Raw genomic sequence first — 113,138 nt, forward strand, 5'->3', positions numbered from 1 at the left:
TGCCCAGGGCCAATGGTTTGCGGCCTGGCCCGATGCGCCGGGCGCATCGGCGGCTGCGCCCGGCGTGTCTGCTGACGGCACTGCCGCGCCTGTGCAACCCGTTCCCGTGGCCATTGACGATGCCGAAGCCTGGCGCCTGCTGGCGCTCAGCGGCGGCGCGCCCATGCAGCTGTTTGGCGAATGGGAGCCCGGCCCGGCCGTGGGCCGCTGGCGCCTGCTGAGCGCCTGGCAGGCCCGCGAGGGCGAAAGCGCCCGGCAATGTATCTGGCAGAACCAGGGTGAACCGGTATGAGCAACACACAACTTTGGACTGCGCTGCAGCAATCGGCCATGGTCGGCTCGGACCGGCTGGCCGTGCCGCCTGCGCTGGCTTCGGGCGTTGATCCGTCTGCCCCGTGGTCGCAGCAGGCCGTGCAGGCCGCGCTGCTGCCCCGGGCGGACCTGCCCGGCGACTCGCCCGCCCAGCAACTGCTGCGCGCCAGCGCCGTGGCGGCCGTGTTCGAGCGCGCAGGCTGGCAGCCCGGCGCGCAGGTGCGCCTGCCGGCACCGCTGGCCGTGCCGGCCGCGGCGCCTGCAGAATCGCGCCCCGCGCCTGCCGATGCTCGCCTGCAGACCCTGATGGGCGACGTGCTCAAGGACGGGCCGTTCGAGCTGCAGGCCTCCATGCTGCGCACCCTGGACCAGGCGGGCCAGCGCCTGCCCCATGACCTGCTGGTGCCTGCGCTGGAGCAGGGCCGCCAGTCCGTGGAGCTGCGCCAGTGGCTGGCCCCGGTGCTGGGCGAGCGCGGGCGCTGGCTGGGCGCGCTCAATCCGCAATGGAGCTATGCCAGCGGCGTGGAGGAAACCGCCGACCCCGAACTGGTCTGGCAGGAGGGCTCGGTCGAGCAGCGCGTGGCCCTGCTGCGCAGCGAGCGCGCGGCCGATGCCGCCCAGGCCCGTGCGCGGCTGGAAGGCAGCCTGAAGGAGCTGGGCGCCAAGGAGCGCCTGCCCATGGTCCAGGCACTGACCGTGGGGCTGGGCATGGACGACGAGCCGCTGCTCGAAAAACTGCTGTCCGACCGCAGCAAGGAAATCCGCGAGAACGCCGCGCAAATGCTCTCGTGCCTGCCGGACAGCGCGCACAGCCAGCGCGTCATGGGCTGGATGCAGTCCATGCTGCAGCAGGACGACAAGGGCCAGTGGATCGTGGAGCCTCCCGAGGAAGGCCTCAAGGAATGGGAGCGCGACGGCATCGCGCTCAAGCCCGATGCCTACTTCCGTGGCGGCAAGAAGGCCTGGCTGCTGGAGCAGATGGTGCAGCTCACCCCGGTGTCCTTCTGGACCCGGGCCCTGGGCCTGACGCCCCTGGAAGTGATGGAGTGGAGCCGGCGCAGCGACTGGAAATCCTCGCTGCGCCAGGGCTGGGTGCGGGCCTTGCAGTACCAGCTGGACGTGGAATGGATCGATGCCGCCCAGGCCCTGGGCCGCGACATGCGCCACGATGCGCTGCTGCCCGCCCTCATGGCCCGGCTGTCCCCCGAAGAACGCGAGTCCCGCTGGATTGCCCAGTTCGAGCGCGACAGGCACAAGCTCATCGACGCCATCGAGGGCATGTCCCAGTCGCTGGGCGGTGCCGAACTGCTCTCGCCGGCGCTGTCGGCGCGGCTGACCGAGGCACTGCATGTGGCCGTGGGCGGCAAGCAGATCACGGGCAACTGGCACAGCTACCGCGCCGACCAGGCCCTGCTGTCCTGCGCGCGCATGCTGGACGTGACCGCGCTGGAGCGCTTTGCCGAGCTGTGGCGCAAGCCCTCGGTGCTGGATGCACAGGTCGAGCCCGCGCCGGAGCCCCCGGCCGAGCCTGTTGCCGAGACCGCAGCCGCTTCGGCATCTGCAGCAACAGCCGCCCCGGCCATTCCCCTCACGCCCCAGCAGCAGGCGCGCCTCGAACGCAGCCGCGCGCGGCCCTGGGACGAGGAGCGCATGCGCGGCCACCTGGAGCGCATCGTCGAGCTGCGCCTGGGCCTGCACCAGGCCTTCATCGCACTGCGCGGCCAGGCCTGAGGCCGGGCCCGCTTTGCCACCCACCCCCTACCGAATCCCATTCCCATCCCTTTCCGGAAGCACACCATGAGCCAAGTCCTGCGCCAGCATGCCGAACAGCAATTCGCCGAAGAACTCGAAGCCCTGCGCAAGGTGGACGACCGTCCGCGTCCGCCCAACTGGAAGCTGTCGCCCTGGGCCGTGCTCCAGTACCTGATGGGCGGCAAGCTCGGCAACGGCTTCGAGGTCAGCCCCAAGTACATCGGCAATCCGCGCCTGATGGAAATCGCCGTCTCCACCCTGGCCACCGACCGCGCCCTGCTGCTGTACGGCGTGCCGGGCACGGCCAAGTCCTGGGTGTCCGAGCACCTGTCGGCCGCCGTCAGCGGCGACTCCACCATGCTGGTGCAGGGCACGGCCGGCACCAGCGAGGAGCAGCTGCGCTACGGCTGGAACTACGCGCAGCTGCTGGCCCATGGCCCGTCCGAGAAGGCGCTGATTCCCAGCCCCCTGGTCAACGCCATGAAGCTGGGCAAGATCGCCCGCATCGAAGAGCTGACCCGCATCCCGGCCGACGTGCAGGACACGCTGATCACCGTGCTGTCCGAAAAGACCCTGCCCGTGCCCGAGCTGGGCACCGAGGTGCAGGCCGTGCAGGGCTTCTCGGTCATCGCCACGGCCAACAACCGCGACAAGGGCGTGAACGAGCTGTCCAGCGCGCTCAAGCGCCGCTTCAACACCGTGGTCCTGCCCGTGCCGGCATCGCAGGACGAGGAAGTGCAGATCGTCACCAAGCGCGTGGCCGAGCAGGGCCGCGCCCTGGCACTGCCCGCCGAGCCGCCGGCCCTGCAGGAAGTGCGCCGCGTGGTGCAGATCTTCCGCGAGCTGCGCAACGGCCAGACCGAGGACGGCAAGACCGTGCGCGTGAAGTCGCCCAGCAGCACGCTGTCCACGGCCGAGGCCATCTCGGTCATCAACAGCGGCATGGCGCTGGCCGGGCATTTCGGCGACGGCGTGCTGCGCGCGGGCGATGTGGCCTCGGGCCTGCTGGGCGCCGTGATCAAGGACCCGGTGCAGGACAGCGTGGTCTGGAAGGAATACCTGGAGACCGTGGTCAAGGAGCGCAGCGACTGGAAGGACCTGTACCGCGCCTGCCGCGAGCAGCTCTGAAGCCCGCACTCCCGCACCGCTGACCGACCGCATCTTCTGCGCATCTCCTGCGCACTTCCCGTATGGCCACCTCTGCCAATCCGCTTCATTTCTTCGGCATCCGCCACCATGGCCCGGGCTGCGCGCGCAGCCTGCTGCAGGCCCTGGAGCAGCTACAGCCCGACTGCCTGCTGGTCGAAGGCCCGCCCGAGGGCGAGTCCCTGCTGCCCATGCTGCAGCATGCCGACCTGCAGCCGCCCGTGGCCATGCTGGTCTATGTGCAGGACAGCCCGGCCCATGCCGCCTTCTATCCCTACGCCGAGTTCTCGCCCGAATGGCAGGCCCTGCAATGGGCGGCGCGCCAGGGCGTGGCCACGCGCTTCATCGACCTGCCCCAGACCCACCGCATGGCGCTGGACATGGCCGAGCAGGAGCGGCGCCGGGCCGAGGCGGCGGCAGCAGATGCAGGTGATGCGGGCGAGGATGCGGGCGATGAAGGCCAGGATGCCGACACCGGCTCCGATTCCGGCGCCGCTGCGGCAGACGGCGGCCAGCTCCAGAGCAATGCCGCCGAGGCCCTGGACCGCGACGACACCACGCAGTCCGTGCCGGCTGCCGACCTCGCCGTCGATCCCTCGGACCCCGGCAGGCGGGACTGGCGCGATCCGCTGGACCTGCTGGCCGAGGCCGCAGGCTACCCCGACGGCGAAAGCTGGTGGAACCGCATGGTCGAGGAGCGCGGCGACGGCGCCACCCTGTTCGAGGGCATTGCCGAAGCCATGGCCGTGGTGCGTGCCGAGCTGCCCAACGAAGTGCGCGGAGAACGCCACGCCCGGCGCGAGGCGCTGCGCGAAGCCTGGATGCGCCAGTGCATGCGCGAGGCCGTCAAGGCCGGCCACCAGCGCATTGCCGTGGTCTGCGGCGCATGGCATGTGCCGGCCCTGCAGGCCCAGGTCACCGCCAAGGCCGATGCCGCCACGCTCAAGGGCCTGCCCAAGGCCAAGGTCCAGGCCACCTGGGCGCCCTGGACCTACCGCAACCTGTGCTCGTCCAGCGGCTATGGAGCGGGCGTGGATTCGCCGGGCTGGTATGAACACCTGTGGCGCTGCTCCGAGCCTGCGCCCGAGTCCTTGCTCCAGTCCGCACCTGCTGCCGACCCGGCACGCGCCAGCACCCGGCGCACCGTCGGCTGGCTGGCGCGCGTGGCCCATCTGCTGCGTTCCAAGGACCTGGACTGCTCCAGCGCCCACATCATCGAGGCCACGCGCCTGGCCGAAAGCCTGGCCGCCCTGCGCGGCCACGCCAGCCCGGGCCTGCCCGAGCTGGACGAGGCCATCGTCACCGTCATCAGCATGGGCGAGCGCGCTCCGCTGCGCCTGATCGAGCGCGAACTCAGCGTGGGCGACCGCATCGGCGGCGTGCCCGCCGACGTGCCCCAGGTGCCGCTGCAGCGCGACATCGAGCAGCAGCAAAAAAGCCTGCGCCTCAAGCCCGAGGCGGCCGCCAAGGTCCTGGCCCTGGACCTGCGCAAGGACACGGACCGCGACCGCAGCCACTTCCTGCACCGGCTGCGCCTGCTGGGCATAGAGTGGGGCAGCGTCACCACCGACCAGCAGCGCAACCGGGGCACCTTCCGCGAAAGCTGGCAGCTGCAGTGGGAGCCCGAGCTGGCCGTGCGCGTCATCGAGGCCAGCCGCTACGGCGGCACCCTGGTGCAGGCTGCAGCCGCCAAGGTGCGCCAGGCGCTGACGCCCGAGACACCGCTGCCCGAGCTGGCCAAGACCATCGACGACGCCCTGCTGGCCGACCTGCCGCACCTGGTCGATGCCCTCATGCACGACCTGGCCGACCGCTCTGCCAGCACCGGCGACGTTTCCCAGCTCATGCAGGCGCTGCCGCCGCTGGCCAATGTGCTGCGCTACGGCAGCGTGCGCCAGACCGACACCCAGGCGCTGGCCACGGTCATCGACAGCATGGCGCTGCGTGCCGCCATCGGCCTGCCCCTGGCCTGCATGGCGCTGGATGAAGACGCCGCAAGGCACATGCAGGCCACGGTGCTGCAGGCCCATGAAGCCCTGCGCCTGCGCGATGCCGAGGAGCCGCGCGAGGTCTGGTTCGGCGCCCTGCGCAGCATTGCCCTGGGCGACGCCGGCGCGGCCCTGCTGCGCGGCACGTCCTGCCGCCTGCTGCTGGATGCCCACCGCCTGGACAGCGAGGCCGTGGCCACGCAACTGGGCCGCAATCTCTCGCTGGGCGTGCCGCCGCTGGACGCTGCCGCCTGGCTGGACGGCTTTCTCAACCGCCAGGCCCTGGTGCTGCTGCACGACGACGCCATCTGGGGCGCCGTCGATGCCTGGCTGGCCCAGCTGGGCGAGACCCAGTTCACCCAGATCCTGCCGCTGGTGCGCCGCAGCTTCTCGGCCTTCTCCAACCATGACCGCCAGAGCCTGGGCGAAAAGGCCCGGCGAGGGCAGGGCAGTGCGGCCGTCGTGGCGGCTGCATCCGCAGGTGCCGCAGGCGCGGCAGGCGGCGGTGACGACGGCGCCTGGAACGAGGCGCGCGCCGTGCTTGCCCTTCCCGTACTCGATCAACTGCTGGGCCTGAACCTGCCCGCGCAACTGCTGTCCAGCCCGCAGGAGGCCCAGCCATGAACACCGCTGCCACCGTGAACGATGCATCCCTTGCCGACGCCGATCCGCAGGACCCCGCCGTCCAGCCCACCAACCGGCTGCAGCGCTGGCGCCTGGTGCTGGGCCAGCCGGCCGAGGGCAGCTGCGGCGGGCTGGGCGCCAAGGGCGGCTCCCTCGATGAGATGGACAAGGCCCTGGCCGCGCTCTACGAAGAAGACAACAAGGACGGCAGCCTCTCGCGCCGGGGCGGCCGGGGCAACTCCTCGCCCAGCGTGGCGCGCTGGCTGGGCGACATCCGCAAGTACTTTCCCAGCCAGGTCGTGCAGGTCATGCAGCGCGACGCCATGGAGCGCCTGAACCTGCGCGAACTCATGCTCCAGCCCGAAATGCTGGAGCATGTGCAGCCCGACGTGCACATGGTGGCCGACCTCATCTCCCTGGGCTCCGTCATCCCGCAGAACACCAAGGAGACCGCGCGCATCGTCGTGCGCAAGGTGGTGGACGACCTCATGAGCCGCCTGGAGGAGCCCATGCGCAGCGCCGTCTCGGGCGCGCTGGACCGCAGCCAGCGCAACCGCCGTCCGCGCCATTCCGAGATCGACTGGAACCGCACCATCCGCGCCAACCTGCGCCACTGGCAGCCCGACTACCGCACCATCGTGCCCGAGACCCTGGTCGGCTACGGCCGCAAGGTGCGCCGCCCGCAGCGCGAAGTCATCCTGTGCATAGACCAGAGCGGCTCCATGGCCAACTCCGTCGTCTACTCCAGCATCTTCGGTGCCGTCATGGCCAGCCTGCCGGCCGTCAGTACCAAGCTGGTGGTCTTCGACACGGCGGTGGTGGACCTGACCGACAAGCTCTCCGACCCGGTGGACGTGCTCTTTGGCGTGCAGTTGGGCGGCGGCACCGACATCAACCGTGCCGTGGGCTACTGCCAGGGCCTGATCAGCGAGCCGCGCAACGCCATCGTCGTGCTCATCTCCGACCTCTATGAAGGCGGTGTGGAAAGCGGCCTGCTGCGCCGCGCCTCCGAACTGGTGGAGTCGGGCGTGCAGTTCATCACCCTGCTGGCACTCAGCGACGAAGGCGCCCCTGCCTACGATGCGCAACTGGCCGCCAAGCTGGCCGCGCTGGGCGTGCCCTCGTTCGCCTGCACGCCGGATGCCTTCCCGCAGCTCATGGCCGCCGCCATCCGCCGCGACGACGTGGCGGCCTGGGCGGCAGGGCAGGGCTTCAAGACCAGCAAGTGACGCACGGCCGGTCGGCCCCGTGACCGGGCTGGCCGCCGGGCATCTCCTACATGGGCAGGACATGCCCAGGCCCCATGATGGCGCCCAGGCAAAAAGAAGTTCCCCGAACAATTCACTGGAGTAATGCGATGGCTGGTGCTGGTTTGCTGATGCTGCTGGACGATATTGCAGCGATCCTGGACGACGTGGCCCTCATGACCAAGGTGGCGGCACGCAAGAGCGTGGCCATGGCCGACGATGTGTCCGTCATGACCAAGGTGGCTGCACAGAAGACGGCCGGCGTGCTGGGCGATGACCTGGCCCTCAACGCCCAGCAGGTCACGGGCGTGCGTGCCGAGCGCGAGATTCCCGTGGTCTGGGCCGTGGCCAAGGGCTCGCTGATCAACAAGGCCATCCTGGTGCCTGCGGCGCTGCTGATCAGCGCCTTCATTCCCTGGGCTGTCACGCCGCTGCTCATGGTCGGCGGCGCCTTTCTGTGCTTTGAGGGTTGCGAGAAGCTGGCCCACAAATTCCTGCATTCGCCCGAGGAAGATGCCGTGGAGCGCGAGCGCCTCACCCAGGCCAATGCCGATGCGGGCGTCGATCTCGTCGCCATGGAAAAGGACAAGATCAAGGGCGCCGTGCGCACCGACTTCATCCTCTCGGCCGAGATCATCGCCATCACGCTGGGCACCGTGGCCTCGGCGCCGTTCGGGCAGCAGGTGGCCGTGCTGGCGGGCATTGCCCTCATCATGACCGTGGGCGTCTATGGCCTGGTGGCCGGCATCGTCAAGCTCGATGACCTGGGACTGTGGCTGGGCCAGCGTGCCAGCGCTGCGGCCCGCGCGCTGGGCCGGGGCATCGTCGCCGCCGCGCCCTGGCTGATGAAGGGGCTGTCCGTTGCGGGCACGGCCGCCATGTTCCTGGTGGGTGGCGGCATCCTCGTACACGGCGTGCCTGCGCTGCACCACGCCGTGGAGGGCCTGGGCGATGCCGTGGCCCAGGGCGCGCTGGGCGGCCTGTGGCGCGTGCTGGCGGTGAATGTGCTCAACGCGGTGGCCGGCATCGTGGCCGGCGCCATCGTGCTGGCGGCTGTCGAAGGCATCAAGCGCCTGCGCCGCCGCTGAGTCGCCGCAAGCAAGGCCTGCCGGGGCTGCAGCCGGCAGAGCACACCAGGGGGGCCGTCAGGCCCCCTTTTCGATGGAATCTGCATGGAATTTGCACCTCAGCGCATTGCATTTGACTGTGGGCGCAAGCACGTGCATTTCCCCTGGAACTCTGCAAGGCCTGGCGTCCTCCTGTCCCTTGGCGGCGGCGCAATGCACTTGCGCCTGCCGGCCTCCGAGGTTCCGTGAACGGCCCATCGCCGCGCCAGAGCCATTGTCGGGACCGGGCGGCTGAAGCTGATTCCGCGCGGGTCCCTGGATTTTCATCAGGGGGATTCCATGATTTCCAATCTCACCAAGGCCAATGTGCTGCGCTCCGTCATCGCCGGCTGCTCGGTCGCGCAAGCGGGCAAGGCCGAGAAACTCGGCACCGAACGCGCACGCACCGCCCTCAATCGCATCTGCGAACTGCTGAATCTGCCCAACGACCTGGACGCCATACATGCGGAGCCGGACCTGTACCTCGAATCCCTGGCCCATTTCGAGAGCCTGCCCCAGTTCGAGCTGCGCACTCCCCTGGTGGCCAAACTCAGGCAGGTCCTGGGCCTGCGCTCCTGCAGGCAACTGACGCCGGCCATGCTGGCGCAAGTCACCGCGTCACAGCTCATCAACCAGGGCATCTCCATCGTCGCGCTGGCCGATCTGCAGCAATGGCTGCTCAAGCACGATCTGTCGCTGCGGCACAGTCCGCCCGTCACGGAAGTGGACTTCAGGGAGGCCAGGAAAGCCATTGCCCTGCTGGATGCCTTCGACTTCGATACCGAATCGCTGGAGTGGCAAATGAATCACCTTGCCCGCCCGCGCGCCAGGGGCAGGGGAAGGCGTGCCGCCGCCACGGCCCCCTCAACTGGCAGGCCTGCAGGCGAATCCCCTTCTGCCGGCTCCGCTCCTGCGTCTGCGTCTGCGTCTGCGCCCTAATATCGGCTTTCCCGAACCAAGCTCAGCACACCATGAAGCTCCCCTTGCTTGCCGCCATGGCCCTGGCACTGCAGCTGCTGGCGCCAGGGCCCGCCATGGCAGCCGACGACATCGTCTTCAAGGACAGCGCCGGCCGCGTGCTCAAGCGCAGTGACCTGGACAAGGCCGATGGCCGTTTCAGCTGGGAACTGCCCCGCGCCACACCCGTCAGCCAGGCGGCGCGCGATGCCCATGCCCTGGGCCGCGCCGCAGGGCAGCGCGGTGACAACCGGGCTGCGCTGGCGCATTTCGAGACCGCCTCGAAGCTGGCGCCGGACTGGCCTTATCCCGTCTACGACGCCGCATTCACCTACCTGCTGCAAAAGGACTTCGATGCGGCCTATCGCCACTACCGGCGCGTGGATGCAATGGCTCCCAGGGGTTTCTTCACGGCCAAGACGGCCGTGCACAGCCTGCGCATGGAGCGCGATGGCAAGCTCCCGCAAGGCACCTATCTGCGCTACCTCGCCCTGGAGTGGGAGACCGACAGGAGCAAGGTGCGCCAGGCCGCCCTGGCCATGACCCGCGAAACCCCTGGCTTCGCCCCCGCCTGGAAGACAGCCGCCCTGATGGAAGACGACCCCGACCAATGCCTTGCCCTGCTGGACAGCGGCCTGAAGGCCGGCCCCGATGCCCAGACCCGCGGCTTTCTGCTGCTGAACAAGGCCCTGCTGCTGCGCGAGCGCAACCAGATTCCCGAGGCCATGGTGATGCTGGGAGAGCTGGCGGTGGACCCCCGGTCTCCGCTGGATGTCGAGGCGCTGGCGCGGCACACGCTGGCGCAGTGGGCGCGGCCTTGAGACCGGCACCCGCGCCTTCGCTGGCCGGCCCACTCAGCGCATCGCCAGCTCCACGGCCTCCGCAGACAGCCCGTAGGCCTCGACAAAGACCTCGATGCGGTCCTGCGTCTGCGCGTTCACAAACGTCTCCATGCCCACGCTGTCCATCTCCCCTGACAGCATCTGGCCCGTATTCACGGGGCGGGTATCGAGCTGCTGCGCCAGCACGCAGCTGTCCTCTCCCTCCGGCTGCAGGCCGATGAGCCCTGTCTGGTTGTTGATGGCAATCACCCTGGCTTGTCTTTGCATGCTCCACCCTGTCGTCTGAATCCGTCGTTTCTGGAATGGCGAAAAGGCGCCGCCTTGTGCAACGCCCCTGCCTGTCCTGGCGACTGTAGGCAAGGCTTGGGGGCGGCGGTAGAGGTCTGGGGCTTGGAGGACTGCCAAGGGAAATTTACGAATGACTGTCTGGTTTTTTGTTTTTGCAAGTGAATGCGTGTGGAAGGTCGCAGCAACAGTTGATTTGAGATTGCCTAGAATATGTCGGCAAGTGACCTCAAAGGAGCAAAAGATGACCATCATCCGTACTACTGTGGATGACAAGATCTACGACAGCGCTGCCGACATACTTTCTACGCTGGGCATGGATGTGAACGCCGCCGTGCGCATGTTTCTGCAGGGCGTTGTGCTGCACAACGGCATTCCCTTTGACCTGCGGCTGACGGCGGAGCAGGTGCAGGCGATGCGGCTGCGTCGCGAGACAAACCGGCAGGCCACTTTGGAGGCGAGAGAAATCGCCAGAGGCGGTGAACCTGGACATGCCTCTGTTGAAGCCATGCTGCAGGCCATGGAAAGGGATGAAGCCTGATGGCCGGCAAGAAGGGCTACAGGCTGCGCACCATCGCGTACACCAAGACCTTCAAGAAGGACTACCAGCGCATGGCGGCATCAGGCCGCTACGACATGACACTGGTGAACCAGGTCGGCGGCCTGCTCATTGCCCACACGGCGCAGCAGGTGCTGGCGGCGCAGTGGAGCGATCACGCCTTGATCGCCGACGATGAATGGGACGCGGGCGACCGGGACATCCATCTGGGAGGGGACTTCCTGCTGATCTATCGCATTGATCCGCATCCCGAAGCCAAGGACATGGAGATCGTCATCTTCAAGCGCCTTGGAACCCACAGCGATCTGTTTGGCTGAGCGCGGCCATCGCAGGCCGCGGGCAGCCTCCCCCCTCAGCTCCCCAGCGCCCCGCGCACGGCAGCGCGCTCGCCCATGCGCTTGAAGTGCGCCTGCACCTTGGGGAAGCCGGCGATGTCCACGCCGTCGCCCTCCAGCCAGCCGGCAATGGTGAACAGATAGGCGTCGGCCACGGAATAGTCGGAGCCCAGCACCCAGGGCGCGTCGCCCAGGTAGTGGCGCTCTATCACGCCAAAGCATTCGGCCATGTTGGCTGCCACCTTGCGCTGCATGGAGGCAATGGCCGCCTCGTCATCGGCCCAGCGGCCTGCGCGCCGGCCATGGGCGTGGGCCACGTGCACGGTGGAGGACAGGTAGCCGTGGAACTCCTGCATGTGGGCGAAGGCATAGGCATCGTCCAGCGGGGCAAGCCGGGCTTCGGGAAAGCGCCGGGCAATATAGGCGAGCAGGGCCGGCGTTTCGGTGAGCACGCCGCGCTCGGTCACCAGGGCGGGCACGCGGCCCTTGGGATTGATGGCCAGGTATTCGGGGCTGCGCTGCTCGCCCTTGGAGAAATCGAGCTTGACGACTTCATGGGGCGCATTGGCCTCGATCAGGGCGATGCGGGCGGCCAGGGCGCAGGTGCCGGGAGCGTAGTAGAGCTTGAGGGTGGTCATGAAAGAGACGGGTAGGGGTGGGATACGGGCAGATTCTGCCGTCGACGCCGATGGCCGGGCCGGCCCTCCAAGTTAGTGCGTATTGCAGGGGCGTGCAAGCGGCATCTGCGTCTTTGCTTATGCCGGTCCGGGGTGTTACAGCGCCCGGCTTCCTGTCCTGTCGAAAGGAGCCGTCAATCGCCGGCCGGGTCACTGCCCTGACCGATCACCTTCATGCGCTTCTCCACATCCTTGATCAATGCAGACGGCGTGATGTCCAGGGCATCGCAAAGCTGAAACAGCATGCGGATGCTTGGGCTGTTGCGGCCCAACTCTATCAACGACACATAAGAACGGTCCATGTCTGCGCGCAGAGCCAAGTCTGTCTGCGACCAATTGCGCTTTGTTCTCAGGCTGCGCAGCGCCTGTCCGAATGCCTGATCTGGTTCCACGTTGCTTGCTCAAAATATTCAGCAAGGTTCGCTCTAGGCAATTGGTGATTTGTTGAATATATTCAGCAAAATCATTGGCTTCGATAGATTGAGCCAAATATGTTGGCGCGCGCCAAAAAAGCCTTGGCAAGAGTTCACGCAAATCAGGGGGAGGACGTAGTCAATGCACCAATGCAACTGCGACGGCGCAATGCCATGCGATTGCGAAGAGCAGGTCAACGATGCGCTGTGCCAGATGGGCGCTGCACTGAGCGTGCTGGAGATGCATGCCGAGCGCGTGCAAAGCCCGGAAATCTCTGCTGTCCGTGATCTGCTGCACCGCTACCACGAAGAGGCCCACCATGCGGCGGGCCTGGTGCACATGGCCGCGCCGGTGGTCTGCCTGCTGAACGATCTGTCTCTGAACCTGCGGCGGATCATCGCCCTGGTCGGGCGGCTCCATGGCGACGACAACGACGATCCCATCCTCTACGCGGTGAGCTATCTGTTGCTGTCCGCCAGGCGTTTTGCCGAGGGCGGGGCCTGCACGGAGGCCCTCCTGGCCGGCAGCAATGGCCGCGCCGAGAACCAGTAAGCCGCAGCCACGGCCTCGCACCTAGAACCCGGCATCACACATCGGTGGCCGCTGGCCTGCTGCGCAATGCGTTGCATGCATCCAACGCCATCCGATCCAGACGAGCAGGTCCGCGATGCGCTGTGCTGGATGCAAGCTGCACCGAGCGTGCTGCAGATGCATGCCGAGTGGGCTGTCTGTTGCTCTCCGCCGGGCGTTGTTCCAAGAGCGGGGGCCTGCATTGCTCCCCCTGGCGGGCAGCAATGGCGGCACTCAGAACCGATAGGCCGCCGCCAAACGCACCTCGCGCCCGAAGCCCAGCGCGCAGAATTGCGCGCCGCCACGGAAGGTGTTGCATTGCGTGCGGTACTGGCTGTCGGTGAGGTTGCTTAGGTTGACCGAGAAGCGCCACGGGCCGGTGGTGTAGGCGGCCATGGCGTCCCACAGCGTGTAGGCGTCGTTCATGGGGGTCTTCACGCCGTCCATGGGCAGCTCGCCAGGCGTGGCGCTGATGTGGCGCAGGCCCAGGCCCAGCTCCAGGGCGCCGCGCTGGTACTTGCCCCACAGCGATGCGGCATGGCGCGGCGTGGCGCCGGGGCGCGCGCCGATCTCGATGGCGTTGTTGCTGCGCGTGACCCTGGAGTCGAGGTAGGTATAGGCCGCAATGGCCGAGAAGCCGCCGCCGATCTCGCCCTGGGCCTGCAGCTCCAGCCCCCGGTTGCGCACTTCGCCGGTCTGCACGTCGAAGCGCGGGTTGAGTGTGGATGGCGTGCGCACATTGCGCTTGCGCAGGTCGAACACTGCGGCGCTGAGTGTGTAGCCGGCCGACGGCGGCGCGTAGCGCAGGCCGGCCTCGAACTGGCGCGCGGTCTCGGGCTCGTAGGGCCTGCCGTTGGCGTCGGTGGCCGTGACCGTGGTCAGCGGCGGCTGGAAGGAGTTGTTGAAGGACACATAGGGCGCCAGGCCGCTGGGCGCCAGGTAGATCAGGCCCAGCCGCCCGGTGACGGCGCTGTCGGTGCGGCGCACGGTGGTGATGGCGAAGGGCGCGGTGGCTGCGGCGCGCGCGTCGTAGTCGGTGTCTATGCGTGCGCTGTCGCGGCGCAGGCCGGCGCTGAGCACCCAGCGCTCGCCGAACTTGATCTGGTCCTGCACGTACAGACCCGCCTGGTGCGTGCGTGCCAGCGCGCGGTCGCTGAGGTAGTTGTCATCCCAGTTCGGCGCGATGTGGATGGGGTTGACCAGGTCCAGCGGCGCCACGGCGCCGTTGAGCGAGTAGATGCGCCAGTCGAGCCTGGAGCGGTAGTAGTCGAAGCCCACGGCCCACTGGTGCGAGACGGCACCCGTCCGGTGGCGGCCTTCGATCTGCGTGTCCATGACCCAGGTCTGTTCGGCGTCGGGCCGCACCATGGCCAGGCGTGCCATGCCGCGCTGGTCGGCCGTCAGGCCCCGGTTGCGCATCTCGCGCCGGTCGTTGCGGCCGTCCAGGTAGCGCAGGTTGTTGCGCAGCGTGAGCTGGTCGTTCAGCCGGTGCTCCAGCAGCCAGCCCACGCTGGCGTTGCGCTTGTGGTGGCCAGATCCCGGTCCGCTGACGTTGATGTCCGTGGCCGACCAGCCCGCAGGCGTCTGGCGGTAGTAGGGGATGACGAAGCCGGTTTCGTCCTCCTGGTACTGCGCCAGCAGGGTGAGGCTGGTGCGCTCGCCCAGCAGTGTGAAGGAGGGGGCGATGTAGCTGCGATCGGCGCGCAGGCCGTTCCACTGCGTGCCCGATTCGCGCTTGAGCACGGTCAGCCGTGCCAGCGCCGTGCCCTGTTCATTGATGGCGCCACCGATGTCGGCCGTGAGCTGGCGCCGGTCGTGGCTGCCGAATTCCACGCCCACTTCGCGCTGCATGCCGGCGCGCGGGCGCTTGGTGACGGCATTGATCAGGCCGCCGGGCGCGGACTGGCCGTACAGCACCGAGGCCGGGCCGTGCACGACTTCCAGCCGCTCCAGTCCATACGGCTCCAGGTTGGTCATGAAGCCGTTGTGGACCATGCGCATGCCGTCCCGGTACAGGCCCGTGCCCGTCAGATAGAAACCGCGCACGGCCACGTCGTCATCGGTGATGCCGTAGTCCATGGGACGCACGCCCGCGCTGTAGCGCACGGCTTCGGCCACGCTGGAGATGGCCTGGTCGCGGATCTGGGCCTCGCCGATGATGCTGACCTGCTGCGGCGTCTCCAGCAGCGGCACATCCATCTTCATGGCCGAGGCGCTGCGGCGCGGCGCGTAGCCGGGCACGGCGCCCCAGGCGCTTTCATGCTCGGCATCGGCCAGCACGTTCACGGTGGGCAGCGCATGCTCGGCCGCGGCCCCGGGCCGCGCACGGTGCACGGCCCAGCCGCCTTCGGCCGTGCGCGTGGCCTGCAGCTGGTGCGGGGCGAGCAGGGCGGCAAGCCCTTCGTGCACGCCGCGCGTACCGCTCAGCGCCGCCGACTGTCGGCCCTGGACCAGGGCTGGATCGAACGAGAGGGTGATGCCTGCCTGGCGCGCGAGGCTGTGCAGGCTGGTCTCCAGATCACCGGCCGGCAGGTCGAACCGGATGGATCTGGCATCCGGGGCGGAGCTCGGGCTCTGGGCCACAGCGGTCATGGGCAGGCCCAGCGAGATCAACAGGCCCAGCATCAAGGCCTGTGCAGCCAGCGCCGTGGGGCGTGTGCACGAGGGTGGATGGGCGGCGCGGCGGGTGCTGGGCAGGCTGGGCATGGAGGCAGTCCTTGAGAAGCGGCAAAGGAAAAAGCGATGTCTTTGCTCCTATGCCGAACGGGCGGTGTGAAACCCGTAATGACTGCCTGAAAAAATTCCGGCTCAGGCTTTGACCAGGCGCATGGCGCTGCGGGCACCGCTGGCTGCACCTTGTCCGCGCTCCACACGCACAGGCAGCGTGCGGGCAATGGCGGCCAGCGCACGACCCGCCGGATCCGGCCCGTCCAGCTGGAATACGCCTGAAACACGCAGGGCAGCCACGTCGTCGGCGCATTCCATGGGCATGCCGGTCTGGCGTGACAGCTCGGTCACGAAGGCGTCCAGGCGCATGCGGCGGGCGACCAGTACGCCGTCGGTCCATGCGTCGGGCACCAGGCCTTCGTCGGGCAGGCGCACAGGGCGGTGCTGGCCGGCGTGCAGCACATGGGTTTCGCCGGAGGTGGCGACGATGGCGTCCAGGGTGCCTGGCGCAGTGCCGTCCAGCGCCCTGACATGGATGGCCACGCGGCCCTCGGTGACGTACAGGCGCGTGGCCGTGTCCGGGTGTTTTTCGTGGCGCACGCCGAAGCTGGTGCCCAGGGCCTCGAAGCGGGCCAGCGGCGTTTCCACCCAGAAGGAGCGTCGGCCCGCGAGGGAGCGCGGGTCGCTGCCGGTGTCGATGAAGATCTCGCCGCGTGCCAGGCGGACCACGCGGCGCAGCAAGGTGAAATCCACCTGCACCAGCGTGTCCGGTGCCAGGTGCAGGCGGCTGCCGTCGGCCAGCAGCGTGCTGCGGCGCTCACCGATGGCCGTGTCCAGCGCGATCTGCTCGCGCGGTGCAGCCCAGCGCCATGCCATGGATCCCAGCAGCAGGGCCGCGGGGCCCAGGAACAGCAGCCGCTGCAGGCTTGCGCGCCGGCCTCGCGCCGGCCCTGGGCCGGCGGACCGCAGCACGCCGTGGGCCAGGCCCGCCTGGCCGGCGGGCAGGGCGAACTGGGCCTCCACAGCCTGGACCTGTTGCCAGGCCTGTTCGTGCGCGGCGTGGCTGCTGCGCCATGCCTGGCAGGCGGCGCGGTCGGCATCGGTGGCCGTGCCGGAGGCCAGCCGCACGGCCCAGGCAATGGCCTGTTCCAGCGCCTGGGGGGCCTGGTCTGTGCTCACGCCGTCAGTTCCCTGCGCAGGGCAAGGCAGTGGCGTATGGCGGTGGCCATGTATTTCTCGACGGAGCTCAGGCACACGCCCAGCTGCAGGGCGATTTCCGGGTAGCTCAGGCCTTCCAGGCGGGAGAGCAGAAAGGCGCTGCGGGCCTTGGGCGGCAGGCCGGCCAGCAGGTTGTCCATGCGCACCAGGGATTCGATCAGCAGATGGCGCTCCTCGGCCGAGGGTGCCAGCGGCTCGGGCAGGCTGGCGATGGCGTCCAGGCAGGCGCGCTCCAGCGCGGCGCGGCGTGTGTGGTCCACGACCAGGCCGTGGGCGATGGTGGTGAGCCAGGCGCGCGGCTCGCGCACGCCATGCAGGGACTGGGGCTTGCCCAGCACGCGAATGAAGGTGTCCTGGGCCAGGTCGGCCGCATCGCAGGGATTGCCCAGCCTGCGCCTGAGCCAGCCCACCAGCCAGCCGTGGTGGTCGCTGTAGAGCAGGGCGATATCGGGGTGCGAAGGCGCGGCGGCCATGGAGCGGGTTCCTGGGGGAGCGGATTTGATAATGATTCGCATTCTATTTGAGCAATGGCTGCAGCCTGGCCGCAACTGGCCTGCCGCGCATGGCGTTGCATGCATCCAACGCGATCCGGCCATGCGACGGCGCCCACCTTCGGATTTGAGCTAGGACAAGACCGGCCTTGCCCGCCCCTGCTGCAATACAGCTACGGGATTTGCCCCGGGCTACTCCAAGACTCTCCATCATGAAAAGAACTCTGCTCGCCGTTGCTGCCGTTTGCGCCCTGTCGTCGGGTGCCGCCTTTGCGCAGCAGGCCGAAGGCCCCTGGATGGTGCGCGTGCGCGCCGTCCACCTGGACAGCGTCAACAAGGACAGCACGGGCCTGGGCCTGTCGATCAATGACAAGTGGATGCCCGAGCTGGACGTGTCCTACTTCTTCACGCCCAACATCGCGGCCGAGCTGGTGCTGACCTACCCGCAAAAGCATGACCTGCGTGCCAACGGCCTGGGTCAGATCGGCAGCCTCAAGCACCTGCCGCCCACGCTGCTGGCGCAATACCACTTCACCAATTTCGGCGCGTTCAAGCCCTACGTGGGCGCCGGTGTCAACTTCACGCGCTTTTCCAGCGTGAACTTCGATCCCGCCGTGCAGGCCGCGCTGAACCCCTCCATCAAGAAGAACAGTTTCGGCGGCGCGCTGCAGATCGGCTTCGACTATGCGCTGGACAAGAACTGGTCGCTGAATTTCGACGTGAAGAAGGTCTTCATCGAGACGGACGTGCGCGCTGGCGGCACCAAGGTGGGCACCTTCAAGGTGAACCCCGTGCTGGTTGGCGTGGGACTGGGCTATCGCTTCTGATCTTCGGATCATGAGCGAGGCACGCGCTGCTTCATCCGGCAGCGCGTAGTGAGGCAAGGATGGGTACTTGGTCCGGTATGCCGTTCGCGGCATACCGGATTTTTTTCGTCCGGCATGCTGCAGCGCACCAGATCTGCAGGTCATGAAAAAGACACGCTCGCTGGAAACTGTCCTACCCGCGTGCCCGGGGCGGGCGCCTAGGCTGGTGCCTCGGCCTGTCGGCGCGCGCCTTGCGAGGCGGGACGCCAGTTTGCAGGCTTCATTCTGGCTGCCCGCCCCCTTGGCGACCGCTCCCCGCTACAAGGCGGGGGCGCGGCATTCACCATGCTGAGGCGGTCGGCGCACAACGCGAGGCCCCCACCATGCTGTATGCCCACGATCATTCCGTGTCTTCCCCTCCATTGGCGTCGCGCGCCCAGCGCGTGCCCCTGCCCCTGCCTTCGGCCCCGCGCACACCGGCCGAAGGTGGCAGGAGAGAGGCTGCGCCGGAGCTGGCAGACAGCGCCCTGCGAGCAACCCTGGCCGAATTGCAGCACGGGCTGATGCAGCCGCAGGCGCGGGTCTCGCCCAAGTTTCTCTATGACTCACGCGGCTGCGACCTGTTCGAACAGATCACGCGGCTGCCCGAGTACTACCCCACGCGCACCGAGGCCGCCATCCTGGCCGACTCCGGTCCGGCCATGGCCGAGGCCCTGCGCGGCAGCGAGGTGCTGATCGAGCTGGGTGCCGGCAACTGCGAAAAGGTGCGCGGCCTGTGCCGCAGCCTGCGTCCACGGCACTTCGTGGGCGTGGACATTGCGGGCGCCTTCCTGCGCCAGTCCGTGCGGCGCCTGGCCGAGGAGTTTCCGCAGCTGCAGGCCCATGCCGTCACGGCCGACATCACCGAGCCGCTGGCCCTGCCGCCCTATATCCCGCAGGCCGGCCGGCTGCTGTTCTACCCGGGCTCGTCCATAGGCAACTTCGACCCTGAACAGGCCCAGCGCATGCTGGGCCAGATGCGGGCCCTGCTCAGCGACGACGGTGGGCTGCTGATCGGCATAGACCTGCCCAAACCCATACAGTGGCTGGAGCCTGCCTATGACGATGCCCAGGGCGTGACGGCGCGCTTCAACCTCAACCTGCTCAGCCATGTGAACCACCTGCTGGGCAGCGACTTCAACGAGGGCGACTGGGAACATGTGGCCTTCTTCAACACCGAGCACTCGCGCATCGAAATGCACCTGCGCGCGCGGCGCCCGCTGATCGTTGGCTGGCCCCAGGGGCTGCGGCACTTCGCGGCCGGCGAGACCATACACACCGAGAACAGCTACAAATACCCGCTGCCCGACTTCCTGGACATGCTGGCCTGTGCGGGCTTCGGGGCCTGCCAGGTCTGGACCGATGAGCGCCAGTGGTTTGCCGTGATCCATGCCCATGCGTGAAATGCCCGCCGTCTTCCGCTGGGTGCAGCGCTACGAGGCCGTGCGCCAGACCACCGTGCTGCTGGCCGCCCCCTTGTCCGCCGAGGATGCCTGCGTACAGTCCATGCCCGATGCCAGCCCTGCCAAATGGCATCTGGCGCATACCACCTGGTTCTTCGAGACCTTTGTCCTGGCCGAGCACGCGCCCGGCGTGCCGCCCTTCGATCCCGACTTCCGCGTGCTGTTCAACTCCTACTACCAGCAGGTGGGTGCGCGGCATCCGCGTGCCCAGCGCGGGCTGCTGACCCGGCCCTCGATGGCGCGGGTGCTGGCCTACCGCGAAGCCGTGGACCAGCGCATGCTGCAGATGTTCGAGGACTGGGGCACGCAGCCGCCTGCGCGTCTGGCCGCGTTGCTGGAGCTGGGCCTGCAGCATGAGCAGCAGCACCAGGAACTGCTGCTGACCGACATCAAGCACCTGCTGTCGTGCCACCCGCTGTGGCCTGCCTATCGAGAGCAGGAAGAGGGCATGCCTGCGCCTGGGCCGGCAGATGGAACGCCTGCCCCGCTGCAGTGGCAGACCGTGCCGCGTGGCATGCATGCCGTGGGCCATGGCGGCGAGGGCTTTGCGTTCGACAACGAGCGCCCGCGCCACGAGGTGTTTGTGCAAGGCTGCGAGATCGCGCAGCGGCCCGTGAGCAATGCCGAGTTCCTGCGCTTCGTCGAGGACGGCGGCTATGCCCAGCCGCAGTGGTGGCTGGCCGAAGGCTGGGACTGGCGCTGCGCGCAGCAACTGGAGCATCCCTGGTACTGGCGGCGCAATGCAGGCGGCGCGTTGGATGGCGCATCGGACGGCACGTGGCAGGAGTTCAGCCTGCATGGCGCGCTGGCGCTGGACGGGCGCCGCCCCGTTTGCCACATCTCGTATTTCGAGGCCGACGCCTATGCGCGCTGGGCCGGCGCGCGCTTGCCTACCGAGGCGGAATGGGAGGCGGCCTTTGCCGCGCCCATGGCGCAGCGCCCCGAGCACGACGAGCCGCCCGGCCCCGTGCACCCGCGCGCCATGCAGCCCGGCAGCCTTGCGCTGGGCGAGGTCTGGGAATGGACCCAGTCCGCCTACGGCGCCTACCCGGGCTTCCAGATCGCGGAGGGCGCCGTGGGTGAATACAACGGCAAGTTCATGGTCAACCAGTATGTGCTGCGGGGCGGCTCCTGCCTCACGCCGCCAGGCCATGCGCGCGCCAGCTACCGCAATTTCTTTCCCACGCAGGCGCGCTGGCAGATGACCGGCCTGCGGCTGGCGCGGGATCCGGCTTGAGCCTGCCCCTGCCGCATCTCCATGCATTGCGCCGCCCGCCGGTGCATGCAGTAGCATCGTCGGCCTCAATGATCCGAGGGAGTTCCATGTTGTTGCGTTCGCTTGTTCTTGCCATGCCGCTGTTCCTGGTCCTTGCCGGCTGCGCCACTGCGCCGCCCCAGGCTCCGGCGCCCAGCCAGCCACAGGAGCAGCCCCGGCCCCAGGTGCCTGCCCAGGCCCCGGCCGACACGCCGCGCGCCGAGCCCGAGGTGGCCAATCTCACGCCCCTGCCCAGCCTGCTGCTGATCGGCGAAGACGCAGCCGGCCGCTACTACTCCATGGTGGCCAAGGCCACCTTCACCATCGAGTCCGATGGCCGCCTGACCCTGGCCGACCAGGGCGGCGGCCAGGGCGGCGAGCCCGTCGCCCCGCATGCCGACATGCAGGACCAGAGCATGTCCACCGAATGCAAGCCCTATGGCGCCGTGGCCAACCAGCGCACCACCTGGTTCCCGTATACGGGCGTGTTCGTGCGCGGCGGCACGCTGGTCGGCGCCCAGGCGGATGGCGCCGATGCGGCCATCAAGACGCTGACCGAGCATGAAGGCGCCCAGATGCTGTACACGGGCAAGGATGCCGACCCCACCGAGTACTACTACGCGCCCTGTGTGGGCGCGCAGCGCGTGGCCACCGGCTGGCGGCTGGACCGCTATCTGCCCGATGGCGGACAGCTGCGCGTGCGTGCCGATGCGCGTAACGGCAATGGAAACGGCAAGGGCCAGACGCTGGCGCTGAAGCTGCCCAAGCCCTTTGCGCCCTTCGTGCTGGTGCGCTACCAGTCGGGAGCGATGATTCCCGTGCCCATGCGTGCCGTGCTGGCCACGGTGGACCTGCCCGAGCGCCGCGTGGTGCTGCAGTTCCAGGGCACCTACGCCGTGGAGCCGGCCATCCGCAAGATGGAGCTGCGCCTGATCGTGCCCGGCAGCCGCCCCTCCGAAGGAGAGACCGCCGCGCGCCACGCCGAACGAACCCAGGCCCAGCTGCGTGACCTGGCCCGCTGCGCCCCGCCGCGCGGCCATGCCATCGAGCCCTGCGCCAATCCGCAGCGCACGCCGGACCCGCTGATCTTCTATTCCTCGCAGGAACTGCGCGAGCGCTCGCGCAGGCCCTGAGGACGTCTCAGACCTTGTCCAGCGCCTGCTCCAGGTCGGCCAGCAGGTCGCTGATGTGCTCAATGCCCACGGACAGGCGCACCATGCCTTCGGTGACGCCGGCCTTGGCCAGTTCCTCGGCGTCGAGCTGGCGGTGCGTGGTCGATGCCGGGTGCGTGGCCAGGGACTTGGCGTCGCCGATGTTGACCAGGCGCGTGAACAGCTGCAGCGCATCCAGGAAGCGCGCACCGGCGGCGCGGGTGTCGCTGTCGCCGCTGCCGCCGCTGCCGTTCCTGAGGCTGAACGACAGGATGCCCGAGGCGCGGCCGCCCAGCTGCTTCTTCACCAGGGCGTGGTCGGGATGGTCCTGCAGGCCGGCGTAGCGCACCCATTCGATCTTGGGATGCCTTTGCAGCGTCTCGGCGATCTTCTGGGTGTTCTCGCAGATGCGGTCCATGCGCAGGGCCAGCGTCTCGATGCCCTGCAGGATCAGGAAGGCGTTGTGCGGCGACAGTGCGGCGCCGGTATTGCGCAGCGGCACCACGCGCACGCGGCCGATGTAGGCTGCCTCACCCAGGGCCTCGGTGTAGACCACGCCGTGGTAGCTGACATCGGGCTCGTTCAGGCGCTTGAAGCGGGCCTTGTGCTCGGCCCAGGGGAACTTGCCGCTGTCCACGACGGCGCCGCCCACGCTGTTGCCGTGGCCGCCCAGGTACTTGGTCAGCGAGTGCACGACGATGTCGGCGCCATGCTCGATGGGGCGCAGCAGGTAGGGGCTGGGCACGGTGTTGTCCACGATCAGCGGCACGCCGTGGGCGTGGGCCACGTCGGCCAGGGCGCGGATGTCGGTGACATTGCCCAGCGGGTTGCCGATGGACTCGATGAAGATGGCCTTGGTCTTCTCGTCGATGTGCTGGGCGAAGCTGGCCGGGTCGCGCGGATCGGCAAAGCGCACCGTGATGCCCTGCTGCGGGAAGGTGTGGGCGAACAGGTTGTAGGTGCCGCCGTAGAGCGTGCTGGCCGAGACGATGTTGTCGCCTGCCTCCGCGATGGCCTGGATGGCATAGGTGATGGCGGCCATGCCCGAGGCCACGGCCACGGCGGCAATGCCGCCTTCCAGCGCCGCGACGCGCTTTTCCAGCACGTCGGTGGTGGGGTTCATGATGCGCGTGTAGATGTTGCCGGCCACCTTGAGGTCGAACAGGTCGGCGCCATGCTGGGCACTGTCGAAGGCATAGGCCACGGTCTGGTAGATGGGCACGGCGGCCGACTTGGTGGTGGGGTCGGGCGAGTAGCCGGCGTGGACGGCCAGGGTTTCGATGCGCATGGAAGATTGCCTTTCTGGTGACGGCTTACGCAAGAAGGGCAGGGCGGGCCATTTGCCATGGGCCGCGGCGCGTTCCCGCATCCTGTTTGCGTAAGTCCTGAGGTTTTACAAGCGGAGGACGGTTGGCATTGTGGCGTGCCGGCCTCCGGTGCCCAACGATGCGTTGGTTACGAACATATACGCCGCAGACCGGTTGCTCCTCTGCCGCGCACAGATATGTCCGGCCTGGCTTTGCCAGGATCGTGAGTGAATGTGTATTTTTGTTAACAACGTGTTGTAACGTGACCTGATCGCTAGACTCCATTCGGGAGTTGATGGTGACGTTGACAGCAAGACATTTTCTGGCGCTGGCGGTGCCCTTGTGCACCTCGCTGCTGGCCGGCTGTTTCTATGTCTGCTGGCGGCATCTGCGTGCCCGGCGCGAGTTGCGCAGCATGTCCCTCGCCTTCACCGGATTCAGCCTGGCGCTGCTGCTGCAGGTCCTGGAGCGGCCTGCGGCCGTGCCCGTCAATGCGCTGGTCACGGCCGCGCTGCAGCTGGGTGCGGCCTGGTTCATCACCGAGGCCATGGCCATGCGCCAGGGCGTGCGACCGGATGCGCCGCTGGCGGCTGTCTTTGGCAGCGCAGTGCTGGCGGTGCTGGGCTACTACGCCTGGGTCGTTCCCGATGCGCAGGCGCGCCAGCATGTGCTCAATTTCGGCCTGGGACTGCAACTGGCCCTGCCGCTGTGGCGTTTGCCGCGTAGGCATCCCGGTACGGACTGGGACCGGCTGCTGCTGGGGGTGTTCGTGGTCTTTGCGCTGAGCTTTTTCGTTCGTGCGCTGTGGCTGACACCGCCTGGCGCCTCGCCACCGGCCGACGCGGCCAGTGAATGGCTGGGCGTTTCTTCCGCGTGCCTGGCGAAGCAGCTGAGCCTGCTGGTGTTCGGCCTGCTGTTCGCCATGGTGTTCCTGGCGGCGGCGGTGCGCGACACCGTGCAGGAGCTGCATGAGGAGCGCGACCGCGATCCGCTGACAGGGCTTCTGAACCGGCGCGCCTTCAAGGAGGAGGTGCAGCGCCGGCGGGCCGAGCACCCTCAGCTTTCAGCCGCCGTGCTGGTCTGTGATCTGGACCATTTCAAGCGGGTCAACGACGGCTGGGGCCACGCGGCCGGGGACGAAGTGCTGCAGCGCTTTGCGCGACTGCTGCTGCGCAGCACGCGCCAGCAGGACCTGGTGGCCCGCTTTGGCGGGGAAGAGTTCGTGGCCTTGCTGCCGCGTGCGGACCCTCTGGCCGTGCAGTCGATCACCCGGCGCATACAGACCCAGCTGCGCCTGATGGGCTTCAGCGGACTGCCCGACGAGGTGCGCATCACCGCCAGCTTCGGCGTGGCCTGGATGGCGCCGGGCCAGACGCTGGAGCAGGCGCTCGCGCGTGCCGACGCCATGCTCTACGAGGCCAAGCGCGCAGGCCGGGACCGGGTGCGGCTGGTGAAGGAAGAGGAAACGCTCTAGGACTTGGCCGGCGCTACCGCAGCCTGCAGCAGGCGAGCGGTGCGGGGCGGACGCGTTGTCTGGGGCGTCTGCGGGGCGCTGGAATCGCGCGGCCCGCGCGGTTCAAGCGCAGGCCTGGAAGGCCGCTGGGCCGCTGCCGGCTGGCGCAGCTCCCAGCCCGGCAGCGCGGCATGCACCATGGCGGCGCCGTGGGCGTCGTTGGCCGCATAGTGGCGCTGGGCCAGGCTCAGCTGCGGTGCAGCCCAGTTGGAGGTGGAGATCTTCTTGGACTTTTGGAAGTTCTGCCCCAGCACCAGGGCCACGGCCGCGCGCACGCCTACCGAGCTGGCGTAGCCATGGCGCTTGAACACGCGGTCCAGGTCGATCACGTTGTTCAGCGCCACGCCCAGGCGCGCGGGCAGCGCGCTGCGGTCATGGTCCAGCCCGAAGCCGGCCTTGCAGATGGCCTCGCTGGCCATCACGTCGGCCGCAAGCGCGCGTGCCTGCGCATGGTGCAGCTGCAGCAGCCAGGCCTGGTCGCAGGTGGCCAACTGCACCACATGGGGGCCGGTGTCGGTCTGGCTGGCGTGGAAAAGAGGCTTGCTCTCGGTATCGAAACCGAGCACGGGCGCGGCCATCAGCGCGGCGCGGGCGGCCGCGAATTCGGCGTCGGTGGCGGGCACGTGGATGCAGCGTTCCGGCAGGGCGGAAAAAGGCGGCAGCAGGCGGCTGTCTTCCTTGCTGGGGGCGTGCAGGCGGGGCATGGGAAAGGGGGGGAGGCCGAGGCGAGCCGTCAAGTATGCCTGCTCCTGCATGTCCCTTCGGCCCCGGGTTTTTATCCCCGATGCATGTGGACGGAGTTGTGGAAAACTCCGGGTGTAACTTGCCGAATCCGCGCCCTGCAAGGCTTTCCACGGAATGCCTAAAAAATCAGCGCAGTGGCGAAAGGGCGTCGATTAAGGGTAATTACGGATGGCTGCGGCGGACCCGTGGGCAGGGTCCGGTGGTTGTTTCAAGAGGTGTCTAAAGGCCTTGGTCGCTGAACACCGGGGCCCGTTTTTCCAGGCCTGCGCGCACGGCTTCGGCCTGGTTGGCACTGCCCAGCAGGGCCTGCTGCTCGCGCGCCTCGGCCAGCAGGATGTCCTGGGGCGATGCCGTTTCGCTGAGCTGCATCAGGCGCTTGGACGCGCGCATGGCGTGCGGGCTGCTGGCCGCGATCTGGCGGGCCAGATGGCGCGCTTCCTCCAGCGGCGCGGAACTCACGCGCGTGGCCAGGCCCAGGGCCACGGCCTCGGGGCCGGGCACGATGCGGCCCGTGTAGACCAGCTCGCGCAGCACATCGCCGCGCACCAGCGGCGCGGCCAGCGCGCAGCCGGCCATGTCGGGCACCAATCCCCACTTGATTTCCATGATGGACAGCCGCGCATCCTCGGCCACCAGGCGGATGTCCGCGCCCAGGGCCAGCTGCAGGCCGCCGCCGTAGGCCACGCCGTGCACGGCGGCGATCACGGGCACGGGCAGTTCGCGCCAGCCCCAGCAGATCTGCTGGAAGCGGTTGGCAATGCCGTGCGTGCGCGCGGCCAGGTCCGTCATGTCTGCCGTCTGCTGGCCGTCGGCAATGCCGGCCATGCTGCCCATGTCCAGGCCCGCGCAGAAGGCGCGCCCCTCGCCATGCAGCACCACGGCGCGCAACCCGGACGTGTCCCGCAGACGCGCCAATGCGTCGATCAGGGCGTCGAACATGGCGGGGTCCAGCGCATTCATCTTGTCGGGCCGGGCCAGGGTCACCTCGGCCACGCCGTGGTCCACCGATATGCGCACGCGTTCTTGGCTCATGGCTTGTCTCCTTGTGTCTATGCGGTTCTTTGCTGGCGGTCGGCCGCGTTGCGCGATTCGATGGCGCTGCGCGCATTCGCCCAGTCCTGGTCGCTCCAGCTGGCCAGCCCGGCGAAGTTGCCGCCCGTCGCCTGGTATTGTCCGCCGTCTATGGCGATGGTCTGTCCCGTCAGGTACTCGGCCTGGCGGCTCATGAGGAAGACGGCCAGGTTGGCCAGCTCGGGCATGCGGCCGTTGCGGCCCATGGGGTTGTCGGCGCGCACATGCTCGCCGCCCTGCGGGTTCAGCCGCGCGCTCATGCCTTCGGTGGGAAACAGGCCCGGCGCGATGGCGTTGAAGCGTATGCCCCGGTTGCCCCATTCCACGGCCAGCGACTGCGTCATGGCATGCACGCCCGACTTGGCCATGGCCGAGGGCACGGTGAAGGCCGAGCCGTTCCAGACCCAGGTGGTGAGGATGGACAGCACGCTGGCCTTGCGGCCCTCGGCCAGCCAGCGGCGGCCGCACTCCAGCGTGAGGTTGAAGCTGCCGCGCATGACGATGTTGGCCACGGCGTCGAAGGCGCGCATGGACAGGTCCTCGGTGCGGCTCACGAAGTTGCCGGCCGCGTTGTTGACCAGGCCCGTGAGCGCGCCGCCGTCGGCCCAGATGGCCTCGATCATCTGCTCCACGGCCTCGGGCTGGCGCACGTCGCAGGCATGGCCTGTGGCCCGGCCGCCGTGCTGCTGCATCAGCTCCTGCGCTGTCTGCTCGACCACGGCGCCGCGCCGGCCGCACAGGTGGATGTCGGCGCCCAGCATGAGAAACGCCTCGGCCATGACCCGGCCCAGGCCGGTGCCGCCGCCGGTGACGAGGATGCGTTCGCCCTGGAGCAGGCCGGGCTTGTAGATGAGGTCGTCGAGGGTCATGGCTGCTGTCTCCTGTGCTGCCGGGGAAGGGATAGGGGGACTGCGGCAGCGCTTGGCGCCGCCAGGGGATCGGAGCGTCAGAGCGCGCGCGAGATCACTTCCTTCATGATTTCGCTGGTGCCGCCGTAGATGCGCTGCACGCGCGCATCGGCGTACATGCGGGTGACCATGTATTCGTTCATGTAGCCGTAGCCGCCATGCAGTTGCACGAGTTCGTCGAGCACGCGGCCCTGCGCTTCCGAGCCCCACAGCTTGGCCATGGAGGCCGTGGCCGTGTCCAGCGTGCCGGCCACCAGCTGCTCCACGCAGCGGTCGATGAAGGCGCGGCCCACGGTGAGGGTGGTGGCCACCTCGGCGAGCTTGAACCGGGTGTTCTGCATGTCGGCAATGGCCTGGCCGAAGGCGCGGCGCTCGCGCACATAGGCCAGCGTGGCCTCATAGGCGCCTTCCATGCAGGCCAGGGCGGCCAGGCCGATGATCAGCCGCTCGTAGGGCAGGTCGCCCATGAGCTGGTAGAAGCCCTGGCCTTCGCGCCCGCCTAGCAGCGCGTCCTGCGGCACGGTCACGTCGTCGAAGAAAAGCTCCGAGGTGTCCTGGGCCTTCATGCCCATCTTGTCGAGCACGCGGCCCACGCGAAAGCCCGCGCAGTCCCGGGTCTCCACGATGAGGATGGAGGTGCCGCGCGCGCCCTGGGCCGGGTCGGTCTTGCAGACCACGAGGATCAGGCCGGCCAGCAGGCCGTTGGTGATGAAGGTCTTGCTGCCGTTGATGCGGTAGCGGCCGTCCCTGAGTTCTGCGCGCGTGCGCACGCCCTGCAGGTCCGAGCCCGCGCCGGGCTCGGTCATGGCGATGGCGCCCACCAGTTCGCCGCGCGCCATGGCGGGCAGGTACTTGCGCTTTTGCGCCTCGGTGCCGTGGTTGAGCAGGTAGTGGGCCACGATGGAATGCACGGAGTTGCTCATGCCCGAGAGGGCGCGGCGCGCCATCTCCTCGTGGATCACGGCCTCGTGGCGGAAGTCGCCGCCGCCGCCGCCGTAGTCCTCGGGGATGTCGGTGCACAGCAGGCCCAGCTCGCCGGCGCGGCGCCAGATGGCATGGCCCACGTTGCCGCGCTGGCGTGCGGCTTCGTCCTGCGGCTGCATTTCGGTTTCCAGAAAGCGCACGGCGGTGGCGCGCAGGCTTTCCAGTTCGGGGGTGCTCCAGGAGCGTGTCAGTTGCAGTGGCATGGCTTGGACCGGTGGATTGAGGGGTTCAGTTGATGCGGCGTTCGCGGCCCTGCCAGTAGGGCTCGCGCAGCTGGAATTTCTGCAGCTTGCCCGCGGCCGACAGCGGCAGCTCGCTGCGGAACTCCACCGAGCGTGGGCACTTGTAGCCCGCGATGCGTTCGCGGCAGTGGGCGATGACCTCGGCCTCGGTCAGCGGCTGGCCCTCGCGCGCGACGATCACGGCGTGCACGCGCTCGCCCCAGCGTTCGTCGGGCACGCCGATGACGGCGCACATGGCGACCTGGGGCAGCTGGGCGATGGCGTTCTCGACCTCGGCCGAATACACGTTCTCGCCGCCGCTGACGATCATGTCCTTGAGCCGGTCCACGACGAAGAGGTAGCCGTCGGCATCCAGCCGGCCCATGTCGCCCGTGTGCATCCAGCCGTCCTTGAGCGCGGCGGCCGTCTCGGCGGGCCTGTTCCAGTAGCCCTGCATGACCATGGGGCCGCGTGCCGTGATCTCGCCCACCTCGCCGGGCGGCAGCTCGCGGCCCTCGCCATCGACGATGCGCACCTCGGCAATGGTCACGGGCCGGCCGGCCGCGCGCAGCAGGCGCTCGCGCTGCGGGCCGGGGCGGTGCTCGGCCGGGCCCATGGACACGATGGTGGGCGACAGCTCGGTCATGCCGTAGGCCTGGGCGAAGTCGGCGCCGGGCAGCGCCTGCATGGCGCGCTCCAGCAGGCTGGCGTCTATGGGCGCCGCGCCATAGAGCATGAGGCGCAGGCTGGACAGGTCGAATTCGGCCATGCGCGGATGCTCGATCAGCCGGCGGATCATGGTGGGCACCAGGAACAGCTCGTTCACGCCGTGCTGCTGGATGCCGTCCAGGATGGCCAGCTCGTCGAAGGCCGGCACGATGACCTGGGGTACCAGGCGCTGGGCCATGAGCAGGGCCAGGCCGCAGCCGGCCACATGGAACATGGGCGTGACCACCATGCCCACCTTCACATGCTGGCGCGGCACGTTGCTGGCATTGGACAGGGCGTTGATGAACAGGTTGTCGTGGCTGAGCATCACCCCCTTGGGCCGGCCCGTGGTGCCGCCCGTATACATCACGGCGGCCAGGTCGTTGCCGCTGCGCAGCGCGTCGGCGCAGGGCGTGGCGGCGGCCAGCAATTGCTCGTAGTGCAGCGCGCCTTCGGGCGCGGCGCCCGTGCCGCAGAACACCACGGTGCGCAGGCTGGAGGACAGCTCGCGCAGCCGGGGCACCAGGGGCGCGAAGGCATCGTCCACGAAGAGCACGCGCGTGTCGCAGTCGTCCAGCGAGTAGGCCACCTCGTGCGCGCTCCAGCGGATGTTGACGGGGTTGACCGCGGCGCCTGCCCACCAGCAGCCATAGAAGTATTCAAGGTAGCGGATGGAGTTCAGGCCCATCATGCCGACGCGGTCGCCGGGCGCCACGTCCAGCGCCCGCAGCAGGCCGGCGCAGCGTTCGATGCGCTGCGCAAGCTGCGACCAGCTGGCCTGCTCTGCGCCGCAGATGGCTGCCGTGGCGCCGGCCCTTTCGCGGCGGCCCTTGTGGATGGCCTGGGTGAGATACATGGGCATGGGGTTTCCTCAGGAGCGGGCATTCCAGGCGGCCAGCGTGTCCTGCAGGCTGGCGGCGCGCGGGGGGCGGGGCTGCTCGGGCACGCTGCGCGAAAAGCGCGGCGCCGGCGCGGGCTGGAGCACGCCGCCGGCCTCGGTGAACGTGGCGCGCGCGCGGTTGTGGGCATGCTGGGGCGCCTCGTCCCAGTCGAGCACGGGGGCGAAGCAGGCATCGCTGCCTTCCAGCAGCTCGCACCATTGCTGGCGCGTGCGCGTGCGGAACACATCGGCCAGACGCAGCTTGAGCAGGGGCCAGCGTGCGGCGTCCAGTTGCGCGTCGAACAGCGGGTCCTGTATGCCGCAGCGCTGGCGCAGCTCGGCGTAGAACTGCGGCTCGATGGCGCCTATGGCGATATATTTGCCGTCGGCGCAGGCATAGGTGTCATAGAAGTGCGCGCCGCCGTCCAGCAGGTTCTCTCCGCGCTGGTTGCTCCACTGGCCCTTGGCCTTGAAACCGTACATGAAGGCCGACAGCAGGGCCGTGCCATCGGTCATGGCCGCGTCGATGACCTGGCCCCGGCCGCTGCGCCCGGCCTCGTGCAGGGCGGCCAGCAGGCCCACGGCCAGCAGCATGCCGCCGCCGCCGAAGTCGCCCACGTAGTTGAGCGGCGGCACGGGCGCCTCGCCCGCGCGGCCGATGGCGTGCAGCGCGCCGGAGATGGCGATGTAGTTGATGTCATGCCCCGCCGCATGCGCCAGCGGCCCGTGCTGGCCCCAGCCCGTCATGCGGCCGTAGACCAGGCGCGGGTTGCGCGCCAGGCAGGGTTCGGGCCCCAGGCCCAGGCGCTCCATCACGCCGGGCCGAAAGCCCTCGACCAGCAGGTCGGCGCGTGCGATCAGCGCCAGGGCCGAGGCCTGGCCTTCCTCGCCGCGCAGGTCGATCTCGACCTGGCTGCGGCTGCGCGTGGTGATGTCCTGTGCATCGACCGGCGTGCCGGGCCGCGCGATGCGCAGCACCTCGGCACCCATGTCGGCCAGCAGCATGGCGCAGAACGGCCCCGGGCCCAGGCCCGCGAACTCGACCACGCGCACGCCTTCAAGCGGTCCTGGCATGGAGGTCTCCTTTCAGGCCGTGGGCAGTGGATGGTTCTTGTACTGCTCGCGCAGCTTGGTCTTTAGCAGTTTTCCCGTGGCCGTGTGCGGCAGCTCGGCCACCTGCAGCACATCGTCGGGCAGCCACCATTTGGCGATGCGCGTGGACAGGAAATCGAGCATGGACTCGCGGCTGACGCTGTGGCCTGCGCGCGGCACCACCAGCAGCAGCGGCCGCTCCTGCCACTTGGGATGGGCCACGCCGATGATGGCGGCCTCGGCCACGCCGGGATGGCCCATGGCGGCGTTCTCCACGTCGATGGAGGAAATCCACTCGCCGCCCGACTTGATCACGTCCTTGGCGCGGTCCACCAACTGCAGGAAGCCGTCGGCATCGATGGTGGCCACGTCACCCGTGGTGAAGAAGCCTTCCTCATCGACGGGCGAGCCGCCTTCGCCCTTGAAGTAGCCGCTGGCGATCCAGGGGCCGCGCACGCGCAGGTGTCCCCGGGCCTGGCCGTCCCAGGGCTGGGGCCGGCCGTCGTCGTCCACGATCTTGAGGTCCACGCCCCAGACGCCGCGTCCCTGCTTGAGCTTGACCTTGACCAGTTCCTCGCCCGACAGCGCGTCGTGCCGGGGCAGCAGCTTGCTGACCACGCCGATGGGGCTGGTCTCGGTCATGCCCCAGCCCTGCACGACCTGGGCGCCGAACTGGTTCTCGAAGCGCTCCAGCATGGCGCGCGGCACGGCCGCGCCGCCGATGCCTATGCTCTTGACGCCCAGCGCGCGCGGGTCGATGTCGGGATGCGCATCCAGGTACTGGAACAGCATCAGCCACACGGTGGGCACGCCCTGCGAGAAGGTGACCTTCTCGTCGCGCATGAGCTCGTAGACGCTCTGGCCGTCCAGGTGGGGGCCGGGCAGCACCAGCCGTGCGCCGGCCATGGCCGCCGCATAGGGCGTGCCCCAGGCGTTGGCATGGAACATGGGCACGATGAGCATCACGGTCTCGCGCGCGTTCAGGCCGAAGGTGTCGGGCGCCAGCTCCATCAGCGTGTGCAGCACGGTGGAGCGGTGCGAGTACAGCACGCCCTTGGGGTAGCCCGTGGTGCCCGAGGTGTAGCACAGCGACGAGGCCGTGCGCTCGTCGAACTCGGGCCACTCGAAGTCCTCGCTCTGGTTGCCCACCAGCTCGTCCCAGCAGTGCAGGCCGGGAAGGTCCAGCGCGGGCATGTGCTCGCGCGAACTCATGCAGACATACGTGGTGACGGTCTTCAGATGCGGTGCGAGCTTTTCCACCAGCGGCGCAAAAGTCACGTCGAAGAACAGCACCCGGTCCTCGGCATGGTTGGCGATGTATTCGATCTGCTCGGGAAACAGGCGCGGGTTGATGGTGTGCAGCACCGCGCCGCTGCCCGAGACGCCGAAGTACAGCGCCAGGTGGCGCCAGCTGTTCCAGGCCAGCGTGCCCACGCGTTCGCCAGGCTGCACGCCCAGCGACTGCAGGGCGTTGGCCACCTGGCAGGAGGCGCGGCGCATGCCGGCCCAGTCGGTGCGGTGCAGGCCACCGTCCCGGGTTTCCGGCAGGCGCGAGACGATTTCGGTGTGCGGGTGAAAGCGCGCCGCATGCTCGATCAGCGACGAAATCATGAGCGGGCGGTCCTGCATCAGTCCTTGCAAGGCGGGCATGGGGTGTCTCCTGTCGTTGTCCTGAAGGCCGGGGTCATTGCACGGGCGCGTAGCGGCTGCCGTCGAAGCGCACGAGCTGCATCTTCTTGATGGGGAAGAAATCGTCCCCACCGGTCTGCAGGCTGATGCCCGGGTAGAGCATGGGCAGGTCCATCTTCAGGCTGGCGGCCTGCTTCATGATGTTGGCGCGCGTGAGCTCGTCGCCGGCCTGCCTGAGCACCTGCACCAGGGTCTGGGCCTGGGAGTAGCCGATGACGTTGAGCGAATCGTTGGGGTCGCCGGCCGGGTAGAACTGCTTCATGAAGGCCAGGTAGCCGGCCAGCTCGGGTGTGCCCTGGTTGGTGGGGTCCGAGGGCTCGCGCAGGTAGCTGGCCGTCATCACGCCGCGCGCGTTGTCCAGGCCCGCAGGCTTGAGCACCGAGCTGATGGACAGCGAGACGCTGACCAGGTAGTGCGCAGGCTTCCAGCCGATGTCGGCGGCCTTGCGTATGGACTGGGCCGCGAACTTGGGCGTGCTGATGTTGATGAAGGTGTCCGCCCCCGAGCCCTTGAGCGCCACCATCTGGCTGTCCACCGTGGGGTCGCCTACCTCGTAGGTCTGCTGCACGACGATGCGCTGCTTGGCCTGCTCGCCGAAGCCGTCGAGCACGCCCTTGAGGTAGTCCTTGCCGAAGTCGTCGTTCTGCATCAGGACGGCCACCTTGGCCTGGGGCCGCGTGGCCAGGATGTGCTGGGCGAAGGTGCGGCCTTCGAGCTGGTAGGTGGGCTGCCAGCCCATGGTCCAGGGGAAGTTCTTCGGATCGCCCCAGCGCGTGGCGCCCGTGGAGACGAACAGCTGGGGCACCTTGCGCTGGTTCATGTAGCGATGCACGGCCTGGTTGTGCGAGGTGCCCAGCGCGCCGAACATCAGCAGCACGCCGTCGCGCTCGACCAGCTTGCGCGTCTGCTCCACGCTCTGGGCGGGGTTGTAGGCGTCGTCGGCGGAGAGGTAGGTGATCTTGCGGCCGTTGATGCCGCCCTCGGCATTGATCTTGGCGAAGTAGGCCGCATGGGCCTTGCCGATGGTTCCGTAGGCCGACACGGGACCTGAGTAGGGCACGAAGTTGCCGATGCGGATCTCGGTGTCGCTGGCGCCGGTGTCGTACTTCTTCTGGGTCTGGGTCTGGGTCTGGGTCTGGGCCTGGGCTGGCACCTGGGTGATGGCCGGCAGGACCAGCGCCAGGCAGGCGATCAGGGCCCGGGGGCCGCGGGCGAAGGGGTTGCGCATGGTGGTCTCCTGGCTTGCGGGCGCCGTGCCCGCTTTTCTTGTGGTGGCCGGTCCATGGTAGGAACCGGCCCGGCGCGCGCCCATCGTCGATTCCGACGAATGCATGTGCGGGCGCAGCAAGGTGCGTCGGGAAGGCGTGGCGGGAAGGCGCGGCGGTCAGCCCGGCTGGCGTGGCGCGAACACGGGCTCGCGCTTTTGCATGAAGGCCTGCACGCCCTCCATGAAGGCCGGCGCGCCCACCAGCTCGCGCTGGCGTTCAGCCTCGTAGTGAAGCTGCTGCTCCAGCGTGGAAGCGGCTGCGTGGTCCAGCGCGCGGCGGGCTTCCAGCACGGCACCGGCCGGCAGCCGCGCCAGGCGGGCGGCCGTGGCCAGGGCCTGCTCGCGCAGGGCCTCGTCGTCCACGCAGGCCCAGACCAGGCCCCAGTCGGCGGCCTGCTGCGCGCCCAGCCTGTCGCCCAGCAGGGACAGGCCCAGGGCGCGCGCACGGCCCAGCCGGCGCTCGATGAACCAAGTGGTGCCCAGGTCCGGCACGATGCCCAGGCGCGGCAGGAAAGGCAGGTAGAAGTAGGCCGAGCGCGCCGCCAGCGCCACGTCGCCGGCCAGGGCCAGGCCCACGCCGGCCCCGGCTGCCGCGCCGTTGATGGCGCAGACCACGGGCACGGGCAACTGCTGCAGGTCCAGGATGAGGCGGTTGGACAGCTGCTGCATGTTGTCGGCCGTCTGCGCGCCCAGCGTGCGGCCATCGGCCTGGGCCCCGCCTTGTGCCCCACCTTGTGCCCCGCCCATGGACGACAGGTCCGCGCCCACGCAAAAGCCCCGGCCCTCGGCGGTGAGCACCAGGGCGCGGAGGGAGGTGTCCTCGCGCACCTCGGCCAGCAGTTCGCGCAGCCGCAGCTGCAAGGGCCTGCCCAGCGGATTCATGCGGGCGCTGTCCTGGAGGACGATGAGTGCGATCTCGCCGTTGTTGCCGCTGTCGCCGTTGTTGCCGTGGCGTTCCATGCGGACGGCCTGACTGGAATTCATGGGGGACTCCTGTGGGTGGGGATGGAAAGTCAGGTGCGCGGCCGCTGCCGGGGCAGGTGCAGGCCCGGCCGGCCCGGTCGGCCCAGTCGGTGCAGCAGGCCCATCACGCCGCCGGGCATGGCGAACATGAAGACGATGAGCACGGTGCCGTAGACGGCCCAGGGCGCGGCCTTGGACACCTGCTCGGCCAGCCCCGGGATGAACATGATGAACAGGGCGCCGAACAGCGCGCCCCACAGCGTTCCCACGCCGCCCACCACCACGCCCACCAGCAGCGAAATGGACAGGAACATGGTGAAGGAGTCAGGCGCCACGAACTGCACGGCAATGGCCGACAGCGCGCCGCCCACGCCCGTGTAGCCGGCCGAAATCGCAAAGGCCATGGACTTGCAGTGCGCGTTGTCCACGCCCATGGCCTCGGCCGCCATGGCGTGGTCGCGGATGGCGCGCAGCGCCAGGCCGCTGCCGCTGTCTATGAGGTTGCGCGCCATCCAGAACAGCAGGGCCGCCACGGCCAATGCATAGAGGTAGAACCACTGGTCGGCATCCAGCGGCAGGCCCCAGGGCGCCTCGGGCTTGGTCAGCACGATGCCGCCCACGCCGCCGGTCCATGCCTCCAGGTGGCGGTACTTGAGCAGCTGGGGCATGGCCACGCCCAGCGCAAAGGTGGCCAGCGCCAGGTACAGCCCTTCCAGCCTGAGCGCGGGCCGCCCGAACAGGTAGCCCGCCGCCAGGCTCACCAGGCCCGCTGCAGGCACGGCCAGCCAGTAGGCCAGGCCCGCGCGGTCCATCAGGATGCCGGCCGCATAGGCGCCTATGGCGAAGAAGGCGCCATGGCCCAGCGAGATCTGGCCGCTGTAGCCCGTGAGGATGTTCAGCCCCACCAGGGCCACGGCATAGGCCAGCACCATGGTGGCCTGGAACAGCTGGTAGCCCTTGGCCACGAAGACCAGCGAGCAGGCCGCCAGCGCCAGCGCCGCGATCAGTACCGTGCCCAGGGGCAGGGGGCGGCGCGCGCTGGTGGAGGCGACCAGCGCGTCAGACGAGGAGGCGGATCGTGTGGACATCATTGTTCTCCAGGGCGTTGGGCACAAAACTGGCGTGGCCCAAAAGCGAGGGTGTCGTCCCCCTCCCGCGTAGCGAGAGAGGGGGCGCCGTGCAACGGGAAGCGGCGTAGCCGCTCAGGGGGGACATTGTTCAAACCCTCCTGACGACCTTGCGGCCCATCAGCCCGGCCGGCCGCACGATGAGCACGCCCACGATCAGCACCAGGGCCACCGAGAGCTTGAGTTCGGTGCCGACCACGTAGCTGCCCACCAGGTTTTCAAGCACGCCCACGATGAAGCCGCCCAGCACGGCGCCCGCGGGGCTGTCGATGCCGCCCAGCAGCGCGCCCGCAAAGGCATACAGCAGCACGCCGCTCATCATGTGCGGATCAAGGAAAACCACGGGCGCCACCATCATCCCGGCCACCGCGCCGATGGCGCCGGCCAGGCCCCAGCCCAGCATCAGCATGCGCCCCACGGAGATGCCCACCAGGCGCGAGGAGGCCGGGTTCTGCGCGGCCGCGCGCATGGCCAGCCCCAGCGGCGTGAGCCGGAAGAAGGCAAACAGCAGGGCCACGATGGACAGCGCCACGAAGATGGTGCCCACCTCATGGGCCGACATCAGGGCGCTGCCGTACCAGGCGTCGGCCGGGAACGGGCTTGGGAACTCCTTGATGGTGTAGCCGAAGATCCAGCCGGCCAGGCTGTGGAAGACGATCAGCAGGCCGATGAAGACCACCACCTGGGCCAGGTCCGCTGCCTTGTGCATGGGGCGGATGATGGCGAACTCCGCGGCCGCGCCCAGCACGAAGGACAGCGCCACCGTGGCCAGGAAGGCCCACCAGTACGGCAGCCCCGCCTGCAGCAGCGCCCAGGCGATGAAGGTGGAGAACATGGCCATCTCGCCCTGCGCGAAATTGATGTGGTGCGTGGCCTGGTAGATCATGACCAGGGCCAGCGCCACGGTGGCGTAGATGCCGCCCGTGGCCAGGCCGGCCAGCAATTGGTGGATGAAGGCGTCCATGGCAGCTACTCCCCGAGATAGGCCTGGCGTACCGCATCGTTGCGGCGCATGGCTTCGCTGGGGCCGTGCAGCACGATGCGGCCGGTCTCCAGCAGGTAGGCGCTGTGCGCCAGCTCCAGCGCCAGGCGCGCGTTCTGCTCCACCAGCAGGATGGTCGTGCCCTGCTCGGCGTTGATGCGCTGCAGGATGCCGAAGATGTCGCGCACCACCAGCGGCGCCAGGCCGAAGGAGGGCTCGTCCAGCAGCAGCAGGCGCGGGCGGCCCATGAGGGCGCGGGCAATGGCCAGCATCTGCTGCTCGCCGCCAGACAGCGTGCCGGCCTGCTGAGTGCGGCGCTCGCGCAGGCGGGGGAAGTAGCCGAACATGCGCTCCATGTCGCCGCCCACGTCGGCACGGGCAGCGCGCGTGGGCCGGGCCTGCGCGCCCAGGCGCAGGTTGTCCTCGGCGCTGAGCTGGGCGAAGGTGCCGCGCCCGTCGGGCACATGGCCCACGCCCTGGCGCGCGATGCGCTCGGTGCTGTGCCGGTCTATGCGTTCGCCGGCCAGGCGCACCTCGCCGCGTGTGTCCACCAGGTGGCGGCAGATGGCGCGCAGCGTGGTGGTCTTGCCCGCGCCATTGGCGCCCAGCAGGGCCGTGACGCGGCCTTCGGCCAGGTCCATGTCGATGCCGTCCAGCACGCGCACCGACCCGTAGGCCGCATGCAGTCCGCGGATTTCAAGCAGTGCCGCCATGCGCCACCTCCCTGTCCTGATCCTGCGGCTGCATGTCCGAGCCCAGGTAGGCGCGGATGACTTCGGCATGGGCGCGAACCTCGCCCGGCGTGCCCTCGGCGATCTTGCGGCCGAAGTTCAGCGCCACGACCTTGTCGCTCACGCGCATGACCAGGCCCATGTGGTGCTCCACCAGCAGCACGGTCAGCCCCAGCCGGTCGCGCAGCGACAGGATCAGGTCGCCCAGGCCGGCCAGCTCCTCATGGTTGAGGCCGCAGGCCGGCTCGTCCAGCAGCAGCAACTGCGGGCGGCAGGCCAGGGCGCGCGCCAGCTCCACGCGCTTTTGCGTGCCGAAGGGCAGGTCGGCCACGCGGCGCTCTGCCACGCCCGTCAGCTCCAGCAGGGCCATCAGCGATTGCGCCTGGGCGCGGGCTTCTGCCTCGCGCCGGCGCACGCCGGGCAGGCGCAGGGCGTCGCGCACAAAGCCTGCGTGCTGGTGGCTGTGCGTGCCCAGGCGCACGTTGTCGGCCACCGTCATGCTGGAAAACAGGGCCAGGTTCTGGAAGGTGCGGCCCATGCCCAGCGCGGCCATGCGGTGGCGCGCCAGCGTGGCCAGCGGCTGGCCGCGAAAGCGGATGTGGCCGGCCTGCCAGGCATACAGCCGCGACAGGCAGTTGAACAGGCTGCTCTTGCCTGCGCCGTTGGGGCCGATGAGGCCGCAGATCTGGCCTGCCGCAACATCGAAACTCACGCCGTCCAGCGCGACGATGCCGCCAAAGCGCAGCGAAACGCCTTCGATGCGCAGCAGGGGCTGCGAGTCCTGGCTCATGGCTTTCCCTCCCCCCCGATGGTGGGCGGCCGGCGCGGGCCGCGCCGGCCGCACGGTGGCATGGCGGCGCCTACAGGCGCTCGATGATGGTGACGTTGGCCATGCCGCCGCCCTCGCACATGGTCTGCAGGCCGTAGCGCCCGCCGCGTGCATGCAGGGCGTGAACCAGCGTGGCCATGAGCTTGGTGCCCGAGGCGCCCAGCGGATGGCCCAGCGCAATGGCGCCGCCGTTGACGTTGAGCCGCGCCGGATCGGCGCCCGTGGCCTGCAGCCAGGCCAGGGGCACGGGGGCAAAGGCCTCATTGACTTCGTACAGGTCGATGTCGGAGATGCGCATGCCGGCCTTCTTCAGCGCGGCCTGGGTGGCGGGGATGGGGGCCTCCAGCATGATCACGGGGTCATGCCCGAGCAGGCTCATGTGGTGGATGCGCGCCAGCGGCTGCACGCCCAGGGCCTTGAGGCCGCGCTCGCTGACCACCATGACGCCGCTGGCGCCATCGCAGATCTGGCTGGCCGTGGCGGCGGTCACGCAGCCGCCCTCGCGGATGGTCTTGACGCCGGCAATGCCTTCCAGCGTGGCGTTGAAGCGTATGCCTTCGTCCACCGTGTGCGGCTGGCCTTCGCCCTCGGCACCGCCTTCGGCGCTGCGCGCCTGCACGGCCAGGATCTCGCGGTCGAAGCGGCCCTCGCGCGCGGCCTGCACGGCGCGCTCATGGCTTTGCAGCGCATAGGCGTCCAGCTGGTCCTTGGCCAGGCCGTACTTGCCGGCCATCATCTCGGCGCCCATGAACTGGCTGAACTCCACGCCCGGATAGCGCTGCTGCATGGCCGGGCTCATGTACACGCCCAGGCCGGACTTGGCGGGCAGGGCGTTGGGCGTGCCCATGGGCACGCGCGACATGCTCTCCACGCCTGCGGCGATCACCATGTCCATGCTGCCCGACATCACGGCCTGGGCCGCGAAATGCAGGGCCTGCTGGGACGACCCGCACTGCCGGTCCACCGTGGTGCCCGGCACGGACTCGGGCAGGGACGAGGCCAGCACCGCGTTGCGCGCCACGTTCGTCGCCTGCTGGCCGACCTGGCTGACGCAGCCCATGATCACGTCCTCGACCTGGGCCGGGTCGGCCTGGCTGCGGCGCACCAGCTCGTCCAGCACCTGGGCCGCGAGATCGGCCGGATGCCAGCCCGAGAGCTTTCCGCCGCGCTTGCCGCCCGCCGTGCGCGTGGCGGCGACGATGTATGCCTGTGCCATGGATATGTCTCCTGTTCCTGTATTCCTGGGGGGGATGGTGGCCCGGCCGGCGCGGGCCGGGCATCGTCGCAATCGACGATTCCGGCCAGGGAAAACGCGGGGACGGTGCCTGCCGTGGTGACTGGGCGGTGCGCCTAGCGCGGCGCCATGCGGATGGCGCCGTCCAGGCGCACGCACTCGCCGTTGAAGTAGCCGTTGGTGATCATGGTCTCGGCCAGGTGGGCGTATTCGTCGGGCTGGCCCAGCCGCTTGGGGAAGGGCACGGAGGCGGCCAGCGCCGCCTTCACGTTGTCGGGCGCGCCCTGCAGCAGCGGGGTGTCGAAGATGCCGGGCAGGATGGTGTTCACGCGGATGCCCTCGCCCATGAGGTCGCGCGCGATGGGCAGGGTCATGCCCGTGATGCCGGCCTTGCTGGCCGAGTAGCTGGCCTGGCCCATCTGCCCGTCCTGCGCCGCCACCGAGGCCGTGTTGACGATGGCGCCGCGCTCGCCGTCGGCCAGCGGCTCCAGCGTGAGCATGCCCGCCGCCGACTTGGCGATGCAGCGGAAGGTGCCCACCAGGTTGATCTGGATGATGCGGTCGAAATTGGCCACGGGCAGGTGCCGGATCTCGCCCGTGGCCTTGTCGCGGCTGGCCGTCTTGACGGCATTGCCCGTGCCCGCGCAGTTGACCAGGATGCGCTCCTGCCCATGGGCCGCGCGGGCCTGGGCAAAGCCCGCGTCCACGCTGGCCTCGTCGGTCACGTCCACGCGGCAGAACAGGCCGCCTGTCTCGCGCGCCAGCGCCTGCCCGGCCGTCTCGTTGAGGTCGAACAGGGCGACGCGCACGCCCCTGGCGGCCAGGCGGCGCGCGGTGGCCGCGCCCAGGCCCGATGCCCCGCCCGTGACGACGGCGCTGATGCTTGCGTCAAGCTTCATGTGTGGGTCTCCTTTGAGAGAGTCTTTGCCGCGCGCCCTGTCGCCTTGGCTCGCGACAGGGCGCGCTGCGCTGCCTATGATCTGCAGGCCAGTCTAGGAATCACCCCGCATTGCCGCCATCGTCGAAACCGACGAAAGTGCCCGCTCCTTCACTCCTGCCATGTGCTCCTCGCCCGCATGCCGTCCCCAGTGCCCATTCCTGCTCCCGGTTCCGGCTATGTGCCCCAGGCCAAGCTGAGCCCGCCGCGCGCGGCCGCAGCCCAGGTGGCGCGCCTGGCGGTGGCCGCGCGCTGGCCCGAGGCGCTGCGCGCCCGTGTGGTGCTGGTGCGTGCGCCGGCCGGCTTCGGCAAGACCACGGCCATGCGCCAGATGCGCGAGCGCCTGCAGGCCGAAGGGCAGGCCACGGCCTGGCTCACGCTGGATGCCGCCGACAACGATGTCTCGCGCTTTCTGCAATGCCTGGGCGCGGCCGTGCGCGGCCTGGGCGGCATGGCCGAGCGCGAGGCGGACGGGCCGGGCGAGCTGTCCCGGGCGCTGCAGTCGCTGGCCGGCGAAGGCCGGTCGTTTGCGCTGTTCATCGACGATTTCGAGGTGCTGCACAACGATGCCGTGCTGGGCCTGGTGCGCCAGCTGATGGAGCAGTTGCCCGTGCACGGCCGGCTGGTCATAGGCTCGCGCGCGTTGCCGGCCCTGGGGCTGGGGCGGCTGCGCACCAGCGGCCAGCTGTTGGAGATCGATGCGGCGCTGCTGCGCTTTTCAGCGGCCGAGGCCGAGGAGTTCTTTCGCCTGCGCGGCTGCGCGCTGCCGCGCGAGGCCGTGGCGCGCCTGGTGGACAAGACCGAAGGCTGGATAGGCGCGCTGTGGCTGGCCTCGCTGGCGCTGGAGCGGCATGGGGCGCACAGCGATTTCATCGAGCGCTTCTCGGGCTCGGAGCGTGCCGTGGCCGACTACCTGGCCGAGGACGTGCTGGCACAGCAGGCCGCGCCCGTGCGCGATTTTTTGCTGCGCACCAGCATCCTGCGCACGCTGGATGCCCAGGTCTGCCAGGCCCTGGTGCCGCGCGCCGATGGCGCCGCCATGCTGCAGGCGCTGGAGCAGGCCCATCTGTTCTTGCTGCCGCTGGCCGACGAAGGGCAGGGCAGGCGCAGCTGGCGCTACCACAGCATGTTTGCCGACTTCCTTCGCGCCCAGCTGCAGCGCGAGCGCCCCGGCGAGGTGCAGCGCCTGCATCTGGCGGCCAGCGGCTGGTACGAATCCTGCGGCCGGCCCGTGCCCGCCATCGAGCATGCGCTGGAAGGCGGCGACCTGCCGCATGCCCTGTCCCTGCTGGCGCGCCATGCCGAGGCGCTGATGGAGCAGGGCCGCATGCGCCTGCTGTCGCGCTGGTTCACGGCCCTGCCGGCGCCGCTGCTGGCGCGCGAGCCGCTGCTGCAGGCCGTGGCCGCCTATGCCGACTGCTTCACCCGTGGTCCCGTGCAGGCACAGCTGTGGCTGGATGCGCTGGAGCCCGGCATGGCCGCCGACCCTGCCGCGCAGGCCCTGGTCATCGCCCTGCGGCCGCTGCTGCTGGCCATGATGGACCGCGTGGAAGAGGCTGCGCCACTGGGCCGCGAGGCGCTGGCGCGCCTGCCCAGCTGCCGGCCCTTTGCGGACAGCTCGCTGACCAATGCCATGGCCTACGTGGCATCGGTGCTGGGCGATACCGACGAGGCCCGCCGCCTGCTGGATGCGGCACGCAGCACCCAGGCCGGCAGCCTGTTCAGCCGCATGTACACCGAGGCCATGGAAGGCGTGCTGGACCTGTCCGCCGGCCGGCTGCGCCAGGCGGCAGCGCGTTTCAGGGTGGCGCTGGCTGCCACGCCGCGCAGCGCGGCCTACAACCCCACCAACGGCAATGCCTGGGCAGGCGTCCTGTACGCGGGGGTGCTCTACGAGGGCAATGACATCGACGGCGCCGATCACCTGCTGCAGGTCTACCTGCCGCTGGCACGCGATGTGGGCCTGCCCGACCACGTGATCGCCAGCTACCGCATGCGCGCGCGCATCGCCTTCCTGCGCGGCGACGTGGATGCCGCCGTGGGCCTGCTCACCGAACTGGAATACCTGGGGCACGAGCGCCAGCTGCCGCGCGTGACGGCCAGCGCGCGGCTGGAACATGCGCGCATCTTCGTGCTGCAGGGCAACCGGGCGGCCGCGTCCGAGGCGCTGGAGCGTGCCGACGACCCTGGCGTATGGCCGCGCGTGGAACGCCTGCGCCTGCCGCCGCACGAGGTGGAGGACATCGCCATCGCCCGGCTGCGCTGGGGTCTGCACTTTGGCGACTGCCGTGCCGTGCGCGATGCCATCGCCCCCTTGCTGGCCGATGCGCAACTGCGCGGGCGCCGCCACCGCAGCCTCAAGCTGCAGGTGCTGTGCGCGCTGGCCGAGGCGGGCTGCGGCGACCTGGACGCCGCCGCCGCCATGCTGGCCCAGCCGCTGCGCCACGGTGCCAGCGAAGGCTTTGTGCGCCTGATGCTCGATGAGGGGCCGCTGCTCGCGCCCGTGCTGCAGCGCGTGCTGTCGCCCTCACTGTCGCTTTCACAGACGCCTTCACTGACGCCTTCACTGACGCGCCGCACGGAACCGGCGGAGCCGGAGGCGGCCGCCCATGCGCAGCGGCTGCTGTCTGCCCTGGGCGAGCCCGCCGAGCCCCCCGAGCTGCAGGCAGCGGATGCGCCCCAGGGCCCGGCGCCGGCCACGGCGCTTGCCGAGCCCCTGACCCGCAAGGAGCTGCGCGTGCTGGAATTGCTGGCCTCGGGCTACTCCAATGCGGCCATGGCCGAGAAGCTCTTCGTCTCCGACAGCACGGTGCGCACCCACCTGCGCAGCATCAACCTCAAGCTGGGCGCGCGCAGCCGCACCCAGGCCGTGGCGCTGGCGCGGGAGCTGCGGGTTCTGCGCTAGGCCGCTGGCGGCTCAAGCCTGCAGATGGCGCGCATAGGTCAGGAACACTTCGTCACGCACCCAGCCCAGCGACTCGTACAGCGCCTGGGCGCGCAGGTTGTTGCGGGCCGTGGTCAGGTCCATGCGTGCATGGCCCGTGGCGCGGGCATGGGCTTCGGCCGCCAGCAGCAGGGCGCGGCCCACGCCCAGGCGGCGCGCCTCGGGCACCACGAAGAGGTCGTAGAGCACGTAGATGGGCGCGGCCAGCACCGAGCAGAACGAGGGATAGAGCTGGCAAAAGCCCAGGGCGCTGCCGTCCGGTCGGCGGGCCAGCAGGATCACGGATTCGCCGCGCTCCAGCCGCGCCGTGATGAAGGCCAGCGCCGCGTCGGCATCCGCAGGTTGCTCGTAGAACTGGCGGTAGGCATCGAACAGCGGCGCGATCAGCGCGGCGTCTTCGGGGATGGCGGTGTGTATGGCTGTGGAGTTCATCGGTGGTCCGGGGCGGAGGTTGCCAGCATGGCGCAGGGCAAGGATGCCGTGCTCATATCTTTGCTGAATCTCTCCATTTGGAGATGTGATTTGACCTGGATCATGGACAGGCGGAACACTCCCGGCCCATGTCCGAACAAAAGATCGAGTTCTACAAGGGCGCCGCTGGCGGCTGGGGCGCATTGCGCAGCGTGAGCCAGGCCCTGATGCGCCAGGATATCGCCGTCAAGGGCGCCAAGACGCTGCTGTCGGCCAACCAGCCCGACGGCTTCGACTGCCCGGGCTGCGCCTGGCCCGACCGCAACCACCATTCCACCTTCGAGTTCTGCGAGAACGGCGCCAAGGCCGTGGCGGCCGAGGCCACGGCGCGCCGCGTGACGCCCGAATTCTTTGCCCGGCACACGGTGGCCGAGCTCATGGCGCAAAGCGATTTCTGGCTGGAGGACCAGGGCCGGCTCACCGAGCCCATGGTGTACGACGCGGCCAGCGACCGCTACCGGCCCATCGCCTGGGACGACGCCTTTGCGCTGATTGCCCGCCACCTGAACGCGCTGCCCGACCCGAACCACGCCATCTTCTACACCTCGGGCCGCGCCAGCAACGAGGCGGCCTTCCTGTACCAGCTGTTCGTGCGCGCCTACGGCACCAACAATTTCCCCGACTGCTCCAACATGTGCCACGAGCCCAGCGGCAGCGGCATGAAGCCGCAGATCGGCGTGGGCAAGGGCACGGTGCAGCTGGCCGATTTCGAGCAGGCCGATGCCATCTTCATCTTCGGCCAGAACCCCGGCACCAACCACCCGCGCATGCTGGGGGAGCTGCGCGCAGCCCACAAGCGCGGCGCGCGCATCCTGAGCTTCAACCCGCTGCGCGAGCGCGGGCTGGAGCGCTTCCAGGACCCGCAAAGCAAGCTGGAGATGGCCACCCTGGGCGCCACGCCCATCAGCACGCACTACTTCCAGCTGCGCGTGGGCGGCGACATCGCGGCCGTCAAGGGCATCATGAAGCATGTGATCGCGCAGGACGATGCACTGGGGCAAGGGGGCGGCGGCGTGCTCGACCATGCCTTCATCGCCGAACACACGACCGGCTTCGAGGCCCTGGCCGAGGACCTGCGGGCCGAGGACTGGGGCCTGCTGGAGGCCGAGTCCGGCCTGAGCCGCGCGCAGATGCAGACGGCGGCCGAGGTCTACATCGCCGCCCGCAGCACCATCGTCTGCTGGGGCATGGGCATCACGCAGCACATGCATTCGTTGGCCGCCGTGCAGATGCTGGTCAACCTGCTGCTGCTGCGCGGCAACATCGGCCGCCCGGGTGCGGGCGCCTGCCCGGTGCGCGGCCACAGCAATGTGCAGGGCGACCGCAGCATGGGCATCTGGGAAAAGCCGCCGGCCGCGCTGCTGGACCGGCTGCAGCAGGTCTTCGGCTTCGAGCCGCCGCGCGCCCACGGCGTGGACGTGGTCGAGTCCATCCGCCTCATGCTCGAAGGCAGGGGCAAGATCTTCTTCGCGCTGGGCGGCAACTTCGCGGCGGCCACGCCCGACACGCATGCCACCTGGCAGGCGCTGCGCCGCTGCGACCTGACCGTGCATGTGACCACCAAGCTCAACCGCAGCCACCTGGTGCACGGCCGCGAGGCGCTGATCCTGCCCTGCCTGGGCCGCACCGAGATCGACATGCAGGCCGGCGGCCCGCAGGGCGTGACGGTGGAGGACTCCATGGGCATGGTCCATATCTCCAGCGGCATCAACCCGCCTGCGTCCGAGCACCTGCTCAGCGAGATCGCCATCGTCGCGCGCCTGGCTGCCGCCACGCTGGGCGCGCAGCGGCCCGTGCCCTGGCTGGAGCTGGCTGGCGACTATGCACGCATACGCGAGCTGATCGAGCAGGTCTTCGACGACTTCCACGACTTCAACGCGCGCGTGGCCGTGCCGGGCGGCTTCAAGCTGCGCAATGCGGCGAGCGAGCGCATCTGGGAGACGCCCCGGGGCAAGGCCGGCTTCTTCGTGCACGCCGTGCCGCGCGACACGCCCGTGCACCGCGCGCGCGCCGCGCGCAGCCCCGGCGCATCGCCGGTGTTCACGCTGTTCACCACGCGCTCGCACGACCAGTACAACACCACCATCTACGGCATGGACGACCGCTATCGCGGCGTCTTCGGACAGCGCCGCGTGGTCTTCATCCATGCCGAGGACATCCGCGCCCTGGGCATGAAGGATGGCGACTGGGTGGACCTGCAGACGGTGTGGGATGACGGCCAGCAGCGCAGCGCCGAGCGTTTCAGGCTCGTGGCCTACGACATTCCGCGCGGCTGCATCGCTGCCTACTATCCCGAGACCAATCCGCTGGTGCCGCTGTCGGCCACGGCCATCGTGGCGGGCACGCCCAGCTCCAAGTCCATTCCCGTGCAGCTGGTGGCGCACCGGCTGCCTGCCGTGCCGTCTCCCGCGCTGGAAGAAATGGCGGCCTGAAGTGCAAGGCATGGAAGAACTGGCCGCCGCCATCCTGCGCGAATTGGCCACCGAGCCCGCACCCATGTCCCTGCCCAGGCTGGGCAAGCGACTGGGGCAGGGCGCCAGCGTGCTCATGCGCTGCCTGGCGCTGATGGGCGATGCACCCATTGCCGGCACACCGGGGCCGGGCTGGGTCAGGCTGGAGCAGGAAGAGGGGCGGTGGCTGGCGGCCCTGACGGAGCGCGGGCGCTTGTGGGTGGAGGCCGAGGCCTGTCAGGCGCTGGCCGAGGGAACGGGACGCGTGCGGTAGAACTGCATCGGAAACTCCTGCATTTCCTTGGCGTGCTGGTTGATCACCGCGCGCTTCATCTTGCCCACCACGTGCATCTCGCAGGGCTTGCAGTCGAAGCGCAGCGTGAGTTTTTCCTTGCCGTTGATCAGCTGCAGCGGCTCGGCCTTGATCGTGCCCTTGACGCCGATCACGCCCTTGGCCTGCTTGGGGCACAGGCTCATGGAAAAGCGCACGCAATGCTTGGTGATCATCAGGCTGACTTCGCCTTCTTCTTCCTTGCTCTCGTAGGCCGCGTCGATGACCTTGACGCCGTGCTTGATGTAGAAATCGTGCGCCTTCTGGTTGTAGACGTTGGCCAGGTAGGTCAGCGTGTCCTCGGGGAAGGGCACGGGCGGCTCCACGGGCAGGGCGCGCGGCAGGCGCACGAAGCCGGCCTGGCGCGCGGCCTCCAGCGCGGCGACGGCGTCGCGGCGCAGCTGGTTCAGGGCCGAGGCCGGCACGAACCAGGGCTGGCTCAGTTGCAGGCCGATGTCATGCACGGAAAAAATGGTGGCGCCGAAGCGGCCCAGCTGCTCGCGCAGCGTGGCCTCGGCACGGGCTGCGTCGGTGGCGGCCTGGTGTTCCTGCACGATGGCGGCGGTGGCGGTGAAGCCGTCCTCGTCGGTCAGCGTGAGCGCAAAGCCGTCGGGCGTTTCCTTGAGTTCGGCCCACAGGCCGATGCGGCGGTCGCTGGACTTCTTGTCCAGCGTGCGCACCCAGGCCATGTCGCGGTTGCGGTTGACTTCCAGGCCCTTGCGCAGATCCTTGAAGCCGGCGATGGGGTCCTTGGGGAACAGGCGCCACAGCGACTTCTTCGCATCCACCGACTCGGCGCGGTTGATCTGCAGGCCCACCAGTTCCTTTTGCAGGTCGTAGTAGCACAGGCCGTCGCCGTTGTGCAGTTCGGTGTCGCGGCTCGAGGTCTCGATCTCCACGAAGTTCTCGCCCACCTTGGTGACCCAGCCGATGGCGCGGCCCGGTGTCTTGGGCGTGTCGAAGGCGCCGATGTCGTCCTTGCGGCCGTTGACGAAGTAGTCGGTGAACTCGCGGTTGAAGTTCTGGTCGGGGTCGGGCGTGAAGCTGAACGTGGTGCTGCCCGAGGATGAGCGCGCCAGGGGCGTGTCGGAGAATTCGCGCTCCTCGATGATTTCGTCCAGCAGCTTGCGGTAGTGGGCCGTGATGTTCTTCACATAGCCCATGTCCTTGTAGCGGCCCTCGATCTTGAAGCTGCGCACGCCGGCGTCGATCAGGGCGCGCAGGTTGTCGCTCTGGTTGTTGTCCTTCATGGACAGCACGTGCTTTTCGTGGGCAATGATGCGGCCGCTGGCGTCCAGCACCTCGTAGGGCAGGCGGCAGGCCTGGTTGCAGTCGCCGCGGTTGGCGCTGCGGCCCGTGTGGGCGTGGGTGATGTAGCACTGGCCCGAGTAGGCCACGCACAGCGCGCCGTGCACGAAGAATTCGATGGTGGTGCGCGCCGGGTCGGTGGCCGCACGCACGGCGGCGATCTGCTGCAGGTCCAGCTCGCGCGCAACGACGATCTGCGACAGGCCGGCATCCTGCAGGAAGCGGGCCTTCTCGGGGGTGCGGATGTCGGTCTGGGTGCTGGCGTGCAGCTGGATGGGCGGCAGGTCCAGCTCCAGCAGGCCCATGTCCTGGATGATCAGCGCGTCGGCACCGGCCTCGTAGATCTGCCAGGCCATCTTGCGCGCGGCCTCCAGTTCATCGTCGCGCAGGATGGTGTTGAGCGTGATGAAGATGCGGCTGCCGAAGCGGTGCGCGTGGTTGATCAGGCGCTGCAGGTCGCGGATGTCGTTGCCCGCCGTGGCGCGCGCGCCGAAGGCCGGGCCGCCGATGTAGACGGCGTCGGCGCCATGGTTCACGGCCTCGATGCCGATGTCGGCATCGCGCGCGGGAGACAGGAGTTCGAGCTGGTGGGGCAGGAGGGACATGGGGCTTTGTGGTGTTCTGTGTTCGTACCCGCACCGGCGTGGGGGCCGGGCGTCGGGCGCAATGCGGGGGAAACTGGCCCCCACGCTACCCTTGCTGCGCAAGGTCCGCTGCCCCCCAAGGGGCCGCTTTTTGTCTTGGGGCGGTCCGGCGACGAAAACCTCGCAGCCCGCTTGCGGTGAGGCGCAGCATTATCGCCGCAGCCCCGAAAAAACGCGCGCCAGGGGGTATGCGCCCGATGCCCGGACGCGCAGCGCCGGTTTTTGCCTATCCTTTAGGATGCGCACTGCACGGGCCGGGCCGCCATGCCGGACACCCTGGCCCGTGCCTGCTCCGCCCTCTGCCTGGTGCGCTTTCGCTGCGCCAGTCCTTGACCGGCCGGGCAGCGCCAGACTGGCCACGCCGCAGCGGATTTCGCTGGCCAAGGCGCCGTTTCACTGATTGACCGTTTTTTCCAGGAGTTGCCATGCACGCCTCGATTCGCCATTTCCCGTGGGCCGGCCCGGCCCTGCTGTGCGCCATGCTGGGCAGCGGCGGCCTGGCCTGGGCGCTGCCGGGAAGCGGCCCGGCCAACGGGCAGGCGGCAGGGGCTTCCGCTGCGGCGGCTGCACCCGGTACGGCCGCTGCACCGGGTGCAGCCGATGCGCCCCTGGTGGTGCGCATTGCCCATGCCGGGCCGGTGTCCGGCCCCATTGCCAGCCTGGGCAAGGATGAGGAAAACGGCGTGCGCATGGCCCTGGACGATCTCAATGCCAAGGGCCTGGAGATCGGCGGGCGCAAGCTGCACTGGAAGCTGGAGGCCGGCGACGACGGCGGCGACCCCGGCCAGGCCGTGGCCCTGGCCCGGCGCCTGTGCGACAAGAAGGTGGCGGCCGTGGTCGGCCACCTGCAGTCGGGCACCACGCTGCCGGCCACGTCCATCTATCAGGACTGCGGCATCGTCATGGTCACGCCGGCGGCCAGCAACCCGGCCATCACCCAGTCGGGCTATGACACCACGTACCGCGTGATCGCCGACGACCGCGCCATGGTCGATGCGCTGGTGTCCCACGCCGTGGGCAAGCTGGGCGTCAAGCGCGTGGCCATCATCGATGACCGCTCGGCCTACGGCCAGGGCATCGTGGCGCTGTTCGAGGCCCAGGCGCGCGAGCAGGGCATCGAAATCGTGGACAAGCAGTACACCGGCGACAAGTCCACGGACTTCGTCCCCATCCTCACGGCCATCAAGGGCAAGAAGCCCGACGCCATCTTCTTCGGCGGCCTGGATGCCCAGGCCGGCCCCATGCTCAGGCAGATGGCCCAGCTGGCCATGGACAAGGTGCGCTTTCTGGGCGGCGACGGCCAGTGCACGCTGCGCCTGCCCGAGCTGGCCGGCAACGCGGCGCCGCTGCGCAACGTAACCTGCGCCGTCGGCGGCAGCCCGCTGGAGCGCATGCCGGGCGGCACCGCCTGGAAGCAGCGCTATGACCAGCGCTTTGCCGACCAGTACCAGGTCTTCAGCCCCTACGCCTACGATGCCACCATGGTGCTGGCCCAGGCCATGGTGCGGGCCGACTCCATCCGGCCCGATGCCTATATCCCCTATCTGCGCCAGACCCGGTATGAGGGCGTGACGGCGCCGATTGCCTTCACGCCCCAGGGCGAGCTGCAGGCGCCGGTGGTCACGCTGTACCACTACGCGCAGGGCGTGCGCAAGGCGCTGCCCTGACGCGCTGACAACGTGGCTGCCGAACACCCTTTCTTGCCGCAGGCCGACGACGAGGCCTGGATGCGCGCCGCCCTGGAGCTGGCACGCGCCGCTGCCGGGGCGGGCGAGGTGCCCGTGGGCGCCGTCATCGTCAAGGACGGCGCCATCATCGGCCGGGGCCGCAACGCGCCCGTGGCCCACGGCGATCCCACGGCCCATGCCGAGGTGCTGGCGCTGCGCGATGCGGCCGCGCACCTGGGCAACTACCGGCTGGACGATTGCACGCTCTACGTGACCCTGGAGCCTTGCACCATGTGCAGCGGCGCCATGCTGCATGCGCGCCTGGGCCGCGTGGTCTATGGCGCGGCCGAGCCGCGCACGGGCGCGGCCGGATCGGTGCTGGACGTGTTTGCGCTGCCGCAGATCAACCACCACACGCAGGTGACGCGCGGCGTGCTGGCCGGCGAATGCGCGGCCCTGATGTCGGACTTCTTTCGCATGCGCCGCGCCGAGCAGCGCGCGGCCCAGCCGCATCCGCTCAAGGACACGGCGCTGCGCCATGCGGATTCCACCTTTGGCGGCTTTGCCCAGCCGCAGTGGCGCAGCGACCTGCCGGCGCTGGCAGGCCTGCGCCTGGCCGTGGTCGATGAAGGACCGCGCGATGCACCGCTGACCTGGCTGTGCCTGCACGGCAGCCCGGCATGGGGCCAGCTGTTCCAGCCCATGCTGCCCGGGTGGCTCCAGGCCGGCCATCGCGTGGTCGTTCCCGACCTGCCGGGCTTTGGCCGCAGCGACCAGCCCAAGAAGGAGAAGGCGCACAGCGCGGCCTGGCATGTGCAAGTGCTGCGCGAGCTGGTGCTGGCGCTGGACCTGCGGAACATCGTGCTGGTCGGCCATGACGATGGCGCGCACCTGGGCCTGGCCGTGGCGCAGGCCGAGCCCGCCCGTTTTTGCGGCGCCTGGCTCATGAATGCCTGGCCCGCAGGCCCGGCGCCCGATGCCTGCATGCAATGGTTTGCGCAGGCGGCGCGCAAGCCGTCATGGCCCGTGGGCCGCGCCATGCGCGAGGTGGGCGAGGAGGCCGGCGCACAGCCGCAGGCCTGGAACCTGCCGTTTTCCCAACCCGGCCACCGCGCCGCCCTGCAGGCCTGGCCCCGCGTGCGGGCCGAAATGCCTGCGCTGCCGATGGCGTTGCTGGTGCCGTGGAGCCAGCAGCAGCGCCTGTGGGTGCAGGGCGGCGAGCACGATGCGCTGATGCCCGCGCACGTATGGCGCCATGCCTGGCTGCAGGCGCTGCCACAGCTGCCGCCGGCGCAGCTGCGCCTATCCCCGTGCGGCCATTGGGTTCCCCTGTGCGCAGCCGGCATGGTGGCCGACGCTGTGGAATACTTCCGCCCATAGGCCAGCGCCGCCGGCCCCTTGCCGGGGCTGCGCAGCGGCAGGTCCCCGTCTTCACTCCCCTTGCAATATGGAGCATGCCGGCCAGGGCCGGCATGGAACCACCTTGGCCACTTCGCGCAGTTCCCGCTCTTCCAGCACGCCCGGCACGCCCAGCACATCCGGCACGCCCCGCAAAAAGGCAGCCGCTGCCGCGCCTGCACCCGTTGATCATGCGCACGAACATGTGCATTCCGCCGACGGCACCTGCTGTGCCCACGGGCACGAACATCCACATGGCCATGACCGTGCACAGGAGCATTCGCATGCTGCGGCGCATGACCATGGCGCTGCCCACAGCCACGATCACGGCCATGTGCATGCCGCCGACGGCAGCTGCTGCGGCCATGCGCCTGACCAGGGTCCGCGCCACATCTATATCTATTCGCCCGCCGGTGCCGTGCGCGACAAGGCCGGCTTCAAGCGCGGCGTGCGCCGCCTGGAGGCCATGGGCCATCAGGTGGAGATCGATGCCGATGCACTGAGCAGCCACCAGCGCTTTGCAGGCGACGACGCCACGCGCCTGGCGGCCATCGAGCGCGCAGCGGCCAGCGGTGCCGACCTGGCGCTGCCCACGCGCGGCGGCTACGGCCTCACGCGCATCCTGCCGGGCATCAAGTACAAGGCCGTGGCCAAGGCCATCGCAGGCGGCACGCGTTTCGTGGGCCTGAGCGACTTCACGGCGCTGTCGCTGGCCCTGCTGGCCAGGACCGGCGCCACCACCTGGGCCGGCCCGCTGCTGGTGCACGACTTCGGCCGCCCCGACGACGAGGGCGGCGTGGACGACATCATGCTGGACTGCTTCAACGACCTGCTCAGCGGCCAGGGCGAGGGCGCAGGCTGGCAGATGCCGAAGATCGGCCTGCGCGAAGACGGCAAGCCTGCCGTCAAGGACTTCTACATCAGCGGCGGCGCCACGCTGTGGGGCGGCAACCTGGCCGTGCTGGTGTCCCTGCTAGGCACGCCGTACTTCCCGCAGATCAAGGGCGGCATCCTGTTCCTGGAAGACGTGGGCGAGCATCCCTACCGCGTGGAACGCATGCTGACCCAGCTGCTGCATGCCGGCGTGCTGGCCCAGCAAAAGGCCGTCGTGTTCGGCCAGTTCAGCGAGTTCAAGCTCAGCTCGCATGACAAGGGCTTCAAGCTGCAGACCGTGATCGACTGGCTGCGCAGCCAGGTCAAGTGCCCCGTGCTGCAGGGCCTGCCCTACGGCCATGTGCCGACCAAGGTGATGCTGCCCGTGGGCGCGCCCGTGTCGCTGTCGGTCGAAGGGCGCGATGCGCTGATCTACTGGGGCCACGTGCACTGAGCGGCAAGGAGCAGACGGCATGCTGCAGATGTGGGAGTTCGCGGCCTACCCGCTGCTGGCGCTGATGTTCGTCGGCATCTTCACGCGCGAGGTGATCGCGCCGGCCTCGCGCAACCACTGCGACCGGCGCTGGCTGATCCTGTCCACGCTGCTGGGCCTGGGCACGCTGGCCACCACCTTGGCGGTAGGCCATCTGTTCTCGGACGGCATCCGCCGCCATGCGCTGCTGGACGTGGGCCGGCAATGGCCGGCCTGGGCCGTGGGCGCACTGAGCTTTGTGCTCACCAGCTTTGTCTTTTACTGGTGGCACCGCGCCACGCACCGGTCGGACACGCTGTGGCGCCTGTTCCACCAGCTGCACCACAGCGCGCCGCGCGTGGAGGCGCTCACGGCGTTTTTCGCCCATCCCATGGACACGGCCGCCGCCGTGCTGCTGAGCGCGCTGTCCAGCTACTGGGTGCTGGGGGCCAGCCCGCTGGCTGCCGCCTTTGCCATCGGCCTCACGGGGGCGTTCGACCTGTTCCTGCATGCCGACATCCGCACGCCGCGCTGGCTGGGATACATCGTGCAGCGGCCCGAGATGCACACCGTGCACCACCAGTACGGCCACCATGCGCAGAACTACGGCCTGCCCGTCTGGGATCTGCTGTTCGGCACCTGGGCCAATCCGGCCGAGCGGGTGGAGCGCCTGGGCTTTGATGCCGACAAGGCCGAGCGCGTGACCGACATGCTGCGCTGGCAAGACGTGCACAAGCAGAACTCCCCCTGAGGCGCTGCGCGCCTTCCCCCTCTCGCTTCGCGGGGGGGCGGCGCGGCCGGCGTAGGCCCTTGCTCGCTGTCCCTTGTTCTTGGCCGCGCCAGTTTTTGAGGCTCTGTACGGTGGCGGTGGGGGCTGACTGCTATTCGAGATACCGGCCGTTTTCCTTGCGGCGGGCGCGCATGCCGGTGCGCAGGAAGAGCACGGTGCCGCCTTGCTCGGCCAGCGGCGCGCGCGTGTCGCCGGACAGGTGGGCGTCCAGGCGCTGGGGCAGGTTCTCCAGCAGGGAGCGGATGGCGGACAGGTCGGTGTCGGCCGCTTCGGGGTGGTCGCGCACGAAGCCTTCAAGGTAGGCGCGGGCATCGGCCTGCAGCTGCTCGCGCGTGGTGGCCAGCGAGACGTAGCTGACGCCGGCCTGGCCCGGCGCCTCGGTTCCCAGCAGGTAGCAGCCTATGTAGTCACCACGGGGCTGGCCCACGGGCGGGTCCTGGCTGAGCTTCTTCAAGAGGCTGAAAGGCCACATTCCTGGTACTTCCTGTTTCTGTCTGGCGCCCTGCATCCATTTGCGCAGGGCGGGCGCTGATTGTCGCCTGAAGGCGGGGCCAGACTTGCTGACGATTCGTCGTGAGCAATGTGAGCAATGGACCAGTTCATATGCTACAAACTGCAACACTACGATATGAAAAAAAGCAGGGGGAAGGGAGAAGAATGGGAATCATGCGAATCCTGAACTCGCGATGGTGGAGCGTGGGCGCCGTGGCGTTGGTCGGCTCGGCCTTGCTGGCCGGCAGCGCGGTGGCCATCTATGCCGTGCGCGTGCAGCCGGTGCTCGACGGACAGCTCACGCTGGCCGGCCTGGAGCAGCCCGTGCGCGTGCGGCGCGACGAGGCCGACATCACCCACATCAGCGCCTTCACGCCGCAGGACCTGTGGCGCGCGCTGGGCCATGTGCATGCGCAGGAGCGCGGCTGGCAGCTGGAGTTCAACCGCCGCCTGATGCACGGCACGCTGTCCGAGATCCTCGGGCCGGCCACGCTGGACACCGACAAGCTCATGCGTGCGCTGGACATACGCGGCGCGGCGCGGCGCCAGTACGCATCCCTGCCCGCCAACGCGCGCGAGGCGCTGCAGGCCTACAGCGAGGGCATCGCGGCCTTCTATGCGGCCCTGCCCATGCGCCAGCATCCGCAGGTGCCCGAATTCATGCTGCTGGGCACCACGCCGGGCGGCGGCGACAACTCGGCCTGGGCGCCCGAGGACAGCGTGGGCTGGGCGCTGATGATGGCGCTGGACCTGGGCGGCAACTGGGGCAACGAATTCGCGCGGCTGGCCGCGCTCTCGCAACTGGACACACAGCAGCTGTGGCAGCTGATGCCGCCCTATCCGGGCGAGGCGCCGGCCACCGCCACCGATCTGGCCGCGCTTTACCGGGGGCTGGGCGTGTACCGCCAGGAGGCACAGGCGGCGTCTGCGCCCAAGGTGGCTGCCGCCGGCGAGGCGAGCGATGCCTGGGCCCGCTGGTCCCGCGACATGGTGCGCGATGCGGGCACCAACGACGGCAAGGGCAGCAACAACTGGGTGCTGTCGGGCAGCCGCACGGCCAGCGGCAAGCCGCTGCTGGCCAACGATCCCCATCTGGGCCTGAGCGCGCCCGCCATCTGGTACTACGCACGCCTGCAGTCGCCTGCCGGCCAGGCGCAGGACGGCACGCCGCTGTCGCCCATCGACGTGGTGGGGGCCACCCTGCCGGGCCTGCCCTTCGTGGTGCTGGGGCGCACGCGCGAGGTGGCCTGGGGCTTTACCAACACCAATCCCGATGTGCAGGATCTGTACCTGGAGCAGATCGATCCAGGCAACCCGGGCCGCTACCGCACGCCGGACGGCTGGGCGCCTTTCACCGAGCGCAGCGAGCGCATCAGGGTCAAGGGCCGGGCCGATGTGCAGCTCACGCTGCGCAGCACGCGCCACGGTCCCGTGATCAGCGATGTGCAGCCCCAGTACGAGGCCGTGCTCGACAAGCGCCGCTACGCCGTGGCCCTGCGCTGGGCGGCGCTGGACACCGACAACCTCACCGTGCAGGCCGGCCTGCGCGCCAACGAGGCGCGCAGCGTGGCCCAGCTGTTCGAGGCCTTTGCCGACTACCACTCGCCCATGCAGAGCATCGTCGCGGCCGATGTCCATGGCGACATCGGCTTCAAGGCCGCAGGCCGGGTGCCGCTGCGCGCGGCCGACAACGACCTGCGCGGCGTGGCGCCCGCGCCGGGCTGGGAGGCACGCTACGACTGGCAGGGCTGGCTGCCCTACGACCAGGCCCCACAGGACGATGGAACGGCGCAGGGCTATCTGGCCACCGCCAACCAGCGCATCACGCGCGAGGGCTATGCCCACTTCCTCACCCAGGACTGGAGCCTGCCGTACCGGCACCAGCGCATCACCGAACTCATCGATGCGAAGGACAGGCACGACATGGTCAGCATGGCCTCCATCCAGAACGATCAGACCTCGCTGGCCGCCCGCGCCCTGCTGCCGCAAATGCTCAAGGCCCTGGACGAAGCGCCGGCCACACATCCGCTGGCCGGGCAGGCGCGCCGGGTGATGGCGCAGTTCGACGGCCGCATGGATGCCGCGCAGGCCGCGCCCCTGATCTTTGCCGCCTGGGTGGACGAACTCACGCGCGGCCTGGTGATCCCGCGCATTGGTGCGCAGACCTTTGCGGCCACCTATGGCAAGCGCGATTACCGCGCGGGCATCGAAGGCATGCTGGAGCGCCGCGATGGCTGGTGGTGCGCAGCGGCGGGCTGCAGCGCCCAGGTCAGCCAGGCGCTGGACCGGGCGCTGGCGCGCCTGCAGGCCACGCAGGGCAGCGACCTGGGCCGCTGGCGCTGGGGCGCGGTGCATGCGGCCCTGAGCAGCCACCGGCCGCTGGGCAGCGTGGGGCTGCTGGCGGGCATCTTCAATGTCAGCGTGCCTTCGGGCGGCGACAGCTACACCGTCAACGTGGGCCAGTACCTGCCCGGCGATGCCAGGGCGCCGTTCGCCAACCGCCATGCGGCATCGCTGCGCGCCATCTACGACCTGGCCGAGCCCGAGCGCTCGCTGTTCATCTACCAGACCGGCCAAAGCGGCGTGGCCCTGTCCAGCCGCTATGCGGACATGTCTGCCGAATGGGCCGACGGCCGCTACCGGCCGCTGCAGATGGCGCCCGCGCGCTGGCGCCATTCCATGATGCTGCGGCCGCAGTAGGTTGCAGTAGGTTGCATTAGGCTGCAGTAGCGGCGCGCGCAGGCCTCAGGTGTCGAGGAATTGCTCGATCAGCCCGGCCACGGCCGCCGGCTGGTCGTGGTGCAGCATGTGGCCGGCGTCCTGGACCACGGCCGTGCGGCAGTCGGCAATCTGCCCGATGCGCTCGTGGTACTCGGCCAGCGTGTAGCGGTCCTTCCACCACATGCCCAGGCTGTCGTCGCTGGCTTCGATGGCCAGAACGGGCGCGGTGATGGCACGGTACAGGGCCAGGATTTCTTCCACGCGGAACAGCTGCGCGCTGATGAGCTTGTGCGCCGTGTCGCCCAGGATTTCCCAGCGGCCCTGCGCATTGGGCGCCGCCCAGTGGTGGGCCAGCCACAGCGCCTTGTCCTCGGGCAGGCGGCGGTTGGTCTTCATCAGCCGGCGGGCCACGTCCTGCACGCTGTCATAGCTCTTGAGTTCCATGCCGCCGCTGCGCAGCTGGCGCAGCTCGTCCATCCACTGCGCATAGCGCGCAGGCGCCTGGTCTGGCCGGGTGGCCGGCATGCCGAAGCCTTCGAGGTTGACCAGCCGGCGTATGCGCGCAGGCCGCGCGCCCGCATACATCATGGACACGTTGCCGCCCATGCTGTGGCCCACCAGGTCCACGGGCGTATCGCCCGCCAGGGTGTCCAGCAGATGGTCCAGGTCGCCCAGGTAGTCGGCAAAGTCATGCCGGTCGGCAGGCCAGGCCGGCCGGCTCAGGCCGAAGCCGCGCCAGTCCGGCGCAATGATGCGGCGCCCCGCCATGAAGGCCTCGCCAAAGGCATCGACCACGAACTGGTAGGAGGCCGCCACATCCATCCAGCCGTGGACCAGCACCAGCGGCGCCAGCGCGGGATCGCCATCTACGGGTCCCCACTCGCGCACGTGGTACTCCATGGTGCGCACCGGCACCATGCGCGAGCGCCAGGGGCGTGTGGGAGCGTAGATGGGCGCTTCTTCAGCGGCCGTGGCGGGGAGGGAAGAGGGGGCTTGCAGCATCCCGCCGATTATTCCGGTTTGCTGCTGTGCAGCAGTCAGGGGCGGGACAGCGGTGGCGCGGGATTTCCCTGTGGCGGCAGACCCGCAGGTAGTAACCCGAGCGCCGCCGCCGCTGATGCACGGCATCAGAAACAATGATTGGCCGGCCGGGCCGGCGCTGCCTACAGTGGGTTGCAGATCGACCGCACAACAACCCGAAGGAGACAGCAATGCAGCAACGCAGATGGCTGACGGCCGCCATGGCCGCAGGATTGTGGGGCGCCGCCATGGCGGCCCAGGCCGGCACGGTGACGGTGCTGACCTCGTTTCCCAAGGAGCTGACCACGGCCTACCAGAAGGCCTTCGAGGCGGCCAATCCGGGGATCAAGATCGAGATCCTGAACAAGAACACCACGGCCGCCGTGGCCTATGTGCGCGAGCTGCCCGAGGGCCAGCGGCCCGACATCATGTGGGCCAGCGCCCCTGATGCCTTCGAGGTGCTGGCGCGCAACAAGCTGCTGACCGCCGCGCCCGAGACGCGCAATCCGGCCGCGCCCGCCAAGATCGGCAACTACCCGCTCAACGACCCGCAGGGCCTGTACTACGGCCAGGCGCTGGCCGGCTACGGAATCATGTGGAACACGCGCTACCTGAAGGCGCACAAGCTGGCGGCGCCCAAGGAGTGGAGCGACCTGACGCGGCCCGAGTACTTCGGCCACATCGCCATCTCCTCGCCCTCGCGTTCGGGCACCACGCAGCTGACGGTGGAGACCATCCTGCAGGGCGAGGGCTGGGACAAGGGCTGGCGCCAGCTGCTGTCCATGATGGGCAATGCCGCTGCCGTGACCGACCGCAGCTTTGCCGTGCCCGATGGCGTGAACAACGGCCAGTACGGCATAGGCATCGTGATCGATTTCTTCGGGCTGGCGGGCAAGTACTCGGGCTTCCCGGTGGACTTCGCCTATCCGGCGATGACGGCCGTGGTGCCGGCCAACATCGCGCTGATCGCGGGCGCCAAGAATGCCGACGAGGCGCGCAAGTTCATGGCCTTCACCATGTCGGTGCCCGGCCAGCAGCTGCTGTTCGACCCCAAGATCAGCCGCCTGCCCATCCTGCCCTACAGCCAGCTGAAGGCGCCGGCCGGCTACCCCGTGCCGCAGGAGGTGGCGCAGCGCGCCAAGGTGCAGTTCGATGCCAATCTGTCCGAGTCGCGCTATGCCGTGGTGATCAGCCTGTTCGACCAGATGGTGACCTTCCGCCTCAAGGAGCTGCAGGCGGCCACGCGCGCCATCCAGGAGGCGCACAAGGCCCTGCAGGCCAAGCCCAATGCCAGGGGGCAGGAGCTGCTGGCGCAGGCGCGCGACATCGCCTACTCGCCGCTGGTGGGCGAAGCCAATGTGAAGGACGAGCAGTTCCTGGAGCTGTTCCGCAAGAGCCGGCGCGATGTGGCCGTGTCCAAGGAGCTGACGGGCCTGGAGCAGATGTGGGCCGACAAGGCGCTTGCCAACTACGAGCGCGCGGCCAAGCTGGCGGCCGAGGCGCGCGGCCTGGCCCGGTAGGTGGTGCAGTAGGTGGCGTGGTAGGTGGCGCAGGGGCCCGGCACCGGGCGCCTGCATGCACTCCCCTTGACAGTCTCTTTCGCTGCGGAGCATTCGCATGAGCATCGATTCCATGGCGGCGCCCGGCGCCGCCCCCCTTGCTGCGCGCGCACGGCGCATTCCGTCGGGCTGGGGGCCGTGGCTGGCCTTCGCGCTGATCCTGGCCTTTTTGCTGGCCTTTCTCATCGTGCCCGTGGGCATGGTGGTCTACACCGCCTTCATCAATGAAGGCGGCGGGCTCACGCTGGGGCACTTCGGCAATTTCTTCGGCCAGACCGTCTTCCGCGAGTCGTTCTTCAACAGCCTGGGCGTGTCCCTGGCCAGCGTATTCTTCGCCAGCCTGATCGCCGTGCCGCTGGCCTACCTGACCGTGCGCTTCGAGTTCCGGGGCGCGCTGCTGATACAGACGCTGGGCGTGCTGCCGCTGATCATGCCGCCCTTCGTGGGGGCGGTGGCGCTGCAGCTGATCTTCGGGCGCAGCGGCTCGGTCAACCTGCTGCTGGACGACTGGTTCGGCTTCACCGTGCCCATCATGGAGGGGCTGACGGGCGTGATCTTCGTGGAGAGCATCCACTACTTCCCGTTCATCTTGCTCAACCTCGTGGCGGCCATGCGCAATATCGACGGGGCCATGGAGGAGTCGGCGCTGAACCTGGGCTCGCGCGGTTTCCGGCTGTTCCGGCGCGTGATCTTTCCGCTGGCCATGCCCGGCTATCTGGCGGGCGCGGCCCTGGTGTTCGTCAAGGTGTTCGACGACCTGGGCACGCCGCTGGTGATGGGCGTGACCAATATGCTGGCGCCCCAGGCCTATCTGCGCATCACCTCGGTGGGGCTCGATGATCCGCTGGGCTATGTGATCAGCGTGATCATGATCGCGTTCTCCATCGTCGCCCTGTGGCTGGCTGCGCGGGTGATGAAGGGCAAGGACTACGCCACGCTGCAAAAGGGCGGCAGCGCGCTGCAAAAGCGCCGGCTGTCGGCCTGGGAGGCGCTGCTGGCCTATGGCTGGATCGCCCTGGTGCTGCTGGTGGTGCTGGCGCCGCACATCGGCATTTTGCTGATGTCGTTCTCCAAGGTCTGGAGCTTCTCGGTGCTGCCCGACAGCTACACGCTGGAGCACTACGCCACGGTGTTCACCGACTCGGGCTACATGATCGGCAACACGCTGCTGTACTGCCTGATGGCGGCGGGCATCGACGTGGTGATCGGCACCGCCATCGCCTACCTGATCCTGCGCACCCGGCTGCCTGCCCGGCAGTGGCTGGACTACCTGGCCTCGGTGGCGCTGGCGATTCCGGGGCTGGTGCTGGCCATCGGCTACCTGCGGCTGTTCAAGGGCGTGAACCTGCCCTTCACCGATACGCCCATCGTCACGACCTGGGTGCTGATCATGCTGGCCTATGCGGTGCGGCGGCTGCCGTATGCGCTGCGCTCGTGCATGGCGGCGCTGCAGCAGGTGCACATCTCGCTGGAGGAGGCCGCGCAAAGCCTGGGCGCGGGCCGCACCAGCGTGATACGGCGCGTGATGGTGCCGCTGATGGCCGGCGGCATCCTGGCCGGCTTCGTCACCAGCTTCATCACGGCGGCGGTGGAGCTGTCGGCCACCATCATGCTGGCCTCGGCCCAGAGCCAGGCGCCCATGAGCTACGGCATCTACCTGTACATGCAAAGCATCTCGGGGCGCGGGCCCGGTGCGGCATTGGGCGTGCTGGCCGTGGTCGTGGTCGGCCTGGGCACGTATTTCTCGCACCGCTTCGTGGAGCGCTCGCGCGCCACCGTGCAATCGACTTCGGAGTGAACCGCCATGCACCTGGACCCTGTCTCCCTCGAATGCAGGCACATCAGCCTGAGCTACGGCAGCAACGAAGTGCTGCGCGACGTCAACCTCAAGATCGAGCCCGGTGAGTTCTTCGCGCTGCTGGGGCCTTCGGGCTCGGGCAAGTCCACGCTGCTGCGGCTGATCGCGGGCTTCAACCGGCACCAGCGCGGCGAGCTGCTGGTGGGCGGGCAGGACATCACGGGCGTGCCGCCGCATGCGCGCAACATCGGCATGGTGTTCCAGAACTACGCGCTGTGGCCGCACATGACGGTGTACGACAACGTGGCCTTCGGCCTGGTCGAGCGCCGCGAAAGCCGCGACACCATCCGCCGCAAGGTGGGCGAAGTGCTGGAGCTGGTGGGCCTGTCGCAGTACGCGCAGCGCCGCCCGGGCCAGCTGTCGGGCGGGCAGCAGCAGCGCGTGGCGCTGGCGCGCACCGTGGTGATCGCGCCCAAGCTGCTGCTGCTGGACGAGCCGCTGTCCAACCTCGACAAGCAGCTGCGCGTGCAGATGCGCGAGGAACTGCGCAGCCTGCAGCGCAAGCTGGGCCTGACCACCATCTTCGTCACCCACGACCAGGAAGAGGCCATGACCACGGCCGACCGCATGGCCGTGCTCGACAAGGGCGTGCTGCAGCAGGTGGGCTCGGCGGCGGGGCTGTACGACTATCCGGCCAACCGCTTCGTGGCGGGCTTTGTCGGCACGGCCAATGTGCTGGAGGGCGAGGTGCTGCCGACGACAGGCGAGTCGCTGGTCTTCAAGGTGCCGGGCCTGGGCACGCTGACCCTGCCGCGCCCGGCCCAGCCGCCCGTGCCGGGGCGTGCGGCGCTGGCCTTCCGGCCGCACCAGGTGCAGATTGCGGTGCGCGACGATGCGGGCGATGCCTCGCGTGTGTGGGTGGAAGGGCAGATCGAGAGCGCCGAATTCCTGGGCGAGTTCTCGCGCTACCGCGTGCGCGTGGGAGAGGTGGCCGTGGTCGCCGACCAGGCGCACTACGCGGGCATTGCCATGTTCCCCATGGGCATGCCGGTGCGCCTGGGCATCGAGCCCACGCAGCTGCGCTACCTCGATGAGTGAACGATGAGACGGCTAGGGATGTTCCCTGAAACCCGGGCCTGCCCGGGCCGCAGGCCCTGGCGCCTGCGCTAGGCTGGCCGCCCATGGAGATGTATCAGCTGCGCGCCTACGTCACGGCGGCCACGCTGGGCAGCGTCACGCGCACGGCCGAGGCCCTGCACCTGACGCAGCCCGCCATCACGGCCCAGATCAAGGCGCTGGAGGAAGAGCTGGGCGTGGCGCTGTTCGACCGGCGCCCGGGCCGCATCAGCCTCACGCGGGCCGGCGAGGCCCTGATGGAGCCCGCCCGGCAGGTGCTGGATGCAGCGGGTCGGCTGCAGGGCCAGGCCCGCGAGCTGCAGGGCGAGGTCACCGGCCAGCTGCTGCTGGGCACGGTGGCCGACCCCGAGGCGCTGCGCCTGGGCTCGCTGCTGCATGGCCTGGTGGAGGCGCTGCCGCTGCTGGACATCAAGACACGCCAGGGCTGGGCCGAGGAGCTGCGCGCGCAGGTCGCGGCCGGCGGCCTGCAGGGCGCGTTCTACATCGGCGCCCACATGCCGCGCGACCTGGGCGCGCTGGTGCTGCAGACACTGCACTACCGCGTGGCGGCGCCGCCCGCGCTGCGCGAGCGCGTCCTGCAATCGGGCTGGAAGGACCTGGCGCAACTGCCCTGGATCGGCGCGCCAGCGCAGCACCATGAGCAGGCCCTGCTGCTGGCGCTGTTCGCCCGCCAGGGGCTGAGCCCCAATCAGATCGTGGAAAGCGATGCCGCCGCCGCGCCCGAGAGCCTGGTGCGCGCCGGCCTGGGCCTGGCGCTGCTGCGCGAGGACCGCGCCCTGGCCGCGGCCGAGCATGGCTGCGTGGCCATCTGGCCGCATGCGCGCGTGTCGGCGCAGCTGGGCTTCATCCATCCGCGCGAGGCCGAGCACGACCCGGCCCTGGTGGCCACGCTGTCGCAGCTGCGCAGGGTCTGGGGGCTGACCGAGGTTCAGGCGGCGGCGCCGCCGCCGGCCTGAGGGGTGCCTGCCTGGACGATGGCCTCGACCAGCGCATCGAGGCTGCCCTGGCGTTCCTGCTCGCCCACCTCGAACAGCTCCAGCACGCCGGTGCCGCGCAGGATGGCGAAGGCCATGGCCGCAAAGCCCTGGGGGCGGGGATGGTGGGCCGCGATCTCGGGGAAGACGTCCAGGAAGCGGGTGTAGAACACGCTGTCCACATGTACCCGGCGCGCGTCCACGCGGTCGAACAGCGAGGGGGAGGCCTTGCAGCCGAAGAACATGCTCCAGGCCGCCTGGTAGTTGGCCGCGCCGAAGATGTTGTCCCAGGCCAGGGTGACGAAGGCCTCGGCACGCTCGCGCAGGGGCAGGGCCTTGTCGGGCCAGACCGTGCCCTGGTCGCTCAGCGGCTCCATGACCTCGATGACCAGCCGCTCCATCAGCGCATCGCGGCTCTCGAAGTGGTGCTGCAGCGCGCCCAGCGACACATCGGCGCCGCGCGCGATGGCCTGCAGCGTGGCGCTCTTGAAGCCGCCCTCGCGCAGCAGCGCCAGGGCGGAGTCGATGATCTTGCGTTGCGTTGTCTCCACACGCTCGGTCTGCGGCGTGCGTGCGCGCCGCTGCGTGGCGGACGTCGTCATGTTCTGGGCTCCAGAGGGCAAAAAAATAATAGTAGATTGTTTTTGTTTGTTGCGGGCGTTCAACCGTTGCCGCAGTGCGGCATGGCGGGCGGCAATGCGTCGATCGCCTTCGCTACTCCTTCTTTTTGGGCTTGTCCATAGGGATAAATTACAAGAAATAATAATTTATTGTTTTTTATAGTTGATACCCATCAACAAGGGGCGCACAAGGCCCCGCATTCCAACAGGCACCCCACGAGGAGACATTGCCGTGAAGACCACCGAAGTGTTCCAACCCCTGCGCCGCCGCGCGCCTTGCTGAGAGCCGGAGCACCCCCTTGATGCACAGTTCTTCTTCGCAGGGCCATCTGGAGCGCAGGCTCAAGAACCGCCACATCCAGCTCATCGCGCTGGGCGGCACCATCGGCACGGGCCTGTTCCTGGGCTCGGCCGGCATCATCGAGCTGGCCGGCCCGTCCGTGCTGCTCGGCTACGCCATTGGCGGGCTGATCATCTTTTTCATCATGCGTTTCCTGGGCGAGATGCTGGTCGAGGAGCCCAACGCGGGCTCGTTCAGCTATTTCGCCAACCGCTACCTGGGCCGCTTCGCGGGCTTTCTGGCGGGCTGGAACTGTGTGGCGCTGTATGTGCTCGTGGGCATGCTGGAGCTGACGGCCGCAGGCAAGTTCATCCAGTTCTGGTGGCCCGGCATACCCACCTGGGTGACGGCGGCGGTGTTCTTCGTGCTGATCAACGGCGTGAACTTCATCAACGTCAAGGCCTATGGCGAGTTCGAGTTCTGGTTCGCGCTGATCAAGATCGTGGCCGTGATGGCCATGATCGGCGCAGGCCTGTATTTGCTGTTCAGCGCCGACCGGCCCGAGCAGACCGTGCGCAACCTGTGGACGCACGGCGGCTTCTTCCCCAACGGCTTCTCAGGCCTGGTGATGGCCTTCGCCTTCATCATGTTCGCCTTCGGCGGCGTGGAGATGCTGGGTTTCGCGGCGGCCGAGACCGACCAGCCGCGCACCGTCATCCCCAAGGCCGTGAACCAGCTGATCTACCGCGTGCTGGTGTTCTACATCGGCTCCATGGCCGTGCTGATGTCGCTGATGCCCTGGACCGACCTGCTGGGCCAGCTCAAGGCCGGCGGCGACACCTACAGCAGCAGCCCCTTCGTGCTGGTGTTCTCGGGCCTGGGCGAGAACGTGGCCGCCCATCTGCTGAACTTCGTGATTCTCACGGCCACGCTGTCGGTCTACAACAGCATGGTCTACAGCAACAGCCGCCTGCTGTACGGCATGGCCAGCGAAGGCAATGCACCGCGCTCGCTGATGCAGGTCAACCGCCGCGGCGTGCCGGTGCGGGCCATCGTCTATCCGGCCATCTTCACGGCGCTGGCCATCGTGCTGAACTATGTGGCGCCGGCCGGCGTGCTGGAGCTGCTGATGTCGCTGATCGTGGCGGCCCTGGTGATCACCTGGACCATCATCATCGTGGCGCACTGGCGCTTTCGCCGGGCCCATGCGGCACGCGGGACCGTGCTGGGCTTTCCCGCACCGGCCGCGCCGCTGACCAATGCCATCTGCCTGGCCGCCATGGCCCTGGTGGTGGGCGTGATGCTGCTGACACCGTCGGTGCGGTCCTCCGCGCTGGCCATTCCGATCTGGGTCCTGGTGGTCTACGGGGCCTATCGCCTCGTGTTCCGCCAACGTCCCACGCCTGTGCTGGAATCCGTACTGGAACCCGCGCACATCCCCCGTTGAAACCTTCAAGGAGAACCAACCATGGCAGACCTGTTCGACAACCCGATGGGCCTGATGGGCTTCGAATTCGTGGAATTCGCATCGCCCACGCCCGGCGTGCTGGAGCCGCTGTTCGAGAAGCTGGGCTTCACGCTGGTGGCCAGGCACCGTTCCAAGAACGTGCTGCTGTACCGCCAGGGAGGCATCAACTTCATCATCAACAATGAGCCGGGACAGGCCGCCTATTTCGCGGCCGAGCACGGCGCCTCGGCCTGCGGCCTGGCCTTCCGCGTCAAGGATGCGCACCAGGCCTACAAGCGCGCGCTGGAGCTGGGCGCGCAGCCGGTGGAGATCCCCACGGGTCCCATGGAGCTGCGCCTGCCGGCCATCAAGGGCATCGGCGGCGCGCCGCTGTACCTGATCGACCGCTTCGATGAAGGCAAGTCCATCTACGACATCGACTTCGAGTTCCTGCCCGGCGTGGACCGCAACCCCAAGGGCCACGGCTTCCAGGTGGTGGACCACCTGACGCACAACGTCTACCGCGGCCGCATGACCTACTGGGCGGACTTCTACAGCAAGCTGTTCAATTTCCGCGAGATCCGCTACTTCGACATCTCGGGCGAGTACACCGGCCTGGCCTCCAAGGCCATGACGGCGCCCGACGGCCTGATCCGCATTCCGCTGAACGAGGAATCGCGCCAGGGCGGCGGCCAGATCGAGGAGTTCCTCATGCAGTTCAACGGCGAGGGCATCCAGCACATCGCGCTGCTGACGGATAACCTGCTGGACTCCATCGACCAGCTGCAGATGGCCGGCATTCCGCTGCTGACCGCGCCCAACGACATCTACTACCAGAACCTGGAAGGCCGCCTGCCCGGCCACGGCCAGCCCGTGGGCGAGCTGCAGGCGCGCGGCATCCTGCTGGACGGCACGACAGAGGGCGGCCAGCCGCGCCTGCTGCTGCAGATCTTCTCCCAGCCCATGCTGGGCCCCGTGTTCTTCGAGTTCATCGAGCGCAAGGGCAACTACCGCGAGGGCTTCGGCGAAGGCAATTTCAAGGCCCTGTTCGAGTCCATGGAGCGCGACCAGATCAACCGCGGCGTGCTGCAGACCGAGGCACCGCAGGGCGCCTGATCCCGACGGACGCAACGCGCCCGCCCGGCCCTGGCCGGGTGGGCGCGCTGTCGTCAGGGTAAACACGGGCGGCCCTACACTCGGTGCCCATGAATTCCCCCTCGATGCAACCGGTGGCGCTCGGTCAAAGCGCATTGCAAGTCAGCCCCATCTGCCTGGGCACCATGACGTTCGGCGAGCAGGTCGGCGAGGCCGAGGCCTTTGCCATCATGGACCGCGCGCTGGAGCGCGGCGTGGACTTCTTCGACACGGCCGAGATGTATGCCGTGCCCGCACGCGCCGAAACCTGCGGCGCCACCGAAACCATCATCGGCCGCTGGTTCGCCCAGCGCCCTGGCGCGCGCGCCAGGGTCGTGCTGGCCACCAAGGTGGCCGGTCCTTCGCGGGGCATGCCCTGGGTGCGCGAGGGCAAGGGCATGACGGCGGCCGACATCGCCGCCTCCTGCGAAGGCAGCCTGCGCCGCCTGGGCACGGACGTGATCGACCTCTACCAGATCCACTGGCCCGAGCGCAACGTGCCGGCCTTCGGCCAGCTGTACTACGACCCGTCCAAGGAAAGCTCGCAGACCGGCATCCACGAGCAGCTCGAGGCGCTCGGCCGCCTGGTCCGGGAAGGCAAGGTGCGCCACATCGGCCTGTCCAACGAAACGCCCTGGGGCGTGCACGAATTCGTGCGCCTGGCCGAGCAGCACGGCCTGCCGCGCGTGGCCTCGGTGCAGAACGCCTACTGCCTGCTCAACCGCAGCTGGGAAAACGGCATGGATGAAAGCTGCCACCGCCTGGGTGTCTCGCTGCTGGCCTATTCGCCGCTGGCCTTCGGCCTGCTCACGGGCAAGTTCGACGTGCATGCGCCCACCGATCCCGCTGCGCCGCAGGCCGCACGCATTGCGCGCTACGAGTCCGTGCGCAAGCAGCGCTGGGGCCGGCCTGAAGCCCTGGCCGCCGCGCGCCGCTACAACGCGCTGGCGCGCGAGCACGGCATGACGCCCACGCAGCTGGCGCTGGCGTTTTGCTACACCAAGTGGCAGGTGGCCAGCACCATCATCGGCGTGACCTCGGTGGCCCAGCTCGATGAGGACCTGAACGCCTGGGGTACGCAACTGTCGCCCGAACTGCTGTCGGCCATCGACGCCATCCGCTGGGAAGTGCGCGACCCCGCGCAATAGGCCTCAGCCCTGCGCAATAGGCCTAGGCCCTGCGCCTTCAGCGGCTGCACTCGCCCTTGAGCGCAGCGGCCGCCAGCATGGGCAGACTCAGCAGGCCCATGCCGCCGCCCTTGAACTCGCCCTTCATGCAGTCGCCCTGGGCGGCCTCGCGCATGCCGCTGGCCAGCGGGTCCTCGCGCTGCGCATGAATCTGGGGCCTGACCAGGCCCTGCCGGGCCGCCGACTGCACGGCCTCGCGGCCTGCGGCCGAGTCCAGCAGGCGGCCCATGGCCCTGGCGCTGCGCGCGGCGTCCGGAGCGGCCTCGGTGTCGGCGAGCACAGGCGCTTGCGCGGCGGCTGTCGCGGCCTGCTCCGTGGCCTTTGCAGCCCCTGCGCTTTGCATTGAAGGCGGTGCGACGGCGGCGGTGTCCGGCCGTCGCGTAGGCGCGGGCGCGGGCGCCGGTCCGGGCCGGGCAGCCGCTGCAGCAGGAGATGGCGCCGGCGCCGGCGTCGGCGTCGAAGTCGGCGTCTCGACCCAGACCACCTGAAGGCGGTGCGCCTCGGCCTGCCCGGTGCCGGGCCGCGCAATGTCCGGGGCCAGACCCTGCCACAGCAGCGCCCCATGCAGCAGCAGCGACAGCAGCAGGCCCGCGATCAGCCGCAGCCGCCCGCTGCTCAAGCCTCGGGCCCTGCCACCCATTCCAGCAGGTCGCCGGGCTGGCACTGGAGCGCCTCGCAGATGCGCTCCAGCGTGTCGAAGCGCACGCCGCGCACCTTGCCGCTCTTGAGCAGGGAAATATTCTGTTCGGTGATGCCGACCATCTCGGCCAGTTCGCGCGAACGCATCTTGCGGCGCGCCAGCATCACATCGAGGTGGACGATGATGGGCATGCTCAGACGAAGCCCGCGTTCTCGTCGGCGATGCGCCGCGCCTGCAGCATTACATGGGCGATGGAGACCAGCACCACGCCGAGCAGGACCAGCAGGCCATCGTGCCAGTACAGGCCCAGCGTGACGAAGCGCTGCCCTGGCGGATTGCCCATGCTGGCGGCCACCGACATCAGCGCGCGCGTGAAGGGCAGGGCCAGCGCGCCCGCCAGCACCGTCCAGGCAAAGCGCATCAGGGCGTGCTGCGCCTGCTGGCCGAAGACACGGCCCTGCAGGTACTCGCCGAACAGTGTCCACAGCTGGCGCAGCGCATACAGGCCGCAGCCCACGGGCAGCAGGCTGACCAGTGCGGTGCGCCAGCGCGCAGCCATGTCCAGCGGCTGGCCGGGCGGCATGCCCAGCAGGCCTTGCGCCTGGCCCGAAAGATCTTGCGGCGACAGCAGGGCGGCTGCCGGCAGGGCCAGCAGCACGACGGCACCGAGGGCAATCAGGATGCGCGCCGCCTGGGAGTGGCGCCTCAGGGCGTTGCCTGCGGCGTGGGGCGTATAGTTCATGGCACAGCCTTGTATTGATGAATCGATAAAAAATTATTGTAAAACGATAAAAAATTCATGCCCAAGAAAAACTCTCATGTCAGCGAGACACCGGCCACCCAACTGCTGCGCGCCCACAAGGTGGAGTTCACCGAGCATCCCTATGAGTACCTGGAACACGGCGGCACCGAGCACAGCGCGGCCAGCCTGGGCCTGGACGAGCACATGGTGGTCAAGACCCTGGTGATGCAGGATCAGGACGCCAGGCCGCTGATCGTGCTCATGCATGGCGACTGCAAGGTCTCCACCAAGAACCTGGCGCGGCAGATCGGGGCCAAGAGCGTGGAGCCCTGCAAGCCCGAAGTCGCCAACCGCCACAGCGGCTACCTGGTCGGCGGCACCTCGCCCTTCGGCACGCGCCGCGACATGCCGGTCTATATCGAAGAGAGCATCCTGGCGCTGCCGCGCATCGCCATCAACGGCGGGCGCCGGGGCTTTCTGGTGCAGCTGGACCCGCAGGTCTGCGTGCGGCTGCTGGATGCACGGCCCGTGCACTGCGCGCTGGCAGAATAGATGCCCTGAAGAAATGAACACGACTTGCGCACACGGGAAGGCGGCCGCCGCCTCCACCGGGTTCGCGCAGGTCCTGATGAAAAACATGTGTCGGCGATCAGGGAGGGCGGGCCATCAGGGCCGGCCGGATCGCGCGCCGGCGCTCCACAGACCGGCCAAGGACTTCAATTGAACGCGCTCTACCCCCTTCTCGCCACCGTGGCGGCCTACCTGATCGGCTCGCTGTCGTTCGCCGTCATCGTCAGCCGGGCCATGGGCCTGAATGATCCGCGCACCTATGGCAGCGGCAACCCCGGCGCCACCAATGTGCTGCGCTCCGGCAGCAAGGCGGCAGCGGCCGTCACCCTGCTGCTGGACGCCGCCAAGGGCTGGCTGCCCGTGGCCCTGGTGCAATGGTTCGGCAGCCGCTTCGGCATGGGAGATGGCACGGTGGCCATGGTGGCGCTGGCTGCCTTCCTGGGCCACCTGTACCCGGTGTTCTTCCGCTTCAAGGGCGGCAAGGGCGTGGCCACGGCCCTGGGCGTGCTGCTGGGCATCAGCGTCTGGCTGGGCCTGGCGGTGGCGCTGACCTGGCTGATCATTGCCGTGTTCTTCCGCTATTCCTCGCTGGCGGCCCTGGTGGCCTCCGTGTTCGCTCCCGTCTACTACCTGCTGTGCAGCGGCGTGGTCTGGTATGCCGAGACACCGATTGCCGCCGCCATCGTCGCCATGGCGGCCCTGCTGATCTGGCGCCACCGCGAGAACATCCAGCGCCTGATGGCCGGCAAGGAATCCAGGCTGGGCAGCAAGAAGGCCGACCCGGCAGCCGCCGCGGCCAAGCCCGGCACGGCCAAAGGCAAGCCGCATTGACCGTCGCCGCCGCGCTGCGCACCACGGGCGCAGCTTGCGTGCGGGGCGTGGCCGGCCGGTCACGCTCCAGGCCCTCTCTTCACTGACGACCTTCACACATGGCATCCAGTCCATCGCAGCGCGTATACCGCGCACCATGCCCCGGCTGCGGCGCGCCCGTGGAATTTGCCAGCGCCCAGGCCAGCTATGCCGTCTGCGAGTTCTGCCGCAGCACCGTGGTGCGCCAGGGCGATGTGCTGCAGCGCCGTGGCTCCATGGCCGAGGTCTTCGAGGACTACAGCCCCCTGCGCATCGGCGCCACGGGCCAGATGCTGCGCAACGGCAAGCCCGAGCACTTCACCCTGGTCGGGCGGCTGCAGCTCAAGAGCGAGGCGGGCGCCTGGAGCGAATGGGTGGCCGCGTTCAGCGATGGCGCGCTGGGCTTCCTGAGCGAGGACAACGGCCAGTTCGTCTGGTCCTGGCCCTGGGAGGCCGAGGCCCTGCGCAACGGGCCGTTCAAGGCCTCCGACTGGCTGCTGGGTTCGCAGCGTGTGCTGGGCGGCAAGAGCTTCACGGTCAGCAGCGTGCAGAACGCGCGGCTGGTATCGGCCCAGGGCGAGCTGGCGCAGCTGCCCGAGCCCGGCACACCGTACCGGCTGGTGGAGCTGCGCAGCGAGCAGGGCCAGGTGCTGTCCGTGGACTTCTCCGTCCAGCCGCCCGCGCTGAGCCTGGGCGAGCGCGTGGTGCTGGACGACCTCAGGATGCAGGGGCTGCGCGACGGCGCCTCGCTCAAGGGTGAGCAGGGCCGGCACTTCAACTGCCCCAAGTGCGGCGCTGTGGTGCCCGTGCGCTTTTCCACCACCAAGAGCCTGAGCTGCCCCAGCTGCGGGTCGCTGGTGGACCTGAGCCAGGGCATTGGCAAGGAATTGGCCTATGCGGAACAGAACGAGCCCGTGCGCCCGGCCATCCCGCTGGGCAGCAAGGGTGTGCTGGAAGGCCAGCAATGGCAGGTGGTGGGCTTTCAGCACCGCATGGGCCAGGAGCCTGGCGACGACGAGAGCTTTGGCTGGGAGGAGTACCTGCTGTTCAACCAGAAGGCCGGCTTCGCATTCCTGGTCGATTCCTCCGATGGCTGGAGCATGGCCCGCGTGACCACGGGCGTGCCCAGGCTCTCCAAGAACCGCAGCACGGCCAAGTACATGGGCCGGCAGTACCAGCTTGAATCGCGCTACACGGCCGAGACCACCTACGCCCTGGGCGAGTTCTACTGGCCCGTGCAGCGCGGCCAGACCACGCGCAATGTGGACTATGTGAGCGCAGGCGCGCAGAACAAGGCCTTCCTGGCCAGCGAGACCGAGAGCGGCGAGACCACCTGGTCGCATGGCAGCGCCGTCTCGGCCACCACGCTGGCAATGGCCTTCGGCCTCAAGCAGTTGCGTGACCGCTCGCAGGTCGGTGTGATGTCGGGCAGCCGCTTCGGGCTGTGGACCATCATCATCGGGCTGCTCATCCTCTGGCTGGTGTTCGTCACCTTGCGCGGCTGCGCATCGCGCCCCAACTGCGACCCCAATACCGACGCCAACTGCAACAGCTACACCCGCAGCAGCGGCGGCTCCTGGGGTGGCTACACCTCGGGCGGCAGCCACAAGTAAACAACGGAGAAACTGATCATGAACTTCGACTGGCTCAACCCCGCCGCCTTCTTCGGCTCGATCCTCTATGCGCTGGTGGGCGTGGTGGTGTTCTGGCTGTGCTTCTTCATCATCGACAAGATCACACCCGTGGACATGTGGGCCGAGATCGTCGAGAAGCACAACAAGGCGCTGGCCATGGTGGTGGCCGCCATGTGCCTGGGCATCAGCATCATCGTCGCTGCCGCCATCCACTGAACGGGGCCGCCTGGCCCCCGCATTCCCCATCTCCTGCCGACACGCAGCCCGCCTGAAAAGGTGCGGCTGCGCTGCGCATGGCGGCGTTGCTGCGTCGCAACAAATTCCTTGTCGATAGTGAGTTTGCAAATGATATTCGTTTGCATTCTAAATAAAATCGCCCCCTTCATTCGAAGAGAGGGTTTCCATGACAGACCATCAAGCTGCCCGCAGGGCAAGGCTTTCAGTGGGTGTGACCGCTGGCATCATCACCACCGCGCTGGCGGGGGCGGTCCATGCCCAGGAGGCCGCCCCAGCCGTTTCAGCCGATCCGGCCCAGGCACAGACGCAGACGCAGCCTCAACAGGCCCACACCCTGCCCACGCTGCAGGTCAACGCCTCCCAGTACGACCCTGACGACGTGCGGCCCGAAGGCGTGACCACGGCGACCAAGACCTACCTGGCGCCCAAGGACATCCCGCAGACCATCGACACGCTGGAGGTCAACAAGTACAAGAGCTACGGCATCAACGACCTGGCCACCATGCTGGACGGCGTTCCCGGCGTGAACACCAGCTACGACATGCGCGGCGAAGGCGTGTACATCCGAGGCTTCAAGGCCGACGAGAGCGACATCTACCGCGACGGCGTGCGCGAGAGCGGCCAGGTGCGCCGCAGCACCGCCAATGTGGAGCGCATCGAGATCCTCAAGGGCCCGGCCTCGGTGCTCTATGGCCGCAGCGCGGGCGGCGGCGTGGTCAACATGGTGAGCAAGCAGGCGCGCTTCGACGCCAAGAGCAGCATCACGCTGCGCGGCGGCTCCTGGGACAACGTGGGCGGCACCATCGACATCAACCGCGTGCTCAACGAGAACGTGGCCGTGCGACTGACGGCCGACCGCGAGCAGGCCCACAGCTTCCGCGAAGGCATACGCAACCGCAACGAGATGGTCTCGCCCAGCATCCTGGTGGACTCGCGCACGGGCTGGCGCTGGACCGGCCAGTACACCTATGACAACGTCTGGCGCGTGCCCGATCGCGGTCCGGTCTATGACCAGCTGCCGGCCGGTGTCTCCATCCGCAAGGGCTTTGCGGCGCCGGGCGACTATGTGGAAGACCGCCTGCGCGTGCTGCGCTCCGACCTGTCCTACGACTTCAACAACCGCTGGAGTCTGCGCTGGGTGGCTAGCAAGCGCGAGGCCAGCCAGGATTTCGACCACTACTTCGCCGGCACCTACCGTGCCGCGACCGGCAAGATCACGCCCAACTACGCCTGGCAGCAGACCCGCAACACCACGCTGTCCAACACGCTGGACCTGACGGGCAAGTTCAGCACGGGCAGCATCCGGCACGATCTGCTGGTGGGCCTGGAGGCCAGCGAGGAAGAGCGCGCGCCACGCGTCGGCCAGCCCGGCAGCACCTTCGCCTATGACCCGTTGCAGCCCATCGTCTGGCCCAGCCGTCCGGCGCAGGGCAAGCCGACCCAGGACAACTATCACAAGGGCAAGGGCCAGGCGCTGTACATGCAGGACCTGGTCAGCCTGACCGAGCAGTGGAAGCTGCTGCTGGGCCTGCGCTACGACAGCTATGACTTCCAGAGCACCAACAAGATCGCCAACCTCACGCGCAAGACCGACGGCAACGGCTTCAGCCCGCGCGTGGGCGTGGTGTGGCAGCCGGTGCGCGAGCACAGCTTCTATGCGTCCTGGAACAAGAGCTATTCGCCCTATGGCGGGCGCGGCATCCTGACCGTGGAAACCGCCGTGGGCGCGGTGCCGGACGACGAGCCCCAGTACTCGCGCCAGTCCGAGGTCGGCGTCAAGAGCGACTGGCTGGGCGGTGCGCTGTCCACCCAGGTCTCCGTCTACCAGCTGGAGAAGTACAACATCCGCTACCGCCCCGATCCCGAGAATGATCCCTACACCTGGGCCATCCGGGGCAAGGACCGTTCGCGCGGCATTGAGTTCAGCGCGGCCGGCCGCGTGGCCGGTTCCTGGTATGTGCGCGGCGGCGTGGCCTTCATGCAGGCCAAGGTGGCTGAAGACGCGCAAAACCCCGCCAACGTGGGCCTGTACCTGCGTGACACGGCCAAGCGCAACGGCAACCTGTTCCTGCGCTATGCGCCCAAGGGACCCTGGTATGGCGAAGTCGGCGTGACCTACACGGGCAGCCGCTTTACCAACGCCGCCAACACGGCCATCCTGCCCGGCTACTCGCGCTGGGATGCGCTGGTGGGCTGGCGCCAGGACGCCTGGACCGTGACCGTGGCCCTGTCCAACCTGTTCGACAAGCAGTACTGGCGCTCCAGCTCCATGCCGGGCGCACCGCGCAGCGTGCTGGTCAGCGCCAACTACCAGTTCTGACGGAACCCCCAGGAGGCGCGCGGCGCCTTCTCCCGTTGCACGGCGCCTCTCGCGCACACGGGGGGCGCATCGCGCACAATACCGGCCGTGCAAACCTCAGCCCCTCTTGCCGGCGCGCAGCCGGCGCGCCCCATCGACATTGCCCTGCTGGTCAGCGTTTTCGTGATCGCGGCTTGCGGCCTGCTCTATGAGTTGGCTGCGGGCGCGCTGGCTTCCTATCTGCTGGGCGATTCCGTCCTGCAGTTCTCCACCATCATCGGCAGCTACCTGTTCGCCATGGGCATAGGCTCCTGGCTGTCGCGCTATTTCGAGGACCACCTGCCTGCGCACTTTCTGCGCATCGAGCTGATGGTGGCCCTGATCGGCGGTGCGTTGCCGGCCACGCTGTTCATTGCCAATGCCTACGCGCCCGGCGCGTTCCGGTTCCTGCTGTACGGCATGGTGCTGGTGGTGGGCACGCTGGTGGGGCTGGAGATTCCGCTGGTGATGCGCATCCTCAAGCGCAATGTGACGCTCAAGGACCTGGTGTCCCAGGTGCTGACCTTCGACTACCTGGGGGCGCTGGCCGTGTCGCTGGCATTTCCGCTGCTGCTGGTGCCCAAGCTGGGCCTGGTGCGCACGGGGCTGCTGTTCGGCTTCATGAATGCGGCGGTGGCGGTGTGGGCGCTGCTGCTGTTTCGGCATGAACTGCGGCGCCCGCGCGCCCATGCCCTGGCCTGCGCGGCCGTGCTGGCCCTGCTGGGCACGGGCATCTGGGGAGCCGACCATCTGACGCGCCTGGCCGACGACCATTTCTACCAGGACCGCATCGTGCTCTCCAGCAGCTCGCCCTACCAGCGCATCGTGGTGACGCAGGGACGCCAGGGCGCGCGGCTGTACCTCAATGGCAACCTGCAGTTCGCGCAAGGCGACGAGTACCGCTACCACGAGGCCCTGGTCCACCCCGTGATGGCCGCGCATGGCGCGCCCAAGCGCGTGGCCGTGCTGGGCGGCGGCGACGGCATGGCTGTGCGCGAGGTGCTCAAGTACCCCTCGGTGGAGTCGGTCACGCTGGTGGAACTGGACCCGGCCATGACCGACCTGTTCAAGGACAACGCCATGCTGCGCCGGCTCAACGGCGATGCGCTCAGCGATGCGCGCGTGCGCATCGTCAACACCGATGCCTTCCACTGGCTGCAGCAGGACCAGGACACCTTCGACGTCGTCATCGTCGATTTCCCCGACCCGACCAATTTCGCCATCGGCAAGCTGTTCACCAACAGCTTCTATGCCTTGCTGGACAAGCGCCTGGCCGCCAGCGGCTATGCCGTGGTGCAGACCACGTCGCCCCTGATCGCGCGCAAGAGCTACTGGACCGTGGTGCAGACCATCGAATCCATCGGCCTGCAGGCCACGCCCTACCACGCCCATGTGCCCAGCTTTGGCGAGTGGGGCTTCGTCATCGCCAGCCACCGGCCCTGGCGCGAGCCCGATGCGCTGCCTGCGGGCCTGCGCTTTCTGAGCGCGCAGACCATGGCGCTGATGTTCGACTTTCCGCTGGACATGGCGCGTGTGCCGGCCGAGGTCAACCGCCTGTCCAACCAGGTGCTGGTCAATACCTACGAACGCGAATGGGGCAGGGTGGAGCGTTGAGCCCCGACCGCCCGTCTTTGTGGAGCCGGCGCCAATGGCTGCAGGGCCTGGCCGGCGGTGCGGCCGCAGGCCTGGCCGGCTGCACGCCAACGCCGCCTCGTCTGGAAGACCTGCCTGGTGGCTTCAGCGGCGTGGCGCTGGAGCGCGGCCATGCCTTGCGCGCGTTCTGGCAGCGATTGGGCCAGGGCCTGGCGCTGCCGGCGCCGGCCGTGGTGCACCGTGCCAACGTGGTGATTGCCGGTGGCGGCATGGCGGGCCTGGCGGCTGCGCGGGCGCTGGAGCTGTCTGGGGTGCAGGGTGTGGCACTGCTGGACACGCAGCCGGCCATGGGCGGAAACAGCCAGGGCGGCAGCATGTCCGGGCTGGCCTGTCCTTTGGGCGCCCACTATCTGCCCTTGCCTGGCGACGATGCATCCGAGGTCCAGGACTGGCTCGAGGCCCTGGGCCTGCGCCAGCGCCGCGCAGGCCGCTGGCAGTACGACGAGCGCCATCTGTGCCACAGCCCGCAGGAGCGCCTGTTCTGGCAGGGCGCCTGGCATGAGGGCCTGCTGCCCGTCGATGGCGTGGCGCCGCGCACGCTGGAGCAGTACGAACTCTGTGCGCGCAGCGTGGCCCAGGAGATGGACAGGTCGCCCTTTGCCATGCCGTCCATCCGTGTCTGGCAGCGCGAGGGCCGGCTGCCCGCCGCCCATGCCGCGCTGGACGGCCAGACCATGCAGGCCTGGCTGGTCCAGCAGGGCATCGATGATGCGCAGCTGATCTGGTATCTGGAGTACTGCTGCCGCGACGATTTCGGCGCGGGCCTGGCGCGGGTGTCGGCCTGGGCGGGCCTGCACTATTTCGCCAGCCGCCACGGCTTCTCGGCCCCGCGCCGCCAGGATGAGCGCACGCCCGAAGACGCGGGTGATGCCGTGCTGACCTGGCCCCAGGGCAATGGCTGGCTGTCGCAGCAACTGGTGGCCGGGCTGGGCTCCACCGACCTGCAGACCGATTGCAGCGTGCTATCCATTGCCGAGAGTGCCGATGGCGTGGAGATCGACGTCTACCACCACGGTCGCCAGCAGCACGAGCGCTGGCTGGCCGCGCGCTGCATCGTGGCCCTGCCCAGCTTCATCGCGGCACGCGTGGTGCGCGATGCGCCGGACTTCCTGCGCGCGGTGGCGGGCCGGCTGGACTGGGCGCCCTGGCTGGTGGCCAACATCCATCTGCAGCGGCCGCTGGCCGACCGGCCCGGCGCCGATCCGGCCTGGGACAACGTGCTGTTTGCCGATCCGAATGCGGGCGGCCTGGGCTACGTGGACGCGGGCCACCAGGGCCTGGACCGGCTCACGCCCCGGCCCACGGTGCTCAGCTACTACCAGGCGCTGGGCGACTGGCCTGACGGGCGCGCCCAACTGCTGGGCCAGCCCTTCGGCTTCTGGCGGGACCGCATCGTCGGCAGCCTGCTCGTTCCCCATCCCGACCTGCTGCACAAGGCCACGCGCATGGAGATCACGCGCTACGGCCACGCCATGGCCATACCCCGGCCCGGTGACCAGCAGCTGCTCAGCCAGGTAGCGCTGCAGTCGCTGCACCGGGGGCGCAGCGCGCTGTGCGCCGGCGAGCGCGTGGCCCTGCTGCCCACGCCGGGCACGCGCCGCCTGTGGTTCGCGCATTCCGACTGGGCCGGCTATTCGGTGCTGGAGGAGGCCTTCACGCGTGGCCACCATGCGGGCCTGTGGGCTGGCGCGCGGACCTGACACGGGCCGCGGCGCCGGTGTCGCGCGCTTCAGGCGCCAGATCGTTCAGACAGGCCCGGGCATCTGCACCATGCGGTACAGCGACTGGCTGCCGCGTGCGGCCAGCACGCCCAGCTGGGCCAACGTGCGCGGGTCCAGCTCCAGCGTGATGGCGGCGCGCGCCAGTGCCGAGCGGATGCGGGGGCCGTCCTCGCCTTCATGGATGACGGGCGGATACAGGCTCGCGCCGTCGGCGCCGATCACGCTGGCCACCAGCGGCGGCTGCGGCGGCTCGCCACGGCGCAGCACCACGGCGATGTCACCGTTGTCCAGCCGCACATAGGTGCCCGGCGGGCACAGGCCCACGGCGCGCACCAGCGCGAAGCCCACCTCGTCGGAGTAGCGCTGCTGCTGGGTGAGCGCGCGCAGCGACTCGGCGGCGCTGCGGCCTTCGCGTGACTTGCGCGGGCTGATCAGGGCGGCGTAGCGGTCCACCGTGCCCAGGATGCGGACCAGCCGCTGCACGGGCGCCAGCGTGGACAGCGGCTGCTGCGGCACGGCCTCGTGGTGGTGGCCCACCAGCTCCAGCCACAGCGCATCGTTGACGAACAGCCGCGCCAGCAGGGCCTGGCTGTGCAGCGGGTGGCGCTGCACGGCCTGCTGCTGGGCGGGGGTCAGCGGCTCGCGCTGCAGCGCCAGTTCGTCCTGCAGCGCGTTCATGCCGATGTTCATGGTCAGTGCGCCATACACCAGGGTGCGGTGTTCGGACTCGTCCAGGCGCAGCTCGCGCGCCAGCACATGGCACAGGCAGGCGCAGACCAGGGCATGGGAGGCGCTGTAGCCCACGGTGGACGAGCAGGCGCGCTGGAACATCAGGTACAGCGCGGCATCGCTGTCGTGGGCGATCAGCTCCTGCAGCCACAGGTCGATCTGCTGCAGCTTGACCAGGAAGCCCTGCACCTGCAGCGGCGCGGACAGCAGCACGGACAGTGCGGCCTCCAGGTCGGACCACAGGCCCAGCAGGTCTTCGTAGGAATCGTCGGGGCGTCGGCTCATCGTTGGCGGGGTGCGGGAAGCGGGGCGCATGCAGGCCGCATCAGCGCCGCTCCAGCACCATCTCGCTGCCCTGGCGGGTCATCTGGACGTGGGCAAGAAAGCTGTTGCCCAGCAGCACATAGGGCATGGGAAGAGGGGCGACCACGGCGTCCACACCGAAGACCTCGACATCGCCCACGCGCACCGAATCCAGCCGCAGGCGCCAGCCCTGGGCATCGCCGTTGGCGGTGCGCATCATCACCGGCTGGCCCTTGAGAAAGGGCAGGCCCATGCGTTCGGCGTCGGACCGGCCGATGGCGACCGAGCTGGCGCCCGTGTCCACCATGTAGACCATGGTCTTGCCATTGATCTGGCCGCGTTCGATGAAGTGCCCCCGGTTGTCGGCCTTGAGCACCACGCGCCGGCCGAGCGCGGGATCGCCCGCCGCCGCGCCCCGGCCGCCCAGGCTGATGGGCGCCTCGCCCAGGCGCAATGTCTGGCGGCGGCCCTTGATTTCCACCTCGGCCGTGTCACCCGATACCTGCAGCACGCGCACGTCCTGCAGGCTTTCGCCCGCCGCCAGCGCGCGCGGCGTGCCGCCGTCTATGACCAGCAAGGCCTTGCTGCCCAGCACGCCGCTGAGCGCCACGGACTGCGCCGTCGCCGATGGTGGAGCCAGCGCGGCCGCTGCGGCCAGGCTCAGAAGTACGGCACGTAGGTGGCGCATGGGGTGGCTTGTGGCGCAGAGGCGGGTGCCAGGCGATCAGTCGCGGAAGTTGTTGAAGGACAGGGGATGGTCGGCCAGGTCCTTGCGGATCAGGGCCATGGCGGCCTGCAGGTCGTCGCGCTTGGCGCCGGTGACGCGCACGGCGTCGCCCTGGATGGCGGCCTGCACCTTGAGCTTGCTGTCCTTGATCAGCTTTTGCAGCTTCTTGCCCAGCTCGGCCTCGATGCCGTTCTTGACCTTGATGGTCTGCTTGAGCTTGTCGCCGCCGATCTTCTGGGCCTTCTGGATGTCCAGGAAGCGCACGTCCACGCTGCGCTTGGTCAGCTTGTTGCGCAGGATGTCCTCGACCTGCTGCAGCTGGAAGTCGGCATCGCCGAACAGCGTGATTTCCTTGTCCTTGAGCTCGATGGCGGCCGAGGTGCCCTTGAAGTCGAAGCGTGTGCCGATTTCCTTGGCGGTGTTCTCCACGGCGTTCTTCACTTCGACGAAGTCGGCTTCGCACACGGTGTCAAAAGAAGGCATGGCAAATATTTCCTGTAAATGTTCTGAAAAAGTACCGCAGCGCGCGGCCGGGCGATGCGGGCGCGGGGCCGGCGGCGCAGGGAGGCGGTGCGACAATCCGGTCGATGTTAGTCGAGAAAAATGTTCCGCTGCAGCATTGCAACAGCTTCGGTATCGCCGCCCGTGCCCACACCCTGGTGCGCGTGCGCAGCGACGAGGACGTGCGCCATTTCCTGGCCGATCCGCTGTGGGGCCGCCAGCCCGTGTTCGTGCTGGGCGGCGGCAGCAATGTGGTGATCACGGGCGACGTCGATCCCGTGGTCCTCAAGATGGAGATAGCGGGCATGCGCCTGCTGCGCGAGACCGATCGCCACTGGATCGTCGAGGCCGGTGCCGGCGAGCGCTGGCACGACCTGGTGGCCTGGACCCTGTCGCAGGGCTACGGCGGCCTGGAGAACATGGCGCTGATTCCCGGCACCGTGGGCGCGTCGCCGGTGCAGAACATCGGCGCCTACGGATTGGAGCTGCAGGACCGGTTCGAGTCGCTGGATGCCATCGACCTGGCCACGGGGGAGTCCTTCACGCTGGATGCCGCGCAATGCGCCTTCGGCTACCGCGACTCGGTGTTCAAGCATGCGCCGGCCGAGCCCACGCCCGTGGCGCGTGCGCGCATGAAGGGCGTGCCGCCGCGCGGCATGGGCCTCAAGGGCCGCGCCGTGATCACGCGCGTGCGCCTGGCCCTGCCCAAGGACTGGAAGCCCGGCCTGGGCTACCTGGACCTGCAGCGCCGCCAGGCCGAGGCGGGCGTGGCCGAGCCCACGGCCCGCCAGATCTTCGACTGGGTCTGCGAGATCCGCCGCGCCAAGCTGCCCGATCCGGAGCACATCGGCAACGCGGGCAGCTTCTTCAAGAACCCGACGGTGACGCCCGAGCAGTGCGCCGACATCATTGCGCGCGAGCCCCGCATCGTGCACTACCCCATGGACGACGGCTCCATCAAGCTGGCCGCCGGCTGGCTGATCGATGCCTGCGGCTGGAAGGGCAAGTCCATGGGCCGCGCCGGGGTGTATGACAAGCAGGCCCTGGTGCTGGTCAACCGGGGCGACCGGCACAGCGTGGACAGCAGCGTCACGGGCGGCGAGGTCATGACGCTGGCCGGAGCGATACAGACCAGCGTCTACGAGCGATTCGGCATCCGCCTGGAGCCCGAGCCCGTCGTGGTCTGAGCGGCCTTGGGCGGTCCTTGGGCGGTTCTTGAGGGGCACGGCGGCAAAAAAACAGCGGCCCGCAGGGCATTGCCGCCTGCGGGCCGCTGCGCATCAGCGCCTCAGTGGGCGGAGCGACTGCGCCAGTCCATATAGTCCTTGTCGGTCATCAGCACCCACAGCGCGAGCACCAGCACCACGATGCCCGACACCACGGCATTGCGCATGGCGTCCATCTGGCCGGCAAAGCCCAGCACCCAGGGCGAGATCACCATCCACAGACCCAGCAGGCCTTCGGTCCATTCCTCCCACGCGCGGGGCATGAAGATGGCTCCCAGCGCAGCGGCAATCAGCGCCAGTCCGATGACCACGCCGTTGGCCGTGGGCGCCATCTGGTCCTGGAACCCCAGCACCCAGGGCGAGACTGCCAACCAGACTCCCAGCAGGACGTTGAGCGGGTCCTGCCAATGCTTCATGTATTTCATGGCTGCACCTCCTGCCGCCACGACGAATGAGGGCGGCAGCTGGTTGGATCAAGGGCGCAGCATGCAGGTTCCATGAGGATTTTTGCGAAAGTGCATGCTTACCATGGCATCTCGCCCTTGTTCACCTTGGCGCCGATGTCCAGCGACAGCGCCATGCCGGCCTGCGGGTAGGCCTGCTTCATGGCACCGATCAGCTCGGCGCTGTTGCCCGCCTTGGCGGCGGCGGCCTCGAAACGCTGGAGATAGTCGCGTGTATAGGCGATGGCGCTGGCGTCCATGGCCGTGCCGGCCTGCATGTGGCCGGGCACGACGACAGCGGGCTTGAGGGCCTGCATCTCGTCCAGCTGCGCCAGCCAGGCCTTGCGCTCGGCGCTCTTTTGCGTGTCCGCTGTCCAGACATGCAGGTTGCCGAACACGCCCACGTTGCCGACGATGGCCTGCAGCGCAGGCACCCAGACATAGGGGCGGTGGGCCAGCGGGCCGGTGGTGCCGCGCAGCTCCAGCGCCTGGCCGTCCACCATCACCGTATTGCCTTGCAGGGCCTCGGGCAGCACGGGATGGCTGGGGGCGTTGGCGCCCATCTTGGGGCCCCAGAAGGCCAGCTTGCCCTGCAGCTTGGACTCGATCTTCTCGCGCACGGCCGGCGTGGCCACCACCTTGGCCTGCGGGAACAGGCTCTTGAGCACTTCGGCGCCGAAGTAGTAGTCGGGGTCGGCATTGCTGATGAGGATGGTGGTCAGCTGCTTGCCGCTGTCCAGCACATTGGCGGCAATGCGCAGGCCGTCGGCGCGGGTGAAGCCGCTGTCCACGACCACGGCCTCCTTGGCGCCGGTGATCAGGGTGGAGGTCACGGCAAAGCTGTGTTCGTCGGCCTGGTAGACCTTCATCTGCAGCGGGGCGGGCGCCTGGGCGTGGGACAGGCCGGCCGACAGGGCCAGGGTGAGCGAAAGCAAGGTGGTGCGAAGCATGTCGATTTCCTTTGAAAAAAGCACAAGACAGAAACGGGTGGCAGCGCCGTGCTGCCATGGGTGGTACTTTAGTTTTTGAAATCGAGCAGATAAACGGCAAAATATGCGCTTGTTTGTTGCAGAAATCGAGCATATCCATGGACCGATTGCTGGCGATGCAGGTGTTTGCCACGGTGGCCGAATGCGGCAGCTTCACGGCGGCGGCCGAGCGGCTGGACCTGTCGCGCGCCATGGCCACGCGCCATGTGGAGTCGCTGGAGCAGTGGCTGGGCGCGCGCCTGCTGCACCGCACCACGCGCCGTGTCTCGCTCACCGATGCCGGTGCGCAGTGCCTGCGCTACAGCCAGCAGATGCTGGCCCTGGCCGATGAGGTGCAAGGCGAGATGCGCGCCGGCGACAGCCAGTTGCGCGGCCTGCTGCGCGTGACCTGCAGCATGTCCTTCGGCCATGCGCAGATGGCGCCGGCCATTGCGCAGTTCATGCGGCTGCACCCGCACCTCAAGATCGACCTGCTGGTGGACGACGGCGCGCTGGACCTGGTGCAGCAGCGCATCGACCTGGCCATACGCATCAGCGCTGATCCGGGCGCCGCACTCATCGCCCGGCCGCTGGCCGTGTGCGAATCGGTGCTGGTGGCCTCGACCGCCTATCTGGATGCGGCTGGCCGGCCGCAGGCACCGGCCCAGCTGCAGGCGCACCGCTGCCTGGGACACATGCGCGTGGGGCGCAATGTCTGGCAATTGACTCGCCGTGACGATGAAGGCGATGAGCAGCAGATCGCCGTCACCACCTGGTTCAACGCCAACGAAGCCACCGTGCTGGCCGCCGCTGCCGTCGAAGGCGCCGGCATTGCCTTGCAGCCAACCTACCTGGTCCAGCCCATGCTGCAAAACGGCCAGTTGGAGCTGGTGCTGCCCGACTGGCGCCCGCAGCCGCTGACCGTGCATGCGCTGTACAGCTCGCGCCGCCATCTGCCGGTGGCCGTGCGTGCGCTGCTGGATTTTCTCGTGCAGCGTTTCGAGGGCGCGCACTGGTAGCAGGGGCGTAAAAAAGCCGCCTTGCGGCGGCTTGTGGGATGCAAGTGTGCGATTTTCTGGCCCATGGCGTCGCGTGCTTGGCGGGCGCGTCCCATGCCAGGGACGCCGAGCAAGGGCCGCCCCGCAGCGAGGGCGTCGTCCCCCTCCCTCGCGAAGCGAGTAGAGAGGCGCCGTGCAACGGGGGGAAGCGGCGTCAGCCGCTCAGGGGGTGTAGGTCATTCCTTGCCGCCCAATTGGGGCAGGGCGGTGCTGGTGCCCAGGGACAGCAGGCCGGCCTTGGCGTAGATGGCCAGCTTGTCGCGGGTGTCCATCAGGTCCAGGTTGCGCATGGTCAGCTGGCCGATGCGGTCGGCGGGGCTGAAGGGCGCGTCCTCGACCTTTTCCATCGACAGGCGCTCGGGCGCATAGGTCAGGTTGGGCGATTCGGTGTTCAGGATGGAGTAGTCATTGCCGCGGCGCAGCTCCAGCGTCACGGTGCCGGTCACGGCGCGGGCCACCCAGCGTTGGGCGGTTTCGCGCAGCATGATGGCCTGCGGGTCGAACCAGCGGCCCTGGTACAGCAGGCGGCCCAGGCGCAGGCCGTTGATGCGGTACTGCTCGATGGTGTCCTCGTTGTGGATGCCGGTCACCAGGCGCTCGTAGGCGATGTGCAGCAGGGCCATGCCGGGGGCTTCGTAGATGCCGCGGCTCTTGGCTTCGATGATGCGGTTCTCGATCTGGTCGCTCATGCCCAGGCCGTGGCGGCCACCGATGCGGTTGGCTTCCAGGAACAGCTCCACGGGATCGGCGATTTCCTTGCCATTGAGGGCCACGGGGCGGCCTTCTTCGAAGGTCACCGACACTTCCTCGGCCTTGACCTCGACCTCGGGCTTCCAGAACGCCACGCCCATGATGGGGTTGACGATGCGGATGCCGCTGTTCAGGAACTCCAGGTCCTTGGCTTCGTGCGTGGCGCCCAGCATGTTGCTGTCGGTCGAGTAGGCCTTCTCGGCGCTCATCTTGTAGCCGAAGCCTTCCTTGGTCATGAAGGCCGACATCTCGGCGCGGCCGCCCAGCTCGTCGATGAAGGTCTGGTCCAGCCAGGGCTTGTAGATCTTCAGAGCGGGGTTGGTCAGCAGGCCGTAGCGGTAGAAGCGCTCGATGTCGTTGCCCTTGAAGGTCGAGCCGTCACCCCAGATGTTGACGTCGTCTTCCTTCATGGCGGCCACCAGCATGGTGCCGGTCACGGCACGGCCCAGGGGCGTGGTGTTGAAATAGGTGATGCCGCCCGTGGAGATGTGGAAGGCGCCGGCCTGGATGGCGGCAATGCCTTCGCCGGCCAGCTGCGCGCGGCAGTCGATCAGGCGGGCCTGCTCGGCGCCGTACTCCATGGCCTTGCGGGGGATTTCGTCGTAGTCGGCCTCGTCGGGCTGGCCCAGGTTGGCCGTGTAGGCGTAGGGCAGGGCGCCCTTGTTCTTCATCCAGCGCAGGGCGGCGCTGGTGTCCAGGCCGCCCGAGAAGGCGATGCCGACCTTTTGGCCGACGGGGACGTTTTGCAGGATGGTTTCCATACGATGCTTCTCTCAATAACGATGGCGGCTGGCGTGCTGGACGCGGCTGCCGGAAAACACGGAAGGCGCCTGGGCGCCGTCAGGTCGAATGCGTCGGTCTGCCCAGGCGCTCAGGCACTCTTAGGCGTAGTGGCAGATGTAGTGGTAGGCCTCGGTCACGCGGATGTCGAACTTGGAGTTCGCAGGCACCTGGAAGGACTCGCCGGCCTTGGAGGTCAGCCACTGGTCCGAGCCGTCGAGCTTGTACTCGCAGGAACCAGCCACGCATTCCATGATCTCGGCGGCGGCCGTGCCGAAGGTCAGCTGGCTGGGCAGCACCACGCCGGCAGACTTCTTCGTGCCATCGGCCAGCGTGAAGCCGTGGCTGATGCATTTGCCGTCGAAATAGACATTGGCCTTGGTGGTCAGGGTGATGCCAGAGATGGTTTCGGTGGTCATGGAAGCTGGGCAGAGGGTGGACTAAACCGCCCATTTTAGGCCAGCACCCGGCCGCTGCCCGTACGTGCTGGCCGCCGCCATGCAAAAAGCCCCTTGTCGGGGCTTGCGGGGCGAGCGCATGGCGGCCTCAGCGGCGCCAGCCGTGGCGGTAGCCGCCGCGCCAGCCGTGATAGCTGGGGCGCGAGGCGTAGTACACGCCGGCAGCAAGGGCTGCTCCAATCACCACGGGGGCCACATAGTCACCGGCCGAATACACGGGCTGCACAGGCTGGGGGGTGTAGTAGCCACCGCCGTCGTAGTAGTTGTTCTGGTAGACCACGGGCGGCGGCACGGGTGCGGTGGAGTACGCGGCCTGGGGCGGCTGGTTGGTGCCGTAGTAGCCGTTGCTGCCATAGGCCGCGCTGTTGGCGGCGGGCTGCACGCTCAGCGCGATCCAGTCACCGGGCGGCGTGGTGGTGCGCGTCGTGTAGTTGCGGCCTGCGTACTCGTAGACCACGTCATAGGCCACGGCGCGGTTCTGGTAGTAGGTCTGGGTGGTGCAGTTGCGCACCGTCTGGTACTGGGGCTGGCCCGTGGCCTCGGCCTGGTTGCCCAGCATGGCGCCGCCGATCACGCCGGCCGCCGTGGCGGCCGCGCGTCCGCCGCCATGGCCGATGGCATTGCCGACCACGCCGCCCGCCAGGGCACCCAGAACGGCGCCCGCGCCCGAGGTGCGCTGGCCGGTATAGACGTTTTCATCGCGGCAGACCTGCTGGGGCACGGCCACCTGCTGGGTCACCGGGGTCACCGACAGCACCCGGCCTTGCTCCTGGGCCAGGGCCACGGTGGCGGTCGTGGCCGCCAGCGTCAAAAGAACCAGGGATTTCATGATTGCACTCCTGTTGCGCTGGCGGTATTTCCTGCCAGGCTCCATGCAAGTGTATTCCTCGGGCCTGGAAAGCAGTTTGCGGTCGCGTAAATCCACGTAATAAGCTGTTCCAGGCCTGATGGCAGAGTCAGCGCTTGCCCCCGTGGGCCATCTCTGCCCAGGCGTCGGGCGCAAAACCCACGGTGATGCGTCCCTGCGGCCATTGGACGACCGGGCGCTTGATGACGCTGGGCTGCTGCTGCATGAGGGCTGCGGCACCGGCCGCATCCTGGGCGGCGGCCTGGGTGTCGGCATCGAGCTTGCGCCACGTCGTGCCTTGGCGGTTGAGCAGCTTTTCCCAGCCGACAGCCTGCATCCAGGCGGGCAACTGCTCGGCGGGAACACCCTGTTTCTTGAAGTCGTGGAATTCGTAGGCGATGCCCTGGTCGGTGAGCCAGGCGCGGGCCTTCTTGACGGTGTCGCAGTTGGGAATGCCGTAGAGCGTCACAGTGTTTGCAGTGGTCATGATTGGTTGCAGTTGCCGCAGTCAATGGATGGCGAGGACCCCATAAGGACACTGTCCCTGGGTAACAATAGCGCGCAGTATGCACACCTCATTTCCCACATTGGATGCATGGCTCGCCTATTGCGAGCGCCTGCACCCCAAGAATATTGCGCTGGGCCTGGATCGCGTGCGCGAAGTTGCCCAGCGCCTGGACCTGCGTTTCGACTGCCCCGTGATCACGGTGGCGGGCACCAACGGCAAGGGCTCGACCTGCGCCATGCTGGAGGCCGTGGCGCTGCAATCGGGCTTTCGCCCCGGCGTCTACACATCGCCGCATCTGGTGCATTTCGAGGAACGCTGCCGCGTGGGCGGCGAGATCGTGAAGGCTGCCGAGCTGCTGCCGCAGTTCGAGGCCGTGGAGCAGGCGCGCGTGCAGGGCACGGAAGTGGCGCTCACCTATTTCGAGTTCACCACGCTGGCCATCCTGCGGCTGATGAGCCAGTCCAGGCTGGATGTGGCGATTCTCGAGGTGGGCCTGGGCGGGCGGCTGGATGCCACCAATGTGATCGACGCCGATTGCGCCGTCATCACCAGCATCGACATCGACCACGTGGAATTCCTGGGGCCGGACCGCGAGAGCATCGGCCGCGAGAAGGCCGGCATCATGCGCGCCGGCCGGCCGGTGGTGGTCAGCGATCCCATGCCGCCGCAAAGCGTGCTGGACCATGCACAGGCCATTGGTGCCGATCTCTGGCGCCTGGGCCAGGACTTCAACTTCTCGGGCGACAAGCAGCAGTGGGGCTGGGCCGGACGTGGGCGGCGCTATGCCGGTCTGGCCTATCCGGCGCTGCGCGGCGCCAACCAGCTGGTCAATGCATCGGGTGCGCTGGCCGCGCTCGAAGCCATCCGCAGCCGCCTCCCCGTCACGGCCCAGGCCGTTCGCACGGGGCTGGCCATGGTCGAGCTGCCGGGCCGTTTCCAGATCATTCCGGGCCAGCCCACGCTGGTGCTAGATGTTGCGCACAACCCGCATTCGGTGGCGGCGCTGACGGCCAACCTCGATGCCATGGGCTACTTTCCCTGCACGCATGCGGTCTTCGGCGCCATGCACGACAAGGACCTGGCCCCCATGCTGGCCAGGATTGCCCCGCTGATCGACCGCTGGTATCTCACCGACCTGCCCACGCCGCGCGCCGAGAGCGCCGAGGTGCTGCGCCAGAAGATCGAAGCCCTGCCGCCCGCGCCGGGCGTGCCGCGCGAGATCTCGCTGGCCACCTTCGCAAACCCGCAGCTGGCGCTGGATGCCGCGGTTCTTGCAGCAGGTCCCACTGATAGAATCGTGGTCTTTGGCTCGTTCTTCACGGTGGGCGGCGTGCTGCAGGACGGCCCGCCCCGGCTGAACGCCAAGCATCTGGGCACCTGAATCCAGTGATCCGCACCGCAAACGGCCATCGTGGCTGCCTGTGGTGGCCGATCTGAACGAGTCCGCACTCCATGGCATTTTTCAATTTTCGTTGGCCCGGCAAAAAAGACGACGGTGATTCGTCGTCCGCATCGAGGCGGCCCACACGGCTGGGACAGGCGGAAAGCGTCGATGTCATGCGCCGCCGGGCGCGCCACCGCCTCATCGGCGCGGCCGTGCTGGTCCTGGCGGGCGTGGTGGGATTCCCCCTGCTGTTCGACACCCAGCCGCGTCCGATTCCCGTGGACATCCCCATCGAGATTCCCGACCGCGACAAGGTCGCTCCTCTGGTCGTGCCCGGCGCCAATGCCGTGGACGCCCATCCGCACCAGGGCGCCGCATCCCCGGCAGGCCGCGTGCCGGCCCAGGCCTCGCTGGGCGCCGACGAGGAAGAGGTTCCCATGGGCAGGCCTTCCGTGCCCGTGGCGCCGGCCGTCTCGCAGGTGGCTCCGGTCAAGCCGGAAGCAAAGCCCGAGACCCGGCCGGAGGCAAAGCCTGAGCCCAAGCCCGCCGCCAAGCCTGAGACCAAACCCGAGCCCAAGCCGGAACCCAGGCCCAAGCCCGAGCCGGCCAAACCCGAACACAAGCCGGAGCCCAAGCCCGAACCCAAACCCGAGCCGAAGCCAAAGCCCGAACCCAAGCCCGAGCCGTCCAGGAGCGACGACGCCGCGCGTGCCCGGGCCCTGCTGGAAGGTCGCAGCGCACCGGCGGCTGCTGCGGCGACGGACGAGCGCTTCATCGTGCAGGTCGGCGCCTTCTCCGATGCCGGCAAGGCCCAGGAAATCCGCGCCAAGCTGGAGCTGGCGGGCCTGAAGACTTTCACGCAGGTGGTGGACACCAAGGACGGCAAGCGCACGCGTGTGCGTGTGGGCCCGTTCAACGGCCGTGCCGAGGCCGACAAGGCGGCGGCGCGCGTCAAGGGCCAGGGCCTGCCGGCGTCGGTGCTCAAGCTCTGAGGCGGTGACGTACATCTTGCAAAGCAGCACAGGCGCACAGAGATAGCGTATGTCCACGGTGGACTGGGTTTTGCTGGCCTGCGTGCTGGCATCGATGCTGCTAGGCGCCTGGCGCGGGCTGGTGTATGAGGTGCTGTCGCTGCTCGGCTGGCTGGTGGCCTTCGTCGTGGCCCGCATCTGGGCTGCCGACGTGGCGCTGTGGCTGCCCATGCAGGACTGGGACATGCAGCTGCGCTATGCCGCAGGCTTTGTGCTGTTGTTCGTGCTGGCGCTGTTCGGCTGGGGCCTGGTGTCCTGGCTGTCGCGCCGGCTGATCGAGGCGGTGGGCCTGAGGCCCGTGGACCGCACGCTGGGCGCGCTGTTCGGCGTGCTGCGCGGGGCGCTGCTGGCCCTGGTGGCAACGATGGTGATCAGCTACACGCCGCTGCACCAGGGACAGTGGTGGCAGGATTCAGCCCTGGCGCCGTGGCTGATGCAGGCGCTGGCTGCGGTTTTGCCGCAGCTGCCGCAGGAATGGGGACGCTATCTGCCGGCTGCATGACAAGGCGCTGCAGCGCAGGAGTCGGCTGGCAGAAACAGTTTGGATAGAGAAATCGGGCGCAGGCGTGGCCAATGGGTGGCTGCTACGGCCCAGACAGCGAAGGGCGACCTTCGCAAACGGATGGAACGCAACTATGTGTGGAATCGTTGGTGTAGTCAGCACCGCGCCCGTGAATCAACTGATCTATGACGCCCTGCTGCTGCTGCAGCACCGTGGACAGGATGCCGCCGGCATCGTGACCCAGCAGGAGCGCAAGTTCTTCATGCACAAGGCCAAGGGCATGGTGCGCGACGTGTTCCGCACCCGCAACATGCGCGCCCTGCCGGGCACGGTGGGCCTGGGCCAGGTGCGCTACCCGACGGCCGGCAACGCGACCAGCGAGGAAGAGGCCCAGCCCTTCTACGTGAACGCGCCCTTCGGCATCGTCATGGTGCACAACGGCAACCTCACCAACGCCAAGCAGCTGCGCGAGGAACTGTCGGACACCGACCACCGCCACACCAACACCGAGAGCGACTCCGAAGTCCTGCTCAACGTGCTGGCCCACGAGCTGGCCCGCGCCAGCAGCGGCGCACCGCTCAAGAGCGAAGACGTCTTCCAGGCCGTCAGCGCCGTGCACAAGCGCATCAAGGGCTCGTACGCCGTGATCGCGCTGATTGCGGGCTACGGCCTGCTGGCCTTCCGCGACCCCTTCGGCATCCGTCCCCTGTGCATGGGCCGCAGCGCCGACGGCACGGTGATGCTGGCCAGCGAATCCGTGGCCCTGGAAGGCACGCTGCACCAGCTCGAGCGCGATGTCGCTCCGGGTGAAGCCGTGTTCGTGCACAGCGACGGCCAGGTCGAAACCCGCCAGTGCGCCGAAAAGAGCGAGCTGCACCCCTGCGTGTTCGAGTACGTGTACCTGGCCCGTCCGGACTCGGTGCTCGACGGCATCTCCGTCTACCAGGCGCGCCTGAACATGGGCGAGACGCTGGCCAAGCGCGTGGTCTCCACCGTGCCGCCCAACGAGATCGACGCCATCATCCCGATTCCGGAATCCAGCCGGCCCAGCGCCATGCAGCTGGCCCAGCTGCTGGGCATCCCCTACCGCGAAGGCTTCGTCAAGAACCGCTACGTGGGCCGCACCTTCATCATGCCGGGCCAGGCCTCGCGCAAGAAATCCGTGCGCCAGAAGCTCAACGCCATCGGCAGCGAGTTCAAGGGCCGCAAGGTGCTGCTGGTGGACGACTCCATCGTGCGCGGCACCACCTCCAAGGAAATCGTGCAGATGGCGCGTGACGCCGGCGCCGTCAAGGTCTACCTGGCCTCGGCCGCTCCTCCGGTGCGCCATCCCAACGTCTACGGCATCGACATGCCCACGCGCGCCGAACTGGTGGCGCATGGCCGCACGGTCGAGGAAATCCGCCAGGTCATCGGCGCCGACGCGCTGATCTACCAGGACGTGGCCGCCATGAAGCAGACCGTGGGCAAGATCAACCCGCAGGTGCAGGGCTTCGAGGCCTCGTGCTTCGACGGCGTCTACATCACGGGCGACATCTCCGAGGACGAGGTCACGGCGCTCAACGAGGGGCGTAACCGGGGCGGGGAGGAAGAGGCCAGCGATGCGTCGCGTCTGTCCCTGCCCAATGCCCAGGAAGCCTGAGCGCCAGGGCATTCAGTGACAATGTCGGGCGGGCCTGTGGCCCGCCTTTTTTGACAAATGAGCTAAAAGCGCTGGTGCTGGAGAGTCCAGGGCCGCAAGGCCCTGGAAGCCGCCAGGTGACAAGTGCTTCTAGCTCCTTTTTTCCGGGCACCGCCACCGCTGGCGGGCTGCGCCCGATCCCCAAGGACCATCAACGTGACCAACAAGACACTTCCCGAAGGCCTGCATCCCGATACGCTGGCCCTGCGCGTGGGCGTGGAGCGAAGCCAGTGGGGTGAGCACAGCGAAGCCCTGTACATGACCAGCAGCTTCGTGCAGCCCGACTGTGCAACGGCCGCACGCCGCTTCGCCAATGAAGAGCCCGGCTACACCTACAGCCGCACCTCCAACCCCACGGTCACCAGCTTCGAGCAGCGCCTGGCCGCCATGGAGGGCACGGAATGCGCGGTGGCCACGTCCACGGGCATGTCGGCCATCTTGCTGGTGGCGCTGACCACGCTCAAGGCCGGCGACCATGTGATCTGCTCGCAGTCCATGTTCGGCTCCACCATCAAGCTGCTGGGCGGCGAGATGGCGCGCTTCGGCGTGGAGACCAGCTTTGTCTCGCAGACCGATGTGCAGGCCTGGAAGGCGGCCATCCGTCCCAACACGCGCCTTCTGTTCGCCGAGACGCCGACCAACCCGCTGACCGACCTGTGCGACATCGCCGCGCTGGCCGAGCTGGCGCACGCCCATGGCGCGCTGCTGGCCGTGGACAACAGCTTTGCCTCGCCCGTGCTGCAGCAGCCTGCCAAGTTCGGTGCCGACCTGGTCGTGCACTCCGGCACCAAGCTGCTGGACGGCCAGGGCCGTGTCATGTCGGGCGCCGTCTGCGGCACGACGGCACTGGTGGACAAGGTCATGGGCACCTTCCTGCGCAGCGGCGGCCTGAACCTGGCACCGTTCAACGCCTGGGTGGTGCTCAAGGGGCTGGAGACGCTGTCCCTGCGCGTGAAGGCGCAAAGCGCCTCCGCGCTGGAGCTGGCCACCTGGCTGGAGGCCCATCCCAAGGTCGCCCGCGTCTACTACCCGGGCCTGGCCAGCCACCCGCAGCACGAGCTGGCCATGCGCCAGCAAAACGGCATGGGCGGCGGCGTGCTGTCCTTCGACGTGGTGGGCGATGGCGCCGAACAGCTGCGCGCCAACGCCTTCCATGTGGCCGACAGCACCCGAGTGTGCTCGATCACGGCCAACCTGGGCGACGTCAAGACCACCATCACCCATCCGGCCAGCACCTCGCATGGCCGCCTGAGCGAAGAGCAGCGCCGTGCCGCCGGCATCGGCCAGGGCCTGCTGCGCATCTCCGTCGGACTGGAATACCTGGGCGACCTCAAGAACGATCTCTCCCGCGGACTGGATACCCTGCAATGACACAAAAAGTACGTACCCGTTTTGCCCCGTCTCCCACGGGCTTCATCCACCTGGGCAACATCCGCTCGGCCCTGTATCCCTGGGCCTTTGCGCGCGCCACGGGCGGCGATTTCATCCTGCGCATCGAGGACACCGACGTGGAGCGCTCCACCCAGGCCTCGGTGGACGTGATCATCGAGGGCATGGCCTGGCTGCAGCTGGACCATGACGAAGGTCCGTTCTATCAAATGCAGCGCATGGACCGCTACAAGGAGGTGCTGGCCGGCCTGCAGGCTTCGGGCCATGTCTACCCCTGCTACATGAGCGTGGAAGAACTCGACGCCCTGCGCGAGCGCCAGATGGCCAACAAGGAAAAGCCGCGCTACGACGGCACCTGGCGCCCTGAGGAAGGCAAGGTGCTGCCGCCCGTGCCCGAAGGCGTGCGTCCCGTGCTGCGCTTCAAGACGCCGAAGGGCGGCGTCGTGGCCTGGGAAGACAAGTGCAAGGGCCGCATCGAGTTCCAGAACAGCGAGCTGGACGACCTGGTGATCGCGCGCCCCGATGGCACGCCCACCTACAACTTCTGCGTCTGCGTGGACGACATGGACATGGCCATCACCCATGTCATCCGAGGCGACGACCACGTCAACAACACGCCGCGCCAGATCCACATCTTCGAGGCCCTGGGCGCCAGCGTGCCCGTGTTCGCCCATCTGCCCACCGTGCTCAACGAGCAGGGCGAGAAGATGAGCAAGCGCAACGGCGCCAAGGCCGTCACCCAGTACCGCGACGAAGGCTACCTGCCCGACGCCATGGTCAACTACCTGGCCCGCCTGGGCTGGAGCCACGGCGACGACGAAATCTTCAGCCGCGCCCAGTTCCTGGAGTGGTTCAACCTGGACCACCTGGGCCGCAGCGCTGGCCAGTTCGACGAGGCCAAGCTGCGCTGGGTCAACGCCCAGCACCTGAAGGCCCTGGACGATGCGGCCCTGGCAGAGCTGGTGCGCCCCTTCGTGCTCAAGACGGGTCTGGACCAGGCGCTGCTCGATGCAGACGACCGCCTGCCGCGCATCTGCGCCCTGTTCAAGGACCGCTGCGAAACCCTGGTCGATCTGGCCGGCTGGGTGCGCCTGTTCTATGTGGACGCCTTCGACCGCAACGCCGAAGACCTGGCCAAGCATGTGACCGACGCCGTGGCGCCCACCCTGGACGCCTTCGCCGAAGGCATCGCCTCGGTGGAGTGGAGCAAGGAAGCCATTGCCGCCCTGATCAAGGAAGTGCTCAAGGCCCAGGGCCTGAAGATGCCGCAACTGGCCATGCCGGTGCGCGTGCTGACGCTGGGCACGGCGCACACGCCTTCGGTGGACGCGGTGCTGGAGCTGCTGGGTCGTGAAAAAATTCTGGCCCGTTTGAAAAACCGCTAAAAACCTGTCTATAATTCGAGTCTCTGATGCAAACGCAGCAACTAACAAGAAGCAGCGATTGCAGCATGAAGGGGGTATAGCTCAGCTGGGAGAGCGCTTGCATGGCATGCAAGAGGTCATCGGTTCGATCCCGTTTACCTCCACCAAAATTGAGACTTGAGTTTGTAACGCAAGTTCTAGGATTGACCCTATCGTCTAGAGGCCTAGGACATCACCCTTTCACGGTGAGTACCGGGGTTCGAATCCCCGTAGGGTCGCCAAGTTTGCAGCACTTGGCTCGCAAGAGCACAAAAGCTGTCTGCCAGGAGTGGTAGTTCAGTTGGTTAGAATACCGGCCTGTCACGCCGGGGGTCGCGGGTTCGAGTCCCGTCCACTCCGCCAAAATTTGTCGCTTGGTATGTAAGCGCCTTTGAAACACGAAGGCGCTTTTTTATCGGCGGATCACAGGCTGTGACCCTATCGTCTAGAGGCCTAGGACATCACCCTTTCACGGTGAGTACCGGGGTTCGAATCCCCGTAGGGTCGCCAAGTTTGCAGCACTTGGCTCGAAAGAGCGCAAAAGCTGTCTGCCAGGAGTGGTAGTTCAGTTGGTTAGAATACCGGCCTGTCACGCCGGGGGTCGCGGGTTCGAGTCCCGTCCACTCCGCCAGTATCGGATTCTTTGGGGGTATAGCTCAGCTGGGAGAGCGCTTGCATGGCATGCAAGAGGTCATCGGTTCGATCCCGTTTACCTCCACCAAAAATCGAGACTTGAGTTTGTAACGCAAGTTCTAGGATTGACCCTATCGTCTAGAGGCCTAGGACATCACCCTTTCACGGTGAGTACCGGGGTTCGAATCCCCGTAGGGTCGCCAAGTTTGCAGCACTTGGCTCGCAAGAGCGCAAAAGTTGCCTGCCAGGAGTGGTAGTTCAGTTGGTTAGAATACCGGCCTGTCACGCCGGGGGTCGCGGGTTCGAGTCCCGTCCACTCCGCCAGATTCCTTGTGCAGACCCTCGTGTTTGCGCAGACAAGAAGCCACCGTAAGGTGGCTTTTTTGTTTCTGGTTGTTGCGGTTTTTGGTGTGACTTCTTCACATGGAAAGCCTTTGTGCACAAAACACGATCTATTGCCCAGATTTTTTAAGGGCAAACCCGGAACTTTCCCTCAACATTCGTAACAATAGACGGTGTCCTGTTTGCAGGGCGTCCATCTTTCACCGACTCGTCTGCCCCGCTCCATGCGCCTTGCGCCATCGTTTGTCTTTTCGTTGCTGATGCTGCTGTCCATCTTCTGCGGGCAGGTGGCAGCTTCGGCATCTTCCGATGGACTGGAAGGCGATGGCCTGCTGGCGCACCATCCCGTCGTGACCATCGATGAGGAATTCCTCGAGGAACTCGCGGAAGTGGAGGAAGACGACGAGACCGAGTTTGCCGAGCTGACGGCACACAGCGGCAACAAGCGCCAGCTGCTGGCCCTGCTGGCCTGCGGCGAGGACCGTTCCGCCGAGATGTACTGGCCGCCCGAGCCCATCGCCGTGCAGGTGGTGTCGCTGTGGGCCCCGCCTTCGACCTATTCCCAGGCGCACCTGTCGCCCGCCCCGGGCCAGCTGCTGCGCCCTCCAAGACCTTCCCTGCTCGGCTGACCGCATATTGCGGCGCAGGCATGCCTTGTGCCCCCTGTGCCCCTTGCGCCCCTTGTCGGCTGACGCATCCCACTGCCTGATCACTGCTCGTGCGCGCCTTGCTGGCGTGCACGCCATGCCGTCGTCCGCGCGCTGACTGCGCACGGCGCGGCCATGCCCGTTCCCGCGTGGTCCGCAGGGAAGGGCCCATCTCTTACTCAACCCCTCGACTGTCGCTTTGCGGCAGATGCATGCCATGGTGAATCCAACGGTATTGGCGGGAATGGCCCCCGCCCGTTTTCCATCCTGTTCGCGCAAGGTCCTGCAAGGCGCGATCTGCAGCCTGCTGGTGGGCTGGGGTGCTGGCGCTTCGGCGCAGTCCCACCCCCCTGGCAAGCCCCAGGCGTCCCAGGCGCCCCTGACGCAGGCGGCTCCGGCCGCCGCCGAGGCCGCCGAGGCCGCGGCGTCCCGTACGCCGATCGTGCCGAAGGCCGGTTCGGCCGCAGAGGCGCCTTCGGTGGCTTCGGCCGCCGCACAGCGCCTGCCCCAGCTGAGCCTGAACGAGGTCGTTCGCGCCGTGCTGGACCACAACCCCGATCTGCGCGCTGTCGAGCAGTCGCGGACCACGGCGCGCGCAGGCGTGGTCAGCGCCTCGGCGCTGCCCAATCCCAAGCTCGAATGGAACCAGGGCCGCAACAGCGCCCGCGTGCCCGGCGCGGCGGCCGGCACGGTGCAGGGCTGGGCCGTGGCGTTGCCCATCGAGAACCCCGCCGTGCGCGGTGCGCGCGTGGAGGCCGCCAAGGCAGGCGAGCAGGGGTCGGTGCACTTCGTGGCGACCACGCGCAATGCGCTGGTGGCCCAGGTGCGGCTGCGCGCCTACGAAATGGTGCTGCGCGAGGCGGAGGTGGAGGCCGCCAAGGAGGCGGTTCGCCTTCTGGAGCAGGCCCATGAGCGCGTCCGCGTCCGCGTGGACAGCGGCGAGGCGGCCCGCTACGAAATCATCAAGGCCGATGCCGAAATCATCCAGGCGCGCCAGCAGGAGCAGACCGCAAGGCTGCGCGCCGAGCAGGCGCAGCTGTCGCTGGGCCGCCTGGCCGCAGGCCAGCTGCCCGTGCGCTTTCGCCTGGATGTGTCGCTGGAGGATCCGTTGCGCATCGAGGACATGGGGGAGATCGATCCCATGGAGCATCCCGAACTGCGCCAGCTCAAGGCGGAGGTCGAGCGTGCCCAGGCGCGGCTCGACGGTGCCAAGGCCTCGCGCTGGCCGGGCGTGGAGCTGCGCTACGGCCAGACGCGCGAGCCCGACGTGCGCCTGAACACGGTGGGCGTGAGCATCCAGATCCCCTTGCTCGACCAGCACCGCGGCCCCATCGACGAGGCGGCCTCCGAGCTGGAGCGCGCGCGTCTGCAGCTGGAGGGCCGGCAGATCGAGCTGCGCCAGCAGACGCTGCAGGCCTGGAAGGAGCTGGAGATGGCACGACTGCGCACCCAGGCACTGAGCCAGGGTTCGGTGCGCGAGGCCGAGTCGGCCCTGCGCGTGGCCGAGGCCGCCTACCGCTTCGGCGAGCGCGGCATTCTCGATGTGCTCGATGCGCAGCGCGTGCTGCGCTCCATCCGTGCAGACCTGCTCGATGCGCGCTACCAGCTGCAGGCGGCGCGCATACAGCTCGAATACCTCGCGGGCCGCTACGACGATCCGTCCGCGCTGTGAAGCGCGCCGTCCCTGCCTCACACCCGAAATCAGAAACGAACATGTCCTTGAATATGCATCCGAAACCCATCGCCGCCCGCGCAGGCAGCAGCACCTTGGTGAACTCCCTGGCCCTGGCCGGCCTGCTGGCCGCAACGCTGGCGCTGAGCGCCTGCGGCAAGAACGAAGAGGCCGAGGCCAAGGCGGCGCCAGCGGCAGCCGCTGCCCAGGAGCAGGACCCGATGGAGGTCCGAGTGACCGCCGAGATGGCACCCAACTTCGCCGTCAAGCCCGTGGCGCAGGCGCAGATCGCGCTGCTGCAGGAGGTGTCCGGCCGCATCGAGGCCAATGAGCGCCAGGTCACCCGCATTGGCGCGGCCGCCACGGGGCGCGTGACCGAGGTGCTGGTCGAAGTGGGCGACCGCGTGCGTGCGGGCCAGGTGCTGGCCCGCGTGGCCAGCCCCGAGCTGACCACCGCCCAGCTGGCCTATCTGCGTGCACACTCCGCCGCCACGCTGGCCGAGCGCGGCGTGGAGCGCGCGCGCCAGCTGATCGCCGCCGACGTCATCGGCTCGGCCGAGCTGCAGCGCCGCGAGTCCGAGCTGTCGATTGCCCGCGCCGAGCAGCGCGCTGCCGGCGACCAGTTGCGCCTGATCGGCATTCCCGACAGCGCCATCGCCCAACTGCGCGACAAGGGCACGCTGCAGTCGCATGCGGCCGTGCTGTCCACAGGGGCCGGCGTGGTGATCGAGCGCAAGGTCAGCTCCGGCCAGGTGACCCAGCCCGGCGATCCGCTGTTCACCGTGGCCGACCTGAGCAGCGTCTGGGTGGTGGGCGCGATCCCCGAGCAGATGGCCAGCGGCGTGCGTGCCGGCCAGGCCGTGGAGATCGCCGTGCCCGCCCTGGGCGAGCGCGTGCTGTCCGGCCAGATCGTGCATGTGGGCGACACCGTGACGCCCGAGACCCGCACCGTCACCATCCGCACCCAGGTGGACAACCCCGAGCGCGACCTCAAGCCCCAGATGCTGGCCACCATGCGCATCCAGGGCGAGGTGCGCCAGCTGCTGGCCGTGCCGGCCGAGGCCGTGGTGCGCGAGAACGACCGCGACCATGTCTTCGTCAAGAAGGGCGAGAACCACTACCGCCTCACGCCCGTCGAGCTGGGCACCGCCAGCGGCGGCATGCGCCCCGTGAACAAGGGCGTGGCCGATGGCACGGTCATCGTCACCACGGGTGCCTTCCACCTGAACAACGAGCGCAAGCGCGCAGAGCTGGAGTAAGCCCATGATCGCTTCCATGATCCGGGCCGCACTGAGCCAGCGGCTCATCGTGATCGTGCTCTCGCTGGTGCTGTGCGGCTTCGGCCTGCGCGCCGCCATGAATCTGTCGGTGGATGCCTTTCCTGACGTGACCAACGTCCAGGTTCAGGTGGCCACCGAGGCGCCAGGCCGTTCGCCCGAGGAAATCGAGCGCTTCGTGACCGTGCCGCTGGAAATCGCCATGACCGGCATGCCGGGCCTGGTGGAGATGCGCTCGCTCAACAAGAGCGGCCTGTCCATCATCACCCTGGTCTTCACCGATGCCACCGACGTGTACTTTGCACGCCAGCTCGTCACCGAGCGGCTGATGGAGGTCACGCCGCGCATGCCCGCAGGCATCATCCCCGTGCTGGGGCCGGTGTCCACGGGCCTGGGCGAGGTCTACCAGTACACGCTGGACCATCCCGACGACGGCAAGCGGGCCCTCACGCCCGAGGAGCTGACCGAGCGCCGCACCATCCAGGACTGGGTGGCGCGCCCGCTGCTGCGCTCCATTCCCGGCGTGGCCGAAATCAACTCGCAGGGCGGCTACGTCAAGCAGTACCAGGTGGAGGTCGATCCCGGCCGGCTGCGCCACTACGGCCTGTCCGTGCGCCATGTGGTCCAGGCCATCGCCGACAACAACGCCAATGCCAGCGGCGGCATCCTGCCCCAGGTCACCGAGCAGTACCTGATCCGCGCCGTGGGCCTGGTCCAGTCGCTGGATGACATCGGCAACATCGTTCTCAAGCAGGAAGGCGGCGTGCCGGTCTTCGTGCGCGATGTGGCCGAGGTCCAGCTGGGCCAGGAAGTGCGCCAGGGCGCCATCATCAAGGGCGGCTATACCGAAGGCGTCTCCGGCATCGTGCTGATGATGCGCGGCGGCAATGCCAAGGAAGTGGTCACCCGCGTGAAGGAGCGCGTGCAGGAGATCAACTCCAAGGGCATGCTCCCCGGCGGCCTGCAGATCGTTCCCTACTACGACCGTACCGACCTGGTCGACTCGGCGCTGTGGACCGTGGGCAAGGTGCTGATCGAGGGCATCCTGCTCGTGGTCGTGGTGCTCTTCATCTTCCTGGGTGACGTGCGCTCCAGCCTGATCGTGGTGGCCACGCTGATCATCACGCCGCTGACCACCTTCATCATGATGAACCGCTGGGGCATCTCGGCCAACCTCATGTCGCTGGGGGGGCTGGCGATCGCCATCGGCCTCATGGTCGATGCCACCGTGGTGGTGGTGGAGAACGTGTTCCACAAGCTCGGCCAGGCCGGCGACAGCATGGGCGCACGCGTGCGCACCGTGCTGTCGGCCACCACCGAGGTGGCCACGCCCACCATCTTCGGCATCGCCATCATCATCCTGGTGTTCCTGCCGCTGATGACGCTGCAAGGCATCGAAGGCAAGATGTTCGGCCCGCTGGCGCTGACCATCGCGATCTCGCTGGCCGTCTCGCTGGCCGTGTCGCTGTTCCTGTCGCCCGTGCTGTGCTCGTACTTCCTCAAGGGCGGCGCGGACCATGACACGCGCCTGATCGCCTTCCTCAAGCGCCACTACCTGCGCCTGCTGGACCTGGCCACCGCGCGCAACCGCGCCACGCTGGCCGTGGCCGTGGCGCTGCTGCTGGGCTCGCTGGGACTGTTCCCGCTGCTGGGCAAGTCCTTCATGCCCACCATGAAGGAGGGGGCGCTGACGCCGCAGATCAACCGCGTGCCCAGCATCTCGCTGGACGAGTCCATCCGCATGGAAATGGCGGCGATGAAGTCCGTGGCAGAAGTGCCCGGCGTGCTCAGCGTGGTCTCCAAGCTCGGACGCGGCGAATCGCCGGCCGATCCCGCAGGCCCCAACGAGTCCGACCCCATCGTGCTGCTGGACCCCGAGTCCGACCGCACCCAGGACGAGATCGACGAAGACATCCGCCAGCGCCTGTCCTCGATCCCGGGCGTGCAGATCGTGCTGTCCCAGCCGATCTCCGAGCGCGTGGACGAAATGGTCACGGGCGTGCGCTCGCAACTGGCCATCAAGGTCTTCGGCGACGAGCTGAGCGAGCTGCGCGACGTGTCCGAGCAGGTCGCACGCATCCTCAAGAGCGTGCCGGGCAGCACGGACATCCGCGTCGAGCGCCTGTCAGGCCAGCAGGCGCTGACCGTGGATATCGACCGCAAGGCGATCGCCCGCCACGGCCTGAACGTCACCGACGTGCAGGGCGTGATCGAGTCGGCCATCGGCGGCAAGGAAGTGACCACGGTCTACGAGGGCGAGCGCCGCTACAACGTGGTGGTTCGCTTCCCCGAGCCGTTCCGCGGCTCGCCCGCCGCCATCGGCGCCACCTTGCTGACCACGGCCACGGGCGCCCAGGTGCCGCTGAGCAGCGTGGCCCGCATCGAGCTGGTGGACGGCCCCGCGCAGATCAGCCGCGAAGGCGGCAAGCGCCGCGTGGTGGTGGGAGCCAACGTGGAAGGGCGCGACCTGGGCGGCTTCGTGACCGAAGTGCAGCAGCGCATCGACAGTGAAGTGCAGTTGCCCGATGGCTACTACTTCAAGTACGGTGGCCAGTTCGAGAACATGGAGCGCGCCATGGGCACGCTGCAGATCATCGTGCCGCTGACCATCGTGGCCATCTTCTTCCTGCTGTTCCTGCTGTTCAACTCGGTCAAGCTGGCCGGGCTGATCATCCTGGTGCTGCCCTTCGCCTCCATCGGGGGACTGATAGGCCTGTTCGTCACGGGCGAATACGTGAGCGTGCCGGCATCGGTGGGCTTCATCGCGCTGTGGGGCATTGCGGTGCTCAACGGCGTGGTGCTGGTCTCCTGCATCCGCAAGCTGCGCGAAGATGGCATGAACGTGGCCGAGGCCGTGCGCGAAGGCTGCGTGCAGCGCTTCCGCCCCGTGATGATGACGGCCACCGTCGCGCTGCTGGGCCTGGTGCCCTTCCTGTTCGCCACCGGCCCCGGCTCGGAGGTGCAACGCCCGCTGGCCATCGTGGTGATCGGTGGCCTGATCTCGTCCACCCTGCTCACGCTGGTGGTGTTGCCGACCCTGTACCGCTGGTTTGACGAAAAACCGCTGGAAGCCTGATGAAGGAGACACTGCAATGACCATGAAGGAAATCCGGGCCATCGTGCGCCCCAGCCGCCTGGAGCGCCTGCGCGACGCGCTGCGCGCCATTCCCAACTTCCCCGGCGTGACGCTGTTCCGTGCCGAGGGCTTCACGGCCCCGGCCGCCATCGACAAGCGCAGCGTGAAGGAGGAGTTGACCGACTTCTCCGACAAGATCATGGTCTGCGTGCTGGCCGAGGCATCCATGGTCGAGCCCATCCGCGCGGCCATCACCTCGGCCTGTCACTCGGGCCAGGTCGGCGACGGCCTGGTCTGGGTGGTGGACATCGCCGAGATCCACCGCATACGCGACGGGCAAAGCCTGGCCTGACCCGGGCTGCAGCAGGGCGCCGGAATGCAGGACGACATAAAAAAGTCATGCATTCCGGAATTGCCCCAAAAACGCTGTGCTACAATTTTTGAATCGCAGCAACGAAGCAGTGCAACGTTGCAGCAAGGGGGTATAGCTCAGCTGGGAGAGCGCTTGCATGGCATGCAAGAGGTCATCGGTTCGATCCCGTTTACCTCCACCAAAAATTGAGACTTGAGTATTTACGCAAGTTCTAGGATTGACCCTATCGTCTAGAGGCCTAGGACATCACCCTTTCACGGTGAGTACCGGGGTTCGAATCCCCGTAGGGTCGCCAAGTTCGCAGCACTTGGCTCGAAAGAGCGCAAAAGCTGTCTGCCAGGAGTGGTAGTTCAGTTGGTTAGAATACCGGCCTGTCACGCCGGGGGTCGCGGGTTCGAGTCCCGTCCACTCCGCCAGATTCCTTGTGCGAACCGCCGCGTTTGCGCAGACAAGAAGCCACCGCAAGGTGGCTTTTTTTTCGTCTGCAGTTTCGCTGCGGGCCGCATCTCGATGGGGCCTGCCCAGTGCGATGGCAGGGGCCTGCGCTGCAGGCAGTTCCTGCTTCCATCCCGATGTATCGGGCATCACCAGTCCGTCATGATCCAGGCCCATCATCCACGGCGAGGGAAAGCCATGGTGATGCGATGCGCCATAGGCGATGCCTGCCGATTTTCCACAGCCGATAGCCGTGTCTCCGTTTGCACTGGCGGGACGTCTTCCAGGCAGGTGTGAGCAGCCATTCCAGGCCCGGTCCTGTCGCCGGAACTGGTAATGCTTCTCATTTCAATGTTGGAAAACGTCAAAGGAGCGCCACTGCATGCCATGGTCCCGGTTCAAGTTTCAGCACGTCTGCAAGGCTGCACAGCCCTTGCCGATCCTGTTGCAGGACGCATGGATCCGGCGAGGGCGGCCGCCGCCCTGAGGCCGTCATGAGGCCGATCTAGGCCCGATCTAGGCCCGATCTAGGCCTGCCTCCCAAGTCACGCCGATGCGCATCGGCGTGCACTGATGCCCTGCGGTCAGCGGTTGTGCCGCCGCTTTCCACCTGTGCCGAGCCCCGTTCCCGTGTTTTTGCACGGGCGGCACGCCGGCCGTCCATCGACCTGCGGTCGACATTTCCCCTTGACGTTCTTGCCTAGCTTGCGAGAGGAACTGCATCGTGTCCTTGAATCACACACATTCTTCGCTGGAAGAGGTCTTCATTGCTTCGCGTGGACAGTTGGTGAGGGTCGCGCGAAGAATTCTCAGGAATCCCGAACTGGCCGACGAGGCCGTGCAGGACACCTATCTGCGCGTTGCCGAGATGCGCAGCGATGCCGAGATCGCCAAGCCCGCCGCCTACTGGACGCGCGCCGTCTGCAACATGGCGCTGGACTACCTGCGCCGCCAGGAGCGCGAGAACACCTACCGCACCCACGGCGTGGATGTGGAGACGCTGGAGATACCGGACGGCCGCTCGCCCGAGCGCAGCCTGTTCGAGTCCCAGGCCATACGCCTGATCGACCAGGCCCTGGACGAGGTGCCGCCCAAGACCCGCGAGACCTTCGAGCTGTACCGCATCAAAGGCCTCACCCAGCGCCAGATCGCCGAGCACATGGAGTGCGCGCTGGGCCTGGTGAACGCCAGGATTGCCGATGCCTGCAAGGCCATCCATGTCCACCGCTCGCTGCTGGACCACCATTGAACGGTGCAGCCCCGCGCACGACCCGGAACCGGCGCGCACGCGGCGTGAACAGTTTCGGATCCGGAACGTCATGTTCAACAGAGGCGCAGTACCGGGTCGCCGCGATCCCGTACTGGCCTCACCGATGTTCAACCGCATTAAGGACGCCTGCATGTCTACAAGCTGCTTCGACCGCGAAGACGAAACCTTCATCGTTCTGGTCAACCACGAGGAACAGTATTCCATCTGGCCGCACTGGAAGGCCGTGCCCGGCGGCTGGACCGCCGTGGAGGGCGTGAAGGGCGACAAGAAAACCGTGCTCGACTACGTGGACGCCACCTGGACCGACATGCGGCCCAAGTCGCTGCGCGTGTGGATGCAGCAGCAGGAGCAGGCGGGAGCCGGCGCCGCGCTGCAAAGCGATACCGATACCGTGATCGAAACCGCAGCGGGCTGACGCGCATGCACGCGCCGCTGACCCTGCTGTGCCTGCCGTGCGCAGGCGCCAGCGCCACCATGTACCTGCGCTGGCGCAGGCTGCTGCCCCACTGGATCCGCATTGCGCCCGTGGAGCTGCCGGGGCGGGGCAGCCGGCTGGGCGAGCCTGCGGTCGAGGACTTCGGGCAGCTGGTCTCGCTGCTGTGCGCCGAGCAGCGCCAGGCCATGCGCGGCCGCTTTGCGCTGCTGGGCCACAGCATGGGCGCGCTGCTGGCCTTCGGCATGGCGCGGCAGTTGCGCGAGCAGGGCAGGGAGCTGCCGCTGGCCCTGATTGCCTCGGGCAGCCCGGCACCGGCCTGCCGTGATCCCGAGCGCTTTGCGGGCAAGGGCGACGATGCGGCGCTGATTGCCGATCTGCGCAGGCAGGGCGGCACGCCCGAAGAGGTGTTTGCCAGCCCCGAGCTCATGCGCATCACGCTGGATGTGCTGGGGTCCGACTACCGCGTCTGCGAGAGCTTCGGCCATGTGCCCGCTGCGGGCCTGCCGCTGCCGGTGCATGTCTTTGCGGGGCGGCAGGACGACATCGAGGCGCCCCGCGTCCAGGCCTGGTCGCAGGAGGCCGCCGGGGCCTTCACGCTGGACTGGTTCGAGGGCGGGCATTTCTTCATCAGGCAGCGCGAAGGCGATGTGCTGGCCGTGCTGGCGCAGCGCCTGGCCGGGTCCCAGTCACTCCAGGGGGAAATCCATGCAGCTCGTGTCCGTGCGTGAGGCCATGAGCCAGGGCATCGAGGTCTTCAGGCTGGACCTGGACCTGAGGGCCGAACTGAGCGACAGCCTGCCGCACCTGACCCCCGAGGAGCGCGGTCGCGCCGCGCGCTTCGTGCGGGCCGCCGACCGGCTGCGCTTCGCACAGACGCGCGCTGCCACGCGGCGGCTGCTGGGGCGCAGGCTGGGCTGCTGCCCGGCCGATGTGCCCCTGGCCATCGGCACGCACGGCAAGCCTTTCGTGGATGACGAGCCGCACAGGGCGCCTGTGTTCAACGTCTCGCATTCGGGCGGCCATGCGCTGATCGCGCTGGCCGACCCCGGTGGCGTGCTGCACCTGGGCGTGGACATCGAGCAGCACAAGCCCGACCTCGATGCCGAGGTCATGCTCGACGCCGTCTGCACCGACCAGGAACGCGCCAGCGTGCGCCGTGCGCCTGATCGGCTGGCGGCCTTCTACCAGCGCTGGGTGGGCAAGGAGGCCGTGCTCAAGGCCATCGGCATCGGCGTGGCCGAGCACCTGCGCTCCATAGGCATCAGCCCGGGAGGGGACGGACGGCTGGCCATCGCCTGCGCGGTCCCCGACTGGAATGGTTTTCAAGCGATGGCGCTGCCAGCGCCGCCGGGCTACGCGGCAGCTCTTGCGTGGCGCACCAAGGAATCGACATGAACGAAACCCTCCAGCGCTTCGAGCGCAAGGCCCCCGCGGGCTCGCTGCTTCCCCAGCTCATCACGCCCGCCCAGCCGGGCCAGGACCTGCTGGCCGCGCTGCCGCCGCTGCGCCGCGACATCGACGAGGCCCTGCTGACCACGGGCGGCGTGCTGCTGCGCGGCTTTGGCGTGCCCGATGTGGAGACCTTCCAGCGCTTCGCCTCGGCCTTCGGCCACCCGCTGCTCAAGTACGAATTCGCCTCCACGCCGCGCAGCGCGGTCGAGGCCTCCAGCGGCGCGGGCGTCTACACCTCCACCGAATACCCGGCCCACCAGAGCATTCCGCTGCACAACGAGCAGGCCTACACGCGCGAGTGGCCCATGAAGATCTGGTTCCACTGCGTCACCGCATCGCCCGAGGGCGGCGAGACGCCGATTGCCGACAGCCGTGCGGTCTACCGCCGCATTCCGGCGCGCATCCGCGAGCTGTTCGAGCCCGGCATCCTGTACGTGCGCAACTTCGGCGAGATGGACGTGCCCTGGCAGAAGGTCTTCAACACCGAAAGCCGCGCCGAGGTCGAGGCCTTCTGCCGCCATGCGCGCATGGACTGGGAGTGGAAGGAGGACGACGGCCTGCGCACACGCCAGCTCTGCCAGGCCATGGAGAGCCATCCCGTCACGGGCGAGATGGTCTGGTTCAACCAGGCCCACCTGTTCCACATCTCGGCGCGCGAGCCCGAGGAGCGCGAGGTGCTGGAGGAGGTCTACGGCATCGAGAACCTGCCGCGCAACACCTTCTTCGCCGACGGCTCCACCATCGGCGACGACATCTTCGCCGAGGTGCGCGCCGCGCTGGACGCCGAGACCGTCAGCTTCCCCTGGGAGCAGGGCGACGTGCTGATGCTGGACAACATGCTCGTGGCCCATGCCCGCTCGCCCTTCAAGGGGCCGCGCAAGGTCATCGTCGCCATGGCCGAGCCGCGCAGCAATCTGGACCGTTTCTGAGAACCCGGGAGGCAGCTGACATGCTGAGTGGACAAAGTGCAATCGCGGCAGCAGGCCGGGCGCCGGCCAGCCTGGTCGAGCATCTGAGGGGCCTGGCGCAGCAGCGGCCCGACGACATCTGGCTCACCGTGGCCGCCGTGCAGGACGGCCGCGTGGTCGAGCGCAGCCACAGCTATGGCGAGTTCGACCGCCGCGTGCGTGCGCTGGCCACCCGGCTGCAGCAGCTGTGCCCCGTGGGCGCGCGCGCCCTGGTGATGATGGACAACGACGAGCACTACGCCGCCAGCATGCTGGCCTGCTTCTACGCGGGCGTGATCGCCGTGCCGGTGCCGCCGCTGGAATCGCTGCGCGTGCAGCACCTGGAGCGGCTGCTGGGCATCGTGGGCGACGCGGATGCGGCCTGCGTGATCAGCACGGCCGAAGTGATGCAGGCCCTGCCCGGCGCCGATGCGCGCTTTGGCAGCATTGCCGCCGTGGCCGCCGACCAGGTGGACCTGGCCGATGCCGAGGCCTGGCGGCCCCATGCGCCGGCTGCCGACGACATCGCCTTCCTGCAATACACCTCGGGCTCCACCTCGGCGCCCAAGGGCGTGATGGTCAGCCACGGCAACCTCATCGCCAACGAGGCCGCCATCCAGCAGCGCATGGACATCGGCGCGGGCGACCGCTTCATGTCCTGGGCACCGCTGTACCACGACATGGGCCTGATCGGCGGCCTGCTGCAGCCGCTGTACAGCGGGCTGCCGCTGGTGCTGACCTCGCCGCGCCTCTTCCTGGAAAGCCCCGTGCGCTGGCTGGAGCTGATCTCGCGCCACCGCGCCACCATCAGCGGCGGCCCCGACTTCGCCTACCGCATGTGCCTGGAGCGCATCAAGCCGTCGCAGCTGGCGCAGCTGGACCTGTCGAGCTGGCGGCTGGCCTACACCGGCGCCGAGCCCGTGCGTGCCGACACCGTCACGGCCTTCGCGCAGCGCTTTGCCGCCTGCGGCCTGCGGCCCGACGCGGCCTATGCCTGCTACGGCCTGGCCGAGGCCACCCTGTTCATCACCGGCGGCAGTTGCGGCGCGGGCGCCACGATCACGTCCTTCGATACCGAGGCCCTGGGCCAGGGCCGGGCCGTGGAAAGCCCCGGCGCCTCGCAGACCACCGCGCTGGTGGGCTGCGGCCCCGCCGTTCCCGGCCATGCGGTGGCCATCGTCGATCCGCACAGCCTGCAGGTGCTGGAGCCCGGCCGCGTGGGCGAGATCTGGGCGCACGGCCCCAGCATCAGCCAGGGCTACTGGGGCAAGCCGCAGCAAACGCAGCAGGCCTTTGTCGAGCATGCAGGCCGGCGCTGGCTGCGCACGGGCGACCTGGGCTTCGTGCACGGCGGGCAGGTCCATGTGGCGGGCCGCATCAAGGACCTGATCATCGTGCGCGGGCACAACCTCTACCCGCAGGACATCGAGCGCGTGGTCGAGGCCGAGGTCGAAGCCGTGCGCAAGGGACGCGTGGCCGCGTTTGCGGTGGACATCGATGGCCGGGAAGGCATAGGCATTGCTGCCGAAGTCTCGTTCGGCATGCAAAAGCTGGTGCCGGCCCAGGCCCTGGTCGATGCCCTGAGCACCGCCGTGGGCGCGCAGTGCGGTGAGGCACCCCGGGTGATCGTGCTGCTCAACCCCGGCGCCTTGCCCCGCACCTCCAGCGGCAAGCTGCAGCGCGCAGCCTGCCGCCAAGGCTGGTCCGCGCGCACGCTGGATGCCTGGGCCGTGTTCGAGTCGGGCCGCTTCGCGGACGGCGGCAGCCAGGCACCGCAGGAGGCGGGCGCGGCAGATCCCACCACAAGCACGCTGGCCGGCCTGTGGCGCGAGGTGCTCGGTGGCGATGCCCTGCACAAGCCGGCCGGCGAGGCCAACTTCTTCTCGCAAGGCGGCAACTCCCTGGCCGCCGTGCGGCTGGCTGCGCGCATCTGCCGGCAATGGTCCCTGGCGTATCCGGCCGGGCGGGTCTTCGAGCACCCGCGGCTGCGCGACCAGGCGCAGGACATCGACCGGCTGCGCCAACAGCGCCAGCCGGGCATGGCGCTGCAGCGCATTGCCCCGCTGGCAGAGGCCCGCCGCGCCATGCCCCTGCCGCTGACGCCGGCCCAGCAGCGCCAATGGTTTCTCTGGAAGATGGATACGCGCAGCACGGCCTACCACGTGCAGGGCGCCCTGCGCATCACCGGGCCGCTGGATGCAGGCGCCCTGCGTGCGGCCGTGCAGGGCCTGGCCGAAAGGCACGGTTCGCTGCGCACGGTATTCAACGCCCGGCCCGATGGGGAGGTCGAGCAGCGCCTGGACCCCCAGGGCAGGCTGGAGCTGCAGTGGCTGGATGCCGCGCAGGCCGCGCAGGGCAAGCCCGCGCAGCGCGAGGAGCACGCCGCCCAATGGCTGCAGGCGCTGTGCGCCCAGCCCTTTGATCTGCAGCAGGGGCCGCTGGCCAGGGCTGGCCTGGTGCGGCTGCAGGCCCATGAGCACATCCTGGCGCTGGTGATGCACCACATCGTCTCCGACGGCGCCTCCATGCAGATCCTGCTGGACGATCTGGCGGCGCTGTATGCCGGCGCCCCGAACAGCGGCCCGGCGCTGCAGTATGTGGACTACGCCGTCTGGCAGCGGGAGCAGGCTCAACAGGCCCAGCAAGGCCAGCAGGCCTCGCTGGCCTACTGGCTGGAACGGTTGCAGGTGCCCCCAGGCGAGGCCCAGCCTGTGCTGGCCCTGCCCACCGACCATCCGCGCCAGGCGCTGGCACGCTATCGGGCGGGACGGCACGGCTTCGAGCTGTCCGGCGCGACCTTGCAGGCGCTGCGCGCGCAGGCCCGCCAGCAGGGGGACACGCTCTTCACGCTGCTGCTGGCAGGATGGCAGGCGCTGCTGTACCGCTACACGGGGCAGGAGGACATCCGCGTCGGCGTGCCCGTGGCCAACCGCGCGCATGCCGACCTGCAGGGCGTGGTCGGCTTTTTCGTCAACACCCTGGTGCTGCGCAACCGCATCGACGGGCGCATGCGCCTGGCCGACGTGCTGCAGCAGGCCCGCGAGGCGGCGCAGGGCGCGCAGGCCCACCACGCGCTGCCGTTCGAGCAGCTGGTGGAGGCGCTGCAGCCGCAGCGCAGCCTGGCGCACAGCCCCTTGTTCCAGGTGCTCTTCAATCATCTGGTGGAGGACTGGCACGCGCTGCAGCAGGTGCCGGGCTGGACCGTGGCCGGCCAGCCGCTGGCGGCCGCAGATGCGCAGTTCGAGCTGACCGTGGAAGTGCGCGAGCGCTCGGATGGCGGCCTGGGCATCAGCCTGGTCTATGCCCGCGAGCTGTTCGAGCCGGGCAGCATGCAGCGCCTGGCCGCCCACTATGCGGCCATGCTGGACGCACTGGCGCGCCAGCCCCAATGTGCCGTGGACGAGGTGCCGCTGCTGGGTCCCGAAGAACGCCAGCAACTGGCGGCTTGGAGCTGCAATGACCAGGTCCTGCACGGCGGCGACATCGTGCACCGCCGCTTCGAGCAGCAGGTGGCGCGCAGCCCCGGTGCCCCGGCCCTGTGCCTGGGCGAGGCCACGCTGGGCTACGCCGAGCTCAATGCGCGCGCCAACCGCCTGGCGCATCACCTGATCGCATCGGGCGTGCGACCCGGCGTGCCGGTGGGCATTGCCATGGAGCGCTCCATCGAGATGGTCGTGGGGCTGCTGGCCATCATGAAGGCCGGCGCGGCCTATGTGCCCATCGACCCCGAGCACCCGGCCGACCGCATCGCCTACATGCTGGAGGACAGCGGCGTGTCCCTGGTGCTGGTGCAGCCGCAGGTGCGGGACCGCCTGCCGGCCAACTGCAGTGCCCAATGGGTCGATGTGCCGGGCCTGGCGTCCCGGCTGCAGGACCTGCCGTCCCACAACCCGGCCATTGCCCTGCATGGCGACAGCCTGGTCTATGTCATCTACACCTCGGGCTCCACGGGCCGGCCCAAGGGCGCGGCCAACCGCCACCGTTCGCTGTGCAACCGCCTGGCGTGGGGGCAGATGCACCAGCCGCTGGGCCCGGGCGACACGGTGCTGCAGAAAACGCCCTTCGGCTTCGACATCTCCTTCTGGGAATTCTTCTGGCCGCTGACCACCGGCGCACGCCTGGCGCTGGCCGCCCCCGGCGACCACCGCGATCCCCGGCGCCTGGCCGAGCTGATAGCGCGCCATCAGGTCAACACCATCCACTTCGTGCCGTCCATGCTGCAGGCCTTCATGGCGCACCCGGCGGCCGCCACCTGCCAGGGGCTGCAGCGCATCATCTGCAGCGGCGAGGCCCTGTCCGCCGAATTGCAGGCGGCCGTGCTGCAGGCCTTCCCCGGCACCCGCCTGCTCAATCTCTACGGTCCCACGGAGGCGGCCATCGAGGTCACCTGGTGGGACTGCCGGGACGAGGGCGCGTTGTCCGTGCCCATAGGCCGCCCCGTGGCCGGGCTGCGCACCCATGTGCTGGATGCCGCGCTCAACGAGGTGCCGCGCGGCGTGGCCGGCGAGCTGTATCTGGGCGGTATGGGCCTGGCGCGCGGCTACTGGCGGCGGCCGGGCCTGAGCGCCGAGCGCTTTGTCGCCGACCCCGCCAGCCGCACGGGCGAGCGCCTGTACCGCACGGGCGACCTGGTGCGCTGGCGCGGCGACGGCCAGATCGACTACCTGGGCCGCGTGGACCACCAGGTGAAGATCCGCG

96 protein-coding genes and 11 tRNA genes (2 of these 107 only partly in view) are annotated in these 113,138 nt (G+C 68.5%); 68 read left to right on the plus strand and 39 right to left on the minus strand.

Features of this window, described 5'->3' with window-relative positions; genetic code table 11:
* From ACF8ME_RS22465 to ACF8ME_RS22500, 8 genes are all read left to right on the plus strand, one after another.
* A protein-coding gene (locus ACF8ME_RS22465; RefSeq protein WP_016450773.1) for an SWIM zinc finger family protein crosses the window boundary here: on the plus strand, positions 1-292 show its 3' portion. It extends 1,169 nt beyond the left edge of the window; the window shows 292 of its 1,461 coding nt (coding positions 1,170-1,461); its start codon lies off the left edge, out of view; it ends in the stop codon at positions 290-292.
* Complete coding sequence (locus ACF8ME_RS22470; RefSeq protein ID WP_392418256.1) at positions 289-2,043, plus strand: DUF5691 domain-containing protein; 1,755 nt, start codon at positions 289-291, stop codon at positions 2,041-2,043. The genes ACF8ME_RS22465 and ACF8ME_RS22470 overlap by 4 nt, the downstream gene beginning before the upstream one ends.
* 66 nt (positions 2,044-2,109) lie before the next feature.
* Positions 2,110-3,192: an AAA family ATPase gene (locus ACF8ME_RS22475; protein WP_016449186.1), complete on the plus strand. Its 1,083-nt coding sequence runs from the start codon at positions 2,110-2,112 to the stop codon at positions 3,190-3,192.
* Between the two features lie 62 nt (positions 3,193-3,254).
* On the plus strand, positions 3,255-5,822 hold the full coding sequence (locus tag ACF8ME_RS22480) for a DUF5682 family protein (protein ID WP_034363577.1): 2,568 nt from the start codon (positions 3,255-3,257) through the stop codon (positions 5,820-5,822).
* Positions 5,819-7,051, plus strand: coding sequence for a VWA domain-containing protein (locus tag ACF8ME_RS22485; protein WP_392418258.1), 1,233 nt, complete (start codon positions 5,819-5,821; stop codon positions 7,049-7,051). The genes ACF8ME_RS22480 and ACF8ME_RS22485 overlap by 4 nt, the downstream gene beginning before the upstream one ends.
* Positions 7,052-7,179: 128 nt before the next feature.
* The gene (locus ACF8ME_RS22490) at positions 7,180-8,157 is read left to right on the plus strand and encodes a DUF808 domain-containing protein (protein ID WP_392408044.1); all 978 of its coding nucleotides are present in this window, start codon (positions 7,180-7,182) and stop codon (positions 8,155-8,157) included.
* A gap of 318 nt (positions 8,158-8,475) precedes the next feature.
* The gene (locus ACF8ME_RS22495; RefSeq protein ID WP_267177973.1) at positions 8,476-9,114 is read left to right on the plus strand and encodes a hypothetical protein; all 639 of its coding nucleotides are present in this window, start codon (positions 8,476-8,478) and stop codon (positions 9,112-9,114) included.
* 32 nt (positions 9,115-9,146) lie between these two features.
* The gene (locus ACF8ME_RS22500) at positions 9,147-9,953 is read left to right on the plus strand and encodes a hypothetical protein (protein WP_074921406.1); all 807 of its coding nucleotides are present in this window, start codon (positions 9,147-9,149) and stop codon (positions 9,951-9,953) included.
* Positions 9,954-9,986: 33 nt separating this feature from the next.
* On the opposite strand, the gene ACF8ME_RS22505 is transcribed toward ACF8ME_RS22500, so the two are convergent.
* Positions 9,987-10,241: a hypothetical protein gene (locus ACF8ME_RS22505; protein ID WP_016451380.1), complete on the minus strand. Its 255-nt coding sequence runs from the start codon at positions 10,239-10,241 to the stop codon at positions 9,987-9,989.
* Between the two features lie 262 nt (positions 10,242-10,503).
* On the opposite strand from ACF8ME_RS22505, the gene ACF8ME_RS22510 reads away from it, so the two are divergent.
* Both ACF8ME_RS22510 and ACF8ME_RS22515 read left to right on the plus strand, forming a co-directional pair.
* Positions 10,504-10,800, plus strand: a complete 297-nt coding sequence (locus ACF8ME_RS22510) for a type II toxin-antitoxin system RelB/DinJ family antitoxin (protein WP_043790100.1) — start codon at positions 10,504-10,506, stop codon at positions 10,798-10,800.
* A complete protein-coding gene (locus tag ACF8ME_RS22515; protein WP_141834648.1) occupies positions 10,800-11,135 on the plus strand; it encodes a type II toxin-antitoxin system YafQ family toxin in 336 nt (111 codons plus the stop codon). The genes ACF8ME_RS22510 and ACF8ME_RS22515 overlap by 1 nt, the downstream gene beginning before the upstream one ends.
* A 35-nt stretch (positions 11,136-11,170) precedes the next feature.
* On the opposite strand, the gene ACF8ME_RS22520 is transcribed toward ACF8ME_RS22515, so the two are convergent.
* Positions 11,171-11,791: a glutathione S-transferase family protein gene (locus ACF8ME_RS22520; RefSeq protein ID WP_016449195.1), complete on the minus strand. Its 621-nt coding sequence runs from the start codon at positions 11,789-11,791 to the stop codon at positions 11,171-11,173.
* Positions 11,792-11,964: 173 nt separating this feature from the next.
* Positions 11,965-12,222, minus strand: coding sequence for a helix-turn-helix domain-containing protein (locus ACF8ME_RS22525; protein ID WP_034396000.1), 258 nt, complete (start codon positions 12,220-12,222; stop codon positions 11,965-11,967).
* Between the two features lie 190 nt (positions 12,223-12,412).
* Between ACF8ME_RS22525 and ACF8ME_RS22530 the strand changes: the two genes are divergently transcribed.
* On the plus strand, positions 12,413-12,796 hold the full coding sequence (locus ACF8ME_RS22530; RefSeq protein ID WP_083571187.1) for a hypothetical protein: 384 nt from the start codon (positions 12,413-12,415) through the stop codon (positions 12,794-12,796).
* Positions 12,797-13,048: 252 nt separating this feature from the next.
* Here the strand turns inward: ACF8ME_RS22530 and ACF8ME_RS22535 are convergent, their stop codons facing one another.
* From ACF8ME_RS22535 to ACF8ME_RS22545, 3 genes are all read right to left on the minus strand, one after another.
* Positions 13,049-15,520 (minus strand): TonB-dependent siderophore receptor, encoded by a 2,472-nt coding sequence (locus tag ACF8ME_RS22535; protein WP_392418262.1) that lies wholly within the window; start codon positions 15,518-15,520, stop codon positions 13,049-13,051.
* A 102-nt stretch (positions 15,521-15,622) separates the two neighbouring features.
* Positions 15,623-16,660, minus strand: a complete 1,038-nt coding sequence (locus ACF8ME_RS22540) for a FecR domain-containing protein (protein ID WP_160855709.1) — start codon at positions 16,658-16,660, stop codon at positions 15,623-15,625.
* Entirely contained in the window at positions 16,657-17,172 is a 516-nt protein-coding gene (locus tag ACF8ME_RS22545) for a sigma-70 family RNA polymerase sigma factor (RefSeq protein ID WP_016449199.1), read from the minus strand. Before ACF8ME_RS22545 ends, ACF8ME_RS22540 begins: the two co-directional genes overlap by 4 nt.
* 230 nt (positions 17,173-17,402) lie before the next feature.
* Here ACF8ME_RS22545 and ACF8ME_RS22550 point away from each other — a divergent pair, with 230 nt between their 5' ends.
* From ACF8ME_RS22550 to ACF8ME_RS22565, 4 genes are all read left to right on the plus strand, one after another.
* Positions 17,403-18,017 carry an OmpW family protein gene (locus tag ACF8ME_RS22550; RefSeq protein ID WP_016449200.1) on the plus strand — a complete coding sequence of 205 codons (615 nt, stop codon included), beginning with the start codon at positions 17,403-17,405 and terminating at the stop codon, positions 18,015-18,017.
* Between the two features lie 362 nt (positions 18,018-18,379).
* Positions 18,380-19,438 carry an L-histidine N(alpha)-methyltransferase gene (gene egtD / locus ACF8ME_RS22555; protein ID WP_046241879.1) on the plus strand — a complete coding sequence of 353 codons (1,059 nt, stop codon included), beginning with the start codon at positions 18,380-18,382 and terminating at the stop codon, positions 19,436-19,438.
* Positions 19,425-20,735, plus strand: coding sequence for an ergothioneine biosynthesis protein EgtB (gene egtB, locus ACF8ME_RS22560; protein WP_047326791.1), 1,311 nt, complete (start codon positions 19,425-19,427; stop codon positions 20,733-20,735). The genes egtD and egtB overlap by 14 nt, the downstream gene beginning before the upstream one ends.
* An 86-nt stretch (positions 20,736-20,821) precedes the next feature.
* Positions 20,822-21,886, plus strand: a complete 1,065-nt coding sequence (locus tag ACF8ME_RS22565; protein WP_392418264.1) for a hypothetical protein — start codon at positions 20,822-20,824, stop codon at positions 21,884-21,886.
* A gap of 7 nt (positions 21,887-21,893) precedes the next feature.
* On the opposite strand, the gene ACF8ME_RS22570 is transcribed toward ACF8ME_RS22565, so the two are convergent.
* Complete coding sequence (locus ACF8ME_RS22570; protein ID WP_392418266.1) at positions 21,894-23,192, minus strand: O-acetylhomoserine aminocarboxypropyltransferase/cysteine synthase family protein; 1,299 nt, start codon at positions 23,190-23,192, stop codon at positions 21,894-21,896.
* A 314-nt stretch (positions 23,193-23,506) separates the two neighbouring features.
* On the opposite strand from ACF8ME_RS22570, the gene ACF8ME_RS22575 reads away from it, so the two are divergent.
* Positions 23,507-24,685 carry a diguanylate cyclase gene (locus ACF8ME_RS22575; RefSeq protein ID WP_392418268.1) on the plus strand — a complete coding sequence of 393 codons (1,179 nt, stop codon included), beginning with the start codon at positions 23,507-23,509 and terminating at the stop codon, positions 24,683-24,685.
* On the opposite strand, the gene ACF8ME_RS22580 is transcribed toward ACF8ME_RS22575, so the two are convergent.
* The 15 genes from ACF8ME_RS22580 to ACF8ME_RS22650 form a co-directional block, all read right to left on the minus strand.
* Positions 24,682-25,428, minus strand: a complete 747-nt coding sequence (locus tag ACF8ME_RS22580) for a 3'-5' exonuclease (RefSeq protein WP_392418270.1) — start codon at positions 25,426-25,428, stop codon at positions 24,682-24,684. The genes ACF8ME_RS22575 and ACF8ME_RS22580 overlap by 4 nt on opposite strands.
* A 259-nt stretch (positions 25,429-25,687) precedes the next feature.
* Complete coding sequence (locus ACF8ME_RS22585; RefSeq protein WP_046241661.1) at positions 25,688-26,500, minus strand: crotonase/enoyl-CoA hydratase family protein; 813 nt, start codon at positions 26,498-26,500, stop codon at positions 25,688-25,690.
* Between the two features lie 17 nt (positions 26,501-26,517).
* A complete protein-coding gene (locus ACF8ME_RS22590; RefSeq protein WP_034363614.1) occupies positions 26,518-27,408 on the minus strand; it encodes an SDR family oxidoreductase in 891 nt (296 codons plus the stop codon).
* Positions 27,409-27,485: 77 nt separating this feature from the next.
* Entirely contained in the window at positions 27,486-28,634 is a 1,149-nt protein-coding gene (locus tag ACF8ME_RS22595; RefSeq protein WP_047218395.1) for an acyl-CoA dehydrogenase family protein, read from the minus strand.
* A 25-nt stretch (positions 28,635-28,659) separates the two neighbouring features.
* Positions 28,660-30,222 carry a long-chain-fatty-acid--CoA ligase gene (locus ACF8ME_RS22600; RefSeq protein ID WP_017406340.1) on the minus strand — a complete coding sequence of 521 codons (1,563 nt, stop codon included), beginning with the start codon at positions 30,220-30,222 and terminating at the stop codon, positions 28,660-28,662.
* 9 nt (positions 30,223-30,231) lie between these two features.
* Complete coding sequence (locus ACF8ME_RS22605) at positions 30,232-31,314, minus strand: CaiB/BaiF CoA-transferase family protein (RefSeq protein WP_017406339.1); 1,083 nt, start codon at positions 31,312-31,314, stop codon at positions 30,232-30,234.
* A 12-nt stretch (positions 31,315-31,326) separates the two neighbouring features.
* On the minus strand, positions 31,327-32,982 hold the full coding sequence (locus ACF8ME_RS22610) for a long-chain-fatty-acid--CoA ligase (protein WP_392418272.1): 1,656 nt from the start codon (positions 32,980-32,982) through the stop codon (positions 31,327-31,329).
* 34 nt (positions 32,983-33,016) lie between these two features.
* Positions 33,017-34,249 carry an ABC transporter substrate-binding protein gene (locus ACF8ME_RS22615; RefSeq protein WP_392418274.1) on the minus strand — a complete coding sequence of 411 codons (1,233 nt, stop codon included), beginning with the start codon at positions 34,247-34,249 and terminating at the stop codon, positions 33,017-33,019.
* Between the two features lie 156 nt (positions 34,250-34,405).
* Entirely contained in the window at positions 34,406-35,272 is an 867-nt protein-coding gene (locus ACF8ME_RS22620) for an enoyl-CoA hydratase-related protein (RefSeq protein WP_392418276.1), read from the minus strand.
* Positions 35,273-35,301: 29 nt separating this feature from the next.
* A complete protein-coding gene (locus tag ACF8ME_RS22625) occupies positions 35,302-36,339 on the minus strand; it encodes a branched-chain amino acid ABC transporter permease (protein ID WP_392418278.1) in 1,038 nt (345 codons plus the stop codon).
* Positions 36,340-36,469: 130 nt separating this feature from the next.
* Entirely contained in the window at positions 36,470-37,342 is an 873-nt protein-coding gene (locus ACF8ME_RS22630; protein ID WP_267177983.1) for a branched-chain amino acid ABC transporter permease, read from the minus strand.
* Positions 37,343-37,347: 5 nt separating this feature from the next.
* A complete protein-coding gene (locus tag ACF8ME_RS22635) occupies positions 37,348-38,073 on the minus strand; it encodes an ABC transporter ATP-binding protein (RefSeq protein WP_392418280.1) in 726 nt (241 codons plus the stop codon).
* Entirely contained in the window at positions 38,057-38,881 is an 825-nt protein-coding gene (locus ACF8ME_RS22640) for an ABC transporter ATP-binding protein (protein WP_212645414.1), read from the minus strand. The genes ACF8ME_RS22635 and ACF8ME_RS22640 overlap by 17 nt, the downstream gene beginning before the upstream one ends.
* Before the next feature lie 70 nt (positions 38,882-38,951).
* The gene (locus tag ACF8ME_RS22645; protein WP_203400610.1) at positions 38,952-40,136 is read right to left on the minus strand and encodes an acetyl-CoA C-acetyltransferase; all 1,185 of its coding nucleotides are present in this window, start codon (positions 40,134-40,136) and stop codon (positions 38,952-38,954) included.
* Positions 40,137-40,270: 134 nt separating this feature from the next.
* Positions 40,271-41,053, minus strand: a complete 783-nt coding sequence (locus ACF8ME_RS22650) for an SDR family NAD(P)-dependent oxidoreductase (protein ID WP_016451398.1) — start codon at positions 41,051-41,053, stop codon at positions 40,271-40,273.
* 177 nt (positions 41,054-41,230) lie between these two features.
* Here ACF8ME_RS22650 and ACF8ME_RS22655 point away from each other — a divergent pair, with 177 nt between their 5' ends.
* Positions 41,231-43,996 (plus strand): LuxR C-terminal-related transcriptional regulator, encoded by a 2,766-nt coding sequence (locus ACF8ME_RS22655; protein WP_392418282.1) that lies wholly within the window; start codon positions 41,231-41,233, stop codon positions 43,994-43,996.
* A gap of 12 nt (positions 43,997-44,008) precedes the next feature.
* Here ACF8ME_RS22655 and ACF8ME_RS22660 read toward each other — a convergent pair whose 3' ends face one another.
* Complete coding sequence (locus tag ACF8ME_RS22660) at positions 44,009-44,467, minus strand: GNAT family N-acetyltransferase (protein ID WP_047218404.1); 459 nt, start codon at positions 44,465-44,467, stop codon at positions 44,009-44,011.
* Positions 44,468-44,595: 128 nt separating this feature from the next.
* On the opposite strand from ACF8ME_RS22660, the gene ACF8ME_RS22665 reads away from it, so the two are divergent.
* Together ACF8ME_RS22665 and ACF8ME_RS22670 are read left to right on the plus strand one after the other, a co-directional pair.
* Positions 44,596-46,938, plus strand: coding sequence for an FdhF/YdeP family oxidoreductase (locus ACF8ME_RS22665; RefSeq protein WP_392418284.1), 2,343 nt, complete (start codon positions 44,596-44,598; stop codon positions 46,936-46,938).
* Between the two features lie 10 nt (positions 46,939-46,948).
* A complete protein-coding gene (locus ACF8ME_RS22670; protein WP_012206611.1) occupies positions 46,949-47,230 on the plus strand; it encodes a hypothetical protein in 282 nt (93 codons plus the stop codon).
* Here the strand turns inward: ACF8ME_RS22670 and ACF8ME_RS22675 are convergent.
* Positions 47,194-49,200 carry a U32 family peptidase gene (locus ACF8ME_RS22675; protein WP_016451402.1) on the minus strand — a complete coding sequence of 669 codons (2,007 nt, stop codon included), beginning with the start codon at positions 49,198-49,200 and terminating at the stop codon, positions 47,194-47,196. The two genes, ACF8ME_RS22670 and ACF8ME_RS22675, sit on opposite strands and share 37 nt — an antisense overlap.
* A 464-nt stretch (positions 49,201-49,664) precedes the next feature.
* Between ACF8ME_RS22675 and ACF8ME_RS22680 the strand changes: the two genes are divergently transcribed.
* The 4 genes from ACF8ME_RS22680 to ACF8ME_RS22695 all read left to right on the plus strand — a co-directional run bounded on the left by ACF8ME_RS22680 (position 49,665) and on the right by ACF8ME_RS22695 (position 54,400).
* The gene (locus ACF8ME_RS22680; RefSeq protein WP_016451403.1) at positions 49,665-50,906 is read left to right on the plus strand and encodes a branched-chain amino acid ABC transporter substrate-binding protein; all 1,242 of its coding nucleotides are present in this window, start codon (positions 49,665-49,667) and stop codon (positions 50,904-50,906) included.
* Positions 50,907-50,966: 60 nt separating this feature from the next.
* The gene (gene tadA, locus ACF8ME_RS22685) at positions 50,967-52,286 is read left to right on the plus strand and encodes a tRNA adenosine(34) deaminase TadA (RefSeq protein WP_392418401.1); all 1,320 of its coding nucleotides are present in this window, start codon (positions 50,967-50,969) and stop codon (positions 52,284-52,286) included.
* 352 nt (positions 52,287-52,638) lie between these two features.
* Complete coding sequence (locus ACF8ME_RS22690; protein ID WP_392418286.1) at positions 52,639-53,631, plus strand: LD-carboxypeptidase; 993 nt, start codon at positions 52,639-52,641, stop codon at positions 53,629-53,631.
* 19 nt (positions 53,632-53,650) lie between these two features.
* Complete coding sequence (locus ACF8ME_RS22695; protein ID WP_016449226.1) at positions 53,651-54,400, plus strand: sterol desaturase family protein; 750 nt, start codon at positions 53,651-53,653, stop codon at positions 54,398-54,400.
* A 130-nt stretch (positions 54,401-54,530) separates the two neighbouring features.
* Here the strand turns inward: ACF8ME_RS22695 and ACF8ME_RS22700 are convergent, their stop codons facing one another.
* Positions 54,531-54,911: a hypothetical protein gene (locus tag ACF8ME_RS22700; protein ID WP_034363630.1), complete on the minus strand. Its 381-nt coding sequence runs from the start codon at positions 54,909-54,911 to the stop codon at positions 54,531-54,533.
* Between the two features lie 185 nt (positions 54,912-55,096).
* On the opposite strand from ACF8ME_RS22700, the gene ACF8ME_RS22705 reads away from it, so the two are divergent.
* Positions 55,097-57,631, plus strand: a complete 2,535-nt coding sequence (locus ACF8ME_RS22705) for a penicillin acylase family protein (RefSeq protein ID WP_392418288.1) — start codon at positions 55,097-55,099, stop codon at positions 57,629-57,631.
* A gap of 45 nt (positions 57,632-57,676) precedes the next feature.
* On the opposite strand, the gene ACF8ME_RS22710 is transcribed toward ACF8ME_RS22705, so the two are convergent.
* Positions 57,677-58,654, minus strand: a complete 978-nt coding sequence (locus ACF8ME_RS22710; protein ID WP_392418290.1) for an alpha/beta fold hydrolase — start codon at positions 58,652-58,654, stop codon at positions 57,677-57,679.
* A gap of 209 nt (positions 58,655-58,863) precedes the next feature.
* On the opposite strand from ACF8ME_RS22710, the gene ACF8ME_RS22715 reads away from it, so the two are divergent.
* From ACF8ME_RS22715 to ACF8ME_RS22730, 4 genes are all read left to right on the plus strand, one after another.
* Positions 58,864-60,192 (plus strand): ABC transporter substrate-binding protein, encoded by a 1,329-nt coding sequence (locus ACF8ME_RS22715; RefSeq protein WP_392418292.1) that lies wholly within the window; start codon positions 58,864-58,866, stop codon positions 60,190-60,192.
* 97 nt (positions 60,193-60,289) lie between these two features.
* The gene (locus ACF8ME_RS22720) at positions 60,290-62,029 is read left to right on the plus strand and encodes an iron ABC transporter permease (RefSeq protein WP_016451410.1); all 1,740 of its coding nucleotides are present in this window, start codon (positions 60,290-60,292) and stop codon (positions 62,027-62,029) included.
* A 6-nt stretch (positions 62,030-62,035) separates the two neighbouring features.
* On the plus strand, positions 62,036-63,127 hold the full coding sequence (locus ACF8ME_RS22725) for an ABC transporter ATP-binding protein (RefSeq protein WP_016449231.1): 1,092 nt from the start codon (positions 62,036-62,038) through the stop codon (positions 63,125-63,127).
* A gap of 83 nt (positions 63,128-63,210) precedes the next feature.
* The gene (locus tag ACF8ME_RS22730) at positions 63,211-64,122 is read left to right on the plus strand and encodes a LysR family transcriptional regulator (protein ID WP_016451411.1); all 912 of its coding nucleotides are present in this window, start codon (positions 63,211-63,213) and stop codon (positions 64,120-64,122) included.
* On the opposite strand, the gene ACF8ME_RS22735 is transcribed toward ACF8ME_RS22730, so the two are convergent.
* A complete protein-coding gene (locus ACF8ME_RS22735; protein ID WP_016449233.1) occupies positions 64,095-64,742 on the minus strand; it encodes a TetR/AcrR family transcriptional regulator in 648 nt (215 codons plus the stop codon). The genes ACF8ME_RS22730 and ACF8ME_RS22735 overlap by 28 nt on opposite strands.
* Before the next feature lie 320 nt (positions 64,743-65,062).
* Between ACF8ME_RS22735 and ACF8ME_RS22740 the strand changes: the two genes are divergently transcribed.
* The 3 genes from ACF8ME_RS22740 (at position 65,063) to ACF8ME_RS22750 (ending at position 68,769) form a co-directional block, all read left to right on the plus strand.
* Positions 65,063-66,487, plus strand: coding sequence for an amino acid permease (locus ACF8ME_RS22740; protein ID WP_016451412.1), 1,425 nt, complete (start codon positions 65,063-65,065; stop codon positions 66,485-66,487).
* Positions 66,488-66,508: 21 nt separating this feature from the next.
* Positions 66,509-67,603, plus strand: a complete 1,095-nt coding sequence (hppD, locus tag ACF8ME_RS22745; protein ID WP_016451413.1) for a 4-hydroxyphenylpyruvate dioxygenase — start codon at positions 66,509-66,511, stop codon at positions 67,601-67,603.
* 104 nt (positions 67,604-67,707) lie between these two features.
* Entirely contained in the window at positions 67,708-68,769 is a 1,062-nt protein-coding gene (locus ACF8ME_RS22750) for an aldo/keto reductase (RefSeq protein ID WP_043790114.1), read from the plus strand.
* A 37-nt stretch (positions 68,770-68,806) separates the two neighbouring features.
* Here the strand turns inward: ACF8ME_RS22750 and ACF8ME_RS22755 are convergent, their stop codons facing one another.
* The 3 genes from ACF8ME_RS22755 to ACF8ME_RS22765 are packed head-to-tail and all read right to left on the minus strand — an operon-like array spanning position 68,807 to position 70,190.
* A complete protein-coding gene (locus ACF8ME_RS22755) occupies positions 68,807-69,427 on the minus strand; it encodes a hypothetical protein (protein WP_133072532.1) in 621 nt (206 codons plus the stop codon).
* On the minus strand, positions 69,424-69,639 hold the full coding sequence (locus ACF8ME_RS22760; RefSeq protein WP_013801570.1) for a helix-turn-helix transcriptional regulator: 216 nt from the start codon (positions 69,637-69,639) through the stop codon (positions 69,424-69,426). Before ACF8ME_RS22760 ends, ACF8ME_RS22755 begins: the two co-directional genes overlap by 4 nt.
* A gap of 2 nt (positions 69,640-69,641) precedes the next feature.
* Positions 69,642-70,190: a DUF2975 domain-containing protein gene (locus ACF8ME_RS22765; RefSeq protein WP_043790115.1), complete on the minus strand. Its 549-nt coding sequence runs from the start codon at positions 70,188-70,190 to the stop codon at positions 69,642-69,644.
* A gap of 57 nt (positions 70,191-70,247) precedes the next feature.
* Between ACF8ME_RS22765 and ybaK the strand changes: the two genes are divergently transcribed.
* The 7 genes from ybaK to ACF8ME_RS22800 all read left to right on the plus strand — a co-directional run bounded on the left by ybaK (position 70,248) and on the right by ACF8ME_RS22800 (position 79,171).
* Entirely contained in the window at positions 70,248-70,742 is a 495-nt protein-coding gene (gene ybaK, locus ACF8ME_RS22770) for a Cys-tRNA(Pro) deacylase (protein WP_392418294.1), read from the plus strand.
* Between the two features lie 168 nt (positions 70,743-70,910).
* Complete coding sequence (gene plsY, locus ACF8ME_RS22775) at positions 70,911-71,591, plus strand: glycerol-3-phosphate 1-O-acyltransferase PlsY (RefSeq protein ID WP_016451416.1); 681 nt, start codon at positions 70,911-70,913, stop codon at positions 71,589-71,591.
* A 98-nt stretch (positions 71,592-71,689) separates the two neighbouring features.
* Positions 71,690-73,222 carry a DUF4178 domain-containing protein gene (locus tag ACF8ME_RS22780; RefSeq protein ID WP_392418296.1) on the plus strand — a complete coding sequence of 511 codons (1,533 nt, stop codon included), beginning with the start codon at positions 71,690-71,692 and terminating at the stop codon, positions 73,220-73,222.
* A gap of 18 nt (positions 73,223-73,240) precedes the next feature.
* Positions 73,241-73,459, plus strand: a complete 219-nt coding sequence (locus ACF8ME_RS22785) for a DUF350 domain-containing protein (RefSeq protein WP_016449242.1) — start codon at positions 73,241-73,243, stop codon at positions 73,457-73,459.
* 187 nt (positions 73,460-73,646) lie between these two features.
* Entirely contained in the window at positions 73,647-75,800 is a 2,154-nt protein-coding gene (locus tag ACF8ME_RS22790) for a TonB-dependent siderophore receptor (protein WP_313281049.1), read from the plus strand.
* Positions 75,801-75,887: 87 nt separating this feature from the next.
* Positions 75,888-77,432 carry a polyamine aminopropyltransferase gene (locus tag ACF8ME_RS22795; protein WP_392418298.1) on the plus strand — a complete coding sequence of 515 codons (1,545 nt, stop codon included), beginning with the start codon at positions 75,888-75,890 and terminating at the stop codon, positions 77,430-77,432.
* The gene (locus ACF8ME_RS22800; RefSeq protein WP_392418300.1) at positions 77,411-79,171 is read left to right on the plus strand and encodes an FAD-dependent oxidoreductase; all 1,761 of its coding nucleotides are present in this window, start codon (positions 77,411-77,413) and stop codon (positions 79,169-79,171) included. Before ACF8ME_RS22795 ends, ACF8ME_RS22800 begins: the two co-directional genes overlap by 22 nt.
* Before the next feature lie 45 nt (positions 79,172-79,216).
* On the opposite strand, the gene ACF8ME_RS22805 is transcribed toward ACF8ME_RS22800, so the two are convergent.
* Genes ACF8ME_RS22805 through ACF8ME_RS22815 form a run of 3 tightly spaced genes read right to left on the minus strand, consistent with a single transcriptional unit; the run spans position 79,217 to position 81,434 of the window.
* Positions 79,217-80,206: an HD-GYP domain-containing protein gene (locus ACF8ME_RS22805; RefSeq protein ID WP_016451420.1), complete on the minus strand. Its 990-nt coding sequence runs from the start codon at positions 80,204-80,206 to the stop codon at positions 79,217-79,219.
* A gap of 40 nt (positions 80,207-80,246) precedes the next feature.
* Complete coding sequence (locus ACF8ME_RS22810) at positions 80,247-80,912, minus strand: TIGR02281 family clan AA aspartic protease (protein WP_016451421.1); 666 nt, start codon at positions 80,910-80,912, stop codon at positions 80,247-80,249.
* A 36-nt stretch (positions 80,913-80,948) separates the two neighbouring features.
* Positions 80,949-81,434 (minus strand): YajQ family cyclic di-GMP-binding protein, encoded by a 486-nt coding sequence (locus ACF8ME_RS22815; RefSeq protein WP_012206580.1) that lies wholly within the window; start codon positions 81,432-81,434, stop codon positions 80,949-80,951.
* Positions 81,435-81,538: 104 nt separating this feature from the next.
* Here ACF8ME_RS22815 and murB point away from each other — a divergent pair, with 104 nt between their 5' ends.
* Complete coding sequence (gene murB, locus ACF8ME_RS22820; RefSeq protein WP_392418301.1) at positions 81,539-82,639, plus strand: UDP-N-acetylmuramate dehydrogenase; 1,101 nt, start codon at positions 81,539-81,541, stop codon at positions 82,637-82,639.
* Positions 82,640-82,740: 101 nt separating this feature from the next.
* Here the strand turns inward: murB and ACF8ME_RS22825 are convergent, their stop codons facing one another.
* Both ACF8ME_RS22825 and ACF8ME_RS22830 read right to left on the minus strand, forming a co-directional pair.
* Positions 82,741-83,103 carry an SPW repeat protein gene (locus tag ACF8ME_RS22825; RefSeq protein ID WP_016449249.1) on the minus strand — a complete coding sequence of 121 codons (363 nt, stop codon included), beginning with the start codon at positions 83,101-83,103 and terminating at the stop codon, positions 82,741-82,743.
* Between the two features lie 98 nt (positions 83,104-83,201).
* Positions 83,202-84,071 (minus strand): MBL fold metallo-hydrolase, encoded by an 870-nt coding sequence (locus ACF8ME_RS22830; RefSeq protein WP_017407584.1) that lies wholly within the window; start codon positions 84,069-84,071, stop codon positions 83,202-83,204.
* Positions 84,072-84,208: 137 nt separating this feature from the next.
* On the opposite strand from ACF8ME_RS22830, the gene ACF8ME_RS22835 reads away from it, so the two are divergent.
* The gene (locus tag ACF8ME_RS22835) at positions 84,209-85,108 is read left to right on the plus strand and encodes a LysR substrate-binding domain-containing protein (protein WP_392418303.1); all 900 of its coding nucleotides are present in this window, start codon (positions 84,209-84,211) and stop codon (positions 85,106-85,108) included.
* Positions 85,109-85,323: 215 nt separating this feature from the next.
* On the opposite strand, the gene argG is transcribed toward ACF8ME_RS22835, so the two are convergent.
* From argG to ACF8ME_RS22855, 4 genes are all read right to left on the minus strand, one after another.
* Positions 85,324-86,658, minus strand: coding sequence for an argininosuccinate synthase (gene argG, locus ACF8ME_RS22840; RefSeq protein WP_016449252.1), 1,335 nt, complete (start codon positions 86,656-86,658; stop codon positions 85,324-85,326).
* Positions 86,659-86,778: 120 nt separating this feature from the next.
* Entirely contained in the window at positions 86,779-87,096 is a 318-nt protein-coding gene (locus tag ACF8ME_RS22845) for a pyrimidine/purine nucleoside phosphorylase (RefSeq protein WP_012206574.1), read from the minus strand.
* Positions 87,097-87,223: 127 nt separating this feature from the next.
* On the minus strand, positions 87,224-87,964 hold the full coding sequence (locus tag ACF8ME_RS22850; protein ID WP_392418305.1) for a glycine zipper 2TM domain-containing protein: 741 nt from the start codon (positions 87,962-87,964) through the stop codon (positions 87,224-87,226).
* Positions 87,965-88,091: 127 nt separating this feature from the next.
* Positions 88,092-88,469: an ArsC family reductase gene (locus tag ACF8ME_RS22855; RefSeq protein ID WP_016449255.1), complete on the minus strand. Its 378-nt coding sequence runs from the start codon at positions 88,467-88,469 to the stop codon at positions 88,092-88,094.
* Between the two features lie 79 nt (positions 88,470-88,548).
* Between ACF8ME_RS22855 and folC the strand changes: the two genes are divergently transcribed.
* The 28 genes from folC to ACF8ME_RS22995 all read left to right on the plus strand — a co-directional run.
* On the plus strand, positions 88,549-89,871 hold the full coding sequence (folC, locus tag ACF8ME_RS22860) for a bifunctional tetrahydrofolate synthase/dihydrofolate synthase (RefSeq protein WP_016449256.1): 1,323 nt from the start codon (positions 88,549-88,551) through the stop codon (positions 89,869-89,871).
* Between the two features lie 71 nt (positions 89,872-89,942).
* A complete protein-coding gene (locus tag ACF8ME_RS22865; RefSeq protein WP_026062261.1) occupies positions 89,943-90,866 on the plus strand; it encodes an SPOR domain-containing protein in 924 nt (307 codons plus the stop codon).
* 49 nt (positions 90,867-90,915) lie between these two features.
* Entirely contained in the window at positions 90,916-91,407 is a 492-nt protein-coding gene (locus ACF8ME_RS22870) for a CvpA family protein (protein WP_016451425.1), read from the plus strand.
* A gap of 133 nt (positions 91,408-91,540) precedes the next feature.
* Positions 91,541-93,049, plus strand: a complete 1,509-nt coding sequence (gene purF, locus ACF8ME_RS22875; RefSeq protein WP_016449259.1) for an amidophosphoribosyltransferase — start codon at positions 91,541-91,543, stop codon at positions 93,047-93,049.
* Positions 93,050-93,244: 195 nt separating this feature from the next.
* Positions 93,245-94,459 (plus strand): O-succinylhomoserine sulfhydrylase, encoded by a 1,215-nt coding sequence (locus ACF8ME_RS22880; RefSeq protein ID WP_392418307.1) that lies wholly within the window; start codon positions 93,245-93,247, stop codon positions 94,457-94,459.
* Complete coding sequence (gene gltX / locus ACF8ME_RS22885; RefSeq protein ID WP_017404949.1) at positions 94,456-95,862, plus strand: glutamate--tRNA ligase; 1,407 nt, start codon at positions 94,456-94,458, stop codon at positions 95,860-95,862. Before ACF8ME_RS22880 ends, gltX begins: the two co-directional genes overlap by 4 nt.
* A gap of 70 nt (positions 95,863-95,932) precedes the next feature.
* Positions 95,933-96,008: transfer RNA gene (locus ACF8ME_RS22890), tRNA-Ala, on the plus strand.
* Positions 96,009-96,046: 38 nt separating this feature from the next.
* A tRNA-Glu gene (locus tag ACF8ME_RS22895) sits at positions 96,047-96,122 on the plus strand.
* A gap of 44 nt (positions 96,123-96,166) precedes the next feature.
* Positions 96,167-96,243: transfer RNA gene (locus ACF8ME_RS22900), tRNA-Asp, on the plus strand.
* Between the two features lie 71 nt (positions 96,244-96,314).
* Positions 96,315-96,390, plus strand: a tRNA-Glu gene (locus tag ACF8ME_RS22905).
* 44 nt (positions 96,391-96,434) lie between these two features.
* A tRNA-Asp gene (locus ACF8ME_RS22910) sits at positions 96,435-96,511 on the plus strand.
* A gap of 14 nt (positions 96,512-96,525) precedes the next feature.
* Positions 96,526-96,601: transfer RNA gene (locus ACF8ME_RS22915), tRNA-Ala, on the plus strand.
* A 39-nt stretch (positions 96,602-96,640) separates the two neighbouring features.
* A tRNA-Glu gene (locus ACF8ME_RS22920) sits at positions 96,641-96,716 on the plus strand.
* 44 nt (positions 96,717-96,760) lie between these two features.
* A tRNA-Asp gene (locus ACF8ME_RS22925) sits at positions 96,761-96,837 on the plus strand.
* A 278-nt stretch (positions 96,838-97,115) separates the two neighbouring features.
* On the plus strand, positions 97,116-97,484 hold the full coding sequence (locus ACF8ME_RS22930) for a hypothetical protein (protein WP_017407525.1): 369 nt from the start codon (positions 97,116-97,118) through the stop codon (positions 97,482-97,484).
* A 235-nt stretch (positions 97,485-97,719) separates the two neighbouring features.
* Positions 97,720-99,174 carry a TolC family protein gene (locus ACF8ME_RS22935; RefSeq protein WP_392418308.1) on the plus strand — a complete coding sequence of 485 codons (1,455 nt, stop codon included), beginning with the start codon at positions 97,720-97,722 and terminating at the stop codon, positions 99,172-99,174.
* Between the two features lie 41 nt (positions 99,175-99,215).
* Positions 99,216-100,433, plus strand: a complete 1,218-nt coding sequence (locus tag ACF8ME_RS22940) for an efflux RND transporter periplasmic adaptor subunit (RefSeq protein WP_047219905.1) — start codon at positions 99,216-99,218, stop codon at positions 100,431-100,433.
* 4 nt (positions 100,434-100,437) lie between these two features.
* Complete coding sequence (locus tag ACF8ME_RS22945; protein ID WP_016450796.1) at positions 100,438-103,527, plus strand: efflux RND transporter permease subunit; 3,090 nt, start codon at positions 100,438-100,440, stop codon at positions 103,525-103,527.
* Between the two features lie 16 nt (positions 103,528-103,543).
* A complete protein-coding gene (locus ACF8ME_RS22950; protein WP_016450797.1) occupies positions 103,544-103,879 on the plus strand; it encodes a P-II family nitrogen regulator in 336 nt (111 codons plus the stop codon).
* A 126-nt stretch (positions 103,880-104,005) separates the two neighbouring features.
* A tRNA-Ala gene (locus tag ACF8ME_RS22955) sits at positions 104,006-104,081 on the plus strand.
* A 38-nt stretch (positions 104,082-104,119) separates the two neighbouring features.
* Positions 104,120-104,195, plus strand: a tRNA-Glu gene (locus ACF8ME_RS22960).
* A gap of 44 nt (positions 104,196-104,239) precedes the next feature.
* Positions 104,240-104,316, plus strand: a tRNA-Asp gene (locus ACF8ME_RS22965).
* 743 nt (positions 104,317-105,059) lie between these two features.
* On the plus strand, positions 105,060-105,584 hold the full coding sequence (locus ACF8ME_RS22970; RefSeq protein ID WP_046238427.1) for a sigma-70 family RNA polymerase sigma factor: 525 nt from the start codon (positions 105,060-105,062) through the stop codon (positions 105,582-105,584).
* 151 nt (positions 105,585-105,735) lie between these two features.
* Positions 105,736-106,020: an MbtH family NRPS accessory protein gene (locus ACF8ME_RS22975; RefSeq protein WP_034395838.1), complete on the plus strand. Its 285-nt coding sequence runs from the start codon at positions 105,736-105,738 to the stop codon at positions 106,018-106,020.
* Positions 106,021-106,025: 5 nt separating this feature from the next.
* A complete protein-coding gene (locus ACF8ME_RS22980) occupies positions 106,026-106,769 on the plus strand; it encodes a thioesterase II family protein (RefSeq protein ID WP_392418309.1) in 744 nt (247 codons plus the stop codon).
* The gene (locus ACF8ME_RS22985; protein WP_392418310.1) at positions 106,747-107,436 is read left to right on the plus strand and encodes a 4'-phosphopantetheinyl transferase family protein; all 690 of its coding nucleotides are present in this window, start codon (positions 106,747-106,749) and stop codon (positions 107,434-107,436) included. The genes ACF8ME_RS22980 and ACF8ME_RS22985 overlap by 23 nt, the downstream gene beginning before the upstream one ends.
* Positions 107,433-108,422 carry a TauD/TfdA family dioxygenase gene (locus ACF8ME_RS22990; RefSeq protein WP_016450666.1) on the plus strand — a complete coding sequence of 330 codons (990 nt, stop codon included), beginning with the start codon at positions 107,433-107,435 and terminating at the stop codon, positions 108,420-108,422. Before ACF8ME_RS22985 ends, ACF8ME_RS22990 begins: the two co-directional genes overlap by 4 nt.
* Before the next feature lie 20 nt (positions 108,423-108,442).
* Positions 108,443-113,138 carry the 5' portion of an amino acid adenylation domain-containing protein gene (locus ACF8ME_RS22995; protein ID WP_392418312.1) on the plus strand. It continues 635 nt past the right edge of the window, so 4,696 of the gene's 5,331 nt are visible here — the first part of the coding sequence; its start codon is at positions 108,443-108,445; its stop codon lies off the right edge, out of view.

This window comes from Delftia sp. WSY_7 (genome assembly GCF_043104845.1).
GTDB lineage: Bacteria > Pseudomonadota > Gammaproteobacteria > Burkholderiales > Burkholderiaceae_C > Comamonas > Comamonas tsuruhatensis.

Coding starts and splice junctions, on each gene's coding strand:
- ACF8ME_RS22470 (WP_392418256.1), top strand. CDS start 289: ATGAGCAACACACAACTTTGGACTGCGCTGCAGCAATCGGCCATGGTC.
- ACF8ME_RS22475 (WP_016449186.1), top strand. CDS start 2,110: ATGAGCCAAGTCCTGCGCCAGCATGCCGAACAGCAATTCGCCGAAGAA.
- ACF8ME_RS22480 (WP_034363577.1), top strand. CDS start 3,255: ATGGCCACCTCTGCCAATCCGCTTCATTTCTTCGGCATCCGCCACCAT.
- ACF8ME_RS22485 (WP_392418258.1), top strand. CDS start 5,819: ATGAACACCGCTGCCACCGTGAACGATGCATCCCTTGCCGACGCCGAT.
- ACF8ME_RS22490 (WP_392408044.1), top strand. CDS start 7,180: ATGGCTGGTGCTGGTTTGCTGATGCTGCTGGACGATATTGCAGCGATC.
- ACF8ME_RS22495 (WP_267177973.1), top strand. CDS start 8,476: ATGATTTCCAATCTCACCAAGGCCAATGTGCTGCGCTCCGTCATCGCC.
- ACF8ME_RS22500 (WP_074921406.1), top strand. CDS start 9,147: ATGAAGCTCCCCTTGCTTGCCGCCATGGCCCTGGCACTGCAGCTGCTG.
- ACF8ME_RS22505 (WP_016451380.1), bottom strand. CDS start 10,241: ATGCAAAGACAAGCCAGGGTGATTGCCATCAACAACCAGACAGGGCTC.
- ACF8ME_RS22510 (WP_043790100.1), top strand. CDS start 10,504: ATGACCATCATCCGTACTACTGTGGATGACAAGATCTACGACAGCGCT.
- ACF8ME_RS22515 (WP_141834648.1), top strand. CDS start 10,800: ATGGCCGGCAAGAAGGGCTACAGGCTGCGCACCATCGCGTACACCAAG.
- ACF8ME_RS22520 (WP_016449195.1), bottom strand. CDS start 11,791: ATGACCACCCTCAAGCTCTACTACGCTCCCGGCACCTGCGCCCTGGCC.
- ACF8ME_RS22530 (WP_083571187.1), top strand. CDS start 12,413: ATGCCATGCGATTGCGAAGAGCAGGTCAACGATGCGCTGTGCCAGATG.
- ACF8ME_RS22535 (WP_392418262.1), bottom strand. CDS start 15,520: ATGCCCAGCCTGCCCAGCACCCGCCGCGCCGCCCATCCACCCTCGTGC.
- ACF8ME_RS22545 (WP_016449199.1), bottom strand. CDS start 17,172: ATGGCCGCCGCGCCTTCGCACCCCGATATCGCCCTGCTCTACAGCGAC.
- ACF8ME_RS22550 (WP_016449200.1), top strand. CDS start 17,403: ATGAAAAGAACTCTGCTCGCCGTTGCTGCCGTTTGCGCCCTGTCGTCG.
- egtD (WP_046241879.1), top strand. CDS start 18,380: ATGCTGTATGCCCACGATCATTCCGTGTCTTCCCCTCCATTGGCGTCG.
- egtB (WP_047326791.1), top strand. CDS start 19,425: ATGCCCATGCGTGAAATGCCCGCCGTCTTCCGCTGGGTGCAGCGCTAC.
- ACF8ME_RS22565 (WP_392418264.1), top strand. CDS start 20,822: ATGTTGTTGCGTTCGCTTGTTCTTGCCATGCCGCTGTTCCTGGTCCTT.
- ACF8ME_RS22570 (WP_392418266.1), bottom strand. CDS start 23,192: ATGCGCATCGAAACCCTGGCCGTCCACGCCGGCTACTCGCCCGACCCC.
- ACF8ME_RS22575 (WP_392418268.1), top strand. CDS start 23,507: ATGGTGACGTTGACAGCAAGACATTTTCTGGCGCTGGCGGTGCCCTTG.
- ACF8ME_RS22580 (WP_392418270.1), bottom strand. CDS start 25,428: ATGCCCCGCCTGCACGCCCCCAGCAAGGAAGACAGCCGCCTGCTGCCG.
- ACF8ME_RS22585 (WP_046241661.1), bottom strand. CDS start 26,500: ATGAGCCAAGAACGCGTGCGCATATCGGTGGACCACGGCGTGGCCGAG.
- ACF8ME_RS22590 (WP_034363614.1), bottom strand. CDS start 27,408: ATGACCCTCGACGACCTCATCTACAAGCCCGGCCTGCTCCAGGGCGAA.
- ACF8ME_RS22595 (WP_047218395.1), bottom strand. CDS start 28,634: ATGCCACTGCAACTGACACGCTCCTGGAGCACCCCCGAACTGGAAAGC.
- ACF8ME_RS22600 (WP_017406340.1), bottom strand. CDS start 30,222: ATGCCCATGTATCTCACCCAGGCCATCCACAAGGGCCGCCGCGAAAGG.
- ACF8ME_RS22605 (WP_017406339.1), bottom strand. CDS start 31,314: ATGCCAGGACCGCTTGAAGGCGTGCGCGTGGTCGAGTTCGCGGGCCTG.
- ACF8ME_RS22610 (WP_392418272.1), bottom strand. CDS start 32,982: ATGCCCGCCTTGCAAGGACTGATGCAGGACCGCCCGCTCATGATTTCG.
- ACF8ME_RS22615 (WP_392418274.1), bottom strand. CDS start 34,249: ATGCGCAACCCCTTCGCCCGCGGCCCCCGGGCCCTGATCGCCTGCCTG.
- ACF8ME_RS22620 (WP_392418276.1), bottom strand. CDS start 35,272: ATGAATTCCAGTCAGGCCGTCCGCATGGAACGCCACGGCAACAACGGC.
- ACF8ME_RS22625 (WP_392418278.1), bottom strand. CDS start 36,339: ATGTCCACACGATCCGCCTCCTCGTCTGACGCGCTGGTCGCCTCCACC.
- ACF8ME_RS22630 (WP_267177983.1), bottom strand. CDS start 37,342: ATGGACGCCTTCATCCACCAATTGCTGGCCGGCCTGGCCACGGGCGGC.
- ACF8ME_RS22635 (WP_392418280.1), bottom strand. CDS start 38,073: ATGGCGGCACTGCTTGAAATCCGCGGACTGCATGCGGCCTACGGGTCG.
- ACF8ME_RS22640 (WP_212645414.1), bottom strand. CDS start 38,881: ATGAGCCAGGACTCGCAGCCCCTGCTGCGCATCGAAGGCGTTTCGCTG.
- ACF8ME_RS22645 (WP_203400610.1), bottom strand. CDS start 40,136: ATGGCACAGGCATACATCGTCGCCGCCACGCGCACGGCGGGCGGCAAG.
- ACF8ME_RS22650 (WP_016451398.1), bottom strand. CDS start 41,053: ATGAAGCTTGACGCAAGCATCAGCGCCGTCGTCACGGGCGGGGCATCG.
- ACF8ME_RS22655 (WP_392418282.1), top strand. CDS start 41,231: ATGCCGTCCCCAGTGCCCATTCCTGCTCCCGGTTCCGGCTATGTGCCC.
- ACF8ME_RS22660 (WP_047218404.1), bottom strand. CDS start 44,467: ATGAACTCCACAGCCATACACACCGCCATCCCCGAAGACGCCGCGCTG.
- ACF8ME_RS22665 (WP_392418284.1), top strand. CDS start 44,596: ATGTCCGAACAAAAGATCGAGTTCTACAAGGGCGCCGCTGGCGGCTGG.
- ACF8ME_RS22670 (WP_012206611.1), top strand. CDS start 46,949: ATGGAAGAACTGGCCGCCGCCATCCTGCGCGAATTGGCCACCGAGCCC.
- ACF8ME_RS22675 (WP_016451402.1), bottom strand. CDS start 49,200: ATGTCCCTCCTGCCCCACCAGCTCGAACTCCTGTCTCCCGCGCGCGAT.
- ACF8ME_RS22680 (WP_016451403.1), top strand. CDS start 49,665: ATGCACGCCTCGATTCGCCATTTCCCGTGGGCCGGCCCGGCCCTGCTG.
- tadA (WP_392418401.1), top strand. CDS start 50,967: ATGCGCGCCGCCCTGGAGCTGGCACGCGCCGCTGCCGGGGCGGGCGAG.
- ACF8ME_RS22695 (WP_016449226.1), top strand. CDS start 53,651: ATGCTGCAGATGTGGGAGTTCGCGGCCTACCCGCTGCTGGCGCTGATG.
- ACF8ME_RS22700 (WP_034363630.1), bottom strand. CDS start 54,911: ATGTGGCCTTTCAGCCTCTTGAAGAAGCTCAGCCAGGACCCGCCCGTG.
- ACF8ME_RS22705 (WP_392418288.1), top strand. CDS start 55,097: ATGGGAATCATGCGAATCCTGAACTCGCGATGGTGGAGCGTGGGCGCC.
- ACF8ME_RS22710 (WP_392418290.1), bottom strand. CDS start 58,654: ATGCTGCAAGCCCCCTCTTCCCTCCCCGCCACGGCCGCTGAAGAAGCG.
- ACF8ME_RS22715 (WP_392418292.1), top strand. CDS start 58,864: ATGCAGCAACGCAGATGGCTGACGGCCGCCATGGCCGCAGGATTGTGG.
- ACF8ME_RS22720 (WP_016451410.1), top strand. CDS start 60,290: ATGAGCATCGATTCCATGGCGGCGCCCGGCGCCGCCCCCCTTGCTGCG.
- ACF8ME_RS22725 (WP_016449231.1), top strand. CDS start 62,036: ATGCACCTGGACCCTGTCTCCCTCGAATGCAGGCACATCAGCCTGAGC.
- ACF8ME_RS22730 (WP_016451411.1), top strand. CDS start 63,211: ATGGAGATGTATCAGCTGCGCGCCTACGTCACGGCGGCCACGCTGGGC.
- ACF8ME_RS22735 (WP_016449233.1), bottom strand. CDS start 64,742: ATGACGACGTCCGCCACGCAGCGGCGCGCACGCACGCCGCAGACCGAG.
- ACF8ME_RS22740 (WP_016451412.1), top strand. CDS start 65,063: ATGCACAGTTCTTCTTCGCAGGGCCATCTGGAGCGCAGGCTCAAGAAC.
- hppD (WP_016451413.1), top strand. CDS start 66,509: ATGGCAGACCTGTTCGACAACCCGATGGGCCTGATGGGCTTCGAATTC.
- ACF8ME_RS22750 (WP_043790114.1), top strand. CDS start 67,708: ATGCAACCGGTGGCGCTCGGTCAAAGCGCATTGCAAGTCAGCCCCATC.
- ACF8ME_RS22760 (WP_013801570.1), bottom strand. CDS start 69,639: ATGCCCATCATCGTCCACCTCGATGTGATGCTGGCGCGCCGCAAGATG.
- ACF8ME_RS22765 (WP_043790115.1), bottom strand. CDS start 70,190: ATGAACTATACGCCCCACGCCGCAGGCAACGCCCTGAGGCGCCACTCC.
- ybaK (WP_392418294.1), top strand. CDS start 70,248: ATGCCCAAGAAAAACTCTCATGTCAGCGAGACACCGGCCACCCAACTG.
- ACF8ME_RS22780 (WP_392418296.1), top strand. CDS start 71,690: ATGGCATCCAGTCCATCGCAGCGCGTATACCGCGCACCATGCCCCGGC.
- ACF8ME_RS22785 (WP_016449242.1), top strand. CDS start 73,241: ATGAACTTCGACTGGCTCAACCCCGCCGCCTTCTTCGGCTCGATCCTC.
- ACF8ME_RS22790 (WP_313281049.1), top strand. CDS start 73,647: ATGACAGACCATCAAGCTGCCCGCAGGGCAAGGCTTTCAGTGGGTGTG.
- ACF8ME_RS22800 (WP_392418300.1), top strand. CDS start 77,411: ATGGGGCAGGGTGGAGCGTTGAGCCCCGACCGCCCGTCTTTGTGGAGC.
- ACF8ME_RS22805 (WP_016451420.1), bottom strand. CDS start 80,206: ATGAGCCGACGCCCCGACGATTCCTACGAAGACCTGCTGGGCCTGTGG.
- ACF8ME_RS22810 (WP_016451421.1), bottom strand. CDS start 80,912: ATGCGCCACCTACGTGCCGTACTTCTGAGCCTGGCCGCAGCGGCCGCG.
- ACF8ME_RS22815 (WP_012206580.1), bottom strand. CDS start 81,434: ATGCCTTCTTTTGACACCGTGTGCGAAGCCGACTTCGTCGAAGTGAAG.
- murB (WP_392418301.1), top strand. CDS start 81,539: ATGTTAGTCGAGAAAAATGTTCCGCTGCAGCATTGCAACAGCTTCGGT.
- ACF8ME_RS22825 (WP_016449249.1), bottom strand. CDS start 83,103: ATGAAATACATGAAGCATTGGCAGGACCCGCTCAACGTCCTGCTGGGA.
- ACF8ME_RS22830 (WP_017407584.1), bottom strand. CDS start 84,071: ATGCTTCGCACCACCTTGCTTTCGCTCACCCTGGCCCTGTCGGCCGGC.
- ACF8ME_RS22835 (WP_392418303.1), top strand. CDS start 84,209: ATGGACCGATTGCTGGCGATGCAGGTGTTTGCCACGGTGGCCGAATGC.
- argG (WP_016449252.1), bottom strand. CDS start 86,658: ATGGAAACCATCCTGCAAAACGTCCCCGTCGGCCAAAAGGTCGGCATC.
- ACF8ME_RS22845 (WP_012206574.1), bottom strand. CDS start 87,096: ATGACCACCGAAACCATCTCTGGCATCACCCTGACCACCAAGGCCAAT.
- ACF8ME_RS22850 (WP_392418305.1), bottom strand. CDS start 87,964: ATGAAATCCCTGGTTCTTTTGACGCTGGCGGCCACGACCGCCACCGTG.
- ACF8ME_RS22855 (WP_016449255.1), bottom strand. CDS start 88,469: ATGACCACTGCAAACACTGTGACGCTCTACGGCATTCCCAACTGCGAC.
- folC (WP_016449256.1), top strand. CDS start 88,549: ATGCACACCTCATTTCCCACATTGGATGCATGGCTCGCCTATTGCGAG.
- ACF8ME_RS22865 (WP_026062261.1), top strand. CDS start 89,943: ATGGCATTTTTCAATTTTCGTTGGCCCGGCAAAAAAGACGACGGTGAT.
- ACF8ME_RS22870 (WP_016451425.1), top strand. CDS start 90,916: ATGTCCACGGTGGACTGGGTTTTGCTGGCCTGCGTGCTGGCATCGATG.
- purF (WP_016449259.1), top strand. CDS start 91,541: ATGTGTGGAATCGTTGGTGTAGTCAGCACCGCGCCCGTGAATCAACTG.
- gltX (WP_017404949.1), top strand. CDS start 94,456: ATGACACAAAAAGTACGTACCCGTTTTGCCCCGTCTCCCACGGGCTTC.
- ACF8ME_RS22930 (WP_017407525.1), top strand. CDS start 97,116: ATGCTGCTGTCCATCTTCTGCGGGCAGGTGGCAGCTTCGGCATCTTCC.
- ACF8ME_RS22935 (WP_392418308.1), top strand. CDS start 97,720: ATGGTGAATCCAACGGTATTGGCGGGAATGGCCCCCGCCCGTTTTCCA.
- ACF8ME_RS22940 (WP_047219905.1), top strand. CDS start 99,216: ATGTCCTTGAATATGCATCCGAAACCCATCGCCGCCCGCGCAGGCAGC.
- ACF8ME_RS22945 (WP_016450796.1), top strand. CDS start 100,438: ATGATCGCTTCCATGATCCGGGCCGCACTGAGCCAGCGGCTCATCGTG.
- ACF8ME_RS22950 (WP_016450797.1), top strand. CDS start 103,544: ATGACCATGAAGGAAATCCGGGCCATCGTGCGCCCCAGCCGCCTGGAG.
- ACF8ME_RS22975 (WP_034395838.1), top strand. CDS start 105,736: ATGTCTACAAGCTGCTTCGACCGCGAAGACGAAACCTTCATCGTTCTG.
- ACF8ME_RS22980 (WP_392418309.1), top strand. CDS start 106,026: ATGCACGCGCCGCTGACCCTGCTGTGCCTGCCGTGCGCAGGCGCCAGC.
- ACF8ME_RS22985 (WP_392418310.1), top strand. CDS start 106,747: ATGCAGCTCGTGTCCGTGCGTGAGGCCATGAGCCAGGGCATCGAGGTC.
- ACF8ME_RS22990 (WP_016450666.1), top strand. CDS start 107,433: ATGAACGAAACCCTCCAGCGCTTCGAGCGCAAGGCCCCCGCGGGCTCG.